Origin of the sequence: Flavobacterium tegetincola DSM 22377, from assembly GCF_000425485.1 — a bacterium.
In the GTDB taxonomy this organism is placed as follows: domain Bacteria; phylum Bacteroidota; class Bacteroidia; order Flavobacteriales; family Flavobacteriaceae; genus Flavobacterium; species Flavobacterium tegetincola.
Genome location: NZ_AUDN01000015.1, coordinates 1 through 115,343, shown reverse-complemented (window position 1 = coordinate 115,343; position 115,343 = coordinate 1). Strand labels below are relative to the sequence as shown.

Annotated in this window: 105 protein-coding genes, 1 tRNA gene, 2 other RNA genes, 2 pseudogenes and 1 riboswitch (1 of these 111 running past the window's edge); of the genes and pseudogenes, 63 read left to right on the top strand and 47 right to left on the bottom strand. The window is 34.3% G+C overall.

The features are described 5' to 3' along the window. Both thiC and thiS read right to left on the bottom strand, forming a co-directional pair. A protein-coding gene (gene thiC / locus H602_RS0103480) for a phosphomethylpyrimidine synthase ThiC (protein ID WP_026976765.1) crosses the window boundary here: on the bottom strand, positions 1-642 show its 5' portion. 1,218 nt of this gene lie to the left of the window's left edge; the window shows 642 of its 1,860 coding nt (coding positions 1-642); it begins with the start codon at positions 640-642; its stop codon lies off the left edge, out of view. Between the two features lie 46 nt (positions 643-688). Continuing rightward, positions 689-892 carry a sulfur carrier protein ThiS gene (thiS, locus tag H602_RS0103475; protein ID WP_026976764.1) on the bottom strand — a complete coding sequence of 68 codons (204 nt, stop codon included), beginning with the start codon at positions 890-892 and terminating at the stop codon, positions 689-691. Positions 893-1,007: 115 nt separating this feature from the next. After that, a riboswitch (TPP riboswitch) is annotated at positions 1,008-1,106 on the bottom strand. 476 nt (positions 1,107-1,582) lie between these two features. Between thiS and H602_RS0103470 the strand changes: the two genes are divergently transcribed. The 5 genes from H602_RS0103470 to H602_RS0103450 all read left to right on the top strand — a co-directional run bounded on the left by H602_RS0103470 (position 1,583) and on the right by H602_RS0103450 (position 8,375). Continuing rightward, entirely contained in the window at positions 1,583-2,305 is a 723-nt protein-coding gene (locus H602_RS0103470; RefSeq protein WP_026976763.1) for a LytR/AlgR family response regulator transcription factor, read from the top strand. A 211-nt stretch (positions 2,306-2,516) separates the two neighbouring features. After that, a complete protein-coding gene (locus H602_RS0103465; protein ID WP_026976762.1) occupies positions 2,517-2,777 on the top strand; it encodes a hypothetical protein in 261 nt (86 codons plus the stop codon). Positions 2,778-2,787: 10 nt separating this feature from the next. Then, positions 2,788-5,241, top strand: coding sequence for a T9SS type A sorting domain-containing protein (locus H602_RS0103460; protein ID WP_026976761.1), 2,454 nt, complete (start codon positions 2,788-2,790; stop codon positions 5,239-5,241). Between the two features lie 544 nt (positions 5,242-5,785). Beyond that, positions 5,786-7,954, top strand: coding sequence for an endonuclease MutS2 (locus tag H602_RS0103455; RefSeq protein ID WP_026976760.1), 2,169 nt, complete (start codon positions 5,786-5,788; stop codon positions 7,952-7,954). 4 nt (positions 7,955-7,958) lie between these two features. Continuing rightward, the gene (locus tag H602_RS0103450; RefSeq protein ID WP_026976759.1) at positions 7,959-8,375 is read left to right on the top strand and encodes a thiol-disulfide oxidoreductase DCC family protein; all 417 of its coding nucleotides are present in this window, start codon (positions 7,959-7,961) and stop codon (positions 8,373-8,375) included. Positions 8,376-8,430: 55 nt separating this feature from the next. Here H602_RS0103450 and H602_RS0103445 read toward each other — a convergent pair whose 3' ends face one another. Then, complete coding sequence (locus H602_RS0103445; protein ID WP_026976758.1) at positions 8,431-8,910, bottom strand: Dps family protein; 480 nt, start codon at positions 8,908-8,910, stop codon at positions 8,431-8,433. Positions 8,911-9,019: 109 nt separating this feature from the next. Between H602_RS0103445 and H602_RS0103440 the strand changes: the two genes are divergently transcribed. After that, positions 9,020-9,961 (top strand): LysR substrate-binding domain-containing protein, encoded by a 942-nt coding sequence (locus H602_RS0103440; protein WP_026976757.1) that lies wholly within the window; start codon positions 9,020-9,022, stop codon positions 9,959-9,961. 27 nt (positions 9,962-9,988) lie between these two features. On the opposite strand, the gene H602_RS0103435 is transcribed toward H602_RS0103440, so the two are convergent. The 4 genes from H602_RS0103435 to H602_RS0103420 all read right to left on the bottom strand — a co-directional run bounded on the left by H602_RS0103435 (position 9,989) and on the right by H602_RS0103420 (position 11,887). Next, entirely contained in the window at positions 9,989-10,183 is a 195-nt protein-coding gene (locus H602_RS0103435) for a hypothetical protein (RefSeq protein ID WP_026976756.1), read from the bottom strand. Positions 10,184-10,283: 100 nt separating this feature from the next. Next, on the bottom strand, positions 10,284-10,952 hold the full coding sequence (gene mnmC2 / locus H602_RS0103430; protein WP_026976755.1) for a tRNA (5-methylaminomethyl-2-thiouridine)(34)-methyltransferase MnmC2: 669 nt from the start codon (positions 10,950-10,952) through the stop codon (positions 10,284-10,286). After that, positions 10,953-11,396: a hypothetical protein gene (locus H602_RS0103425; RefSeq protein ID WP_026976754.1), complete on the bottom strand. Its 444-nt coding sequence runs from the start codon at positions 11,394-11,396 to the stop codon at positions 10,953-10,955. Then, a complete protein-coding gene (locus H602_RS0103420) occupies positions 11,396-11,887 on the bottom strand; it encodes a DUF4920 domain-containing protein (protein WP_026976753.1) in 492 nt (163 codons plus the stop codon). The genes H602_RS0103425 and H602_RS0103420 overlap by 1 nt, the downstream gene beginning before the upstream one ends. Before the next feature lie 260 nt (positions 11,888-12,147). Here H602_RS0103420 and H602_RS0103415 point away from each other — a divergent pair, with 260 nt between their 5' ends. Next, on the top strand, positions 12,148-13,215 hold the full coding sequence (locus tag H602_RS0103415) for a branched-chain amino acid aminotransferase (RefSeq protein WP_026976752.1): 1,068 nt from the start codon (positions 12,148-12,150) through the stop codon (positions 13,213-13,215). Positions 13,216-13,262: 47 nt separating this feature from the next. Here the strand turns inward: H602_RS0103415 and H602_RS0103410 are convergent, their stop codons facing one another. Then, positions 13,263-13,646, bottom strand: a complete 384-nt coding sequence (locus tag H602_RS0103410; protein ID WP_026976751.1) for a pyrophosphohydrolase domain-containing protein — start codon at positions 13,644-13,646, stop codon at positions 13,263-13,265. A 603-nt stretch (positions 13,647-14,249) separates the two neighbouring features. On the opposite strand from H602_RS0103410, the gene nirK reads away from it, so the two are divergent. The 5 genes from nirK to H602_RS0103380 all read left to right on the top strand — a co-directional run bounded on the left by nirK (position 14,250) and on the right by H602_RS0103380 (position 18,880). Then, positions 14,250-15,674, top strand: coding sequence for a copper-containing nitrite reductase (nirK, locus tag H602_RS18100; protein WP_245574909.1), 1,425 nt, complete (start codon positions 14,250-14,252; stop codon positions 15,672-15,674). Positions 15,675-15,764: 90 nt separating this feature from the next. Further along, entirely contained in the window at positions 15,765-16,019 is a 255-nt protein-coding gene (locus tag H602_RS0103395; protein ID WP_026976749.1) for a hypothetical protein, read from the top strand. Positions 16,020-16,156: 137 nt separating this feature from the next. Next, on the top strand, positions 16,157-16,939 hold the full coding sequence (locus H602_RS0103390) for a formylglycine-generating enzyme family protein (protein ID WP_157504849.1): 783 nt from the start codon (positions 16,157-16,159) through the stop codon (positions 16,937-16,939). A 22-nt stretch (positions 16,940-16,961) separates the two neighbouring features. Further along, on the top strand, positions 16,962-17,567 hold the full coding sequence (locus tag H602_RS0103385; protein ID WP_026976747.1) for an SCO family protein: 606 nt from the start codon (positions 16,962-16,964) through the stop codon (positions 17,565-17,567). Positions 17,568-17,596: 29 nt separating this feature from the next. Beyond that, complete coding sequence (locus H602_RS0103380; protein ID WP_026976746.1) at positions 17,597-18,880, top strand: alginate export family protein; 1,284 nt, start codon at positions 17,597-17,599, stop codon at positions 18,878-18,880. 57 nt (positions 18,881-18,937) lie between these two features. Here H602_RS0103380 and H602_RS0103375 read toward each other — a convergent pair. The 6 genes from H602_RS0103375 to H602_RS0103350 all read right to left on the bottom strand — a co-directional run bounded on the left by H602_RS0103375 (position 18,938) and on the right by H602_RS0103350 (position 24,958). Continuing rightward, positions 18,938-19,018: transfer RNA gene (locus H602_RS0103375), tRNA-Tyr, on the bottom strand. A gap of 174 nt (positions 19,019-19,192) precedes the next feature. Next, positions 19,193-20,317, bottom strand: coding sequence for a TlpA disulfide reductase family protein (locus H602_RS0103370; protein WP_026976745.1), 1,125 nt, complete (start codon positions 20,315-20,317; stop codon positions 19,193-19,195). 108 nt (positions 20,318-20,425) lie between these two features. Continuing rightward, a complete protein-coding gene (locus H602_RS0103365) occupies positions 20,426-21,580 on the bottom strand; it encodes a TlpA disulfide reductase family protein (RefSeq protein ID WP_026976744.1) in 1,155 nt (384 codons plus the stop codon). A 338-nt stretch (positions 21,581-21,918) separates the two neighbouring features. Continuing rightward, positions 21,919-22,359 (bottom strand): KTSC domain-containing protein, encoded by a 441-nt coding sequence (locus tag H602_RS0103360; RefSeq protein ID WP_026976743.1) that lies wholly within the window; start codon positions 22,357-22,359, stop codon positions 21,919-21,921. A 128-nt stretch (positions 22,360-22,487) separates the two neighbouring features. Next, positions 22,488-24,281, bottom strand: a complete 1,794-nt coding sequence (locus H602_RS0103355; protein ID WP_026976742.1) for a chloride channel protein — start codon at positions 24,279-24,281, stop codon at positions 22,488-22,490. A gap of 89 nt (positions 24,282-24,370) precedes the next feature. Continuing rightward, a complete protein-coding gene (locus H602_RS0103350; protein ID WP_026976741.1) occupies positions 24,371-24,958 on the bottom strand; it encodes an acyl carrier protein phosphodiesterase in 588 nt (195 codons plus the stop codon). A gap of 92 nt (positions 24,959-25,050) precedes the next feature. Here H602_RS0103350 and glmM point away from each other — a divergent pair, with 92 nt between their 5' ends. The 3 genes from glmM to H602_RS0103335 are packed head-to-tail and all read left to right on the top strand — an operon-like array spanning position 25,051 to position 27,416. After that, positions 25,051-26,439: a phosphoglucosamine mutase gene (gene glmM, locus H602_RS0103345; RefSeq protein ID WP_026976740.1), complete on the top strand. Its 1,389-nt coding sequence runs from the start codon at positions 25,051-25,053 to the stop codon at positions 26,437-26,439. Next, positions 26,439-27,089 (top strand): peptide deformylase, encoded by a 651-nt coding sequence (gene def, locus H602_RS0103340; protein ID WP_026976739.1) that lies wholly within the window; start codon positions 26,439-26,441, stop codon positions 27,087-27,089. Before glmM ends, def begins: the two co-directional genes overlap by 1 nt. Before the next feature lie 9 nt (positions 27,090-27,098). After that, positions 27,099-27,416: a CCC motif membrane protein gene (locus H602_RS0103335; protein WP_026976738.1), complete on the top strand. Its 318-nt coding sequence runs from the start codon at positions 27,099-27,101 to the stop codon at positions 27,414-27,416. Positions 27,417-27,456: 40 nt separating this feature from the next. Here H602_RS0103335 and H602_RS0103330 read toward each other — a convergent pair whose 3' ends face one another. From H602_RS0103330 to H602_RS0103320, 3 genes are all read right to left on the bottom strand, one after another. Continuing rightward, positions 27,457-28,626: a proline dehydrogenase family protein gene (locus H602_RS0103330; protein ID WP_026976737.1), complete on the bottom strand. Its 1,170-nt coding sequence runs from the start codon at positions 28,624-28,626 to the stop codon at positions 27,457-27,459. Positions 28,627-28,742: 116 nt separating this feature from the next. Continuing rightward, positions 28,743-29,621, bottom strand: coding sequence for a DUF808 domain-containing protein (locus tag H602_RS0103325; RefSeq protein ID WP_026976736.1), 879 nt, complete (start codon positions 29,619-29,621; stop codon positions 28,743-28,745). 23 nt (positions 29,622-29,644) lie between these two features. Then, positions 29,645-30,520 carry a DUF808 domain-containing protein gene (locus tag H602_RS0103320; RefSeq protein ID WP_026976735.1) on the bottom strand — a complete coding sequence of 292 codons (876 nt, stop codon included), beginning with the start codon at positions 30,518-30,520 and terminating at the stop codon, positions 29,645-29,647. Positions 30,521-30,757: 237 nt separating this feature from the next. Between H602_RS0103320 and H602_RS0103315 the strand changes: the two genes are divergently transcribed. Next, entirely contained in the window at positions 30,758-31,936 is a 1,179-nt protein-coding gene (locus H602_RS0103315) for an acetyl-CoA C-acyltransferase (protein ID WP_026976734.1), read from the top strand. A gap of 94 nt (positions 31,937-32,030) precedes the next feature. Then, positions 32,031-32,792 (top strand): C40 family peptidase, encoded by a 762-nt coding sequence (locus tag H602_RS0103310; RefSeq protein ID WP_026976733.1) that lies wholly within the window; start codon positions 32,031-32,033, stop codon positions 32,790-32,792. Here H602_RS0103310 and H602_RS0103305 read toward each other — a convergent pair. Next, positions 32,785-33,261, bottom strand: coding sequence for a hypothetical protein (locus H602_RS0103305; protein WP_026976732.1), 477 nt, complete (start codon positions 33,259-33,261; stop codon positions 32,785-32,787). The genes H602_RS0103310 and H602_RS0103305 overlap by 8 nt on opposite strands. A 119-nt stretch (positions 33,262-33,380) precedes the next feature. Beyond that, positions 33,381-34,640 carry a cysteate-C-fatty acyltransferase gene (gene capB, locus H602_RS0103300; protein ID WP_026976731.1) on the bottom strand — a complete coding sequence of 420 codons (1,260 nt, stop codon included), beginning with the start codon at positions 34,638-34,640 and terminating at the stop codon, positions 33,381-33,383. A gap of 165 nt (positions 34,641-34,805) precedes the next feature. On the opposite strand from capB, the gene H602_RS0103295 reads away from it, so the two are divergent. After that, a complete protein-coding gene (locus tag H602_RS0103295; RefSeq protein WP_026976730.1) occupies positions 34,806-35,609 on the top strand; it encodes an NYN domain-containing protein in 804 nt (267 codons plus the stop codon). On the opposite strand, the gene H602_RS0103290 is transcribed toward H602_RS0103295, so the two are convergent. The 3 genes from H602_RS0103290 to sucC form a co-directional block, all read right to left on the bottom strand. Further along, entirely contained in the window at positions 35,606-36,100 is a 495-nt protein-coding gene (locus H602_RS0103290; RefSeq protein WP_026976729.1) for a hypothetical protein, read from the bottom strand. The genes H602_RS0103295 and H602_RS0103290 overlap by 4 nt on opposite strands. A 283-nt stretch (positions 36,101-36,383) precedes the next feature. Then, positions 36,384-36,836, bottom strand: coding sequence for a response regulator (locus H602_RS0103285; RefSeq protein WP_245574906.1), 453 nt, complete (start codon positions 36,834-36,836; stop codon positions 36,384-36,386). A 367-nt stretch (positions 36,837-37,203) separates the two neighbouring features. Further along, positions 37,204-38,397 (bottom strand): ADP-forming succinate--CoA ligase subunit beta, encoded by a 1,194-nt coding sequence (gene sucC / locus H602_RS0103275; protein ID WP_026976727.1) that lies wholly within the window; start codon positions 38,395-38,397, stop codon positions 37,204-37,206. A gap of 237 nt (positions 38,398-38,634) precedes the next feature. Here sucC and H602_RS0103270 point away from each other — a divergent pair, with 237 nt between their 5' ends. The 6 genes from H602_RS0103270 to H602_RS0103245 all read left to right on the top strand — a co-directional run bounded on the left by H602_RS0103270 (position 38,635) and on the right by H602_RS0103245 (position 43,877). Next, positions 38,635-38,952, top strand: a complete 318-nt coding sequence (locus H602_RS0103270) for a hypothetical protein (RefSeq protein ID WP_157504845.1) — start codon at positions 38,635-38,637, stop codon at positions 38,950-38,952. Positions 38,953-39,171: 219 nt separating this feature from the next. Then, a complete protein-coding gene (lysA, locus tag H602_RS0103265; protein WP_026976725.1) occupies positions 39,172-40,386 on the top strand; it encodes a diaminopimelate decarboxylase in 1,215 nt (404 codons plus the stop codon). Between the two features lie 121 nt (positions 40,387-40,507). Further along, entirely contained in the window at positions 40,508-41,926 is a 1,419-nt protein-coding gene (locus H602_RS0103260; RefSeq protein WP_026976724.1) for an alkaline phosphatase, read from the top strand. A gap of 30 nt (positions 41,927-41,956) precedes the next feature. Next, the gene (locus H602_RS0103255) at positions 41,957-42,583 is read left to right on the top strand and encodes a carbonic anhydrase (RefSeq protein ID WP_026976723.1); all 627 of its coding nucleotides are present in this window, start codon (positions 41,957-41,959) and stop codon (positions 42,581-42,583) included. Positions 42,584-42,655: 72 nt separating this feature from the next. Continuing rightward, on the top strand, positions 42,656-43,045 hold the full coding sequence (locus tag H602_RS0103250; protein WP_026976722.1) for a hypothetical protein: 390 nt from the start codon (positions 42,656-42,658) through the stop codon (positions 43,043-43,045). Then, positions 43,017-43,877: a hypothetical protein gene (locus H602_RS0103245; protein WP_026976721.1), complete on the top strand. Its 861-nt coding sequence runs from the start codon at positions 43,017-43,019 to the stop codon at positions 43,875-43,877. Before H602_RS0103250 ends, H602_RS0103245 begins: the two co-directional genes overlap by 29 nt. A gap of 119 nt (positions 43,878-43,996) precedes the next feature. Here H602_RS0103245 and H602_RS0103240 read toward each other — a convergent pair whose 3' ends face one another. The 5 genes from H602_RS0103240 to H602_RS0103220 all read right to left on the bottom strand — a co-directional run bounded on the left by H602_RS0103240 (position 43,997) and on the right by H602_RS0103220 (position 49,726). After that, complete coding sequence (locus H602_RS0103240; RefSeq protein WP_026976720.1) at positions 43,997-44,938, bottom strand: NAD(P)H-dependent flavin oxidoreductase; 942 nt, start codon at positions 44,936-44,938, stop codon at positions 43,997-43,999. 11 nt (positions 44,939-44,949) lie between these two features. Continuing rightward, entirely contained in the window at positions 44,950-46,569 is a 1,620-nt protein-coding gene (locus H602_RS18095; RefSeq protein ID WP_035758822.1) for a S8 family serine peptidase, read from the bottom strand. 61 nt (positions 46,570-46,630) lie between these two features. Then, a complete protein-coding gene (gene kdsB / locus H602_RS0103230; protein WP_026976719.1) occupies positions 46,631-47,368 on the bottom strand; it encodes a 3-deoxy-manno-octulosonate cytidylyltransferase in 738 nt (245 codons plus the stop codon). 46 nt (positions 47,369-47,414) lie between these two features. Beyond that, positions 47,415-48,173: a hypothetical protein gene (locus tag H602_RS0103225; protein ID WP_026976718.1), complete on the bottom strand. Its 759-nt coding sequence runs from the start codon at positions 48,171-48,173 to the stop codon at positions 47,415-47,417. A gap of 125 nt (positions 48,174-48,298) precedes the next feature. After that, the gene (locus tag H602_RS0103220) at positions 48,299-49,726 is read right to left on the bottom strand and encodes an ATP-dependent DNA helicase (RefSeq protein WP_026976717.1); all 1,428 of its coding nucleotides are present in this window, start codon (positions 49,724-49,726) and stop codon (positions 48,299-48,301) included. Between the two features lie 212 nt (positions 49,727-49,938). Between H602_RS0103220 and H602_RS0103215 the strand changes: the two genes are divergently transcribed. Together H602_RS0103215 and rsmD are read left to right on the top strand one after the other, a co-directional pair. Continuing rightward, positions 49,939-50,751: a DUF3822 family protein gene (locus H602_RS0103215; protein WP_026976716.1), complete on the top strand. Its 813-nt coding sequence runs from the start codon at positions 49,939-49,941 to the stop codon at positions 50,749-50,751. Beyond that, positions 50,748-51,329 (top strand): 16S rRNA (guanine(966)-N(2))-methyltransferase RsmD, encoded by a 582-nt coding sequence (rsmD, locus tag H602_RS0103210; protein ID WP_026976715.1) that lies wholly within the window; start codon positions 50,748-50,750, stop codon positions 51,327-51,329. Before H602_RS0103215 ends, rsmD begins: the two co-directional genes overlap by 4 nt. Before the next feature lie 72 nt (positions 51,330-51,401). Here rsmD and H602_RS0103205 read toward each other — a convergent pair whose 3' ends face one another. Further along, entirely contained in the window at positions 51,402-53,486 is a 2,085-nt protein-coding gene (locus H602_RS0103205; protein ID WP_026976714.1) for an outer membrane beta-barrel protein, read from the bottom strand. Between the two features lies 1 nt (position 53,487). Then, the gene (locus tag H602_RS18090; protein ID WP_051224128.1) at positions 53,488-54,486 is read right to left on the bottom strand and encodes a dienelactone hydrolase family protein; all 999 of its coding nucleotides are present in this window, start codon (positions 54,484-54,486) and stop codon (positions 53,488-53,490) included. Between the two features lie 124 nt (positions 54,487-54,610). On the opposite strand from H602_RS18090, the gene H602_RS0103195 reads away from it, so the two are divergent. Both H602_RS0103195 and H602_RS0103190 read left to right on the top strand, forming a co-directional pair. Continuing rightward, positions 54,611-55,981, top strand: coding sequence for a sensor histidine kinase (locus tag H602_RS0103195; protein ID WP_026976713.1), 1,371 nt, complete (start codon positions 54,611-54,613; stop codon positions 55,979-55,981). A gap of 1 nt (position 55,982) precedes the next feature. Next, positions 55,983-56,681, top strand: a complete 699-nt coding sequence (locus tag H602_RS0103190) for a response regulator transcription factor (protein ID WP_026976712.1) — start codon at positions 55,983-55,985, stop codon at positions 56,679-56,681. 175 nt (positions 56,682-56,856) lie between these two features. On the opposite strand, the gene rnpB is transcribed toward H602_RS0103190, so the two are convergent. Then, an RNA gene (gene rnpB / locus H602_RS19265) (RNase P RNA component class A) lies at positions 56,857-57,180 on the bottom strand. A gap of 132 nt (positions 57,181-57,312) precedes the next feature. Here rnpB and H602_RS0103185 point away from each other — a divergent pair. From H602_RS0103185 to H602_RS0103160, 6 genes and pseudogenes are all read left to right on the top strand, one after another. After that, the gene (locus tag H602_RS0103185; RefSeq protein WP_026976711.1) at positions 57,313-57,633 is read left to right on the top strand and encodes a hypothetical protein; all 321 of its coding nucleotides are present in this window, start codon (positions 57,313-57,315) and stop codon (positions 57,631-57,633) included. 6 nt (positions 57,634-57,639) lie between these two features. Next, a complete protein-coding gene (locus tag H602_RS0103180) occupies positions 57,640-58,713 on the top strand; it encodes a DNA topoisomerase IB (protein ID WP_026976710.1) in 1,074 nt (357 codons plus the stop codon). A gap of 162 nt (positions 58,714-58,875) precedes the next feature. After that, positions 58,876-59,159: pseudogene (locus H602_RS18085) on the top strand (HigA family addiction module antitoxin). A gap of 281 nt (positions 59,160-59,440) precedes the next feature. Continuing rightward, positions 59,441-60,067: a hypothetical protein gene (locus H602_RS0103170; RefSeq protein WP_026976709.1), complete on the top strand. Its 627-nt coding sequence runs from the start codon at positions 59,441-59,443 to the stop codon at positions 60,065-60,067. A 257-nt stretch (positions 60,068-60,324) separates the two neighbouring features. Next, positions 60,325-61,410, top strand: coding sequence for a DNA polymerase III subunit gamma/tau (gene dnaX, locus H602_RS0103165; RefSeq protein ID WP_026976708.1), 1,086 nt, complete (start codon positions 60,325-60,327; stop codon positions 61,408-61,410). Positions 61,411-61,529: 119 nt separating this feature from the next. Next, entirely contained in the window at positions 61,530-62,042 is a 513-nt protein-coding gene (locus H602_RS0103160) for a DNA polymerase III subunit gamma/tau (RefSeq protein WP_245574905.1), read from the top strand. Here the strand turns inward: H602_RS0103160 and H602_RS0103155 are convergent. The 8 genes from H602_RS0103155 to pyrR form a co-directional block, all read right to left on the bottom strand. Beyond that, positions 62,039-62,929 carry a Ppx/GppA phosphatase family protein gene (locus tag H602_RS0103155; RefSeq protein ID WP_026976706.1) on the bottom strand — a complete coding sequence of 297 codons (891 nt, stop codon included), beginning with the start codon at positions 62,927-62,929 and terminating at the stop codon, positions 62,039-62,041. The two genes, H602_RS0103160 and H602_RS0103155, sit on opposite strands and share 4 nt — an antisense overlap. A 19-nt stretch (positions 62,930-62,948) precedes the next feature. Continuing rightward, positions 62,949-65,060: a polyphosphate kinase 1 gene (gene ppk1 / locus H602_RS0103150; protein WP_026976705.1), complete on the bottom strand. Its 2,112-nt coding sequence runs from the start codon at positions 65,058-65,060 to the stop codon at positions 62,949-62,951. Between the two features lies 1 nt (position 65,061). Further along, positions 65,062-65,547, bottom strand: a complete 486-nt coding sequence (locus H602_RS0103145) for a SixA phosphatase family protein (protein WP_026976704.1) — start codon at positions 65,545-65,547, stop codon at positions 65,062-65,064. An 87-nt stretch (positions 65,548-65,634) separates the two neighbouring features. Continuing rightward, positions 65,635-66,276 carry a pyridoxamine 5'-phosphate oxidase gene (gene pdxH, locus H602_RS0103140; protein WP_026976703.1) on the bottom strand — a complete coding sequence of 214 codons (642 nt, stop codon included), beginning with the start codon at positions 66,274-66,276 and terminating at the stop codon, positions 65,635-65,637. A gap of 99 nt (positions 66,277-66,375) precedes the next feature. Next, positions 66,376-67,284, bottom strand: coding sequence for a ribonuclease Z (locus H602_RS0103135; protein ID WP_026976702.1), 909 nt, complete (start codon positions 67,282-67,284; stop codon positions 66,376-66,378). A gap of 27 nt (positions 67,285-67,311) precedes the next feature. Then, positions 67,312-67,644 (bottom strand): hypothetical protein, encoded by a 333-nt coding sequence (locus H602_RS0103130; protein ID WP_026976701.1) that lies wholly within the window; start codon positions 67,642-67,644, stop codon positions 67,312-67,314. 49 nt (positions 67,645-67,693) lie between these two features. Next, positions 67,694-68,620, bottom strand: a complete 927-nt coding sequence (locus H602_RS0103125; protein WP_026976700.1) for an aspartate carbamoyltransferase catalytic subunit — start codon at positions 68,618-68,620, stop codon at positions 67,694-67,696. Between the two features lie 42 nt (positions 68,621-68,662). After that, complete coding sequence (pyrR, locus tag H602_RS0103120) at positions 68,663-69,202, bottom strand: bifunctional pyr operon transcriptional regulator/uracil phosphoribosyltransferase PyrR (protein WP_026976699.1); 540 nt, start codon at positions 69,200-69,202, stop codon at positions 68,663-68,665. A 228-nt stretch (positions 69,203-69,430) separates the two neighbouring features. Between pyrR and H602_RS20075 the strand changes: the two genes are divergently transcribed. The 11 genes and pseudogenes from H602_RS20075 (at position 69,431) to H602_RS0103055 (ending at position 81,061) form a co-directional block, all read left to right on the top strand. Continuing rightward, complete coding sequence (locus H602_RS20075) at positions 69,431-69,601, top strand: hypothetical protein (RefSeq protein ID WP_169516016.1); 171 nt, start codon at positions 69,431-69,433, stop codon at positions 69,599-69,601. Between the two features lie 206 nt (positions 69,602-69,807). Beyond that, positions 69,808-72,639 (top strand): excinuclease ABC subunit UvrA, encoded by a 2,832-nt coding sequence (gene uvrA, locus H602_RS0103105; RefSeq protein WP_026976697.1) that lies wholly within the window; start codon positions 69,808-69,810, stop codon positions 72,637-72,639. 90 nt (positions 72,640-72,729) lie between these two features. Then, on the top strand, positions 72,730-72,912 hold the full coding sequence (locus H602_RS0103100) for a hypothetical protein (protein WP_026976696.1): 183 nt from the start codon (positions 72,730-72,732) through the stop codon (positions 72,910-72,912). After that, positions 72,900-73,196 carry a type II toxin-antitoxin system RelE/ParE family toxin gene (locus H602_RS0103095; protein ID WP_026976695.1) on the top strand — a complete coding sequence of 99 codons (297 nt, stop codon included), beginning with the start codon at positions 72,900-72,902 and terminating at the stop codon, positions 73,194-73,196. The genes H602_RS0103100 and H602_RS0103095 overlap by 13 nt, the downstream gene beginning before the upstream one ends. 35 nt (positions 73,197-73,231) lie before the next feature. After that, complete coding sequence (locus tag H602_RS0103090) at positions 73,232-74,002, top strand: hypothetical protein (protein ID WP_026976694.1); 771 nt, start codon at positions 73,232-73,234, stop codon at positions 74,000-74,002. Between the two features lie 204 nt (positions 74,003-74,206). Continuing rightward, complete coding sequence (locus tag H602_RS0103080) at positions 74,207-74,512, top strand: helix-turn-helix domain-containing protein (protein WP_026976693.1); 306 nt, start codon at positions 74,207-74,209, stop codon at positions 74,510-74,512. A 106-nt stretch (positions 74,513-74,618) separates the two neighbouring features. After that, entirely contained in the window at positions 74,619-74,858 is a 240-nt protein-coding gene (locus H602_RS0103075; protein WP_035758815.1) for a hypothetical protein, read from the top strand. Then, complete coding sequence (locus H602_RS0103070) at positions 74,842-75,147, top strand: type II toxin-antitoxin system RelE/ParE family toxin (protein WP_026976691.1); 306 nt, start codon at positions 74,842-74,844, stop codon at positions 75,145-75,147. Before H602_RS0103075 ends, H602_RS0103070 begins: the two co-directional genes overlap by 17 nt. 389 nt (positions 75,148-75,536) lie before the next feature. Further along, a pseudogene (locus H602_RS20280) lies at positions 75,537-77,066 on the top strand (DUF4394 domain-containing protein). Positions 77,067-77,377: 311 nt separating this feature from the next. Further along, positions 77,378-78,106: an LOG family protein gene (locus H602_RS0103060; protein WP_026976690.1), complete on the top strand. Its 729-nt coding sequence runs from the start codon at positions 77,378-77,380 to the stop codon at positions 78,104-78,106. Between the two features lie 132 nt (positions 78,107-78,238). Next, complete coding sequence (locus tag H602_RS0103055; RefSeq protein ID WP_342663468.1) at positions 78,239-81,061, top strand: gluzincin family metallopeptidase; 2,823 nt, start codon at positions 78,239-78,241, stop codon at positions 81,059-81,061. A 1-nt stretch (position 81,062) separates the two neighbouring features. Here H602_RS0103055 and H602_RS0103050 read toward each other — a convergent pair whose 3' ends face one another. Continuing rightward, positions 81,063-81,593, bottom strand: coding sequence for a hypothetical protein (locus H602_RS0103050; RefSeq protein ID WP_157504843.1), 531 nt, complete (start codon positions 81,591-81,593; stop codon positions 81,063-81,065). 319 nt (positions 81,594-81,912) lie between these two features. On the opposite strand from H602_RS0103050, the gene H602_RS0103045 reads away from it, so the two are divergent. Further along, positions 81,913-83,160, top strand: coding sequence for a DEAD/DEAH box helicase (locus tag H602_RS0103045; RefSeq protein WP_026976687.1), 1,248 nt, complete (start codon positions 81,913-81,915; stop codon positions 83,158-83,160). Between the two features lie 95 nt (positions 83,161-83,255). Here H602_RS0103045 and H602_RS0103040 read toward each other — a convergent pair whose 3' ends face one another. Continuing rightward, the gene (locus H602_RS0103040; RefSeq protein ID WP_026976686.1) at positions 83,256-84,317 is read right to left on the bottom strand and encodes a WD40/YVTN/BNR-like repeat-containing protein; all 1,062 of its coding nucleotides are present in this window, start codon (positions 84,315-84,317) and stop codon (positions 83,256-83,258) included. A gap of 117 nt (positions 84,318-84,434) precedes the next feature. Between H602_RS0103040 and H602_RS0103035 the strand changes: the two genes are divergently transcribed. From H602_RS0103035 to H602_RS18065, 9 genes are all read left to right on the top strand, one after another. Further along, complete coding sequence (locus H602_RS0103035) at positions 84,435-86,396, top strand: KUP/HAK/KT family potassium transporter (RefSeq protein ID WP_026976685.1); 1,962 nt, start codon at positions 84,435-84,437, stop codon at positions 86,394-86,396. Between the two features lie 154 nt (positions 86,397-86,550). Continuing rightward, complete coding sequence (locus H602_RS18075; RefSeq protein ID WP_035758812.1) at positions 86,551-87,693, top strand: hypothetical protein; 1,143 nt, start codon at positions 86,551-86,553, stop codon at positions 87,691-87,693. A 140-nt stretch (positions 87,694-87,833) separates the two neighbouring features. Beyond that, positions 87,834-88,757, top strand: coding sequence for a geranylgeranylglycerol-phosphate geranylgeranyltransferase (locus H602_RS0103025; RefSeq protein ID WP_084404199.1), 924 nt, complete (start codon positions 87,834-87,836; stop codon positions 88,755-88,757). Further along, entirely contained in the window at positions 88,750-89,334 is a 585-nt protein-coding gene (locus tag H602_RS0103020; protein ID WP_026976683.1) for a Maf family nucleotide pyrophosphatase, read from the top strand. The genes H602_RS0103025 and H602_RS0103020 overlap by 8 nt, the downstream gene beginning before the upstream one ends. Continuing rightward, entirely contained in the window at positions 89,334-89,861 is a 528-nt protein-coding gene (locus tag H602_RS0103015; protein WP_026976682.1) for a mechanosensitive ion channel family protein, read from the top strand. Before H602_RS0103020 ends, H602_RS0103015 begins: the two co-directional genes overlap by 1 nt. Before the next feature lie 133 nt (positions 89,862-89,994). Then, a complete protein-coding gene (locus H602_RS18070) occupies positions 89,995-91,206 on the top strand; it encodes an AI-2E family transporter (protein ID WP_084404198.1) in 1,212 nt (403 codons plus the stop codon). Between the two features lie 15 nt (positions 91,207-91,221). Beyond that, complete coding sequence (locus tag H602_RS0103005; protein WP_084404197.1) at positions 91,222-92,058, top strand: MlaE family ABC transporter permease; 837 nt, start codon at positions 91,222-91,224, stop codon at positions 92,056-92,058. Beyond that, a complete protein-coding gene (locus H602_RS0103000) occupies positions 92,055-92,837 on the top strand; it encodes an ABC transporter ATP-binding protein (RefSeq protein ID WP_026976680.1) in 783 nt (260 codons plus the stop codon). The genes H602_RS0103005 and H602_RS0103000 overlap by 4 nt, the downstream gene beginning before the upstream one ends. Positions 92,838-92,839: 2 nt before the next feature. Next, positions 92,840-93,559: an MlaD family protein gene (locus H602_RS18065; RefSeq protein WP_035758809.1), complete on the top strand. Its 720-nt coding sequence runs from the start codon at positions 92,840-92,842 to the stop codon at positions 93,557-93,559. Between the two features lie 165 nt (positions 93,560-93,724). On the opposite strand, the gene H602_RS0102990 is transcribed toward H602_RS18065, so the two are convergent. Both H602_RS0102990 and H602_RS0102985 read right to left on the bottom strand, forming a co-directional pair. After that, positions 93,725-96,214: a zinc-dependent metalloprotease gene (locus tag H602_RS0102990; RefSeq protein ID WP_026976679.1), complete on the bottom strand. Its 2,490-nt coding sequence runs from the start codon at positions 96,212-96,214 to the stop codon at positions 93,725-93,727. Between the two features lie 247 nt (positions 96,215-96,461). Next, the gene (locus H602_RS0102985; RefSeq protein ID WP_026976678.1) at positions 96,462-98,078 is read right to left on the bottom strand and encodes an ABC-F family ATP-binding cassette domain-containing protein; all 1,617 of its coding nucleotides are present in this window, start codon (positions 98,076-98,078) and stop codon (positions 96,462-96,464) included. Positions 98,079-98,526: 448 nt separating this feature from the next. On the opposite strand from H602_RS0102985, the gene H602_RS0102980 reads away from it, so the two are divergent. The 6 genes from H602_RS0102980 to H602_RS0102955 all read left to right on the top strand — a co-directional run bounded on the left by H602_RS0102980 (position 98,527) and on the right by H602_RS0102955 (position 106,961). Beyond that, a complete protein-coding gene (locus H602_RS0102980; protein WP_245574904.1) occupies positions 98,527-99,639 on the top strand; it encodes a TlpA family protein disulfide reductase in 1,113 nt (370 codons plus the stop codon). A gap of 173 nt (positions 99,640-99,812) precedes the next feature. Further along, positions 99,813-101,384 (top strand): OstA-like protein, encoded by a 1,572-nt coding sequence (locus tag H602_RS0102975; protein WP_245574903.1) that lies wholly within the window; start codon positions 99,813-99,815, stop codon positions 101,382-101,384. A gap of 56 nt (positions 101,385-101,440) precedes the next feature. Beyond that, positions 101,441-102,640, top strand: a complete 1,200-nt coding sequence (locus tag H602_RS0102970) for an aspartate aminotransferase family protein (protein WP_026976675.1) — start codon at positions 101,441-101,443, stop codon at positions 102,638-102,640. A gap of 88 nt (positions 102,641-102,728) precedes the next feature. Next, positions 102,729-104,138, top strand: coding sequence for a tetratricopeptide repeat protein (locus H602_RS0102965; protein ID WP_026976674.1), 1,410 nt, complete (start codon positions 102,729-102,731; stop codon positions 104,136-104,138). Continuing rightward, positions 104,125-104,877: a shikimate dehydrogenase family protein gene (locus tag H602_RS0102960; RefSeq protein ID WP_035758807.1), complete on the top strand. Its 753-nt coding sequence runs from the start codon at positions 104,125-104,127 to the stop codon at positions 104,875-104,877. Before H602_RS0102965 ends, H602_RS0102960 begins: the two co-directional genes overlap by 14 nt. A 113-nt stretch (positions 104,878-104,990) precedes the next feature. Beyond that, positions 104,991-106,961: a DUF349 domain-containing protein gene (locus H602_RS0102955; RefSeq protein WP_026976672.1), complete on the top strand. Its 1,971-nt coding sequence runs from the start codon at positions 104,991-104,993 to the stop codon at positions 106,959-106,961. Between the two features lie 133 nt (positions 106,962-107,094). Here H602_RS0102955 and H602_RS0102950 read toward each other — a convergent pair whose 3' ends face one another. Further along, on the bottom strand, positions 107,095-108,927 hold the full coding sequence (locus H602_RS0102950) for an MFS transporter (protein WP_026976671.1): 1,833 nt from the start codon (positions 108,925-108,927) through the stop codon (positions 107,095-107,097). Between the two features lie 223 nt (positions 108,928-109,150). Continuing rightward, positions 109,151-110,353 (bottom strand): NAD(P)-dependent oxidoreductase, encoded by a 1,203-nt coding sequence (locus H602_RS0102945; protein ID WP_026976670.1) that lies wholly within the window; start codon positions 110,351-110,353, stop codon positions 109,151-109,153. Between the two features lie 296 nt (positions 110,354-110,649). On the opposite strand from H602_RS0102945, the gene H602_RS0102940 reads away from it, so the two are divergent. Both H602_RS0102940 and ssrA read left to right on the top strand, forming a co-directional pair. Continuing rightward, positions 110,650-111,855, top strand: coding sequence for a serine hydrolase domain-containing protein (locus H602_RS0102940; RefSeq protein ID WP_035758841.1), 1,206 nt, complete (start codon positions 110,650-110,652; stop codon positions 111,853-111,855). Between the two features lie 55 nt (positions 111,856-111,910). After that, positions 111,911-112,309, top strand: a transfer-messenger RNA (tmRNA) gene (gene ssrA / locus H602_RS19570). Here ssrA and H602_RS19815 read toward each other — a convergent pair. The 3 genes from H602_RS19815 to H602_RS18060 form a co-directional block, all read right to left on the bottom strand. Beyond that, positions 112,264-113,820, bottom strand: coding sequence for a recombinase family protein (locus H602_RS19815; protein WP_026976668.1), 1,557 nt, complete (start codon positions 113,818-113,820; stop codon positions 112,264-112,266). The genes ssrA and H602_RS19815 overlap by 46 nt on opposite strands. After that, positions 113,804-113,953 (bottom strand): hypothetical protein, encoded by a 150-nt coding sequence (locus H602_RS19810; RefSeq protein ID WP_157504840.1) that lies wholly within the window; start codon positions 113,951-113,953, stop codon positions 113,804-113,806. Before H602_RS19810 ends, H602_RS19815 begins: the two co-directional genes overlap by 17 nt. A gap of 1,083 nt (positions 113,954-115,036) precedes the next feature. Further along, a partial coding sequence (locus H602_RS18060) for an integrase core domain-containing protein (RefSeq protein ID WP_035758805.1) occupies positions 115,037-115,343 on the bottom strand: 307 nt, incomplete at its 5' end.

Below are 115,343 nucleotides of genomic sequence, written 5' to 3'. Positions count from 1 at the left end.
AATCATCGGTTCAGCTTCAGGATGGTTGATATTTGAAGGAATTACCGCACGGCCTCGCGCCACTTCTGAGCGGACAAATTCGGGCGTGATTTTCGCAGGAATAGATGCACCAAAATGTTGACCGGGATGTTGCTTTCTAATTTCGGTCATCTCATCAATGCGCTGGTTTTCCCGAATGGCAATGTATTCCATTTCAGGCGTGATGATTCCCTTTTTAGCATAATGCAGTTGAGTCACGTTCTGCCCTTTTTTAGCACGCAAGGGTTTATTCAACAACGAAAAACGCATGTGATCTAAGGTTTTATCATTCAATCGCTCGTTGCAATAGTTTGATGAAAAACCATCTAAACGCTCTACATCACCACGATTTATAATCCAAGATTCTTTTATACGCTCTATTCCGGCATGCACATTAACCGTTTTGTTTGGATCAGTGTAGGGTCCGGAAGTATCGTAAACGGTGACGGGTTCATTAGGCGTTTTCTTTTTGGTCATGGAATCTGTAGTGTCGCTTAAGTGAATTTCACGCATTGCGACTCTAATTTGCGGATGCAAAATTCCAGGAACGTAGATTTTTTTGGAATTGGGAAAAGGATTTCTGGTAATTTGCCCTTCCTTAGGAGCGGTGTCTTTGGTTTTCATTGTAATGTATGATTTTGTAGTTGAAAGATTTAAATTGCAGTAACTATCAGCCACCTTGGGTAGCTGTAATAATTATAAGTTTATCATTAATTGATAAGGTTGTAGCAGACCACCGCGATTTTGGTACTATATTTTCATTAACGGCAATAGCAATTCCTTCTTCTGAAATATTAAGTTGTTGCAGTACCTGCAAAAGAGTAAATTCCTTGTGGATTTCTAAAATTTGGTCGTTGACGCGAATCGTTATCATTTTATAGTATTTAAAAATAAACTGAAAACGGGAAATTTTAAAAGAGAAATAACGATGAAATGAACTTACATTTTTAGGAAATGTACGTTTATGAAAAGACGTGTAAACATCTATATAGATGTTGTCAACTTTTCCCTTCGCTGGTATTAGCCATGTCAGGTTCAAAGGGTCTTTCTCAGATCTAAAAATTTTTAGAACACCCCTAAAGTTTATGCCACAAAAATAAGTTAAAAGATGACATAAGCAAAAGTTTGCGCGATTTTAACAAATACATGTTGCACCAAAGATTATTTAATCCTAACTAATACAAACTTAATAAGACGTATAAAGTTTTTAAATTGGATTGAGTGTTGAAATAATTGAATTAAATAGATCTTATAGTGAATTAATATAAAATTAAACGAGACTAGCATCTATTAATTTCGCATCAAATAAGGACTGATGTAATATCCTTTTACAATACAAAATAAATATATTCAGCGTTAAATATATGGCAATAAAAATATATCAGTTTTTACATAACTATTCTTTCAATTTAATTCCAGCATTCATTTGCACAAATTGCTTTATTAGACTAAAATTAAAACACTATTTATTACAAATATTTCTTAAGATTTGTGAGTAATTAATATATTTCACTATTGCATTTCAAATCATTAAACGATATATTTGAAAACTAAAACTTAGAGCATGTACACCACCATTATTGCTGACGATGACATTATACAACGGACAATAATTAAAAAATTAATAGAGGACAATTATCCTCGACTGCAAATTGTGGCAGAAGTGGGTGGTGCAACTGAACTTATTGAAGCATCCAATAATTACCGACCGCATTTGCTACTGTTAGATATCAATCTTGGATCTGATGAAATTTTTGACTACCTCAATCAACTCGAAACGGAACCAATTATTATTTTTATCAGTTCTGAAAAACGATTTGCTGTAGATGCCTTTCGCTTTAACGCATTAGATTTTATACCTAAGCCGCTAGATAAAATTGTATTTGATTCGGCAATTAATAAAGTACTCACCAAGCTCGATTTAGATTTTTCCAAAAGCGAAGCGGTAATTAATTTAAATTATTTAGTAATCCCTTCTAATCAAGGTTATGATATAGTTAATCTTGAAGAAGTTATATCCATTACTTCAGAAGGTAGAGCTACATTATTTGTTACAACAGATGATAGAAAGATACTTTCGTATAAAAATTTAGCACAATATGAATACCTAATATATAAGTATCCTCTTTTTATTAAAATAAGTCGATCTAGTGTGATCAATTTTAAATTTGTCAAGAGAATTATTAGGGATTCTGGTATGTTCTGTGAACTCACAAATGGAGAAATTGTGCCCGTTTCAAGACGGAAAACGAATGACTTTAAAATTTTTCTAAATAATTTACAGTAAAGCGATTACTGTTTGCCACTACCGTTCATGACCTAGAATAACACAGTGATTGACAAAAAACCACCTTTCATGACAAATACTTGCATTTTTATTGTGCTAAATATATGATTTATTGGGAAAAATATGAATTTATTATATCAAAACTAATGTTAAATTCAATTATAATAAGTACTTTTGTATCATATTTTACTATTAATAAAATTTATTGCTCATGAAAATTAACAAAAAAATCTGGATATTTGGCTCACTGCTGATGCTTAATTCACTTGTTACGATTGCACAAACATTTGACAATACAACGCCAGCGGAAGAGGGAGATAGAAATTTTACACCAGTTGGACCTGAGCCACCACCACAAGCTGATATTAATCAGTATTTGATTTTTGGTTTAATGATCGCCATTGGTTTAGCATTTGTTTATTTCTATAAGATGAATAGAAAATTACAGAATACGAGTGATATTAATCTTTAAAACATAACATTTGAAAACAATTACTTTAAAATCGAAAGCAGCATTAATTCGGTCTCCTCGGATTTTAATGCTAGTTTCATTATTTACGTGCGGAGCCAGTTTTGCTCAACTGCAAAATAACGGTATTTTATTTGTCCGTGATAATGGAATTTTAAGTTTGAAAACTGGAAATTATGGTTTTGGAACAAACAGTGGGACATTATCAAAGACGACTAGAACAGGTACAACGTACGGAAAGATCGTTTTTGGAGCAGCTGCAACCTCTTCTGGAGCAACAAATGCGCATTTTCTTGATGGTTACGGTAGAACATTGAGTACTGCACCTTTCACAATGAATGTTGGACAAGACGGTGTACTAGCACCAGTTAGAATTCAAGCTTCAACTGCAACATTACAAGGTGTAGATGCAGCATTTTACAAACAAGATCCTAACGATATAAACACCAATACTTTATCAGCTGGCGTAGTATCAATTTCTAGCAGTGAATATTGGGACATATTAGGAGTCACTTCTAAAATAGCACTAAGTTATAGAGCAGCAACAGTTGCTGGTTTATCTAATTTAGACTACACAATTGTTGGTTTAAATAAGCTTTCATCTCAATGGGAAGTTATTCCTTCTACTATTGACGTAGCAGCTTCATCTATTTCTGGTACTGAAAGTACAGCAACTTTAGGATCTGTATCCTCTACTAACAATGTAGACTTTGGTTTGTACCGCTATTTCACAATCGGATCTAAGGTATTACCTTGTCAGCCACTTACAGATAGTAATGGCATAATTAAGACTTGGAATGGATCTGCTTGGTCAGGTAATGGACTTCCACCAACTGATGAAAATCCAGTTATTATTGCAGGAGCATATAATGCTGGTTCATTTACATGTAATAGTTTAATTGTAAATGCAGATGTAACACTTGATGACGGTCAATTTATAGATTGTGTAAATGGAGCGACCACAACTAATAATGCAAAAATAATTATTTCTAGTACGGCAAATTTCGTACAAAGGAATAATGATATCTATCAAGCCCCAGCACCTTCTATTATACTTACAAAGCGTACACGAGAAATGCGCAGATTTGATTACATCTATTGGGGAACACCTATTAGTGGCAATTTCATATCACAAATTGCAGGAGCAAGAATTGTTGGTGAAACGGGAGATGCAGTTCCTAATGTAGGAGCCTTCGATTTACTATACAAGTACAATTCCGGCTTAGCAATAGGTCAGTCTGGTTGGGTTTCATTAGATGCAACTACAACTGGTAGAGGATATATTTCAAGAGTGAAACAACAAGGACCATTAGCTGATCAAACTCAATTGAGAGCAATTGATATGAAGTTTGAAGGTACTGCTAACAATGGTGACATTACAGTAGAAATTAAAAATAATGCTTCTAGTCCTAATTCAGGAAATAGTCATAATTTATTAGCCAATCCATATCCTTCAGCAATTGATGCAGATCGATTTTTGATCGAAAACACGAATCTCGATGGTGTTATTTATCTGTGGAAACAGCAACAAAATTACCCAGGTACTGGTTTTTACCAACAAGCGGATTATGTAGCGTATACAAGATTGGGTAGTACAACCTTAGCGAGTCCTGTACTTATACCTGGAGGAACTACACCGGTAATTCCGATCGATCCTAAGTATGGAAAGATTGCATCTGGTCAAGGTTTTAAAGTTAAATCTTTAGTTACCAATGGAACCGCTATTTTCAATAACTGTATGCGTCTTTTGGACGACAACAATCAGTTTACAAGAAATGCAAATGAAGTAATCGACAGTTATAAAGTAACAATGTCTGGTCCTAATGGAGTATCTAGTACAATGTTAGTTGGTTATACACCAGAAACTACTATTGCATACGATAGAATGTATGATGCAACGACAAACTCTGTTTCTACAGCACAAGTCTTTACATTATTAGACAATACAGATATCAAATTAGCAATTAATGCAAGACCATCCTTTGATGATACAGACGTTGTTAATATGGGATTATTGAAAAACAACACTTATGCCGAAACGTTTGTTTTCACAATAGAAGATAAAGAAGGTGTATTTAACACAACAGATGTGAATGTTTACATTCACGATAAAGTGCAGAATACTTACCATAATTTAAACAACGGTAGTTTTTCATTTACTACGACTTCTGCAAACGTTCTTAATAGATTTGAATTAGTATATCAAAATGACAGTACGTTGTCTAATCCTGATTTTGTTACTGCTCAGACATTTGTAACACTTAACGATAACACATTCAAAGTAAGTTCATCAAAAGAAATTTCAGATATTGCTATCTATGATATCGCAGGACGTTTGATCTCTACTTACAATGGTGTTAAAAATGTTACATTTGCTACAGCTTTTAACAGAGTTGAAGGAGTTTACATTGCAAAAATTAACTTAACAGACGGAACGATTGTTACTGAGAAATTAATCAATAAGTAATAATTTCCCATAAAGGTTTGACCAGTAATCAGCTTCAAAACTGCCCTGATCGAAACTAACAAATACTTAGCGGCTATTTAGTCGCAAACAAAAAAGTCCAATGTTCTCAACAGAACATTGGACTTTTTAATTATAAGCATTTTTGCTATTTCCTATCTTTCTTAAAAAGACACCACAGCAACTCTGCATTGTCAATAGTGAAATTCATTTTTTGAAAATATCCCTCCTACTATTGCTTGATTACTAGGCTGTACATTCAGACTTACTCTGTCAGAAATTTAAAGAAAACTTTTCTACTGCATTTGGGAGAACTAACCGTTCAAAAGTAACTCCGTTAACTGACGATAAACATCCTTTTTCAAAAAACAGTACTCAAGCACACTAGACTCAAAGTATGTAAAATTTTATATTATTTTTACATTCAAAATAAACATTTATTTAAGTTTACAAAACAATTCATAAAAGTTGTTTAACATTAAATAATTTCTACCGTACTTCGTAACAAACTTTGTAACTTTGAACCCAAGCAAATTCGCTATTACACATGATTTCGATAACCGAAAAAACACTTGACGATTTACAATTTCCGACAATATTAGAGACCATAGCATCACATTGTGTCACAGATATTGGAAAAGAAAAAGCACATCAAATATTACCGTTTCACAACAAAAAAGTTTTGATGAATGCACTGATGCAGACGTCAGAATATGTTGCCTCCTACTCCAATAACAATTTCATCCCCAATCACGGTTTTGATGCAATTCACCACGAAATAAAATTTCTTGGCATTCAAAATAGCGCTTTAGAAGTGGGTAGTTTTCGGAAAATTGCAGCTCTATCTGAAACTTGTAATGTCTTGCTTTTATTCTTTAAGAAGTTTGACGATTATTACCCTCATTTAAACGAGAAAGCATCAGCCGTTGAGTACACAAAAGATATCCTAAAATCTATTGAGGAAATAGTTGATAAACATGGAGAAGTAAAGAACAATGCATCCGTTGATTTATTAGAAATTCGGAAACAAATCAATGTAGTTCGTGGTAAAGTAAACCAAAGTTTTGGCGCAGCATTATCGCAATACAATGGATTGGGCTACTTGGACGATATCAAAGAAAGTTTCGTTGAAAACCGTCGCGTTTTAGCGGTCTTAGCTATGTACAGGAGAAAAGTGAAAGGATCCATTTTAGGTAGTTCAAAAACAGGTAGTATTGCCTACATTGAACCTGAAGCCACTCTCAATTACTCAAGAGAACTAACTAATCTTGAATATGAGGAAAAAGAGGAAGTAAAAAGAATTTTAAAGTATTTAACTGAAATTGTACGTCCCTTTTTACCTTTGTTAATTGATTATCAAAACTTTCTTTCAGATATCGACGTTATTTCTGCGAAAGCAAAATATGCCAATCGCATAAGCGGTATTCTGCCTTTAATAACTGAAAATAGACGTGTCTTTTTTAAAGATGCCTTCCACCCTATCTTATATTTGAACAATAAACAAAAGCAGGAAAAGACACATCCACAAACTTTTGAATTTACGCAAGAAAGCAGAATTATTGTAATCTCAGGGCCAAATGCTGGAGGTAAAACCATCTCTTTAAAAACAGTTGGATTACTCCAATTGATGCTACAAAGTGGTATGTTAATTCCAGTACATGAACGAAGCGAAACGTTCCTTTTTGATCGGATCTTGACGGATATTGGCGACAATCAATCGATAGAAAATCACTTGAGTACGTACAGCTATCGCTTGAAAAACATGAATTATTTCTTAAAGAAATGCAATAACAAAACGCTTTTCTTAATCGATGAATTTGGTACTGGTTCTGATCCAGAACTGGGAGGTGCTTTGGCAGAAATATTTTTAGAAGAATTTTACCACCGGGAAGCTTTTGGTATTATAACAACACATTATTCAAATCTAAAAATATTAGCCAACGAATTGCCTTTTACCCAAAATGCCAATATGCTTTTTGACGAAAAAACGTTAGAACCGTTGTATAAACTAGTTTTAGGCCAAGCAGGAAGTTCATTTACCTTTGAAGTGGCGCAGAAAAATGGAATTCCGTTTGGACTCATCAATCGTGCAAAAAAGAAAATTGAAGTTGGAAAAGTTCGTTTTGACAAAACCATTGCAACGCTTCAAAAGGAACGCTCTAAGCTAGAAAAAACTTCAAGCAGCCTAAAAGAAGAGGAAACTAAGGCAAGAGAAGAAAGTAAAAAGTTAGAGTCAACTAATGCTAAAATAAAGCAAAAACTAGAAAGTTACCAAGAATTGTACGATAGTAATCAAAAGTCTATCTACTTAGGACAAAAAGTCAATGAATTGGCCCACAAGTATTTCAATAATAAGAACAAGAAGGAACTTGTTGGTGAGTTAATGAAAATGGTGGAAATAGAAAATTCTAAAAGAGTTAAAACAACTGCTAAAGAAATAAAAGTTATTGAACAAAAAAAGAAGGAAGTTGTTCAAGAGGTAGCAGTTCAAGTGGAAGAAATTAGACAAGAGAAAAAAGAGAAGAAGATCAAAGCAGCTTTAGTACCCGAAAAAGCAAAGGTAACGCTGAAAGTTGGAGACAGAGTACGAATGCACGATGGAAAAGCAATTGGTACAATTGATAAAATTGAACGTAAAAAAGCGGTAGTCAATTATGGCGTTTTTACTTCAAACGTAGCCCTAGATTTATTAGAACTTGTAGAAGCTAAAAAATAAAATTATGTTAGATTTACCCGAAAATAAGAAGATCATCTTGTTTGATGGCGTTTGCAATTTGTGCGACAGCGCTGTGCAATATGTAATAAAGCATGATAAAAAAGACGTTTTTAGATTTGTACCACTACAATCCGATTTGGGTCTTGAAATTCTGAATTACTTAAAAATCGATCGTTCCAAAATGGACAGTATTATTTTATATGAACCTGGAAAGGCCTACTTTTTTAAATCAGATGCTGCTTTAGAAATTGCTCAAGAGCTGGGAAGTTTTTTGAAATGGTCAATAGTCTTTAAAATTATTCCAACTGTTTTACGCAATCCGATTTATGATTATATAGCCCGAAATCGTTACAAATGGTATGGTAAAAAAGAGGCCTGTATGATTCCAACACCGGAATTAAAGGCGAAATTTTTGGCATAAATAAAAAGCCATTTCAATTGTGAAATGGCTCTTCAATTCTTACTTATGCTTGATCTTACAAACTTTCTTCAGCCCAAGCACGCATCATCCAAACTGTTTTTTCTTGTTCAGAAATAAAGTCGCTCATCAAAGCATTGGTTCCTTCATCGCTAATTTCGTCTGATTTATTTAAAATTTCACGCTCAATTTTCAACAAGTCTGATAATGAATCTATAATCAATTGAACCGCTTTTTCATCATTTGAAACGGATTTTCCCACTTGCAATTTATTGTGCTTTATGTAATCTTCAAAAGTATGTAATGGATTACCACCAATGGTTAAAATTCGTTCGGCAATCATATCCACTTTTAATTGTGCGTCGTTATACAATTCTTCAAACTTTACATGCAATTCAAAAAATCTTTTTCCACGGATGTTCCAATGAATTCCTCTTAAATTTTGATAGTATACTTGAAAATTAGACAATAATACGTTCAATTCTGTTACCATTTCTTCTGAAGCTTTGACTGGAAGTCCTAAAATATTTGTTTTCATAATTAACTTTTAAAGGTTTATAATTTGTACCTTAAAATTACAAAATATTTATCCTTTCAAACAGAACTTAGACTTATAGTTTTCTTAAATTTGCCTAAAACATACTATAATGACGATCACTCAACTTCAATATGTCTTGGCTGTAGCCGAACACCGAAATTTCACTTTGGCAGCTGAAAAATGCTTTGTAACGCAGCCCACATTAAGTATGCAAATTCAAAAAATTGAAGAAGAGCTAAAAATTCAGATATTTGACCGTACCAAGAAACCCATTCAATTGACTGATATTGGTGAAAAAATTGTAGCGCAAGCAAAAAATATCGTTATTGAAGCGGATCGGATTAAAGATATAGTGGAACATCAGAAAGGATTTATTGGAGGGGAATTTAGATTGGGAATTATTCCAACAATCATGCCTACATTACTACCCATGTTTTTGAATAATTTTATTAAAAAGTATCCAAAAGTAAAACTTATTATTGAAGAGTTAAATACGGATGAAATCATCAACCGTCTCAAAAATGGTCATCTGGACGCTGCAATTGCTTCCACACCTTTGCAAGAGGAGAAGCTGAAAGAAATTGTGCTGTATTATGAGCCTTTCGTAGCATACATCCCCGAAAACCATAAAATTAAAGATAAAGTTGAAATTGAAATCAGTGACTTAAACATTGAAGATATTTTACTCTTACAAGATGGACATTGTTTTAGAGACGGAATTCTAAACCTCTGTAAAAATTCAGGTGCTGATTTTGGAAATACGTTTCAACTTGAAAGCGGAAGTTTTGAAACACTAGTAAAACTTGCTAATGAAGGTTTAGGTACAACTTTACTCCCTTTCCTTCATACTTTAGATTTAAATGAAAAAGACAAGAAAAACCTATATCATTTTGTAGAGCCAAAACCTGCACGAGAAATAAGTTTAATTTTTCCTAAAACAGAATTGAAAATTCACATCATAGATGCTTTAAAAAACACAATAACTGGAGTAGTGAAAGGCGCCATTGCGTTTCATAACGTCCAAATTATAAGTCCTCTATCTAAGAAATAAAAAAAGAGCCCAATAGGCTCTCTTACATTAATTTAATAGTAATTGACAATGCTGCAACTCTGGTTTTTCCTCAGTGTACTGCATCAACCAATCTCTTAATTGTTCGATTTCGTAAGGCAATAACACTTTAAGCGCTTTTCTAACTTCTTTGCAAAAGAGTAATGGGTCAAAACTTACTCTTTCCAATACATTTTTTGTGTAACTGAACATGGTTTTCTTCATAATTTCCGACTTCCCGTTTTTTACAATTGTTGAATACCAAATCTACTGAATTTTACGACAGCTTTTACAAGCCAAAAGTTAATAAAATCCAAGGATTATGTTAAATCGCAGCCTTAGTTGCTCTAAACATTTCTCTTTTTCCTGGAGGTCCTGCTAATTTTTCAACGGTAAAACCAACTTCAATCATACTCCTTTTTACCACACCACGTGCGGCATAAGTGACTAGCTTACCTCCCGGCTTCAAAGAGTTATACATCTTCTCAAAAATTTCGGTGCTCCACAAATCAGGTTGTACACGATATCCGAAAGCATCGAAATAAATAAGATCAAACTGTTCAACATCATCTATTTCGCTAAAAAATTGCTTCCGCTTTGTTAAACAAAAATCGTCGGAAATTTTAACATTTATATTCCATTCGCAATCGTGCATTTTTTTAAATTCAGTCTCAAATGCAGCAGCTTGCAGTTCAATAACATAATTCATCTGAGCAATTTCATCAAAAGGTACAGGATAGGCTTCTATTCCTGAGTAATTTACTTTTTGATTCGTTTTCTTTGCCTCTAAGAATGTGATAAAGGCATTTAGACCTGTTCCAAAACCAATTTCTAAAATAGAAATTGTTGGAGCTTTATTTTCTGCAAAGCCGTTCTTAATAAAAACATGTTTTGCCTCCTGAATTGCGCCATGTTTAGAATGGTAATTTTCCTCCAATTCTGGTAGGTAAATCGTTGTAGAACCATCAGAAGTTTTTACAATTTCTCTTTTCATTTATTTAATGTACAGTTTTTTAATTCTTTGAATTGGACCACCGCATTTAACTTCGTGACATTGCACACAAGCATCTACTGCCTTATTAAAATGCTCTTTTGCATTACTTGGATCTTCATAGATGAGTTCTTGTGCATTTATAAAATTAGCAGCTTGTAACTTGAAAAAAGCATCATTTTCTTGCTCATCCGTCATTACCGACTTGTGTATCTTCAAAAAATGGTTCGGAAATTTACCGATAGTGTCACCATTTACAATACGCTGACGCAATTGCTCGTTATCCACGTACATTTGCTCCATAAGCATTGCCATTTCCGACATCTTATACATTTCAAATTCTTTTCCGGTGCCACTTTTTTCTTCAGCCACGTTCGTTTCTTCAGCCTTTTTAATGCACGAAAAACTCACGGAAGCAATAATAAACAGCAATAAGATCTTCTTCATTATTTTTGAATCAATACTCCGTCCGCTTGGAAAGAAAATTTCACTTCTGGCTTTGTTATTTGTGCGATTTCAGCTTCTGTTTTTCCTCCGTCTTTTGCAAAATGGCGCAAGTCATTTACCGAAATACTATCCATAAATGCCTTTCCACTTACAATTGCTTCGCTTCTATCTGCATTTTTAGGAACAAAAAAAGCATAATCTTTAAATTTCACAAAAGCCTCTTGGTCAGAAGAAAGTTCCATTGTCATCCAACAGCCTTTCTTTTTGCAAACTTCATTGATGACAGTTTTAAATTTGACGTCAATCGTATCACCTGATTTTAAACTCTTATATTTTTCAAGCATTTCCTGAGACGAAAGAGCATCTTCAGCACCGATTTTTGCACCAAAACTCTCGTAAGCAATTTCTTGGGCTACAGGTTTTACCTCTTCTTCTTTTTTACAACTTACCAATATTAATAAGGAGCAAGATAAAATAAAGATATTCTTCATGTTTTTTATTTTAGTGGTTAGCTGACAAAAGTAAGGAGATAATTTAAACTTGTACTACTTATTAGGAGTAAAAATGTTAATTTAAAACAGTCTAAACAAGATGCCGCGCTTCTTACTTTTAGGATAATTTTAGGATAAATATTCTCGCGCTAAAACGGTTATGTATTTTAATTTACTAATTTAGCAAAATGTAGAAATACACCGTTAAACTAGAGATAAACGGCACTAATTTTTATATTTAATAATAAAATAAAATTTATATGAGTTCAAAATCTACTATACAAATCGACATTACAAAAGCTTTAAAAAGTAAAATTAGTGATGTGGATTTTGAAAATTTAACATTTGGCTCCACTTTTACAGATCACATGCTCGTATGTGACTATAAAAATGGTGCATGGCAAAAGCCTGAAATCAAACCTTATGCTCCTTTTTTAATGGATCCATCTTCAAAAGTTTTTCACTACGGTCAAGCTATTTTTGAAGGAATGAAAGCCTTTAAAGATGAAAATGACGAAGTATGGCTTTTTAGACCTGACGAAAATTACAAACGATTTAATAAATCTGCCGCTCGAATGGCTATGGCAGAAGTTGACGAAGACATCTTTTTGGATGGCTTAAATCAATTAATTGAAATTGATAAAGAGTGGGTTAAAAAAGGTTTGGGAAATTCGCTTTACATTCGTCCGTTTATGATTGCTACTGGAACGGGAGTGATTGCTTCTCCGTCAGCAGAATATAGATTTGTGATCATCTTATCACCTGCAAAATCCTACTATTCTGGAGAAGTAAAAGTAATTGTAGCAGAACATTACAGTCGTGCAGCAAATGGTGGAATTGGTGCCGCAAAAGCGGCAGGAAACTACGCGGGACAATTTTATCCAACGGCTCTTGCAAATAAAGAAGGTTTTCAGCAAATCATTTGGACAGATGATGCAACGCATACTAAATTAGAAGAAGCAGGAACTATGAACGTTTTCTTTAGAATTAAAGATACACTTCTAACTGCTCCAACAAGTGATCGAATCTTAGATGGAATTACCAGAAAAAGCTTGATCGCCTTAGCAGAAAAATCTGGAATGTCTGTTGAAGTGCGTCCCGTTTTAGTAGAAGAATTATTAGAAAGTAGCAAAAATGGAGATTTGAAGGAAATCTTTGGTGCAGGAACAGCCGCTGTAGTGAGTCCAATTAAAGGATTTTCATACAAAGGTTTATATCATGAACTTCCAATAGCGTCGGATTCATTTGCACAAAATTTAAAAGACCAATTAAATAAAATTCAATACAATCTTGCCGAAGACACCTTTGGATGGACTGTAAAGGTTTAAAAATTAGAAATCGCATTGTCTTTAAAAGTAGATAATGCGATTTTTTTTTATTTCAATATTTCAGTAAAATCGGGTTTGGAATAAACAGGACCTTTTATTACTTTTCCGTCTTCCCGAAAAATAGGTTGACCATCTATACCTAATTTACTCATATTGCTTCGCTGAATTTCATCAAAGACACTTTCTATTTTATATTGCAATCCATGCTCGAGAATGGTACCGCATAAAATGTACAACATATCACCCAAAGCGTCAGCAATCTCCGCTAGATCATCCTCTTGGACTGCTTTAAGATATTCTTCATTTTCTTCTTTCATCAAATCGTACCGCAACTTATTTTTAGCATTGCCTAGAGTGCCTGTGGGTTCATCTTTAAAACCAACTTTAAACGTTTGATGAAATAATTTTACTCCTTCTAACTGCTTTTGCATAAATTGAAAATTAATAATTTGGATGTATCCAAAAATAGGTAATTATTGATTAATTTTGCAAAAAAAATAAATATGTTTAGTCAGGGTCAACTTATTTTTGCAGCACTATTTGTAGTAGTATTTATCGCAGTAATTACCTTTAGTTACCTAAAAGACAAAAAAATACACGCAGTTTTTTATAAAAAATCGTACATTATCCTTTTATTTTTCTTCTTATTTATTGCGATTTTATTTGCCATTAAAACTTTTTTAAAGGATTAATCTCTAGTACCCAGTCTTATCTATTAGCATTGCTTCCTTTCCAATAGTATCGTAATTTTCACAAAAATGGCGTGTGGCGCCTGTAGCAAGACTATGTCTTGTTTATATAATTTTAAGAATTGTTTAGGAAATTATTGTTAAAGCAGCGTATACAAAGCATTACAAGAATATCTTAATAAAACGCTAAAATATTTAACAATCATGATAAAAGTCATGTTAAATAACATCTTTGTCTTGTAAATTTGTCTTGTAAATCAATAGTAAAAGAAAGCAATATTAACTAATATAAATGTTATGACAAATTTTGTAAAAAAAGCCCTGATTTTGAGTACTGCATGTGTCATGGGTTTGTCATGTAAGCAGAACAATAGTGATCCTGAAAGCAATAATTTAGATGTTTCTGTTAAAGGAACTATGAATGCTGAATTAACTTCACCTCCATTTGTACCCGCACCAGTTGGCGATCGAACAGCTAAAAAGCTAATTGTAAATATGGAAATTCTGGAGCAAGAAGGTGAAATGACAGATGGTACAAAATATATGTATTGGACTTTTGGCGGAAGCGTACCTGGAAGTTTCATCAGAACACGTGTAGGTGACGAAGTGGAATTTACTTTAAAAAATCATCCCGACAATAAATTGCCGCACAATATTGACATGCATGCTGTGACTGGACCAGGAGGTGGTGCTACTTCCTCTTTAGTGGCTCCTGGACATGAAAAAACTTTTAGTTTTAAAACTTTAAATCCTGGCTTGTATGTTTACCACTGTGCTACAGCTCCAGTCGGAATGCACATTGCGAACGGAATGTATGGTTTAATTTTAGTTGAACCAGAAGGCGGTTTGCCAAAAGTAGACAAAGAATATTACGTAATGCAAGGGGATTTCTATACCAAGGGAAAATATGGTGATCAAGGAATGCAGGCATTCGACATGAATAAAGCTATCGAAGAAAGAGCTGATTATGTTGTGTTCAACGGGAAAGTAGGCGCTTTAACTGGGGATAACGCTCTAACTGCAAAAGTTGGAGAAACAGTACGAATTTACATGGGTAACGGTGGACCAAACTTAGTATCTTCCTTCCACGTGATTGGAGAAATTTTTGACAGAGTTCATATTGAAGGTGGAAGTATGATTAATGAAAATGTTCAGACAACCTTAATACCAGCTGGTGGAGCTGCAATTGTAGAATTTAAAGTGGAAGTTCCAGGAACATTAATATTAGTGGATCACTCAATTTTTAGAGCGTTTAACAAAGGTGCATTAGGAATGCTAAAAGTAGAAGGTCCTGAAAACACAAAAATTTATTCTGGAACTAAACAAGAAGGTATTTATTTACCAGAAGGTGGAGCTGTACAAACAATGCCAAAAACTGCTTCGTCAAAAGAAGTTATTGTAAATAAAACAGTGGCACAACAAGTAAAAGATGGAAAGAACATTTATGGAAATACATGTTTTGCATGTCACCAAGCGGAAGGTCAAGGAATTCCAAATGCTTTTCCACCTTTAGCAAAATCAGATTTCTTGAATGCTAATCCAGGTCGAGCGATTGATGCGGTATTACACGGGTTAACTGGTGAGATCACTGTAAATGGCAAAAAATACAACTCAGTTATGACAAGCCAAAACTTAACTAACCAAGAAATTTCTGATGTTTTGACTTACGTTTATAACAGTTGGGGTAACAATAAAACAGTTATTACTCCTGCGATGGTAACTACGCAAAGAGCAAAACCTCCAGTAAAGGTTAAAGATATGCACGAGTAAAATTAAAAAATTCAACACTTTAATACTATGAAAACAATAATATTTAGTGCATTGTCTATTTAAATGGCAAGAAGTTTACTTAGCCTCACTATGCCAGGCGATAAACTAACGAATGTCAGCACTTTTCAAGACCGTGCAATAGGAAAAGCAATTTATACCAAAACTTGTTTAGCGCGTCACCGAGCTACCGGACTAAGGATTCCGAATGCATTTCCTCCTTTAGCTAAATCGGATTATCTTAACAAAGATACCAATAGAGCAATTAAGGCCGTAATGAATGAATTACACGGACCAATTACAGTTAACGGCATAAAAATCAATTCGTTATGCCAACGCAAAACTTAAAAGACTAGCATATTGCAGATGTATTAACGTACGTTTACAGTAGCTGGGGAAATAACATAATAAAAGTTACTCCCGCAATGGTCAGAGCCTTACGAGGTAAAAAATAAATTAATAGTTAATTGTTAATTCAAGAAAGAATGGAAACTCAACAAATAAATTTAATGCGATATTGCTTAATGATGTTCATGGGAGTTTCCATTACTTTTGCTCAAGTGCCAAAGAATATGGCACGAATAAATGCTGGAAGTTACGTGCCTCTATATGGAACGGATGATAAACTACCCTTAAAAGTAGATGCTTTTTTACTTGACATATATCCTGTTACCAATTACGAATACCTCACTTTCGTGAAATACAATCCAGCTTATGGGAAATCTAAAATCAAAAGAATTTTTGCCAACGTATCGTATCTTACGGAGTGGTCAAATGATTTAAGTTTTGGAAAACTAGACCCTCAAAGTCCTGTTACGAATATTTCTTGGTTTGCTGCTAAAAAATATTGTGAATGTCAAGGCAAACGATTGCCTACTTTAGATGAATGGGAATATGTAGGAATGGCAGATGAAAAAAGAATTGATGCGCGTTCAAAAGAAGACTTTAATAAATACATCTTGAGTTGGTATGAAAAAAACAATACGTACACCAATAAAGTGGGACAAACATACAAAAATTATTGGGGTATATATGACATGAATGGGCTAGTTTGGGAATGGACATACGATTTCAATTCCATATTTTTATCAGGCGAAAGTCGCAAAGATAAAGATACCGACTCCAATTTATTTTGTGGAAGCGGTTCTATTAACGCCACAGATTTAATGAATTATGCCGCATTTATGCGATATGCATTCAGAGGTAGTTTAAAAGCTAGCTATACTACCAAAAATTTAGGTTTTCGTTGCGCTAAAAGTTTAAAATAAATCTTTTTTAAGTAAAAATATTATGAAAAAAATAATTCTATTAGCTCTATTTTCAATTTCGTTAATTGGTTGCCAATCAAAAGTAGAAGAAGCAGCAACTAAAGAAGAAATAGCAAAAAAACCTATTTCAGAGATGTCTATTTATAATTTACCAGAACAATGGACTACCCAGAACGGTAATGATATCGAATTGAAAGAACTTCGTGGAAAAGTATTGGTGATGGTTATGATTTATACTTCTTGCAAAGCTGCTTGTCCTAGATTGGTAGCCGACATGAGAAATATCGAGAAAAAGGTTCCCCAGGACCTTAAAGATAAAATACAATACATTCTAATAAGTATCGATCCCGAAACTGATACTCCAGAACGCTTAAAAGCATTTGCCATAGAAAATCAAATGGATAATAACCAATGGTTGTTTCTACGTTCAAATGACGAACAAACTCGCGAATTTTCAGCAGTTCTTGCTGTCAACTACAAGAAAATTTCTCCATTAGATTTTTCTCATTCAAATATCATTAGTGTTTTTAATGCAGAAGGCGAACTCGCTTTTCAACAAGAGGGTTTAGGAGTAAATAATGACAAAATTATTTCTACTATAAAAGAAGAAGCAGCAAAAGTAAATTAGAATTTTTCTTCAGTAAACTAAATAAAATCATGAAAATTTATTATAAAATAGTACTTATCATTAGTATTCTAATGGTAACAGTAGATAGTTTTGCTCAAGATTTTGACATCAATTTACAAATTCGACCTCGATTTGAATACCGTAATGGCTACAAAGAATTGATGAAAGACGGGACGTATCCAACCTCATTCGTTTCTAATCGATCTCGATTGAACTTCGACTTTAAACAAGAAAAAATTAAAGCCAAAATTGCATTCCAAAATGTTCGCGTTTGGGGAGATGTAAATACTACGGCAACATCAGATAAAAATGGTGTCGCTTTATTTGAATCATGGTTTTCTTACGATTTAAATACATATTGGTCCGCAAAAGTGGGTCGTCAAGTTATCTCTTACGACAATCAACGGATTTTTGGTGGATTGGATTGGGCTCAACAAGGACAAAGTCACGATGCTTTAGTCGTTCATTATGCCAAAGATAAAATGCAAATTGATTTTGCTTGCGCCATTAGTAACGGTAGTGAAAGTTTAATTGAAACATCCTATACAACTACATACAAGAACTTACAATATATTTGGTTAAACAAAAAATTTACAAATTCTTCTTTGAGTTTACTTGGTTTGAATACGGGTTATCAATATGAAAACACGACTGATGCACTTTTTGAAAATGCCTATATGCAAACTCTAGGTGGTTTTTATAAATGGCAACCTAGTAAGTTTTATGGAGATTTAGGAGTTTACCTTCAAACCGGAGAAACAGCATTAGTTACCAAAAAAGAAGCTATTCTAGCGTACAATCTTGGGGTAAATTTGGGTTATAAATTCAATTCAAATCTTAAAGCAGAACTTGGTTTTGAATATTTATCTGGAAAAGCACAAGATGATGCTGACTCAAAAGTAAAATCATTCACTCCCTTATATGGAACCAACCACGGATTTAATGGATTTATGGACTACTTTTATGTAGGTAATCACAAAAACACCGTTGGTTTAAAAGATTTTTACGGCAAGTTAGCTTACGAAAAAGACAAGTTACAGTTTGCAATAGCTCCTCATTTATTTTACAGCGCTGCACCAATTATTAATTCAATTACTGCAGATGCAGCGAATTCAAATCTAGGAACTGAAATTGATTTAACATGCATCTATAAGTTGGATAAAAATATCACCATTACAGGCGGATTTTCAAAAATGTTTGGAACTACATCGCTAGAGATCATTAAAGGAGGAAATAAAGACAACGATAACAACTGGGCTTATCTAATGATTTCCTTCAATCCAAATTTACTATCGTACAAGAATACCAAATAGTTCTTCCATCGAATTCCATAAAAAAAGCCTGAAATTTCTTTCAGGCTTTTCCTTTTGTGGGGAGAGCAGGATTCGAACCTGCGAAGTTTTCACAGCAGATTTACAGTCTGCCCTCGTTGGCCGCTTGAGTATCTCCCCTGCGTTAAAAGCAACTGTTACATCCCTTAAACCGGTTGCAAATATAGCAACGTTTTTGATGTTTGCAAACATTTATTTCATTTAATTTCATACTTTTTTTTAAACGATTAATACTGAAAGACATAAAAAAAACTCCTTGCGGAGTTTTTTAAATAACACAGTAAAATCAACCACTTATTTACTTAAAAGTGAAGCAATTTTTGCTCTTAATTCATCGCCACGAAGATTAGTTGCAATAATTACACCTTTTTCATCAATGATATAAGTAGCAGGAATACTTTTGATATTGTACAAAACTGCAATTGGATCCGTCCAAAATTGTAAATTTGAAACATGACTCCAAGTCAATCCGTCTTTTGCAATAGCTTCTTTCCATTTAGCACCATCTTTATCCAGTGAAACGCCAATGATATTAAGTCCTTTTTCATGAAACTCATTGTATAAAGCAACTACACTTGGGTTTTCTTTTCTACATGGACCGCACCACGACGCCCAGAAATCGATTATTGTTAATTTTCCCATAGCTTGCTTTAAAGAAAGCGTTTTTCCGTCTGGCGTAGGTCCTGAAAAGTCCGGAGCCACATTTCCAACAGAAATATCCTTATAATTATCAATTTTATTTTTGATGGAAAGACCTGGTTTTGTTTTTTGCAACTTTGCAGTTAAGCTTCCATAAACAGTTTTAATTTTCTGAATATCTACCTCTGGTTGATTAAACATATTATCTAACAAAAGCACAGAAAGAAAGGAAGTTGGATTATTTTGTGGATACGTAGAAGTGTATGCCAATAATTCATTTTGCATTAAGCCAAATTCATCCATTAATTGCTGGATAGTGGCTTGATCTTCATTTTTTTGAGCCGTCTGCATTTTTTCAGCATTTAGGGTCTGAAAATTTTGCATTTTCTGTTGTACTACTTGCGTAAACAAATTGAATTTTTGCAAAGCGTCATTATCTGGAGTTCCGCCAATTTTACTTTTAGCAATACTGTCTTTGTAAATGGTCATATTAATCGCTCCTTGATCCAATATAAAGGCAATTTTACCTTCAATACCTTTGACTTGAATGAAATTAACTGCCGGTTCAACTGCCATTCCTTTAATTGTAAAGACGCCTTTTGCAATTTTTGCAGAATCCACGGCAATCATTCCTTTTCCGTCTTCTTGACGTTCTAAATAAACCATCGTTCCATCCTGAACTCCTGTAGCAGTTCCGCTTACTGAAAAATTGGATTTTATAGGATTTGTAAAGGAAATTAATCCAAGCGCAATGGTAGAAATTATAAATATTCTGTTCATAAAAAGTAATTAATTTGAGTACTATTTTTAAAAGTTTAATATTACAAAAAATATATTGGAAACAAAAGCCAATAAAAAAAGCCATGTTTCCATGACTTTCTTTTAAATTTATTTTAAAATCGAAGCAACTTTAGCTCGAAGTGCGTCTCCACGTAAATCTCTTGCAATGACCACTCCTTTTTCATCTAGTAAAAAAGTAGCTGGAATTCCATCCACAAAATAACGCTTTGCAATTGGATCTTCCCAACTTTTTAAGTTTGAAATATGCGTCCAAGTCAATTGGTCTTTTGCAATAGCTTCTTTCCATTTGTCCGCTTTTTCATCTAAAGAAACACCGATAATGTTTAAACCTTTAGCATGAAAATCTTTGTATAGAGCCACCACATTCGGGTTTTCTTTTCTACAAGGTCCACACCATGAAGCCCAAAAATCAATAAGACTCAATTTTCCCATCGAATTTTTCAAAGAAATCTCTTTCCCTTCTGGACTTAGAGCAGAAAAATCAGGAGCAACCGTTCCAACTTCTACGGCTGTGGCGCTAGAATCATTTTTTTTTTCGGCCGTTTTAACGCCGTCCAAATCTTTCTTGATACTTTTTCCTTCTTTCGTGTTTTTCAAAACAGGATCAAGGTTTTCATACATTTTTGTAGCACGAGCCAAATCAAATGATGGATCGTTTAAAAATTGTCTGATAAACAATAATGAAATGTAAGATTTAGGATGATCTTCTACGTGTTTCAAAGAAACATCTTTAAATTCATTTTGAAAAACTTGGTATTCTTTTGTCAAAGCATTCATTGTAACCGTATCATTGGTCATCTGAGCAGTTTGAATCTTAGACATGTTTGTTTCCTGGAATTTTCTAATTTTTTCCTGAATTTTCTCTGTAGATTTAGCGTAAATCACCAATTGTTCGTTACTGTATGTTCCACCAACGATACTTTTGTAAATAGTATCTTTATTTACTGCAATTGTAATTTTACCTTCTTCTAAAATAAAAGGAATTTTATTGTTTGATGAATCAATTTCAATAAAAGACAATGTAGGTTCGATCAATTTTCCTTCAAAGGTAAATTTCCCTTTTGCAATCTGAACCGTATCCAAGTACACCACTGCACCAGTTGAATCTTGCTGTTGCAAATAAACGTTCAAACCATCCTTTAGACCATTTCCATTTCCTTCAATTACGTATTCATTGTTTCCTACTTTATTACAAGAAACAATTGCACCAACCGCAAGTAATGATAAAATTAATTTTTTCATTTTTCGTAAATTATTTTTTTTATTTTGAATGCAAAAGTATTTAATTTTATACTGCTTCATGCACAACTTCTAAAAATTTATTATTTATTTATACTATTTATTTATAAGACTATAGTCGGATGTTCATTAAAATGTTGCGAACTTCATTTTGCATCGATAAAAGATCCAAATTACTTGCAAAATTTAGGAATTGCGCATTCAATTTAAGCTTTAATTCGAGTTGTATTTGAAATCCTTATAATTAACGTCAAAACAGAACTTCAACTGTATTTCTTTTCGCAAAAAAAAAGGATTTAGTTTTTCAACTAAATCCTTTTATAATCAGTATTGCAATGCAATTATTCTTGATTGATTGTTTTTCTCCATGGAAAAGCATTAAAAATATGTCTTTTAGCAAAACGTGTTGGCGATTCTGCATTAACCATTTTTACATAAGTTGCTTTTGGCACACTGATAAACTCATAAACACTTCCGTTTGAAAAGTCAATGATTAAACGTCCTTCAACAAATTTATAATCCTTAATAGTTGCAGCCGAAACTGTTGCTGTAAATTCTGGTTTCATTTGCGCAATAGTTTCTCCATTGATGCTTACCAATTGGTGGTATGCTTCAATAATCAACTTACTTTGCTCTTCTGCCGCTTTTAAACCAGCATCATCTCCAGAAAATTTATCTGGGTGACTTTCTTTCATCGCATTGCGATAAATGGTTTTCAATTCTTTTAACGTAACTGTTTTATCAACACTTAACAACTTTCTGTACTCAACGATTCTTTTCATAATAAAAATAGCAAAATTGCAATTAAGTATATAAAGAAATTCGGTGTCTTTAATCTTTCACAATTTTTTGCAAAGGTAGTTTTTTTCTAATAGCGTGCAACTTGTGTAAAAAAAAATTTACAGAAAAATTACTCGATGGTCATCGAACGTAGTTTAGCACGGTACAACTCTAAGGCAACAGCTTTTGAAATAAATCCAAAATACTTTCCGTCCTTAACCATCGGTAAATTAGTCATCTTGCTTTGCTCAAATTTTTTCATTACCACTTCCATGTTATCAAAAGGATACACTATCGTTCCCGGTTTTTGCATCACTTCCTTTACTGAAGTATATTTCACTTTAAAGTTGCTGAAAATAATTTCTCGAATATTATTAAAATGTACAATTCCCAATAATTCTTGGTCCTCATTGACTACCGCGAATATGACTTGATTGGAATGCGAAATGAGGTCGACCAATTTCTCTAAATTTTCGTCAGGCGAAATTGTAAAATAATCGGTTTCAACAAGTGAATTGGTATCTATCGTTGACAAAATATTACTGTCTTTATTACTGGTAAAAACTTGTCCGCGTTTTGCCAAATGCTTTACATCCATCGAATGTTTTTCAAAACGCTTAGAAACGGCAAAGCTGATGGAAGAAACAATCATTAACGGAATCATCAAACTATATCCGCCAGTAATCTCTGCAATAAGGAATATTGCAGTCAATGGTGCATGGAATAATCCACTCAAAACACCTGCCATTCCTACAATTGTAAAGTTGCTGACAGGCAATTTAGTCAAACCCGTTAAAGTAATTAGCTGCGAAAAGAAGTAGCCGACATAGGATCCTAAAAATAATGAAGGAGCAAAATTACCTCCATTTCCACCACCGCCTAAAGTCAGTCCTGTAGCAAAAACTTTCAGAAAAGCCGCAGCACCTACAAAAGCTAATAACACCCATTTATTGTCACGAAACTCACTAAATAAAGTGTCTTGAAGTAAAATTCCAGGATCACTTTCAGATAATGTCTTGATACTTTCATATCCCTCACCAAATAAAGTAGGAATAATAAATATTAAAACAGCTAAGAAAGAGGCTGCTATTAACGCTCTTTTATACGGTTTCTTTTCATATCTGGTGAAAAAATGCTCGATCCTTTGAAACCATCTTGCATAGTAAATTGTGATTAAACCAATGATCAAACCGAGTAAAATATAAAACGGTATGTTGGTGTAATCAAAAATTTGCTGCTTTGTAAAAGACAGTAAAATATTTTCTTTAAGAACTATTGCAGAAACCAAAGCGCCAGTTGCCGCTGCAATCATAATTGGAGTAAACGCTGCAATACTTACGTCTACCAATAAAACTTCGATGGCAAACAAAACACCAGCGATTGGCGCGTTAAATGCAGCAGCAATTCCGGCAGCAACTCCGCATCCTATAAGTAAGGTTCGGTCTTTATAGCTCAGCTTGTAGCGAAGTGCAAAATTAGAACCAAAGGCGGCTCCAGTTACCGTAATTGGCGACTCTAATCCAGCAGAACCTCCTAAACCCACAGTTAACGAACTTGTTATAATCTGAGCATACATTTGCCTTTTAGGCATAATACTCGCTTTTTTTGCCACGACATACATAATTTGAGACGTCCCTTTTTCTAATTTTCCGCCTAAAATTTTATCAACTACAAAAACGGTGAGTAGCATTCCAATAACGGGCAGAATACTATTGATGTAGCTCAATTTGATTATTCCATTGATGTAAGTTGCAAATGTAAAAACCCAGTGTGCAAAAGATTTCAAGATAATAACTGAAAAACCCACGGTAATACCCACCAAAACACTTGCAACAAAAATAAATTGTTTGTTGGAAAATTTGGTTTGAGCCCAAGCCAGTAATGATTCTATCTTGTATAAATATCTTTTGATAAGTCGTAACATGCTATTTTTTATGGAAGAATCGCGAAGTTACTCGTTTTTTAAAGCATCAGCAAGGAATGGTTTTAAAATCGGATTTTGAAACACAAATTTTATTTCAATTCCAACATTTTTTCTTTAACGAATGCTTGTACTTCGATAAAAAATAGCGTGAATTCTGATTCAAATTCGGAGTAAAATAATTCTAATTCTTCTATAGAAAATTGCATTTTGGAGCGCAACTTGGTTCTTCGGTCCATCATGTATAAAATATGGGTAAGTCCCTCAGTAGTTGCATATAATAAAAACCAATTCTCTTTTTTTAAAACCGGCAGAATCGTTTTAAATCGCGGCGTTAAGATTTCAAAATTAGCATCTAAAACCGTATAAAAATCACTTATAAAAATTTCGAGTGGAATATCGCTGTACGACGCAAAATTTTTTGCTAAAAAATGATCGTAAAAAATATCAATAATTACACCTGAATAATGACCGTATCTTTCATGTAAACGGTGTTTACTTTGACGAAAAATGGGATGAAAATCGGTAAAACTATCAATTTCGCGGTGTATGCGAATTCCTTTCTGAACATCCAGTGGAAATTCATCAAAGTTTTTCCCATGAATACCGTCCGCCATAAAATTGCCGATTTTGATATGGTCATTTGTTCCTGATAAAAAGACGTGTGCTAAAAAATTCATGTTTTAAAGATAGTAATTTCTAATAGAAAGCCCGTGAAATATAATAAAAACTCAATGCAATTATTATATTTGTAGTAAAACTAATCAAACTTATGACGTTAATAAAATCAATTTCAGGAATTAGAGGAACAATCGGTGGTGTAGTTGGCGAAAATCTTACTCCAGTAGATGCTGTAAAATTTGCTTCTGCGTATGGAACTTGGCTTAAAAATTATTCAAAAAAAGAAAAACTGATTGTTGTAGTTGGTCGAGACGCTAGAATTTCAGGACCAATGATTCATAATTTGGTAGTCAATACTTTAATAGGTTTAGGAATTGACGTAATTGATTTGGGATTGTCTACAACGCCAACTGTAGAAATAGCCGTTCCGTTGGAATTGGCAGATGGTGGAATTATTTTGACGGCAAGTCACAATCCGAAGCAATGGAACGCCTTAAAGTTATTAAATGAAAAAGGCGAATTTTTGAATGGTGCCGAAGGAGCAAAAATATTAGAAATTGCCGAAAACGAAGATTTCAACTTTGCTGAAGTAGATGATTTAGGAGAGATTACGTCAAACGATGCCTTCATGGATATTCATGTAGATGAAGTTTTAAATTTACCATTGGTAGATGTGGAAGCGGTGAAAGCGGCTAAATTTAAAGTGGTAGTAGATGCCGTAAATTCTTCTGGCGGAATTATCATTCCAAAACTTTTAGAACTAATGGGTGTTGAAGTAGTAAAATTATATTGTGAACCGAACGGTCATTTTCCGCACAACCCTGAACCTTTAAAAGAGCATTTGACTGATATTTCTGAATTGGTGGTTAAAGAAAAGGCTGATTTGGGAATTGTAGTAGATCCTGATGTAGATCGTTTGGCTTTTATTAGTGAAAACGGTGAAATGTTTGGCGAAGAATACACTTTAGTTGCAGTTGCTGACTACGTTTTGAGTAAAACTTCTGGAAATACAGTTTCCAATATGTCGTCTTCTCGAGCATTGCGCGATGTTACTGAAAAGCATGGTGGAATGTATGAAGCTAGCGCCGTTGGTGAAGTAAATGTGGTGGAATTAATGAAAAAAAATAATGCCATTATTGGTGGCGAAGGAAACGGTGGAATCATTTATCCGGAGTCGCATTACGGTCGTGATTCAATGGTGGGTGCCGCTTTATTCTTGACACATTTGGCTTACAAAAAGATGAAAGTTTCTGAATTAAGAGCTTCTTATCCACAGTATTTCATGAGTAAAAATAAAATTGAATTGACCCCTCAAATTGACGTTGATGCCATTTTAGAAGCGATGACAGAAAAGTACAAGTCAGAACAAATTACCACTATTGACGGTGTAAAAATTGACTTTGCAGAAAACTGGGTTCATTTACGTAAATCAAACACTGAACCGATTATCCGAATTTATACAGAAGCGGGAACGCAGGAATTAGCAGATGATTTAGCACACAAAATTATAGATGAAATTAAAGCGATTGCAGGAATTTAATGAAAAAATCAACCTTCTTACTAGTGTCACTTTTAACAGTAACAGTTCTTTCTGCTCAAAAATTCAACAAAGCCGAAAAGGAGCTGATTCAATCTGGCGCTGCAACAACGATGATGAAAGTCATTCAAACAACGAACGAAAACGAACTTACTATTTTAAAAACCGCTTCTGCAGATGTTAATTTAAAGGATAAATTGCTGCCTATTTTAGCTCAAAGAATGTTACTGTCCATGCGTGATCCTGCAAATCCTGGAATTGGAATTGCAGCTCCTCAAGTTGGCATTAACAGAAACGTTTTTTGGGTTCAACGTTTTGATAAAGAAGGAGAACCTTTTGAATTTTATGTGAATCCAAAAATTGTTTGGCGTTCGGCATTATTGCGAAAAGGTGTCGAAGGTTGCCTTTCAATTCCTGATATTCGTGGCGATGTTTTTAGAAATTACACCATACGAATAAAATATTGGGATCAGGAAGGCAATTTTCATGAAGAAATGGTAGAAGGTTTTACAGCGGTTGTTTTTCAACACGAATACGACCACATTAACGGGATACTTTTTACAGACCGATTGGAGGAGCAGAAAGAAAATGAATTTACCCAATTGAACCCAAATGTCGAACTATATTTGGAAAAAGTAATAAGAAGACAATAATTAGATACAATGGAAAAAAGAGATTTACCCAACGCCACTGCGGTTTTGGTACTAGGAATTACCTCTATAGTTTTGAGTTTTTGTTATGGTGTTTTTGGAGTTGTACTTGGAATCATTGCATTGGTTTTGTCAAACAAAGATCTGAAGTTATACCATCTTAATCCCGAACTTTATAAAGGAATTCAAAACTTAAACGCAGGAAGAATTTGCGGCATTATTGGACTTTGCGTAGGTTCAGTATTTTTACTAATAGTTATAATATATCTTACCGTATTAGGTTCGTTCCTTTTTCCACTAGCTGCAGCAGCAGTACATTCAGGAACATAATCCACAAAAAAAAGGCTGAATTAAAATTCAGCCTTTTTCTTTATTTTCCTTTTCTTCTATTTCGTTCTGCTTTAATCAACTCTAATTCACGGTTGGTTTGTCCAGCTACAGACGTATTTTCTTCCGCACGACGAATCAAATACGGCATCACATCTCTAACAGGTCCAAAAGGCAAATATTTGGCCACATTATAATTGTAAGCGGCAAGATTATAACTGATGTTATCGCTCATACCGTATAATTGTCCGAACCAAATGCGGTTGTCATTACGGTCTAAATTCCACTCACTGATTCGATTCATTACTTTATAGGAACTTGTTTCATTGTGTGTTCCTACAAAAATGGACATGCGATCCAAATGTTGCAACATGTAATCTACAGCAGCATCATAATTAATATCGGTCGCCTCTTTTGAAACGCAAATTGGTGTTGGATATCCTTTTTCTTCCGCACGTTTATTTTCTTTTTCCATGTAAGCACCACGAACAATTTTCATTCCAATGAAAAATCCTTCTGCTTCAGCCACGTCATGAACTTTTTTCAAATAAGCCAAACGATCGTGACGGTACATTTGAAGTGTATTGAACACAATAGCTTTTTCCTTATTGTATTTTCGCATCATTTCGGTTACCAAATCGTCAGCGGCATCTTGCATCCAACTTTCTTCTCCGTCAATCAATAAGGCGACATTCTTTTTATGCGCTTCTTTGCAAACCGTTTCAAACCGCTCCACTACCCGATTCCACTCTTTTTGCTCTGATTCAGAAAGCGTTTTACCTTCTCCTAATTTTACGTACAATTCAAAACGGCCAAATCCTGTAGGTTTAAATACAGCAAAAGGAATAGCCTTTTTTTCAGCAGCAAAATCAATGGTTTTCATTGTCATCTCTAGAGCAGCATCAAATTGCTCTTCTTCCTCTTTTCCTTCTACCGAATAATCCAGCACCGAAGAAACGCCTTTTGTAGCCATTTTGTCCACCACAGAAAGACAATCCACCTCGTTTATTCCACCACAAAAATGGTCAAAAACGGTAGCCCGAATTAATCCTTCAACTGGTAAATGTGCCTTAATGGCAAAATTGGTAACCGCTGTTCCGATACGAACCAAAGGCTGATTTGAAATCATTTTGAATAAAAAATAAGCACGATCTAATTCGGTATCACTTTTTAAAGCAAATGCAATTTGAGTATTGTTGAATATTTTGTCCATAAGAAGTATAATAAAGGTGCAAAGATAATCAGTATTTGTTGATTAATCTCCAAAAACTACCGCCGATTTTTATGTGAAAAAGTGAAATTTAAATGAATTTGGACGTCTTAAAATAATTAAGAAACTGCTTTTCCTTTAAAAATCTTTTTGTAGGTTGTAACCAATAAAACGCAGAGTATTCCTACAATCAATCCCATTAAAAATTCAGCAATCCAATCTGGCATAAAATCAATGTAATGGTGCAGAAATTCAATTTGATGGTGAAAGATTCCGCCAGAAACAAATAATAAAGCTATCGTTCCAACAATAGATAAAAATTGAATAACGCGAGGCAACGCCTTTACTAATATTGTTCCAGACTTATGCAACAAGTTATTTTTTCCTTTGCTCCATTTGATCATTCGGTATCCCATTTCATCCATTCGGACAATTAACGCTACAATTCCATAAACGCCAACAGTTGCCGCCAAAGCAATTAAACTTACCACCACAACTTGCGACCAAAATTCTTGTCCAACAACAGTTCCCAAAGCAATGATAACAATTTCTACGGAAAGAATAAAATCAGTTACAATTGCAGCTTTCACTTTAATTTTCTCTAGGGCTAAAATTTCTGCTTCGGTATATTCTTTAATTTCCTCGTGTTTCTCCGACTGTGAATGAGGGAAAATCCATTCCATTATTTTTTCAGCACCTTCGTAAGCTAAATAGAGCCCACCTAAAACCAAAACCACATTGATAAGCCACGGAATAAATGCCGTAAGTAAAAAAGCCAAAGGTAAAATGATGGCCTTATTAAGCAATGATCCTTTAGAAATAGCCCAAAGAACGAGTAATTCTCTTGATGACACAAAGCCAGACGCTTTCTCGGCATTTACCGCCAAATCATCTCCTAAAATTCCAGCTGTTTTTTTGGCTGCAACTTTACTTAAAAGGGCAACATCATCCATTAAACTGGCAATATCATCTAAAAGTGCAAAAAATCCTGATGCCATTTCCTACTGTGTTTTAATTAATGTTAACTGTTTTTTTTTACAAATATTTTTTTGATAAGCATCATTGCAAAAACGCAAATTAAACCTACAAATAAACCCAGAAAAAATTCGAGTATCCAAGCCGGAATGGTTTCTGAATAATGATGAAAGTCAGGAATTTGGTGCGAAAATATTCCACCAGATACAAATAGTAAAGCAAGTGTTCCTAAAACAGCTAAAAATTGAATAACGCGAGGTAATCCTTTAACCAAAAGGGTTCCTAGTTTTTGTAACAAATTATTCTTTCCATTGCTCCATTGAATTAATTTGTAACCTGCTTCGTCCATACGAACAATTAGTGCTACAATACCATAAACTCCTACAGTTGCAATAAAGGCCACAATACTTACCACAATAATTTGCATTGAAAGTTCTTGGCCCGTTACGGTTCCTAGAGCGATGATAATAATTTCCACAGAAAGAATAAAATCGGTCAGAATTGCTGATTTAATTTTCCCTTTTTCTAAACTTAAAATTTGTTGCTCTGTTAATTCCTCTAAAATTTCTACTTTTTTTGTAGTAGGATGGGGAAAAAAATACTCGTATATTTTTTCGGCACCTTCGTACGCTAAATAAATTCCACCTAAAATTAAAATAACATCAATCAGCCACGGAAGAAATGCCGTCAAAAGAAACGCTATAGGTAAAATAATAAGTTTATTTAAGGCGGAACCTTTTGTAATTGCCCACAATACAGGTAATTCTCTTGTGGAAACAAAGCCAGAAGCTTTTTCGGCGTTTACTGCTAAATCATCTCCTAAAATTCCCGCTGTTTTTTTTGTTGCAATTTTGCTCATTGCTGCAACGTCATCCATTAATAGTGCAATATCATCGAGTAACGCAAAAAATCCTGAAGCCATAAATGTATTTTATTTTAAAGTGTAAAAGTACTATTGTTTGTAATTGATATACTAAATATAAAAAATAAATTTAATTAACTCAAATTTGATTCAGGAAATATACAATACTACTAATCCGTCTACGCGTTGAATACTTAATGAAAATTGAAACCATAAAGTAGTAAATTTAGCATAAAAGTATTCCGAAATCGATGTAATTTGAGTAATTTCGCAACACAAATTTAAATCGACTTTAAAATGAATAAGAAAGTAGTTATAGTATCGGCTGTTAGAACACCAATTGGAAGTTTTATGGGAGCCTTATCAACGGTTACCGCTCCACAATTAGGTGCTGCAGCGATTAAAGGTGCTTTGGAAAAAATAAATTTAGATCCATCAAAAGTGGATGAAGTAATCATGGGTAACGTGGTTCAAGCAGGTGTTGGTCAAGCTCCAGCAAGACAAGCAGCGCTTTTGGCTGGTTTATCAAACGAAGTTGCAGCAACTACTGTAAATAAAGTTTGTGCTTCTGGAATGAAAGCAGTTATGCAAGGTGCTCAAGCTATTATGGCTGGCGATGCAGAAATTGTAGTTGCAGGAGGAATGGAAAACATGAGTTTGATTCCGCATTACGTTCACATGAGAAACGGAAATAAATTTGGTCCAGCAACAATGGTGGATGGAATGCAAAAAGATGGACTTGTTGACGCATACGACAATAATGCAATGGGCGTTTGTGCAGATTTATGTGCAACAGAATATAAATTTTCAAGAGAAGATCAGGACAACTATGCCATTCAGTCTTACGAGCGTTCTGCAAAAGCATGGAGCGAAGGTAAATTTGCTAATGAAGTAGTTCCTGTAGCGGTTCCTCAACGTAGAGGTGATGCACTAATCGTAGACAAGGACGAAGAATTTAGCAACGTAAAAATAGATAAAATACCTACATTAAAAGCTGTTTTTAGCAAAGACGGAACTGTGACAGCTGCAAATGCTTCTACTATTAATGACGGGGCTGCAGCATTGATTTTAATGAGCGAAGACAAAGCAAAGGAATTGGGAATTAAGCCACTTGCTTACATTAAAAGTTATGCAGATGCTGCTCAAGAACCAAAATGGTTTACAACTTCTCCAGCCAAAGCTTTACCAAAAGCATTAGACAAAGCGGGAATGAAAATCAGCGATGTAGATTATTTTGAATTTAATGAAGCCTTTGCTGTAGTTGGTTTGGCAAATTCTAAAATTTTAGGATTAGAAAATGATAAAGTGAATGTTAATGGTGGTGCCGTTTCTTTGGGTCATCCTCTAGGATGTTCAGGCGCACGAATCATAGTTACTTTACTTAACGTTTTGGAACAAAATAATGCAAAAACTGGAGCTGCTGCAATTTGCAACGGTGGTGGTGGCGCTTCGGCAATAGTTATCGAGAGAATCTAATAAAATAATATTTTATAATTGATGGGTTTTAAATAAAATGAATTAATTTTCAATCTTTATTTAAGACTCATCATTTATTTTTAAATCCAATTGCATGTTCGGAATTTGTGAACTCGCCAACATACCGCTACGTTTTGAAGCAAACGACCGAAGTGAAATTGTATCGCAAGTACTCTTTGGCGAATGCTTTGCAATACTTGAAACTACTAAAAATTGGTTGCGGATCAAATTGCATGACGACCAGTATGAAGGTTGGATTGATAGCAAACAAGCCCGAATAATTACAGAAGAACAGTATTTAAAAATTACCCAAGCACCAATCGTGCTAAATAATGACTTGGTAGAATACATCTCTACAAAGGATAATTTACTGATTCCAATACCCTTAGGTTCATCAATTTCTTTTTTAGATTTTCCAGAGGTTAATAGTGCAAATTATTTATTTGAAGGACTGAAGTCTCAAGGAATTTATCCCAAAGATCGATTGATTGAAACCGCGTTTTTATATCTTAATACTCCTTATCTTTGGGGTGGCAAAACGCCTTTTGGAATTGATTGTTCTGGATTTACACAGATGGTTTACAAATTAAATGGATATTCTATTTTGCGCGATGCATCTCAACAATCTACATTAGGAGAAGCGTTAAGTTTCATAGAAGAATGTGAACCAGGAGATTTGGCATTTTTCGATAATGAAGAAGGTAAAATCATCCACGTTGGAATTATAATGAATGATAATTATATTATTCATGCAAGTGGCAAAGTCCGCATTGACCGACTGGATCATTTAGGCATTTTTAATGCTGAAACAAACAGGCATACGCATAAGTTGCGTGTCATAAAGCGAATTATTTAGCTTCCGGACATTCAATTTCAGACAAAACCGTAGCACTGTCAAAATGCATTTTTTTTGGATCTTTAAACTTGGTCTCACCCTCAGTCTCCGAAACATCTCCGTAAGCTTCTATTAAAATTTTTTCTTTTCTAAGAAAAACAACCTCGCGGACATTCTTTAAACCTTCAGACATAAAAGTATAATTGGCCTTCAATGTATCGCCAAACATTTGACCAGCAATAGTTCCGTTATTTTTATCTTTTTCAAAAAATAGGTAGGCCAACTCACCTGAAACTTTTTGACTGGAGTCAATTTGGAAAGAGAGATTAAAAGTATCCTTTTTAACAATTCCTTGATAACACACAATTTGAGATTCGTTCGCCACCATTTCTTCCTGCACTGTTGGAATTGGTAAAGGTTCGTTTTCCTCTTCCTTACAAGCGGTAAATGCAAAAATCAAAAAAATTACTACAAGAACTCTATGTTTCATGGTGATGCGTTTTGTTTGCGATAAGAATCAAAGCTAAATATACAAAAAATTCAGTATAAAATAGCAAAACATTCCCGGATGAGAATGTTTTGCAACTATACGAGTATAAAAATAAGCGCTTATGACACGTCCACTGTTGTTTTTTCAGCAATAGATTTATAAGTACCGTTTACTAGTTTTTCCCTAATAATTTCAAAAGCAGTTAATGTTTCATCAATATCCGCTAATGTATGCGAAGACGTAGGAATCATACGAAGTAAAATTATCCCCTTTGGAATTACTGGATAAATTACGATAGAAAGAAAAATACCATAATTTTCCCGCAAGTCGTTCACCATAACCATTGCTTCTGGTACACTTCCTTCTAAATATACAGGAGTAACACACGTGTTAGTATCGCCAATATTAAAATTTCGTGATCTTAAACCGGATTGCAATGCGTTTACATTTTCCCAAAGTTTATCTTTTAATTCTGGATGATTGCGCAACAACTCCAATCGTTTTAAAGCTCCAACTGTTTGGATCATTGGTAATGATTTTGCAAACATTTGCGAACGAAGATTGTATTTTAAGTAATCAATAATATCTTTATCAGCAGCTATAAAGGCACCGATACTCGCCATAGATTTGGCAAAAGTGGAGAAATAAACATCAATTCCGTCTTGGCAATTTTGCTCCTCGCCTGCTCCAGCACCCGTTTTACCTAAGGTTCCAAAACCATGCGCATCATCAACCAATAATCGAAAATTGTACTTTTCCTTCATGGCAACAATTTCCTTCAACTTTCCTTGTTGACCGCGCATTCCAAAAACTCCTTCTGTTATAAATAGAATTCCACCACCTGTTTCTGTAGCCATTTTCGTAGCACGTTGCAGGTTTTTTTCCATACTTTCCAAATCATTATGACGGTAAGTATATCGTTTTCCCATGTGCAATCGAACACCGTCAATAATACAAGCATGTGCATCAACGTCATAAACGATAATATCATTTTTAGTAACCAAAGCGTCAATTGTAGACATAATTCCTTGGTAACCGAAATTCAGTAAATATGCTGACTCTTTCATTACAAAAGCTGCCAACTCATTCTCTAATTGTTCATGAACAGAAGTATGCCCTGACATCATACGAGCTCCCATTGGGTACGCTGCCCCATACTGAAGTGCAGCATCTGCATCGGCTTTACGAACTTCTGGATGATTTGCCAAACCCAAATAATCGTTCAAACTCCAATTTAAAATATTTTTACCTTGAAATTGCATTCTAGGACCTAACTCTCCCTCTAATTTTGGAAAAACAAAATATCCTTCGGCTTGTGAAGCCCACTTCCCTAAAGGTCCTTTATTGTTTTGAATTCTTTCGAATAAATCTTTCACCATGATTTTTTTGTGTTAAAAAACGTGGCAAAAATACAATTTTAAAAATAATTATCAGAAATCGCAGTGCTTTATTTTACTACATATTATAACATTTAGTTGATTTATTAAACTTTAGAAGGATTTTCAAGTAGATTGTTTTACCTTTAAACCAATAAATTATATATAATGTCACAACATATAAAAGAGTTAAAACTTGCCGTTTTAATTGATGCAGATAACGTTCCATACAGCAATGTAAAAGGAATGATGGAAGAGATCACGAAATACGGTACCCCAACCACGAAAAGAATTTATGCAGATTGGACACGACCAAACGCAAATGGATGGAAGAATGTTTTATTAGAACATGCGATTACCCCAATACAACAATATAGTTACACTAGCGGAAAAAATTCATCTGATTCTGCCCTTATTATTGATGCAATGGATTTGCTTTATTCTGGAAAACTAGATGGCTTTTGCATCGTATCCAGCGACAGTGACTTTACAAGACTGGCTACAAGATTGCGTGAATCTGGAATGAAAGTTATTGGTATTGGTGAGCAAAAAACCCCTAAACCGTTTATAAGTGCTTGCGATAGATTTATATTTATAGAAGTTCTTGAAGGAGCTGTGAAGAAAAAACCAGCTAAAAAACTAAATGAGGTTGACACCAAAAAAGCTACTGAAAAAGGATCATTGAAAGTAAATGAAAAACCACAAGAAAAACCTTTAAATAAAATTGACGAACCAACGATAGAACTTATTGAATCTACAATTGATGATATTGCTGATGACGACGGTTGGGCCTTCTTAGGCGACGTAGGAAATATGATTGTCAAGAAAAAACCTGAATTTGATCCCCGTAATTATGGTTTTGTAAAACTTACACCAATGATGAAATCAATGACCGATATCTTGCAAATTGATGAGCGCGAATCAGAGAAGAAAGGAATTAAACACGTTTATGTAAAACTAAAATACAGTTAAACTTTATATTTATTATTAATCTCTCTTACAATCTTTTCAATATTGTATAGCTTTTCGCTTTGATTAGAAAGCAGCTTAATGTACATTTTCTTGTCTCTGCGCGTCAATTTATTCTTCTTGAGAATTTTCTGAGTGACTTCTGTATAATCTGCATTGTAGTCCGACTGGAGTTTTATTAAGTGTTGCTGTGCAGTTGTCTTACTATCCTCACCAAAACGTTCGTCGCCGCAATTGAATAAGGTAATGCTGTGCTGTAAAGATTCCATATATCTTTCAACCTGTTCTTTATTGCGCATAAAACGATTGTAGTAGTAATTACGATCTCTTCCTTCAGTCTTTACGGTAACACTATACAAATACATCTTATAAATAACAATACTTGCCAACAGTAAAACTCCGACGACAAAATAGATTGAAAACTCATTTTGCACCGCTTTATCTACATCAATACGCTGAAAGGCCGTTAAACCTAAGAAAACAAGTAAATTCATTAAATTTTCAATTAGATATTATTTTGTGCTTTTAATTTGTACAAATATATGTAAAAACCCAATAGCATTATAAATTATAGCACGAGTTTACGTTTAAACACATCCAAACGTCATTAATATTACATAAACTAGCTCACTGCGAATCTCTACAATCAGTAAGATATTAAAGAAAATTCCGAATATTTAAAAGTTATTTATATACAAAGAATAAACACAAAGCGTATACAATAAGAAAAGGCAAGAATAATAAATCCTTGCCTTTGCCTACCTTTAAAAATTGATATTATATACTCAAGAAAAATGATTCTCGATTTAAACCTGAAGTTTGGTATTGCCAGTTAATTTTTAGAACATGACGGATGATTTGTTTTAAACGCTCAAAGTCATTTGGTTTATGGATGTAAATATTTGCTCCACCACTCAAGGTTTCCTCAATATCTTGTTCAGAATTTGAAGTCGAATAGATCGCAATTGATATATCTCTCAGTTTTGGATTACTTCTGATTAACTTCAAGCAATCAAAACCGGAAAGTCCTGGCATATTTAAATCTAAAAACAATATGTGCGGTTTTGCAACATCTTCGCGATTTAAAAAATCCATCAGCTCTTGGCCACCGTTATACATCGTTAATTTGGAATTAAACTCCATCTCATCTATAGCAGATTTAAAAAAGAATCTGTCATCTTCATCGTCGTCTGCAAGGACAATATACATTTGGTCAGCAGTTAGTTTCATATGCATTTATTTGGGGAGATTAAACAAATCGGTACTAAAGATAAGAATGTTAAACAAATTTAAAAAATAATTACATGCAAATTAACGTAAATACCAACTTTCACGCTAAAATGTGAAAAAAATTTAAAATGTGAAAGAAAAATTTCAATAATTAAACTTTTTCCTTTACAAGTTGTTTGCAATTTTATAAAATTCGAGTGCAAATATTACCTTTTGTAACGTATCGCAGTTTATAAAATTTTTGCAAAACATTACAATATTTCCACCTTTAAATGATTTAAAAAAAATTCCCAAGCGCTAACTTGGGAATTTTTATAACCTAATGTAATAGATATAATTTGAACACTATAACTAATACGTTTTTATATTATTTTAATGCCGCTTTTACTTGATCAGCTGCTTCTTGAAATTGAACCGCTGATAAAATTGGCATTCCTGAATTGTCAATTAATTCTTTTGCAATCTCTGCATTTGTACCTTGCAAACGTACGATGATTGGCACTTTAATAGCGTCTCCCATATTTTTATAAGCATCAACAACTCCTTGAGCTACACGGTCGCAACGAACGATTCCTCCAAAAATGTTAATCAAAATTGCTTTAACAGCTGGATCTTTCAAAATAATTCTGAAAGCTAATTCAACTCTTTTTGCATCTGCTGTTCCACCTACATCTAAGAAGTTAGCCGGCTCAAAACCTGCATATTTAATTAAATCCATAGTTGCCATTGCAAGTCCCGCACCATTAACCATACAACCAACAGTTCCGTCCAAGTCAACATAATTTAAACCTGCAGCTTTCGCTTCAACTTCAATTGCATTTTCTTCACGAATATCACGGTATTCAGCTAATTTTGGGTGACGGTACAATGCATTATCATCTAAATTTACTTTAGCATCAACTGCAATAATTTTATTATCTGATGTTTTTAATACCGGGTTGATTTCAAACATTGAAGAATCAGAACCTACGTAAGCTTTGTATAAAGCATCTACAAACTGAACCATTTCCTTGAACGCGTTTCCAGAAAGACCTAAATTAAAGGCAATTCTACGCGCCTGAAATGCTTGCAATCCTACACTTGGATCGATTTCTTCTGTGAAAATTAATTCTGGAGTTTTTTCTGCTACTTCCTCGATATCCATTCCACCTTCAGTAGAATACATAATCATATTTCTAGCTTTTCCACGGTTTAATAAAACCGACATATAAAATTCTGAAGTTTCAGATTCACCTGGATAATAAACATCTTCGGCTACTAAAATTTTGTGCACTTTTTTACCTTCTGCAGACGTTTGAGGAGTAACCAATTGCATTCCAATAATTTGTTCTGCAATTTCTTCTACTTGTTGCAAGTTTTTAGCAAGTTTAACCCCGCCTCCTTTACCTCTTCCACCTGCGTGAACTTGAGCTTTAATTACATGCCATCCTGTTCCCGTTTCAGCAGTCAATTGCTTAGCTGCAGCAACTGCTTCCTGTGGGTTATTAGCAACATAACCACGTTGAACTTTTACACCATAACTGGCTAATATCTCTTTTCCTTGGTATTCGTGTATATCCATAATGAAGTTTTTGACTTTTTAAAAGTGCCACAAAAATAGCTAATTTAGTCTAATCAACGAAAGATTTTTAGCTTTAATTTAATGGTAAGTGCTTTCGCAGTTTTAAATAGTAACTATTCCATAAAGACTGTTAAAAAAACACCTCACACTGAAGTACTTTTGAGCGATCTGTTTTTATCAATAAATACGCAACCTCGCATCATTGACACCATCTAATATTTAAAAAACATCAAACGTGTGAAAACAGCATATCACCTTTTACTTACAATGATCATTTTTATAATAAATAGTCGTAGCATTGATGATGACCCAATAATAGAACCTAAAATTTATGGCGCGTGGCATCTTGTAGAAGTCAGCGGTACAATAGCTGGTATAACGCACGAATTTGAATACGGAACGATCATATGGGATTTTGCTGCAGGTAATATTGTAGTTGAAAACAACAATTTAAATAATGACTTACTTTATAAATTAGAAACTGGAACCTATCCTTATTTACTAAACATGCTGCCCGAATTAGAAAGTGATTGTGTACAAACCATTGCATTTTAACCAGAGGACGTTAATTGCATACAATATGACTACGACACTATGTTTATAATTCAAAATGTTGCAGAAGATATTAAGCATAAATTTATTCGTTAGAAAAATATGTAAATTAGACTTAAAATCACATTTCCATAACATTTAGTTGTAATTTGTGGTATTGCCGTCTTGTCGTTGTACGGAAATGGAGATAGTATTACTTTTGCATTATTAATAAAAAAAGCTATGCAATCAAAGGATTTACTTCAAATTGCCCAAGAATTTGGGAATCCCATCTATGTATATGATGCGGAAAGAATTATTTTACAATATCAGCGTTTAGAAAAGGCTTTCGCCAAAGTAGAGCGTCTTCGAATCAACTATGCTGTCAAGGCATTATCCAATATTTCTATTTTAAAGCTTTTAAAAAATCAAGGATCCGGCCTAGATACCGTTTCCATTCAAGAAGTACGCTTGGGTTTACATGCCGGATTTACCCCAGAACGAATTATCTATACACCTAACGGCGTTTCATTTGAAGAATTGGAAGAGGCTGCTCATTTGGGCGTCCAAATAAACATCGATAACTTATCGGTTTTAGAACATTTTGGCTCCAAATACCCTTCCATTCCCGTCTGCATCCGAATTAATCCTCATGTAATGGCAGGCGGAAATGCAAATATTTCTGTGGGCCATATTGATAGTAAATTTGGAATTTCTGTGCATCAAATGCCGCACATTTTGCGTATTGTACAAAATACAGGAATGCACATCAATGGAATTCACATGCATACAGGTTCTGATATTTTAGATATCGAAGTGTTTCTTTATGCTGCCGAAATTTTATTTGACGCTGCAAAAAACTTTACCGAATTGGACTTTTTAGATTTCGGAAGCGGATTTAAAGTGCCCTATAAAAAAGATGACATTGAGACAGACGTAGAAGAATTAGGTAAGAAATTAACCAAACGTTTCAATGCTTTTGAAAAAGAATATGGGAGAGACCTTACTTTAGCCTTTGAACCAGGGAAATTTTTGGTAAGTGAAGCAGGTTATTTTTTAGCCAAAGTAAATGTTGTAAAGCAAACCACGTCCACCGTTTTTGCTGGAATTGATTCTGGTTTTAATCACCTTATCAGACCAATGTTGTACGGTTCTCAACATGAGATTTCAAATATTTCCAACCCAAAAGGAAAAGAGCGCTTCTATTCCGTTGTGGGGTATATTTGCGAAACAGATACTTTTGCGAATAACCGACGTATTTCTGAAATTAAAGAAAATGATATCCTATGTTTTAAAAATGCCGGTGCATATTGTTATTCTATGGCTTCCAATTACAATTCTCGCTTTCGCCCCGCCGAAATTTTATGGATTAACAATAAAGCAATCGTAATTAGAAAACAAGAAACTATGGATGATTTATTGCACAATCAGATATTGTATGAAGATCTCAAAAATTAAAAGAAATTAATATTTAAAACCGACAAAATGTGTCGGTTTTTTTATGACCTATTATAATTAATACTTTATTTACATTGTAAAAAAAGAACTTTTGTATCTTTGGCCACCTTATTATACGATAATGAACAGAAGAAAATTTTTTAGAAACGGTTCGATTTTCACACTTGGAACCGCATTAATTAGTCCTTTTGGCGCAAATGCAGCTACACTTACTCCTGATTTAATTGATAAAAACAAGAAAGCCAAAAACATTATTTTGCTGGTTAGCGACGGAATGAGTAATGGAACGCTTAATATGACCGACCTGTACCTCAGTAGAAAAAACGGCGTAGGCTCAAATTGGTTACAGCTTTATAAAGACAACCGCGTTTCGCGAGCACTTATGGATACTGCTTCTGCAAGTTCTATAGTAACCGATTCTGCAGCTGCAAGTTCATCTTGGGGTGGTGGTTTTAGAGTTAAAAATGGCGCTCTAAATGTAGGTCCAGACGGGCAAGAGCATTTGCCAATTTGGCAAAAGTTTAAAAAGGCGGGTAAAATGGCCGGTTGCGTAACCACAGTTCCCATCACACATGCTACTCCAGCCGGTTTCTGTATCAACAGTAAAAGTAGAAACAGCATGGAAGACATTGCTGAACAGTACCTTGATCTCGAATTTGATATTATGATGGGTGGTGGTCAAAAATACTTTGATGCGGCTTCTAGAAAAGATAAAAAAGATATGTTTGCGGCTTTTAAAGCCAAAGGTTATCAGGTGGCAAAAACTAGATCGGAAATGATGAACGCTTCAAATACAAAACCGGTTTTAGGCGTATTTGACGAAGATGCTTTGCCTTACAATATTGATAGAACTTCCGATGAAAAATTAAAATCTAGCATTCCTTCTTTGGCAGAAATGGCGCAAAAAGCAATTGACCGCATGAAAGATCACCCTAAAGGTTTCGTTTTGCAGGTGGAAGCTGGAAAAGTAGATTGGGCTGCTCACGGAAATGATATTGGTGGATTAATTTACGATCAAGTTGCCTTTGACGAAGCGGTTAAAGTAGCAATTGATTTTGCTGAAAAAGATAAAAATACGCTTGTAATTATCACTACAGATCATGGAAACGCTAACCCAGGTATAATTTACGGTAAGTATGCGAATGAAAATTTTGATAACATTCAAAAATACAAACATACTAATGAGTACATTTTAAATAACATTCACGCTACGTCAACGTTTTCCCAAGTTAAAGAAGTTGTTGATTTTTCAAATGGTTCAACACTTTCTGATGAAGATGCTAAGAACGTTTTGACCTATTACGATGGTTTACACAAGGAAGAAGGCGGATTGTATAATTACAAAAAACTTCCTTTTAGAGCTTTTGCAGAAATGCAACAAAAAACAAATTCTGTGGGTTGGATCAGTATGGATCACTCTGCAGATTACGTTGAACTTGCTGTATTTGGCCCCGGAAGTGAACTACTAAAACCATTTATTAAGAATACTGATTTGCATTATTTAATGCTTCAGGCGGCAGAAGTGGAAAACAAATTTTAATTCTTATCTTAGAAATTTTAACAGATTAGTATGAAGCTAGAACGCGTTTTTGAAAATAACGAAGCATGGATTGCTGAAAAACTAGAGGTAAATCCAACGTATTTTAACGAATTATCTCAAGGGCAAAGTCCTGATATTTTGTATATTGGTTGTTCAGACAGTAGGGTTTCTGCCGAAGAATTGATGGGATTAAAACCCGGAGAAGTTTTTGTACATCGCAATATTGCTAATATGGTGGTTAATATTGACTTGAATGTAATGTCGGTTCTGAATTATGCCGTTTCGCACCTTAAGGTAAATCACGTAGTAGTTTGTGGCCATTATTTTTGTGGCGGTGTAAAGGCAGCCATGCAAGCGCAAGATTTGGGAATTCTAAATCCTTGGCTCCGAAACATCAGAGACGTTTATAGAACACATAAAGTTGAATTGAACGCCATCACTTGTGAAACGGAAAAATACAATAGACTTGTGGAACTGAATGTTGAGGAACAATGCATCAATCTGATTAAGACGGCTGATGTTCAGAAAGCTTACAAAGAACGAAATCTTAAAGTGCACGGATGGGTTTTTGATATCCAGACTGGGAAACTCATAGATTTACACATTGATTTTGACAAAATTATGCACAATATTATGGAAATATATGATTTAGGATAATTTCACATTTCCATATGTGAAAAACCTAGATGTCCAGCTTTACAAAAAAAATACATTTTTTAAATAAGAAAAATGACTTATCATTCAATCATTAAATATGGAACAACTCCTATTTTAGCCTTGGTTATTGTGGCAAGTCATTTTTATTTTTTCAATCAAGGATTGTCCTCTTGGAAAGGAGGCGGATTTGGAATGTATACTACTTACAATCCTTCCCAAGCACAAGTATACATAAATGGAGTGGAATATAAAGAGAAGCCAGAGCATATAAAAGAAGGGAACTATGTTTTAAATAATTTTCTATTCTTCCCCAACCAAGATAATTTACTTACATTAGTTCAAAATTGTGAAAATCCTACAGACAGTTTAACCATTCAAATATGGTATCCACATGTCAATGCCAAAAATTCAACTTTCTCCAGACAATTAGTGCATGAATTTAAGTACGTCAAATCCAATTGAAGAAAAAGTACACCTCAAATTAATTGAGGATTTACTTTTAATTTTCATTTTAATTTCGTGTTCCACTTTTATGAATAATTGGTGGCACATTAAATTCATTTTGATAACCACGTTGCTACTCGCTAATTTTACAACAGGTAGAACGAAGTATCCTAAAATTTTCTGGAGTATTACCTTAGTATTGACAAGTTTAGAACTTATTCCCCACTATTTTTTGGCGGCAAATCATAACTTCGTACTGTTTTACATTACACTCACAATTTGGATTAGTCACTTTTATCCGCTTGAACGAATAAAAATTATTAAATTAAATAGTTTCTTTTTATTAGTCATGATCCTACTTTTTGGAGCGCTTCAAAAACTACTTTCTCCCGATTTTATGAGTGGCGACTTTCTTTCCTACCTCACTCTGAAAGGAGATTTATTTAAACCTTTGCAAATAGCTAAAGTTTTGCCTGATGTTTTCTCAGAAAATCTTGCTCAGATTACCGAAAATAAAAATTCAATTCCTGACGCGAATAAAGTGATTCAGTTAGCAGCACCATTTGGTGGTTTTGAAACTTTTATATATTATTTTTCTGTAGCAGTAATGATCATCGAATTTCTAATACTACCGACCTTTCTTCTCAAAAATCAAAACATCAAAAATACCATCCTGCTGTTATTTCTCATAGGATTGATCTTTACAAGATTTGAAACTGGATTTGTGGCTTTACTCACCATTCTAATAATTGGTCAATTGTCTATCTTAGTTAAAATTTTCAAGTTCTTATTCGTAGGCTTATTTACCGTTTGTTTAGCATTGATATTAGTGCGATTGGGTCTATTATGATTATTAATTTACTGATTCTTTTATGTCATTTCAATTAAAATGGAAAACTGAATATCAAAAAAACATCCCATTTAAATTTAATAATTAAATGGGATGTTCTATTTATAGTGTATTTTCTTTTATAAAAAAGCAACCTCTTTTTTTGCTTCTTCAAATTCACGCACCATGTTATTTACAATGGTTTCCACAGGTAAAATTTCATGAATTAATCCCGCAATTTGACCAATTTCCAGTTCACCATCCACAAGATCACCTTCAAACATTCCCCTCTTTGCTCGTGCTCTTCCTAATAATTCTTTTAAATCTTCAGGAGTGGGACACTTGGCATACAAATCTTGTACATCTTGATAAAATTTATTCTTAATCAATCGCACTGGAGCCAGTTCTTTTAAAGTAACTTGAGTGCTTCCCTCCTCTACCTGCAAAATAGTTTCTTTAAATTGATCATGCGAAGAACTTTCAATTGAAGCTGCAAATCGACTTCCTACTTGAACACCATCTGCACCAAGGACCATGGTGGCAAGCATTCCGCGTCCAGTGGCAATACCTCCCGCTGCAATCAATGGTATAGAAATCTTCTCACGAACCATCGGAATTAATGTCAATGTTGTAGTTTCCTCACGACCGTTATGTCCGCCGGCTTCAAAACCTTCGGCAACAACGGCGTCCACTCCTGCTTCTTGTGATTTTAGCGCAAACTTAGAACTACTAACTACATGAACAACTGTTATTCCATTTTCTTTTAAAAAAGACGTCCACGTTTTTGGGTTTCCTGCCGAAGTAAAAACGATTTTAACGCCTTCTTCCACGATGATTTTCATGATTTCTTCCACATTTGGATACAACATCGGAACGTTTACACCAAAGGGTTTGTCCGTTGCTTTTTTGCATTTTTGAATGTGTTCTCGTAGAACTTCTGGATACATAGATCCAGCACCGATGAGACCTAAACCGCCGGCATTACTAACAGCACTTGCTAATTTATAGCCGCTGTTCCAAATCATTCCGCCTTGAATAATGGGATATTTTATGTTGAAAAGTGAAGTTATTTTGTTTTCCAAAATAGTAGGTTTTATTGTTTGATAAATGTTTTAGTTGTGACAAAAGTTCCTGAATTTATTTTACAGAAATAAATACCAGAAGACAATTCAGAAATTGGAATAGAAACGGTAGCCGAAGTCGCTTTTGTTACCAAAACTTTTTGGCCCAAAGCCGAATAAATAACAATCGTACTTTCCGTTGTAAAGTTAGATGTAGAAATATTTAAAACGTCATTAACTGGATTCGGATAAAGTAGTACTTTTTCTTTTTCCGAAGATTGAATTCCTAAAGTTGTTGCAAGCGCTGTATTGTAATTTGGAATTCCATAGCCCAATTGCGGCGTAGGATTAGTGTAAATACTTGCCGACTCCTTAACAATTTGAATAATTTCTGCATTGGTTTTTGTGGGTAAAGCTTGCCATAAACACGCCACCATTCCCGCTGTAATTGGTCCTGAAAAAGAAGTTCCATTTGCCAATCCGATAGTTCCAGATGGATCAGAAACCACAGCTTGAACGCCTTGAGCCACAACATCAGGTTTTATCCGGCCGTCAAAAGAAGGTCCAATTGAACTAAAATTTGCATAAAAACCTGCAGCATTTACCGCGCCAACTGCTAATGAAGTAATAGATTCTGCCGGAACTGTAATATGAGGATCAATGGTCGATCCTGAATTTCCAGCAGAAGTTACGCAAATAATTCCTCTTGAAAAAGCCACATCTGCACCTCGCGAAGCAAAAGAGGTTATTCCATTCATATCTTGATACGTATAACTATAATTGGGATTGTCGTAACCAAAATAGCCCAAAGAAGTAGTAATAATGTCTACTCCTAGTCGATCGGCCTCCTCTGCAGCTTCCACCCAATAGGATTCTTCCACAGGATTTTCGCTCCCTACATCTTCTGTAATAAAAAGATAATATGCGGCATCCGGAGCGGTTCCAACTAAAGAATTTTCCACATAACCGCCCATTGTAGAAAGTACCAAAGTGCCATGTGTGCCTCCAGTATAAAAATTAGTGGATCGATTTACAAAGTCATAACCACCTAAAATCAAATTACTTGCATTCAGACGTTGAAAGGGCAAAGCGCTATCTACGCCAGGAAAACCAGCGTCTAAAACTGCAATAGTTTTTCCTGTTCCAGTAAAATTTTGCTGGTGCAATAAATCGCCACCAAGCATCTCTATTTGATTGCTTGAATTTCCGTATGCAAAGGTAATTTGTGTGTCTAGTGTCTTATTGATTGACTGTAAAACCACAGGTGAAGCCGGTTTGGCAAAGGTGCTTGTATTTAAAGTTTTATCGGCAAATTGAATAGCATTTACGAAGGAAAGCGTTGTAAGTTGCTGAATATTTGCCACGCTTCCGCGAATATGCAACGCGTTCAACCACTTTGATTTTGCCATAACCGTAATTCCGGACGCATTTGTAATTTGTGAAATATAGGAAGGAAAAATCGGAACATCTTTTACATCTAAAGCAATGTTTTGAGCCGTTCTTCTGTCGAGTGATTTTTGTGTAAGCATTGTCAAAGGATTAGCCAAATAGGTTGCCGAATCTGGTTTATCTGCAAAATATACCCAAGCATCTTGTTGGGCAAAACCAATGAATGAGGAAATTAAAAATAAGGAAAGTAATAATTTTTTCATGAGGAAACGTGCTTTGTTTTACAAACGAAATTAAATTGGCTACGGTTTTCAAAGATACCGATTATTGATTTGATTTCCACATTTCTCGTGCCCGAATCAAATCGTCTTCCGTATCAATTCCGATTCCAATGTGCGTTGTTTCAACCATTTTGATGCGTTTTCCAAATTCCAAATACCGCAATTGCTCTAATTTTTCCGAAGCTTCTAATGATTGCATTGGTAAACTGTAAAAATCCAATAAAGCTTCTTTGCGAAAAGCATAAATACCAATATGTTGAAAATACCGAACACCAACATTTTTTTCTCTGGCAAAAGGAATTACGGATCGTGAAAAATATAAGGCAAACTGACTTTGATCCACCACAACTTTTACATTATTTGAATTATTAATTGCCGATTCATCTTTAATTTCGCGCATCAATGATGCTAAATCTACTTTTCCTTCAGTATCATTTTTAAAAACTGCAATCAATTTTTTTAATGATTCTGTATCAATAAAAGGCTCATCGCCCTGAACGTTTACTACAATATCAACATCTAAATTTTCAACCGCTTCCGCAATTCGATCCGAACCTGATTCGTGTTCGCGTATACTTTTAATTGCTTTTCCTCCTTGCGATTCGATTTCATTAAAAATCAAATCGGAATCGGTAACCACGAATACATCGTCAAACAATTGCGATTGAACAGCCGCTTCATAGGTTCGAGTGATTACAGTTTTACCACACAAATCTTGCATAAGTTTCGCAGGAAATCGTGTGGAGGCATATCGTGCAGGAATTACAGCTATGATTTTCATTGGTATTTTATTAATTTGTGCTATTATATAAGTTTAAAAATTGAACCTAATCTGATTTTGAAACAGGCGATTTTTCCATGTCGAAAACTAGCATCGAAACTTCAACTCTGAACCATTCTTTAAACATTTTGTTTGTTCTTTTTTGCGGCCAAACTTTTTTATCAGTACTCCATCCTTCTAGTTCAAACATAAAAAATTTGTCGAACTTTTTTGTAATCCAAACTTCTAAATTTTCAATTTCTTCATCAACTAAATAAGTTGAAACTTGATTCGTTTGAAAGTGCTCTTCTTCTGGATATAATTTATTAACCCAATCAATAAAAGGCTTTAATGGCTTTAAAACAATGGCATTGCGATTGATAAAATTTTCTTGAAATTCTTCAATGGATTCTTCATTACCTATTTTATCAAGCATATTTGCAAGAAAACCTTCTTCTTCTTGAGTAACAACCGTTAAAATAGGATTTTCTTCTACCTCTTCTAAATCATAGTCCACGATGAAATTACCATATTGTTTAAAATTTAAAACTTTATAATTAACCATACGCTGCAAAACCGCAACATCTGCGATGTTCTCATTTGCAACTTTTAAATATGAATCACTTTCGTCCTCTGGTAAAATACTTTTCATATTACCAAAATTCCAAGCCGAAATTCCAAATTCAATAATATCTTCATAAAACTCAACATCCCTGAAATCATTTACGAAAGGCGTTAAAAAATTTTCAAATAATTCAGAATATTTCACTCCCTGATTTTGAACAACTGTATTATCTTTAAACAAATTGATTACTTTTTTTTTCATTTCTTAATGTTTGATTAGTCAAAACTAACAATTATTTCTGCCATAATTTCAGAAGTTGAAAAAATTAGAGCGAAATATTGTCTTTATGTCCGCTACGTTATCCTCACCTACTCTAGAACTTAAAATCAATTCTCCTCGAAAAACTCATCTTTAAACCCAATTAAATACAACTTATCTTTTGCCCGAGTCATTGCCGTATAAAGCCATCTCACATAATCTTGTGTGATACCGTCTGGCAAATAAGGCTGTTCAATAAATACCGTATTCCATTGACCACCTTGTGACTTATGACATGTTATAGCATAAGAAAACTTGACTTGCAAAGCATTAAAAAACTCATTTTCTTTTACTTTTGCCAAACGTTTGTATTGAGCTCCTTCACTTTCGTAATCGGCTAAAACTTCTTGGTACAATCGATTGGATTCTTCGTAGCTCAACGAAGGTGTTTCGCTTGTTGTCGTATCTAATAAAACGATGGTTTCAAAGGGAATTTGATTTGGATAATCGACCATTCTGACTTTTACTTTGGCAAATTTAAAACTGTACAATTCCATGAAGCCAAAAATTTCAAGAACTTCGATGATGTCACCGTTGGCAATAAAACCAGCTTCATCGCTGTCTTTCAACCAGAAATAATTATTTTTTACCACCATCAAGAAATCGCCTGTAGAAAGTTCGCTTTCCTTATCCAGAATTTTCATCCGAATTTGTTGGTTGTAAGCGTTAGCACGTTTATTCGAACGGACAATAAAAGCGGTGTCTTCAATACTGTAATTACTATAAGCCGATTGAATAGCGTCTTGAATATCATAACCGTCTTGCAATCGCGTGATGTCTTTAAAACCGCGAAGTGAAAACTTGAATTCCTCAAAAAATTGTTCTTCCAGCAATTCCCGAAGTGCCGTTGCATTGTATAAAATCCCTGAATTTTCCTCTTGTCGCATTACTTCGTCCAACTCAATCGACTCGACTTCCATGTCGTAATTGAGTCGCAAAATATCAGTATTTAAAGCGGGCGATTCGTCTCTATTTATCGGAGGTAATTGTGCCGTATCTCCCAAAAGCAACAATTTGCAATTTGTTCCTGAATAAATATAAAACATCAAATCATCCAACAGCGAACCATTGGCATACATTTTATTTTCATAATCCGAATCGGAAATCATCGACGCTTCATCGACAATGAAAATCGTGTTTTTATGCTTGTTGGGCATGATGGTAAAAGTCACGCCTCCACCTTTATTTTTCTTTGGGAAATATATTTTCTTATGAATGGTAAATGCTGGTTTATCGGAATAATTGGCAATTACCTTTGCGGCACGACCTGTTGGCGCCAGAAGTACGTATTTCTTATTAAGTTCCACTAAATTATTTACAATCGTAGAAATGACTGTGGTTTTTCCCGTTCCCGCATATCCTTTTAATACGAAAATTTCATCTTTCTTGTCATTGGTGAGAAAAACAGCAATTTGTTGGAAAAACAAATCTTGCTTCGTTGTTGTGACAAAGGGAAATTTTCGCTTTAGCGTAGAATAGAATTGAGTGGAAGTCATAATTTAAGTTCAAGAAAGGCAAAGTACGGAAAGTTTTTCTTAAGCCTGCATAAAAAAACCGACTTTGTCATGCTGAATTTATTTCAGGATCTAAATCGTTTAAAGTGAGATTCTGAAATAAATTCAGAATGACAAGTACATTTTTCAAACTTTCAAATCACACTTTTTTAAAATTATCGTAAGTTTGTCGCGCTATATAAAAGTCCGTCAAATTGAGTCTCAATATTACAGAAAAAAACTACCGAAAACTCGTTCTTCAAGTTTCCTTGAATGGATTCAGCTTTTGCGTGGTGGATACTCTGAATGATGAAATTCTTACTTTTCAAGAGGTACTTTTTAACGTATTTCAGCGAAATAACAAAGTAGAAGATTTATATTGGAAAGCGTTTCTCGACCACAAAGAATTGACTAAAATATACGATGAAGTTGTTGTTATTCACGACAATAATCTGAATACATTTGTGCCAAAAGCTTTGTTTGACGAAGAATATTTAGCTAGTTATTTGCAATACAATACTAAAGTTTTCGAAACGGATTTTTATACTTTTGATGCGATTCAAAACCAAGAAATCAATAACGTTTATGTTCCGTATGTAAATTTGAACAATTATTTGTTAGACCAATTTGAAAGTTTTGATTACAAACATTTCAGCAGCATTCTATTGGAAAATTTGTTAGCATTTTCAAAAAACAAGGAAGAGACACAAGTTTTCGTTCATTTTAGTACTGAAAAATTCGAAATTGTAGTGTTGAAAAACCAACAATTACTGCTTTTCAATTCATTTGATTATGCTACAAAAGAAGATTTCATTTACTATCTTTTATTTACTTCCGAACAATTACAACTCAATCCCGAATCATTCCATTTACATCTTTTAGGAGCTATTTCTGAAGAAAGCGAATTATTTGAAGTTGCCTATAAATATGTTCGAAATGTTCAATTATTGGACGTTTTAGGACTACAAACCCGTAATAATTTTACAAAAGCCGACAATCTAAAGCATTTTATACTTTTTCAATCGTGAGAATCATTTCAGGAAAACACAAAGGACGACGCATTTCGCCACCCAAAAATCTACCCGTCCGTCCCACGACGGATATGAGTAAAGAGGCATTATTTAATGTTTTGAACAATCATTTTAATTTCAGCGGACTCAAAGTGTTGGATTTATTTGCCGGAACTGGAAACATCAGTTACGAATTTGCTTCCCGTGGTTGCGACAACGTAATTTCTGTGGATGGCGATTTTGGTTGCATAAAATTCATCAAACAAACTGCTGACGAATTTGACTTTAACATCACTGCAATCAAAAGTGATGTAATGAAGTTTTTGGAAAAAAACACAAGTTCATACGACATCATTTTTGCAGACCCTCCTTACGGTTTTGACCAACAAACATTTGAAAATATTGTAAAAATAGTTTTTGAACGCGAATTATTACAAGAAGATGGAATGATGATTATTGAACATTCCAAATACACAAAAATGACCGAATTGGATAATTTTTCCTTTCAAAAAGGATATGGTGGTTCGTTTTTTAGCTTCTATGAGTTGAATCAAAATGACGAGGAAGTGGATGGTTTGGAAGAAGAGGAAGGTTAATTAATAATAATATTATAAAAAAGCCACTAATTTCGATTAGTGGCTTTTACGTTTAATAATGATTTAGCGTCATTACCTCACCCGATTTCCGTTTTCATCAACCGCTCTTTCTTTAAAAGTGGAATTTGTAAACTTACCAAAAGTATATTTTAAAGCTACAGCTAACTCATACGTGTCAACGAAAAAAGTAGCTTGGGAATTAATGAATTTGTTTTGAATCTTCTCTCTGTATTCGCCTCCATTGAAAATATTGTTATAGCTCAAGGTACACGACCAATTTTTATACTTTTTAGAAATTGAGCTGTCCAAAACAAACATAGCATCTCTCTCAAAAATTCCTTCACTTCGATTGGTCAATCCCCAACCTCCTATTGAAATTGTCCAATCTTTCTTCAAATTAAATGTCTGATTTGAATAATAATACAAGTAAGGATTCGCATTTCCAAAATTTGCAGAGTCGTCTTCAAATTTACTAACATTGACACTCAAAACAGTGTCGGACCTCCAAAATCGGTACTTGAACGGAATTGTAAATTCAATGTTGTAGCCTGTTTCTAAATCAAAATTTTCAGGACGGTAATATACTATTTTATCAGTTGTATTGTACTGAAAACCATAATTCATGACGTCCTTGTTTTTGTAATAGGTAAGTTTTACTGATTTGTTTTTGTACTGAAAATTTGCAAATACTTCGTCTGAAATCGTCGGATTCAAATTGACATTACTCGAGAATACAAAATAAGGATTGATAAACGTTTGACCATTTCCCGTAGAAGAATAATTAGGCCTAACAATCGATTTTGCGTAATTAAATGAAATTGCTTTTGTGGAATCTATGGTAATTTCTGCCTGCAATTTCGGAAAGAGATTGATGTAATTTTTGTCAACCAAGTTGGAAGAAATAGCGTCGTACTTGCCTTTTACCTTTGTTTTTTCTGCTCTAATTCCAACAAGCCAAGACACTTTCTTGCTATTTCCTGAAATTTGGCTGTATGCAGAAGTATTCTGTTCTTTCAATAAATACTTTGAATTCACCTCATTATTCGATTGAAAATCAAATAGCATTAAATCTGTAGTTGCATTTGCAAAATTATGCCCGACTCCTACTTCCAGTTTCATTTCATTATCAAACTTTTTCTCAAAATCAATTCGAGCAGAAAACACATCCACTTTGAAATGCTGTTTCACATTTTGAAAAGCCTCAAATGTTGTCTGATTATAATTATTTGACGAACTGATTTCAGATGAATTCACGAAACTACTGTATTGTATTCCTGCAAAGAAGCTCGAATTATTGTTAAACTTCTTACTATAATTGGAAATTGCATTGAGGAAATTTCTATTGCCTGTTGTTAATCCAGCGGTTTCAATTTTCGATAAATCATTTAAAATTTGATAATTGGTTTTGGTTTTAAAATCGAAGCTATCTTCTTTTAAATTTCCATTAATTGAAAAGGAAAAGGAATCTTCATTATTGAAAGTTTGATAAATTCCAGCACCATAAATATAATTATTCCTTTTTGTAAAACCTGCCACATTGTAATCTGAAATTATTTGATTTGCAGGAATCGCGTACTTATTTGCATTACTTTCCCAAGGATTGAGCTTGTTGTAATTGAAATTTGCTCTTAATTCTGTTCTTCTAAATTTCAAATTAGAATTTACACCTAAAAAATTATTGAATTTCTTTTTGAAAGATGCTGTTTCAGAAATCACCGTTTGAAAACCTTCGCTAGCACTTAACTTTCTAGTAATCAAAATTACGACGCTTCCTTCCGCTTCATATTTTGCCGAAGGATTATTTAGAATTTCAATGGATTTAATATCGGATACTGAAAGTGCCAATAAATCGTTCATCTCAATTCTTTGATTGTCTAAGTAAAGAAGTGGATTTCCTTTTCCAATTATTGAAATAGTTGCAGCATCAGCACTTATTTGCACTTTTGGCAACTTTGAAAGCAAGTCCAATGGATTGGAAATTGAACTTAAAATTGAATTCGCTACTTCAATTTTAATATTCCCATTTTTGTAGGAAAAAGTCTTCGGTTGAAGTTTAATTTGCACTTCCTCCATTTTATAGATGGTATCTTTTTCAGAGGTTTGTGCCATCCCGTTCGAAACTGTCAAAATAAATAGTAAATGTACATAGTATTTCATCCTATACATTGTTTAACCAATTCATCCAATCTTCGGCTATTTTATCCCAATTATAAACTTCCTGATTTACAATTCCATTTGAATCTTTCGGAAAATAATTGTGTTCTAAACCCACATAACTTTTAAAAGTAAAGTTCTTTTTTTGCTCCCGAATGGCTTCAATTTGGAATAAATCATTGAAAGAAACGCCCCAATCGTGTGTTCCGTAAGTGACTAAAACAGGGATTTTCAAGTCCATTAAATTATCACGTTGCGGAAGAGAAAAACTATAGGTTGCCTTCGAAGTATCGCCACCATCGTATTGAATTTCAGCTTTATTCTCAACAATATCTTTCCATCGTTCAATCACTTTTTCGCCTCTAGGCAAACTGTCCTTTTCTTCAGAACGACTTTGTTCTAAAATAGTAGCCATTCGTCCGTACGGATTTCCCCCGGAATAAATTAAATGCGTGATTTTCTTATTTATGGAAGCCATTTTTACCGCAATTGTACTTCCTTCCGAATGTCCAGCCACTAAAAGTTGGTTTATTTTTACCCAGCGTTCTTTAAATAATTGCTTTAAAATCCAGTTATTTCTGAAAACATAATAGTCCAAATAGTTTCTGTCAATATATCCTTTTGGTGGAATTTCCTTTTCTATATCTTTCAAAAACATGTAATTTCTACCTAATTTATTCACATTAGAAATGATTGGAATAAACGGTTTGCCAATAATCACAATATGAAAATCATCCAAAAAATGCATTTCGTCAAAAGGTAAAGTTCCGTACAATCCCGTTTCATCATACTTCACGACCGGTTGTGGCATACTTCCTTGACAAAACAAAAAAAGCGGTTTGGCAATCTTTTCTTCCCCTGGTTTTGAAATCACAATAATATCAACTGGGTCGTCCAGATACTTCATTTTGATATGACGGTAACCGAAATCTTCAGGGATTTTTTGAGCGAAGGCGAAGGTTTTTGAAAGTAAAAACATAGTAATATAGATTAAATGATTCATCGTTTTGATTTAATTACAAATGTGCTTCTATTTCGTCGTTGCGAAAGTTAATCGTAGGTTAATGCAGGGTTAATGTGTGATTTATGGGAGAAAAGATGTATTTTTGGCGGGTATTTTAAAGGTTATGCGGCAAAAAATAAATCTTCTAATTATCGGTTCGTCGGCTGTTTTGGTTGGCTTGATTGTGATGCAATATTTCTTGGTCAAAACGGCTTATGAATATAAGGTAGAGCAGTTTCGACTGGAAGTGAAAGAAAAAATTGCTAAAATCACCAATGATTACAGCGATATTGATTCGACTTTGTTTGTCAAAAAAGATTTGTACTATAAGCAAGTTGCCGAAGATTATCTGCTAAATCCCGACCGAAAAGAACGCATCAAGCAATCTATTTTGCAGAATAGTTTCAAACGTGAATTAACTGCAAAACTACAACGCCAATTTGAACAAGAAATCCCGGATTTGCAAATGGATTTTGCTATTGTCTTGGATAAATTTGTTTTGTACAACAACACCGAATCCGATACTGTTTTTGCTGAAAAACCTTTAATTGCGAATAAATTATACGGTGATTTGATTTCACTAGACAACGCTTTTTTGGTTCGAAATTACGTTGGAACGACAAGCGGTATTTTACATCCCAATGCGGATAATTCCACTTATCAATTATTGACCGAAGACACTTTATATGTTTCCATAAAAAACTGGGAATTAATCGTATTGAAACGAATGGCTGGTATTTTTTTGTTGGCGGTTTGTTCTATTTTAGTTTTGATTACTTTATTTGTAATTGCTTTGAAATCTTTGATTCAGCAGAAAAAAATCAGTGATATCAAAACGGATTTCATCAATAATATAACCCACGAATTGAAAACGCCTTTGGCAACTTTATCCGTTTCGACTAAGCTGTTGAGTCGTCCTCAAATTGCTGAAAATCCAAAACATTTCAATGGACTATTAGATACAATTAATAGACAAAATAATCGTTTGCAGCATTTGATTGACCAAGTAATGACGAACGCTTTAGGTCATAATGAAATTGATTTACACAAGGAAAAAACGGCAATGCCTGATTTTCTGCACCTCATTATTTCCGACTTTCAGATTGCTTTTCCAAATGTGGCAATTAGTACGAATTTTAGTTCAACAAAAACGAATTTAAACTTGGACCGATTTCATTTGACAACGGCAATTACTAATGTTTTAGAAAATGCCGTAAAATATGGTTGCCAAAACATTGTAGTTTCAAGTACAGTCAAAAACAATGAATTCTGTCTGGCTATTCAAGACGACGGAATTGGAATTTCAAAGAAAAATCAAGCATTGTTGTTTGACAAATTCTATCGAGTGGAACAAGGAAACATTCACACTACCAAAGGTTTGGGCCTTGGCTTATATTATGTAGAGCAAATTGTAAAAGCCCACAAAGGCACGATTCAGATTGTGAGTGATTTAGGAAAAGGGGCGACTTTTAATTTAAATATTCCTTCCGTTTAAGATGAAAAAAATCCTTTTAGCTGAAGACGATGCCGATTTTGCACAAGTATTAAAGCAATATTTAGAACTCTTTGACTTTGACGTACATTGGGTTCAAGATGGCGAAGAAGCTTTTTCTGCCTTTCAAAGAACAGATTTTCAATGTTGCATTTTGGATGTAATGATGCCCAAAATGGACGGTTTTACTTTAGCCGAAAAAATAGTCAATCACAATCCAGAAGTTCCTTTCCTATTTTTGACAGCCAAGAAGTTGAAGGAAGATAAAATCAGAGGTCTGAAATTGGGTGCTGATGATTATATTGTGAAACCTTTTGAAGCGGATGAATTGGTTTTGCGAATTCAGAATATTTTGAAACGAAGCGAAAAAACAATTTCAATAGCGACTCAAAAAACTGAAATTCAAATTGGGATGTTTACGTTTGATACGCAAAGATTGCAGTTAAAAAGTACCGATTCACTTCAACAGTTGACGGAAAAAGAGGCTTCACTCCTGCTCTTTTTGTTTGAACATAAAAATCAATTGCTGAAACGCGAAGTGATTTTAAAAGCGATTTGGGATACAGATGATTTCTTTTCTGGGAGAAGTATGGATGTTTTTATTAGTCGATTAAGAAAGTATTTTAAGGAAGATTCTAGTATTTTGATTGAAAGTAAACGGAATCTGGGATTGGAGTTTAGAATTATGAGTTATGAATTATAGTTTGGAATTGCTAACTGAAAACTAATATTCAGCGTCAGGAATGAAGCGTGAGGGATAATAGTGGAGCTCTTTTTATTATTGTTTTTTTTAACAGTAATAAAAAAGCGGGAACGGATAGCCTTCCGATAGCTATCGGAACAAGCATCACTCCCAAAAAAATGTTTTGATTATTATAAAAAAAAGCAGACCTATAAGCCGGGTTCTGTTCACATAGAATTTGACTTCTACGTTACCTTATCATTTATCTAGGCTTGTAATTACTCACAAGCTCTATCTTTCTACCCTTCAACAACGGGCGAGTGACCCTTAAATGTTGATATACTTGAAATTTCACCGCATAGAGTTTACCTGGTTTCACTACAGCATTACCTGTACATACTTTCTGTTGCACTTGTCCTAATTCCAATAAATCGGAACCGACGGATGTTATCCGCTATGCTACTCTTTGGTGTCCGGACTTTCCTCCTCGATAAATCGAGACGATAAGGCGGTCTGCGGTGCGAAATTACAACTAAAAAGCGAAAATATAACGAAGGTTGAATGTTATAACTCGGAAATTAAATTCTGTAAAGAAAATGGCATTCAATAAAGGTAATTTTATGAGACCAATAATTTATAAAAAAACACGATTATGGAACGTCAAATGTATCATTACGCAACGGTCTCAAAAGCACTTGAAGAATTAACTGAAAAAGGATATTCTGTGGATTATAATTTGCAGGAAGACAAGATAATTAACAGTCCGGCCGATTTTACTATCGAGGAAATTTACCGTTATGAAGGCGAAACGGATCCGGGAGATGAGGCAACTGTTTTTGGAATCAAGTCTTCTACCGGTGAGAAAGGAACTTTTGTGGCTGGAATGAATGCTTATACTGAAAATAGTGCGGCTCAAGTTTTGAACGAACTTTTTATTAAAGGTCGACAAGAATATAATGCTAGTAAAGAATAATTTTAGATGCAGCAACTTCAAAATAGATTAGAAAAAATTGGCAGTGATACTAAAATTACTGCCAAATCTGTTGGTTTACGTTATGCGGGATTTTCAGAAAAAGGTTTTTACCGCTTTAAGAAAGGTGACAAATTCATTTTTAAGGATGAAAACCAAACTATTGTAAAAGATGCAGCAATTATTGAACGTATTAATAAATTAGTAATTCCGCCGGCTTGGGAAAACGTTTGGATTTCGCCTTATTCCAATGGACATTTACAAGTTATTGGAAGCGATGCAAAAGGCAGAAAACAATATCGCTATCACGAAAATTGGAATAAAATTCGGAATCAATCGAAATTTTACCGCTTGCGTAATTTTGCGAAAGCATTACCAAAAATCAGAAAGCAAGTTGACAAGGATTTAAACAAACGTGGACTTCCTTACGAAAAAGTAGTGGCTTTGGTCGTGAAATTAATTGAAAACACAAACATCAGAATCGGTAACGAAGCCTATAAAAAACTGTACGGTTCTTTTGGATTGACGACGCTTCGTGACAAACACGTAAAATTTCAGGGAAGCGAAGTTACCTTTACATTTAAAGGCAAAAAAGGGGTTCATCATCAAATTGCATTGAAAGACAGAAAGTTGATGAACCTCGTTAAAAAATGCAAAGAAGTTCCGGGTCAAGAGTTGTTTCAGTTTTATGATGACGGCAAACACCATTCTATAGGTTCAAGCGACGTAAATGCTTATTTACAAGAAGTCACGAAACAAGATTTTACGGCGAAAGATTTTCGAGTTTGGTCGGGAAGCGTTCATGCACTTTGCAACTTTTTAGAAGATGAAGCGCCTGAAAACCCAACACAATGTAAGAAAAAAGTAATTGAAGTTTTGGATAAAGTTGCTCAAAAATTAGGTAATACTCGAGCCGTTTGCAAAAAATATTACGTACATCCTACTGTTTTAGCGGCGGCTGAAAAAGGCTCGATTTGGTTGTACAAAGATGCAAAAACAGTGAAACACCGAAACCTAAATCCCGAAGAAAAAATCTTGATGCACTTATTAGAGCATGAAAAAATTGCTGCAGTTTTGGGGTGATTTAAAATAAATTCAAAGATTTTTCTGCTTACAAAAAATAATTCACAGAAAGTTGCTTGAAAATTTACAATCAATATGTTGCAAATCATTGAGCTATTTTTTTGAACTATAATCCGAAAATATTTGTTATTTTTAAAATTATTTGATTTGATATAAATAATTATGGAAAAACTAAATAACATAACGCCCGGAGAAATTCTACTTGAAGAATTTTTAATTCCTCTAGAAATTACACAATACAGATTAGCAAAAGAGTTGCTGAAATTATAGAAGGTAATAGACGAATAACTGCTGATACAGCTTTGCGTTTGAGTCATTATCTTGGAAATTCCGCTAAATTTTGGTTAGGAATTCAAGATGATTATGATATTGAAAAGGAGAATTCACTTAATGTCAAAGAGTTTAGTTTGATCATAAGGGTCAAGAGGGATAAAATGGATGTATGATGTTTAAATTATATTTAAAGATTTTATAATTTGCAACCTTAAAAAAGTTGATTGCTAATCTAGATGATGACTTTTAACATTTTTCAAAAAATTAAATGTTAAATTAAATTTTTAAACTATATTCTAATAATAATAATAATATACATTTGAGAAATTAATTAACAAAAAATTTAACAATGAATTTCAAAAACAAATTTCAAAAACAAATTTCAGAAATCTTTTTCTATTAATTTTGGGACTTGGACTAACACTAGCTTCATGCAGTGAAAACACTACTTCGGATGAAAATTTTTAATTCCTCCGTTTCCCAAGCTAGTGAAGAAAATGCGCATAAGAAAGAAGTTAAAGATAGACTATTCTTAGAATATGATTACAGATATTATAAAGATTATATTGCAGAAGGTATAACCTATCTAGATGATAATTATGTGATTTTCGATATGGATGTAAGAGAAGGTTTGAATTACGATGAAATAATAACAATTGACTCAAAAAATATTCAAATTACTAATATCAATAATAATGGATATGATTTACACATTAATCTTGAACAAGAAAATTCTAATACTAATGTTATTTATACCATTGAAGACTATTCATATAAGATTTCAATTCCCGGCCTTGTAGATAGTGAAGATATTGCTAGAAATCAATTTGAGGCTCCAGCTAATCTATCAGTAAATGTTGTATGTCCTCCATGCATTGTAGCTTTAGTAGGAATAGTAGTGGGAGGTGCATATTGTGCTTGGAAACAACATGAAGCAAGTACTAATTGTAAAGAATCTTACAAAGATTGTTTAGATCACAGTTCTCCTGGAACTTCTTGTTCATATCATTTCTCTTCTACATCTTGTGGTGGCGAGTGTCAAATTAAACCTGTAGTTTTAGGTCTTGTTAATCACTTTTAAATTTATAATTATGAAAAATTGGTCAGAAAAAACTTGGAGTGGATTTTTTTGTACGTTAATTTTTATTGCTACATTAACTTTTTTTTGTATTAATTAATACATATCATCCAAGTATCTTAATGAGGTGGTTTAATTTTTATTTATAAAAGTTAAACCACTTTTTCACAAATTGATTTACTATATTATTTATCAAAGATTATAAGTATAATTTCAGAATACCCATTTTATAAACTATATTTGCTATCGAAAATATTTCTATGGAAGAATTTGTAGTATCGGCTCGTAAATACCGTCCCCAGACATTTAAAGATGTTGTGGGTCAACAAGCGATTACCAATACTTTATTGAATGCTATAGAAACTAATCACTTGGCTTCCGCACTTTTATTTACGGGACCTCGAGGTGTTGGAAAAACAACTTGTGCTCGAATTTTAGCACGTAAAATCAATCAACCCGGTTACGACGATCCAACAGAAGAATTTGCTTTTAATGTTTTTGAATTAGATGCAGCTTCGAACAATTCTGTGGATGATATTCGGAATTTGATTGACCAAGTTCGCATCCCTCCACAAACGGGACAATATAAAGTCTACGTTATTGATGAGGTTCACATGCTTTCATCAGCGGCTTTTAATGCGTTTTTGAAAACATTAGAAGAGCCACCAAAACACGCTATTTTTATTTTAGCAACTACGGAAAAGCATAAGATTATTCCTACGATTTTATCGCGTTGTCAAATTTTCGACTTTAAACGAATTACTGTCAAAGATGCCAAAGAGCATTTGATGGAAGTTGCCAAAAGTCAAGGAATTGATTATGAAGACGATGCTTTGCATATTATAGCTCAAAAAGCGGATGGTGCAATGCGTGACGCTTTATCAATTTTTGACCGCGTTGTTTCCTATTGTGGAAAAAATTTGACGCGTCAAGCGGTTACCGAAAACTTGAATGTTTTGGATTACGAGACGTATATTCAAGTCACTGATTTGATTTTAGAAAATAACATTCCGGAAGTTTTGATTTCATTTAACGAAATTCTTTCCAAAGGATTTGACGGACATCACTTTATTGCTGGATTGGCTTCTCACTTTAGAGATTTATTGGTTTCTAAAACTCCTTCAACTTTAAAACTTCTTGAAGCTGGCGAACAAGCACAAAAAAGTTATTCTGTTCAATCTTTAAAAGCTTCACAAGAGTTTTTATTGCAAGGAATTGACTTGGCTAACAGTTGCGATTTGAAGTACAAAACAAGTCAAAATCAACGTCTGTTGGTTGAACTTTGTTTGATGCAATTGGCCTCTATCACTTTTGATGGAGAAAAAAAAAAGTTGACGGGTATATAATTCCTCCTTCTCATTTCTTTAGTCGGGTTTTAGATATTGACGTTGAAGTACCTGAAATTTTACAAGTTGAAACTCCAAAAGAGGAAGTAAAAATTGAAACTCCAACCGCTTCAACCGAAATGGTTACTGAACCTAAACCTACTCCTTCACAAGCTGAAAACATTCCGCAACAACCCAAAGTTTCGGCATTATCGCTGTCTAGTATTCGAGCAAAACGGGAGCTGGAGAAAAGCAAAAGTCGAGCAGAAAAGGAACATGTGGACTTACCCACAGAACCGTTCACGGAGACCGATATGTTAATGGTGTGGACTAAATTTGCTGAAAATAGAGGTCAAAAAGGACAAAAGATCATTGAAGCTTTGCTGTTACTCAATGACCCAAAAGTGGAAGGAACGACTATTATTCACGAGTTACCTAATGAAGGTGCAAAACTGGAATTTGAGACCGTAAAATATGATTTGACTGGTGCTTTACGAGGAAAATTACACAACCATGATATTACTATTGAAGTAATTGTTAACGAAGAAATTAGTTCTAGACGTGCTTTTACACCGCAAGATCGTTACAATCGTTTGAGCGAAATTAATCCAAATTTAGATATTCTGCGCAAATTGTTTGACTTACATATTTAAATTTTATCGTAATACATCGCCTTTATAATTCCATCTGAAAGCCCAATTTTAGGCACATAAATATTTCGTGCACCACTCCATTTCATAGCATTTAGATACACTTTTACTGCAGGAATAATTACATCGGCCCTATCTGCATTTAGTCCCAATTCTGAAATCCTTTGTTCGTATGACATTGCATTTAGACTGGCATATTGCGAATTGACATACATGTAAGAAAGCGGTTTTTCTTGTAATTTACCCGACATTTTAAACAACTTATTGATATTTCCACCAGAGCCAATCAGAGTAATTTGGTCGTATTTCTGGCTATTGGTTTTGATCCATTTTTCAATTTCTTGCCAAACGGAGTCGTGAACCATATTATTTAATAATCGAACCGTTCCTACTTTAAACGATTTAGAAACAATCATTTTTCCATCATTAAACAATGAAAATTCAGTACTTCCACCACCCACGTCAACATATAAGTAGGTTTCATCCGTTTTTAAAAGAAACTTTAAATCCGTAGAAGCTATAATTGCAGCTTCTTTTTTTCCATCGATAATTTCAATTTTAATGTCGGCTTTTTTCTTTATCAACTCCACCACATCTTTTCCATTGTACGCTTCTCGCATTGCTGAAGTAGCAAATGCCAAGTATTTTTCTACTTTATGTACTTTCATCAGTAGTTTAAACGCTTTCATCGCATCCACCATTCGTTCGATGGTTTCTTCGTGAATTTCACCAACCGTAAAAGCGTCCTGTCCCAATCGGATCGGTACCCGAACCAATGAACTCTTGCTAAATTGCGTAGGCTTTCCTTCTTCTTCAACAATATTTGAAATCAACAATCGCATGGCATTTGAGCCAATATCAATTGCTGCATATTTTTTAATAGTTAACATAGGTTCGGTAAATAGTTAATTACAGTTTTTCGGCAATGACTTCTATCTTGTCTCGGTAATAATTATACGTTTCTGCTTGTGCTCTAAAAACCGCTTTACTGCCTCGAAGACGGTATTTATTATCTAACTCTTCAGAATGAATTCGTGCCTTTACGTTTCCTTTCCATCCAATATCAAAGTTATCAATTAGCTCTTTCTGAATGGTTTTGCAATATATAGGGCAAGTTACTTCTACCCGACTGTCCAGATTACGGTTCATAAAATCGGCTGACGAAATATACACATCCGCTTCTCCATCATTACCAAAAATATAGACGCGAGAATGTTCCAAATATTTATCCACGATGCTTATTGCTTCAATATTTTCACTCATTCCTGGAATTCCTGGTATGATACTGCAAATTCCTCTTACTTGCAACTGAATTTTAACGCCTGCGCGACTCGCATCATACAATTTATCAATCATTTTGAAGTCGGATAAACTATTCATTTTCAATTTCATATATGCCGGTTTACCCAAATGCGCATTCATTATTTCTCTGTCAATCAAACGATTGAAACGAGTTCTAGTGTAATGTGGCGATACAATTAAATGCTTGTAACGGTGCAAACGATAATTGACATCAAAGAAATCAAAAATTTTAGAAACGTCTTTTAAAATTTGTTGGTGACTTGTAAAAAGCGTTACATCCGTATACACTTTTGCGGTAGATTCATTAAAATTTCCGGTAGAAATGATTCCGTATCGGTATATTTTTCCTTCTTCGCTACGTTCAATCATACAAATTTTACTGTGCACTTTTAAACCTTTAATTCCAAAAATAAGTTCAATGCCTTCCATCTGCATTTGTTCCGCATAATAAATATTACTTGCTTCATCAAAACGTGCTTGCAATTCAATTTGAACGGTTACTTTCTTACCATTCTTTGCCGCATTTATTAACGAACTAATGATTTGAGAATTTTTCGCCAAGCGATATAACGTGATTTTTATTGCCGTTACTTTTGGGTCTAAAGCGGCTTCACGCAAAAACCTTATGATGTAGGCAAATGATTGATAAGGTGCATTTACCAAATAATCCTTTACTCTAATTTTCTCTAATATGCTTCCTTCCAAAGTCAAACCTTCCACAGGCAATGGCGCGTTATTTTGATATAATAAATCATAACGACCCAAGTTGGGAAAATCCATATAGTCGCGACGGTTGTGGTATCTTCCTCCAGGAATTATACTATCTGTGGAGTCAATGTGCATTTTAGACAAAAAGAATTTCAACGTATCTTTTCCAATGGACTGATCATAAACAAACCGAACAGGCTCACCAATACGGCGGTCTTTTACGCTTGTAGCAATTTTTTCCAACATACTTTTACTCAAGTCGCTGTCAATTTCAAGTTGGGCGTCACGGGTGATTTTAATCATGTGCGCTTCCACTTTTTCATAATCGAAAATATTGAAAATTGGATTTAAGTTATACCTAATAACGTCGTCTAAAAGTATAATATATTGCTTATCATCTACTTTTGGCAACTCCACAAAACGGTTAATTGTTTTTGGGATTTCAATAATAGCATAACGAATTTCTTGCTTTGGCGTCTTGACAATATCTAAAATGGAAGCTGATTTGACTTTTGGCTTCATCACTAGTTTAATCGCTAAATAGCCCGAAGTATCTTTTAGTATCGGAAATTCAGCTAAATCATTTAAGATAATAGTAACCAACGCCGGACTCACTTTCTGAATGAAAAAATCTTTGATAAAGTTCTGTTGTTCTGCAGTAGTTTCTTTCTCATTGATGATAAACACATTCTCTTTTTCAAGCTCTTTTTCAATATTACTCAAAATACGCAAACTCTCTGATTGCTGTTGAATCACAATTTGAGTGATTTCTTTCAACAATTTTTCAGCAGAAATTCCGCCTAAAATTTTTTCACCGGAAACACCAGACAAACTCAATCGTCTGATTGCTGCAAAGCGTACTCTGAAAAACTCGTCCAAATTATTAGAGAAAATACCTAAAAAACGCAACCGATCCAATAACGGAACCGACGAATCTCCCGCTTCTTGCAAAACACGGGCATTAAAGGACAACCAACTTTTTTCTCTATCTATATACCTATTCTCTGTCATTTTATTTTAAATCTCTTGGGAAAACTACTTTTTTAGTATGTCCCTTTTCAATAGCTTCCCACGCGTCTACATCAAAATCAATTGAGACGAAACCGGATGTGGAAACATTATCTATTAGGATGTTGCCAAATTTATTAACAAAAGCAGTAATAGCCTCGTTATGTCCAAAAATTATAACACAATCATAACTATTATTACAACTTTTGATTACTTTGACCAATTCAGTTACATCAAACGTATACAATTCTTCTTTATAAATTATACTTTCTAGTGGATACGTAATATTTTGTAAAAAAATAGTTGCTGTATCTTTCGCCCTTTTTGCTGTACTGCCCCAAATAATACTCTTTTTGGGCAGAAATGATGCAATGTGCGAAGAAACCAAATGAGCATCAGCCACACCTCTGTTGGCTAACGGACGCTTTTTGTCTGTGGAAGGCGAATCCCAGCTCGATTTAGCATGCCGTATTAAAATTACGTTTTTCATTTGTTTTTACTTTAAAAAATTGATTAGAAACCTAAATTTAGCAATAATTTTGAAACAAAAAACAAAAAAATTAACATTTTTTTTGAATTAAGGTTGCAATCGATCTACTTTCCAATTGTAGTCTTCTTGTAAGTGGTATCGGATACGGTCGTGCAAGCGGTTTGGCCTTCCTTGCCAAAACTCGATCGAGACTGGTTTTACTATAAATCCACCCCAAAAGTCGGGTCTAGGAATTTCTTTACCTTCAAAATGTGCTTCCAATTCATGAAGTCGTTCTTCCAAAACCGTTCGCGAGGCTATAACTTCACTCTGATTGGACACTAATGCACCCAATTTACTTCCGTCCGGCCTACTTTCAAAATAACCGTCGGACATATTTGGCGCTACTTTTTCGGCAATTCCTTTAATTATAACTTGTCTTTCATGAGCGTGCCAGAAAAATGACAAGCAAATATGAGGATTTGCAGCAATTGCTTTTCCTTTTTCCGATTCATAATTAGTATAGAAAATAAATCCATCCTCGTTAAATCGCTTGAGCAAAACTACGCGGGCTTTGGGAAAACCGTCCAATCCAATAGTTGACACGGTCATCGCGTTGGTTTCATGTTCAGAACTATTGTCTACTTCATAAAACCACTTTTGAAACAATGCCATCGGATCTTCAGGAATCTGCGTTTCAATCAATTCATTTTTATCGTATGATTTTCTATAATCGCTTAAATCTTCCATATTCTTTTGTATACTATTCGTTCATTAAAAAATTTTAGCGCAAAGCTCGCATGGTTGTGAAACGGCAAAATGCATTACGATTATTACATTCATTTTAGATTAGTCAAACTCAAAAAACTTTCCGTCATCTGCTAATAAAATATTCTCAAAAATGGTTTGTGCTTCTTCGCGAAAAAGTTCTATTGACGGATAACGTGTTGAATAATGTCCTAAAATAAGCTGTCCCACATTTGCTTTCAATGCTATTCTAGCAGCTTGTTTGGCAGTACAATGCATTGTTTTTCCCGATAAATATTCTTCTGAATCTAAAAAAGTAGATTCGTGATACAAAACATCAACCTCTTTAATTAAAGGGACAATACTTTCGTCGTACACCGTATCCGAACAAAAAGCGTAACTTTTTGGCGCTACCGCATCAAAGGAAAGTTTACTGTTTTCAATTACTCGTCCATCATCAAGTGTAATGTCTTTTCCGTTTTTTATATTTTGAAAATAGCACTTATCAATTTCATATTCTTGAACCGCATTAATGTCCAGTTTGCGTTCGCCTATTTTCTCTTGAAATAAGAAGCCATTGGTATAAACGCGATGTTCTAACGGAATCGTAGAAACGATAACTTTATCATCCTCAAATATAACTTCGCTTTCGGTGGAAGTCAATTCGTGGAAAATCAACTTATAACTCGTCCAAGAATTGGATAATCGCAATTGTAAATTTATGATTTGTTTAATTCCTTTTGGCCCAAAAATATGCAAATCGTTCACACGACCAAGCGACATAAAAGTAGATACCAAACCAATCAAACCATAGCAGTGATCGCCATGCAAATGCGAGATAAAGATCTGATTGATTTTTGAAAACTTGATCTTATTTTTGCGCAATTGCACTTGAGTACCTTCGCCACAATCAATTAGAAACAAGCGGTTTTGCATTTCTAAAACTTGGGAAGTCGGATTGGTTATCGTTCTTGGAGTTGCTGCATAACAGCCTAATACAGTTAAGTTCAAAGTAAATTCTTTAATTAATTTAGAAAATTAGAAACCCAAATCACGCTCAATTTCTTCCATTTCAATAATATCATGCGCTTCCAAAACAGACGGGACAACCGTAAAACTATCCGGAAAAGCATTGAAATCAGTAGCAGAAACCACTATAACAAACGACTTTTTATTCTTTTTATGACTTTTGGAAATGGGCTGCAATAAAAGTATATCTTTAACTTCTACTGCTCCATAATGATGCAAATCAATCAGTAAATTTTGCGATTTGAATGTATTGATTTCAGGAGTTAATTTGGCTACAAAAGCAACCAAATCATCTTTTGAATCTTTAATAATAGTAGTATGACCTTTAGCTGAAACTTTCATTTGATAAAAATTTTTTAATAAAATAAATGAAATCTAAATGTACTGCTTTTTATTTTATTTTGGAAGCCAATAGATAAATTACCGCCATTCTCACGGCAACTCCATTTTCCACCTGGTTCAAAATAACAGACTGTTGCGAATCAGCTACGTCGGAAGAAATCTCCACACCGCGATTAATTGGACCTGGATGCATAATAACAATTTCTTTGCTTAGCGAATCCAAAAGTGCTTTATCTACACCGTATTGTTGCGCATATTCTCGTGTAGAAGGAAAATAGTTTATATCCATTCGTTCGTTTTGAACGCGTAACATATTTGCTACATCACACCATTCTAATGCTTTTCGCAAATTTGGTTCAACCGTCACACCTAATGATTCAATATACTTGGGAATCAATGTTTTTGGCCCACAAACTTTCACTTCCGCACCTTGCATTTGCAACGCATAAATATTAGAAAGTGCCACCCGTGAATGTAGAATATCACCGACAATCACGACTTTTTTACCACCAACTTCGCCTAATTTTTCTCGAATCGAATAACTGTCTAATAAACCTTGAGTAGGATGCTCATGAGCTCCATCACCAGCGTTAATAATACTTGCTTTTACATTTTGCGATAAAAAATATGCAGAACCGGGATGCGAATGCCGCATGACAACCATGTCCACTTTCATGGCAAGAATATTATTTACCGTATCAATTAACGTTTCGCCTTTCTTCACAGAAGATTGTGCGGCTGAAAAACTAATTACATCAGCTGAAAGTCGTTTTTGAGCCAATTCGAACGATAATTTTGTTCTCGTACTGTTTTCAAAAAAGATATTTGCAATCGTAATATCGCGCAAAGATGGTACTTTTTTTATGGGACGATTGATAACTTCTTTGAAATGATCGGCAGTTTCAAAAATCAGGTTGATATCATTTTCATTGATGTATTTAATTCCTAATAAATGATTTACGCTTAATTCTTTCATCTTTTATGGGTTGAATAGTGGTTTCAGTTTATCCTTTTGAGTTTAATTGGTAACCAAGTAAACGGCGTCCTCGTTCTCATGTTCTTGCCAGGAAACAATCACTTTTTCGTTATTAATTGCATCTACTTGACGGCCTCGGTAGTCCGGCTGAATTGGCAAATGTCGACTAAAACGTCTGTCAATTAAAACCAAAAGTTCAATTTCCGAAGGGCGTCCAAAAGACTGAATCGCAGTCAATGCCGATCGAATACTTCGCCCGGTATATAAAACGTCGTCAATAAAAATCACGTTTTTGCCTTCTACTAAAAAATCAATTTTAGTTTGATTGGCTTCCAAAAGTTTATCTGTTCGACGAAAGTCATCTCTAAAAAAGGTGATGTCTAAATAGCCTAAAGCGACGTCTTTAATTTGGTAATCGCTTTCCAATAAGGTCTTCAGCCTTTCGGCTAAAAATGTACCTCGCGGTTGGATTCCTATCAAAATTGTATTTGAAAAATCAAGGTGTTTTTCGATCAATTGACAGGCCAAACGATGCAGAATAATTGCGATTTCCTTCGAAGTAAGCAATATTTTTTGACTCATAATGCTGTGGTGTTTGGTGTGTAAAAGTAGTCCTTTTTTTAGAGTTGGTAAACCTCTGGTCAAAGAATCTGAAACTTTATCTCAAAATGTTGTAATAAATAAGAGATTCAAAAACCTGAAATTTGAAGTATTGTTTGATACCAAAGATTTTGTGAATAAAATTTTGATGCATTTGCACCACTTTGCGTCAAGCGAAACAATTAAATACACTAACTAAAAACAATTATTATGAAAAAGTATATAACTCGAATCAGTCTGTTCCTATTGATGTTAATCAGTTTACAAAGTTGCGAAGTTGTTGGAGGAATTTTTAAACTTGGAATGGGAGTTGGAATTTTTATTGTCATTGCCATCATTGCCGTGATCATTTACATTTTTGCAAAATTGACAAAAAAATAAATTGAACCAGCAGACATCTTTTTTAATCTTTTACCACAAATTACGCAAGTAGACACAAGTTTTGAATTTAATTTGATACTCTTCTGTGTGATTTGTGCCAAAGTAAAAGGTCAAACACTTTCTTACAAAATCACAAATTACTTCAATAACCCAAAGCAAAACAGTAACTTTGTGGGCAAAAATTCTTGAAATCGCATTGTTAAAATATGTCAGATACTGAACAATTTATTGAAGTTTTAGGGGCTCGTGTCCACAATCTTAAAAATATAGACGTTTCCATTCCTCGTGAAAAATTAGTGGTAATTACGGGACTTTCGGGTTCGGGAAAATCATCACTAGCATTTGACACGATTTATGCCGAAGGGCAAAGACGTTATGTTGAAACTTTTTCGGCCTATGCACGTCAGTTTTTAGGTGGTTTAGAACGTCCCGATGTGGATAAAATTGACGGACTTTCTCCCGTAATTGCTATAGAGCAAAAAACGACAAGTAAAAGTCCACGTTCCACAGTTGGAACCATTACGGAAATTTACGATTTTCTCCGTTTACTTTATGCGAGAGCATCAGACGCTTACAGTTACAATACAGGTGAAAAAATGGTCAGTTACAGTGACGACCAAATTTCTACCCTGATAAACGAATCATTTTCTGGAAAAAGAATTAATGTTTTGGCTCCAACAATTCGAGCAAGAAAAGGACATTATGCCGAACTTTTTCAGCAAATTGCCAAACAAGGTTTTGTAAAAGTCCGTGTGGATGGTGTGGTAAAAGACATCACTCCTGGAATGAAACTCGATCGTTATAAAACGCATGATATCGAAATTGTGATTGATAGAATTGTAGTGGATGAGCTTCCAGATACACAGAAACGTTTGTCCGAAAGTATCAATACCGCAATGAGTCATGGCGAAAATGTGTTGATGATTCTAGACCAAGACACTGATGAAATTCGGTATTTTTCACGAAATTTAATGTGTCCTACAACTGGAATTTCTTATCAAAATCCTGAACCCAATTTATTTTCATTCAATTCACCAAAAGGTGCTTGTGCAACTTGCAACGGTTTGGGAATTATCAATGAAATCAATCCTAAAAAAATAGTTCCGAATCCGAAATTATCCATCAAACAAGGTGGTTTTGCTCCTTTGGGCGAATATAAATCGTCTTGGATTTTCAAGCAATTAGAAACTATTGCAGAGAAATTTGAATTCAAATTAACCGATTCTATTTCGACCATTTCTGATGAAGCAATGGACGTTATTTTGAATGGTGGAAAAGACAAATTTACAGTTGCTTCTAAAACGCTGGGGATTACTAAAGAATACAAAATTGATTTTGAAGGAATTGCTCATTTTATTAAAAATCAATTTGATGAAAATGCTTCTACAGCCATAAAACGTTGGGCAAAAGAGTTTATGGATGAAATTCCGTGTCCCGTTTGTGAAGGTACGCGTTTGCAAAAAGAAGCTCTATATTTTAAAATCAATGAACGAAATATAGCAGAACTTTCTGCAATGGATATTTCTGAATTGACCGACTGGTTTTTAAAATTAAATAAACATTTATCTGCAAAACAAAAACGTATTGCGACTGAAGTAATTAAGGAAATAAACGACCGTCTATCGTTTTTAATGAACGTGGGATTGAATTATTTGTCGTTGAGTCGAAGTTCAAAATCACTTTCGGGTGGTGAGGCACAACGAATTCGATTAGCAACACAAATTGGTTCGCAATTGGTGGGTGTTTTGTATATTTTGGACGAACCAAGTATTGGTCTGCACCAAAGAGACAACGAGAAATTGATTCATTCTTTGGAACAATTACGTGATTTAGGGAATTCTGTTTTGGTAGTTGAACACGATAAAGATATGATTGAACGTGCCGATTACGTGATTGATATTGGCCCAAAAGCGGGAAAATTTGGTGGTGAAATCATCAGTAAAGGAACGCCGAAAGAACTTCTGAAAGAACATACGACAACTGCTCAATATTTGAATGGTGAATTGAAAATTGAAATTCCTAAGGAACGACGCAAAGGAAATGGCAATTTCATGAAATTAACGGGAGCGACAGGAAACAACCTTAAAAATGTATCTATTTCAATTCCATTGGGAACTTTAGTAGGAATTACAGGCGTTTCGGGAAGTGGAAAATCGACTTTAATAAATGAAACGTTGTATCCCATTTTGAATGCACATATATATAATGGTGTCAAAAAACCGATGCCGTACAAAAAAATTGAAGGATTAGACTTTATTGACAAAGTTATTGACATCGACCAAAGTCCAATTGGTAGAACGCCACGTTCCAATCCAGCGACGTATACCGATGTTTTTTCGGAAATTAGAAAGTTATTTACCATGACTTCTGAGAGTATGATTCGCGGTTATAAAGCCGGACGTTTTAGTTTTAATGTAAAAGGTGGACGTTGTGAAACCTGTGAAGGTTCAGGCGTTCGAACGATTGAAATGAATTTCTTACCTGATGTTTATGTCGAATGTGAAACCTGTCAAGGAAAACGTTTTAATCGCGAAACATTAGAAATTAGATACAAAGGAAAATCGATTTCTGATGTATTGAATATGACGGTGGATGAAGCGGTTCCGTTTTTTGAATTGATTCCAAAAATTTACCGAAAAGTAAAAACGATTCAGGATGTTGGATTGGGCTATATCACTTTGGGTCAACAAAGTACTACGCTTTCTGGCGGTGAAGCACAGCGAATTAAATTATCAGGTGAATTGTCTAAAAAAGATACAGGAAATACGTTTTACATTTTAGACGAACCCACAACTGGCTTGCATTTTGAAGACATTCGTGTGTTGATGGATGTGATTCAAAAATTGGTTGACAAAGGAAATACTGTTTTGATTATCGAACACAATATGGACGTGATCAAACTTGCTGATTACATTATTGACATCGGACCCGAAGGTGGAAAAGGCGGCGGAATGGTTGTTGCTAAAGGAACTCCGGAAGAAGTGGCAAAAAGTAAGAAAGGATATACTGCTGGTTTTTTGGAGAAGGAGCTTCTTTAATTAGATAATTTTTCAATTGGATGTTTTTATAATTCTAATGAAAATAAATTTTGGAAGCAATTTTTTTGTAGTTTAGTAAAAAATACAATTATGATTACCAAAGAAAAATTGAAAAAATCAATTAGTGATTTTCCAGAAGAGTTTTCTATTGACGATTTAGTTGAACGATTAATTTTGATTGAAAAAATCGAAGTGGGAAACCAACAGTCTTCGAATGGCGAAGTCATTTCTGAAAATAAACTTGAGGAAGAAATGACCAAATGGTTCGAATAAATTGGACAAAATTAGCAGTTAGCGACCTATTGAATATTTATGAATATATTTCAAAAGATTCAAAACGCTATGCTGAAATGCAAGTGGTTAGAATTAAAGTGTCAACTAAAGTTCTAGTTCTATTTCCACTATCTGGAAAGGTTGTAGCTGAAATTGACCAAAAAGAAATAAGAGAACTAATTGAAGGTAAATATCGAATCATTTACAAATTAGTATCTCCTACTCAAATTGATATTTTGACTGTTCATCATTCCGCTAGAGATTTAAGTATGAGGAAATTGTAACTGTAACGAGATAAATTTTACCTTAATGTCTTAATATGAAATTATACATCGAAAATATTCTTCCGAGAATAAAAGAGTTCAGTAACAGTTTAGATAGAAAAGAAGTATTTGTCGATATTCCTTGGATTACAATTGACGAAAATCTAGCTCAACATAAATATATTTTTAAGAGAGATGGCGAACTGGTAATGTCTTGCAATGGTCAAGTCAATATTGGAAAGTGGGAATATTTGTCAACCGCCAAAAGTTTATTAATTGATAGAAATGTGGATAAAATTCTTTTAAATCAATATTTTGTAGACCCTGCTATAATGGTTTTACAACTAGATGGACCAAATACTAATTTCCTCTTAGCAAATGAGCAGGTAATTCCAGATTTCAATGTGGAAAGCTATCTTAAGAAATTATATTATGAAAAAAAAAATATTAAAATTATTAGTTTAACAGATGGAAATGCATTTGAGTTAGAAAATTTTGAAGGAATTTACCTTGACCGTAAAGTAACCATAAATGGCGAAAATGTTGAAGATGGATTGTTCAAAAATGCAAATTATCCAAACAAATATATTATAAAAAACAGCAAAATTTTTAAGTTGCTATATGATAAGGATTACAATACTGACATAGGTTTATTAAGAGTTGAACAGGAATTTTTGTATAATACCCCAAGTACTGGAGATAATGTTTACTTAAATAACAATGCAGCTCCTGACGGCAAATATAAGGTAGGTTTCATGAATTATATTTACGTGCTTTCTGGAAAAATAACTTCAAAAAAGAATTATAATCTACATCATAAAAATTAAACACAGGATGAGAATTGAAAAAATCGATTGATTCTTAAGTAATAGACTAACTTTATTACCCCTTCCAAAATTTGAATTTATGATTAAATCAAACTTTTTACTACGTAAAGGAAAAATTCGAAATTTTAAATTGAACCAAATTTTAGAATTGGAAGAAATTATTGATGGTCAAAATGTATTTGAAAAATAAATTTAAGAACTACTATGCAAGCGAAAAGTAATAACACAACCACACTTGACCAATTTAAAGATAAACATTACGGAAAACCAGGTAATTTAAAACGTGATGAACTTGATGAAGGTTATGAAAATTTCAAAATTGGTGCAATGATTCATTCTGCTCGACTTGAAAAAGGTATGACACAAGAACAACTTGCAAAAAAAACAGGAACAACAAAATCTTATATTTCAAAAATTGAAAATAATGTAAAAGAAGCACGATTTTCAACACTTCAAAAAATTGTTGAGCTTGGTTTAGGCGGAGAATTAGAATTATCCATTAAGTTTTAAATTATAAGCTCAATTTAAATTTGAACTTGACTTTAAAATTTAAAAAATGCTGATTATCAAAATTCCCTTTTAAATCATTAACTTTGATTATTAAAATTTCATTATTATGAATACCGACACTACAATTTTAAATCATAAGCTAGAATTAATTCAATGGCTTTCGACAATTGAAGATTCTTCAATTATTGAAAAAATTATGGATTTAAGAAAAAAGGAAACAACAGATTGGTATGATGCAATTTCGGAAAGTGAAAAAAAATCTATTGAAACTGGTTTAAAAGATGCTGAATCTGGAAAATTAAATCCACATTCTAAAGCAAGAGCGTTGTATGAAAAGTGGTTATGAAATTCTTTGGACAGATAATACTTTAAAAGAACTGTCGAAAACTATACTCTATCTCGAAGAAAACTGGACTGAAAAAGAACTTCAAAATCTTGCTTCTCAACTTGAGCAAACTCTTAAATTGATTTCTCAAAATCCTTATCTATTTCAAGTATCTGATATAAAAGAAGATGTTCGTAGAGCTGTAGTTTTAACTTTGAACACGATATATTATAGAATACTTGAAGATAAAGTGGAAATTCTTTCCTTTTTCTTAAATAGACGAAATCCGAAGGAAAGGAAATTAAAATAATTAATGTGATTATGGTCAAAGTTTATTATTTACAGTCCTAATTTGAATTTAACAATAAAACGATTAGCTTTGAATAAGAGATTTTCTCCAAACCCCCAAACCCATAGCCCTGATAGCAGTGGCATCCTTTTTATTTTTTCTTTAAAAATAAAAAGATAGAACGTATAGCAGGATTAAGCTCCTGAAAAATAAAAAAAGTGCTAATTAATTTCTTATTTAAAACATTTTTTATTTTAATGCTAAAAAAAATTTTTTTTTTTACAACTTATTTTCCTGAAAAATAGGGTTTTATAAAACTTTTGACATTTGATTTACTTAATAATCAATAAATATAAAACCATATTAAGATGTACCTCGTAATTAATTGAAACTAATAAATTCAAATACTTATGAAAAAGAATCTACAATCCGCGAAATCAATCTTGCTAATTGCAATGGTTGCATTATTTACATCTTGTTCAAATGATGACGACTCTATGGCAACTGGCTCACAAATTCCAATGCCTGGCACTCCTCCTTCTGTTGAATTTACTGCATTAAGTAAGGATAATAAAATTTATTATTTTAATGCTACAAATTTAAATATGCCTACTAATAGCTATGCAATTACCGGTTTAGCACAAGGTGAAAACATTATTAGTATAGATTACCGTCCTGCAACGGGTCAATTATACGCACTGGGAACTTCAAGCAGATTATATCTTATCGATGAGAATTCTGGATTAGCGACTGCTTTAGGAACGACTGCTTTTACACCACAAATTGAAGGAACTTCATCTTCAATTGATTTTAATCCAACTGTTGACCGTGTCCGATTACTTTCAAACAATGGTCAAAATTTACGTTTACACCCAGAATTAGGAACTGTAGCTGTTATTGACGGAAGTATCAATGGTGTTGCTAATACAAAAATTGAAGCAACTGCATATACAAATAGTTTCTCTGGAGCGACTTCAACACAATTATATAATATTGATTATGCTACAGATAAATTGTATTTACAAGTTCCTCCGAATGATGGTACGCTTCAAGAAGTAGGTAGTTTAATGGTTGATTTTGACGGTTCAGGTGGTTTTGATATCATGGCCGATTCAAATTATGCAATAGCTGTAAACAATAAAGACAACGAATCTAGAATGTACTCCATTAATTTAGAAAATGGAAAAGCAAGCTGGATTGGTACTTTTACACAACAAATTATTGAAATTGCTTTTAAAACACAACCTGTTGCTTATGCTACAACTGCCGACAATACTTTATATAGAGTGAATCCTGAAACAGGAACATCAAACTCTGTTGCTTTAATAGGAATGAATGCTGACGAAAAAATTGTAGGTTTAGATTTCCGTCCTTTGAATGGTTCATTGTATGCAATTACAAATCAAAGTAGACTGCTTACCATTAATCCATCTAGCGGACAAGTTACTGCGATGTGAACTGGCTTATGGCCAATGTTATCTGGAGAAACTTTTGGATTTGACTTTAATCCTACAGTAGATAGAATTAGAGTTGTTAGTAATACCGGACAAAATTTACGTTTGCATCCAGATTTAGGAACAGTAGCCGTGACGGACGGAATGCTTAATCCAGGTACACCTTCAGTTAGTGCTGCAGCTTACACAAATAGCTTTGCACAGTCGACTACAACTCAATTATATGTAATAGATTCAAGTAATAATAATCTTTACTTACAAAGTCCACCAAACGATGGTACTTTAGTTTTAGTTGGAAATTTAGGCATCACAACAAATGCAATGAATGGATTTGACATCGGTGGAACAAGCAATGAAGCAATTGCTCTTTTAAGTGTAAATAACATGCAAGCATTTTACAAAGTAAATTTGTCAAATGGAAGTGTTTCAAAAATAGCAGACTTTAATCAGTCAATTACTGCAATGACTTTGGGATTAGGGTTCTAAACAATTATATATTTAAATAGTAATAAAGAGTTGTATTTCAGAAATGAGATACAACTCTTCTGCATTAAATAATATTGAAAATTACCTTATATCGTCTGATTTAATTTCTTAATTTAAGATTTTAAAATATTCAGACTTATTGTGTTTTAATTGAAAAAATCCGTACTTTGCTAATTGCTGTAAAGCATTTAAAAAAATAGCTGTTACAAATGTAAGTGCAACAAAAGTATTTTAAAGATTCTGAAAAATTCAGACATTAGTACTTTGCTCAAACTAACGAACCACTAAATAACAATTAAGATTGACGAAAAATGAGATTAGAAGATTTTGATAACGACGAAGATAAAATTATTCAAGACCGATTAAAACAACGTACATGGAACGAGATTCGCACCAATGATTCTTGGGCAATTTTCAAGATTATGGCGGAATTTGTAAACGGATACGAAGCCATGGGACGAATTGGTCCGTGTGTTTCTATTTTTGGTTCAGCACGAACAAAACCAGAAGACCCATTTTATAAATTGACGGAGCGAATTGCTTACAAAATCAGTAAAGCCGGTTACGGTGTGATTACTGGTGGTGGACCTGGAATTATGGAAGCGGGAAATAAAGGAGCTCATGCCGGTGGCGGAACTTCGGTAGGTTTAAACATTGAACTTCCTTTTGAGCAACACTTTAACCCGTATATCGACCGCGATAAAAACTTAAACTTTGATTACTTTTTTGTAAGAAAAGTAATGTTTGTGAAATATTCTCAAGGTTTTGTAGTTATGCCAGGTGGTTTTGGAACCTTAGACGAAATGTTTGAAGCCATCACTTTAATCCAAACAAAGAAAGTTGCAAAATTCCCTATCATTCTTGTAGGTACTGAATTTTGGACGGGATTAATGGATTGGATTAAAAATGTATTGGTAGAAAATATTGCAACGGTAAGTCCGGGCGACTTAGATTTGATAAAAATCGTAGACCACGAAGACGAAGTTGTGGAAGTACTTGATGCTTTCTATAAAAAATACAATTTGAGTCCAAATTTCTAATACTTAAATTTTAACATATAAAGGTTCGCATAAAAGACGCTATAAAACGTTTTTAATGTGAACTTTTCGCTTTTTTTGCAATACATTTCGTATGTAGTATATATGAAAGACTTTCTCTTAAAATTGATCCGCTTGAAACTTACTCTGAAACGCTTCTCCATTTTAACTTGCCTTGTGTTTTCTTCTATGTTATGGAGTCAACATTCGAGCATTTCTACGGTGGAACTTAATCCGGATAAAAAAACACTGACGGTTCAGCAAGAATTGATTTACTTCAATCAATCCACTGATACGTTGCAGAAAATAATTTTAAACGATTGGAATAATGCCTATTCAGATAAATATTCGCCACTTGGAAAACGATTTTCAGATGAATTTGTACGGAATTTTCATTTGGCAAAAGAAGAAGAACGCGGCTTTACTACAGATTTGACATTCATTGACCAAAATAAAATGTTTTTAGATTGGAGTAGAACAAGCGATCATCCCGATTTAGTGGAAGTGGTTTTAAGAGATGCACTCCTTCCGATGCAAAAATTATCGATTTTCATTACGTACAAAATTAAATTACCGAGCGATAAATTTACAGGTTACGGCTACAATGACGATGGTTCCATTATGCTGAAGGACTGGTTACTTACTCCTGCCCGATTTAATGACGACCATTTTGTGATGTACAGCAATGTAAATTTGGATGACAATGCAAACGCGGTTACTGATTATCAAATTACCTTTGCCCTTCCCAAAAACTATCAGCTCATCACGGATTTAAACCAGATTAAGCAAAGTGAATCAAAAGTCATTTTATCAGGTAAAAACCGTTCAAAATTCGCGATCTATTTAACCAAAAAATCTGATTTCGAACTTTTTATATTACCGGGTGCTAAGGTGCAGACCGATATCAAGGATAACAATCTAAACGCCATTAAAAAAGCATTGCTTATCAAGCAGATTACAGAATATGTGGCAGCGCATATTGGAAAATATCCACATGAAAACATTGTAGTGTCGCAACACGATTATGAGCGAAATCCATTTTATGGCTTGAATCAATTACCAAGTTTTATCAGCCCATTTCCAGATGATTTTATGTTTGAAATTAAATTTCTAAAAACCTATTTAAATCAGTTTTTGCAAAACACGCTGACACTTGACGAGCGAAAAGACAGTTGGATTTACAACGGTTTTCAGGTCTATACAATGATGAAATACATCGATGAATATTACCCAAATATGAAAATGATGGGGAATGTGTCTAAACTAAAAGTTCTTAAAAGTTTTAATCTTGTCAATGTAGATTTCAATGAACAGTACAGTTATTTTTATATGCTGATGGCTCGAAAAAACCTGGACCAGCCTATTGGAGAATCTAAAGAAAAATTGATAAAATTTAACGAACAGATTGCTTCTAAATACCGAGCAGGATTGAGTCTGAATTATTTGGATCACTATTTGGAAAACGGAATTGTACAGCAAAGTATTCATGATTTTTATAATCTAAACCAACAACAAAAAGTTACAGAAACTGATTTCGCTGCGATTTTAAAACATAAAGCTCCGGTTGATATCAATTGGTTTTTTGAGACCATTATTCACTCGCGGGACATTGTAGATTACAAGTTTTCGGATGTGACTAAAACAAAAGACAGCATCACTTTTACCATTAGAAACAAAACAAATACTACTGTTCCTATTCCCGTTTATGGCTTGAATAACAACCAAGTGATTTTTAAAAAGTGGTATTCCAACATCAGTACCGACAGTACTTTTACTGTTTCAAGAAACAACGTGGACAAAATAGTTTTAAATTATGAAAATGAAGTTCCTGAATTTAATTTACGGAACAACTGGAGATCTTTAACAGGTCTTTTTCCCAATAATCGTCCGTTTAAATTTGTATTGATGAAGGATTTGGAAGATCCGTATTATAATCAAATTTTATATGTTCCCACATTGAGTTACACGCTGTACGACGGAATTTCTCCAGGTTTACGGATACACAATAAAACGATATTAGACAAGCCATTTAACTTTGATGTAAATCCTATTTATTCGCCAAAAACGTCGTCCTTAACCGGACACTTTTCATTTGCTGTGAATGAGTTTAATCGTGAAAGTAATTTGTATAATGTCCGATATGCCATTAGTGGAACGTATTTGCATTATGCGGAAGATGCCGCTTATTTTAAATTTAATCCTGCAGTTCTGTTTAGAATTCGCCAAGATGATTTTAGAAATAACAGAAAGCAAGCCATCCAAATCCGACAAGTAATGGTTAATTTAGAGCCTTCGCAACTGGTTACTGAATTTGATGGCAATCAAGAAAGTTATAATGTTTTTAATGTAAAATATTTCAATACAAAGACCGAGTTGACGCAACATTTCAACTTTGTAAGCGACTTACAACTTTCGCCTAAATTTGTAAAAACATCCGTTGAAATTGAATACCGAAGACTTTTTAATAATAATCGAACGATCAATTTGCGCTTGTTTGCTGGAACATTTTTATACAACACAACCAATTCTGACTTTTACAGTTTTGGATTGGATCGCGCGTCTGATTATCTTTTTGATTACAATTACTACGGTCGTTCAGAAAAGACGGGGATTTTCAGTCAACAAATCATTGTGGCAGAAGGAGCTTTTAAATCTAAGTTGGACAATCCTTTTGCCAATCAATGGATGGTTACAACTAATGCAGGAATTAACATTTGGAATTGGGTGGAGGTCTATGGCGACTTAGGTTTTGTGAAAAATACCAATCGCAACGCACGATTTGTTTATGATTCAGGCATTCGATTGAATTTAGTTACAGACTATTTTGAATTGTATTTTCCCGTTTATTCAAACAACGGTTGGGAAATCACCGACAAGAATTATCAAGAAAACATTCGATTCATCGTGACGTTAGACCCAAAAGTTCTGGTCAATTTGTTTACACGAAAGTGGTTTTAAATTATTCTCTAATAATTAAAAATGACGCATTAAATCCAGTGGAAAGGTTCCACTCCTCTTTATAAATGGCTTGTCCTTTATCCTTAATTAAGAAAGCACCTGTATTGGGAAACGAACTTCCTTCGTTCAAAGCAATGAATTCAATTCGGTTAAAACCTTTTGTAAGCGGAATTTCAAGCGTTTTATAAGTCGCATCTAGAAAGATACTTTCGTAAATGACAACACCATCTTTTGTTATTTTTACGTAATCACCATCTATGGCTTGTGGATCACGGACGGCAACTTGGATTGACTCTGAATCGGTTTTAAAATCGCCAAAATACTGGTTTCTCCTAAAAATTTTGTAATCGCCATTTCCTTCGCCTTTCAGGCTATTGTTCATTTTTTTTGTATACCGATCGGCGGGATTTAAAAAATTGTCTTGGCGGTTGAATTCACGTTCTTTTGGTTTATCCCAAGGATTTGGTACTGCTTCTTCCTTAGGCTTAATGTCAAAGATACTTGGCTTTTTTTCCGGTGTCAGTACCGGCATTTTTGGCAAGTTTAGCGGTGGAATGTTAACCGGATTGTTTCCATTGTCAAATTGTGCAAAGCTATGCACTGCAAAAAAAAAGATAAAAATTGACAGGAAAATGAATCGCATAGAAATCAGTTGTTCAGAATTTTAAAGTGCTAAATTTATAAAAATGCGATCAATAAAAAGGCAAACGGCTCCAAATTAACTAAACATTATCGTATTAAATCATGCAAAGAGTGTTCCAATGTAGTAGAATTTTAAAACATTAATTATAATAAACCTATCTTTGCAACCTCTTTGTACTTAATTCAGAGTACTCAAAAGATTTATATTTATGTTATTCGAAGATTTATCACTTTCTAAAAGTATACAAAAAGCCGTTTTTGAAATGGGTTATTTGGAACCAACACCTATTCAAGAACAATCCATTCCGGCTATTTTAAAAGGACACGATTTAATTGGTTGTGCTCAAACTGGAACGGGAAAAACAGCTGCATTTGCTATTCCTATTATTCACCAACTGCATCGCATTGTTGGTTCTTCTAAAAAAAGTAAACAAATTCGTTGTTTGGTAGTTACGCCAACTCGAGAATTAGCCGTGCAGATTGGACAAAATTTTGATCAATACGGTAAATACACCAACTTGACTTCCTTGACCATTTTTGGAGGTGTTTCTCAAGTACCACAAGTAGATATGTTACGCAGTGGAATTGACATTTTAGTGGCAACACCAGGTCGATTATTGGATTTAAACAAGCAAGGATATATTGATTTAGACCACTTGCATTGTTTGGTTTTGGACGAAGCCGATCAAATGTTGGACATGGGATTTGTCAATGATGTCAAAAAAATTGTAAAATTGACACCAGATAACCGTCAGACGTTGTTGTTTTCGGCTACGATGCCAATGGCAATTCGTGAGTTATCTGAAATGTTTTTAAAAGATCCGGTAAGTGTAACCGTTTCTCCCGTTTCGTCGACTGCTGAAAATGTAGAACAACGCGTTTATTTTGTAGACAAAAGCGAGAAAAGAAATTTATTGCACCATTTGATTACCAAAGAAAATTTATCTGATGTGTTGGTTTTTTCAAGAACCAAGCACGGAGCTGATAATGTGGTAAAATCTCTACGTAATAAAGGTGTTGCTGCAGAAGCCATTCACGGAGACAAATCTCAAAATGCACGTCAGCGCGTTTTGGATGCATTCAAGAAAAAAGAAGTTGGCGTTTTAGTCGCTACCGATATTGCTGCAAGAGGAATTGACATTGATCAATTGCCTTATGTAATCAACTTTGATTTGCCCAACGTTCCAGAAACTTATGTACACCGAATTGGTCGTACCGGTCGCGCTGGAAACGGTGGAGTTGCCATTTCCTTCTGTGGGAAAGACGAAGCTCCGTATTGGAAAGACATTCAGAAACTGATCAAAGTGGACGTTTCGGTTGTAAAAGACCATCCTTACGCTTGGAAAGAAGGAAGTCCGGATGAAAATACGCCAAAGCAAAATTCAAACCGAACTAAAGAAGCAAATAATTCTAGAAAATCAACCGCTTCAAAACAGAATAAAAAACGTTGGTATTAAAAACCTTTCGTTCTAAATTTTAACCATTAAGTTATTAAAAACAGTAAAGTAGCATTACTACATGGTTTTAATAACTTAATGGTTTTTTTTAAAAATCATTTGAAAGTAATTTTAATGATTTTATTTTTTCCAGCGGCAATTGCAGTTGAATCGTTTAAAAAACGAATCGTATAAAGCGAAGAATCATTGGATAATTTGCTCCATTTTTCTCCGGAAGTAGTTGAATAATAGAATCCAGAAGCGCCAACGGTAACTAAATGTTGTCCATTAGAATTAGGAACGTATTGCACACAGGAAGCGTAACCAAATCCTTCATTTTCAGCTACCAATTTCCATGATTTTCCACCGTTAGTGGTAATAGCTTTGTTCCCAAAATTCTGATTTAGTTTTTCGTAATTTCCTCCTGCAATGAATCCATTATTAGCATCGTAAAAATCTGCAGTAAAAATTCCAGTCATCCCTTCGCCTTGAACAATGGGCGTTTCAAAAACTTTCCAAGATTTTCCTTTATCTGCCGAATGAAACACTCGCGATTTTTTTCCTCCAGAAACCATCCACGTATCATTGCCTTTAATAATAAGGTTAGTATTGCTTGCGGCAAAAGCGGCTTCGCCTTCTGCTACGCTAGGAAGATGATCACAAGCCACTTTGTTCCAAGTTGTTCCGCCATCTCTTGTTATCAAAACAGAAAGACATTTATCCGTTGGATCTCCCATGGCAATTCCTTCGTCATTATTCCAAAATTGCATACTGTCATAAAAAGCTTTGGGATGATTTTCTTGGTACATTTTCTTGATGCGAGATCCGTCTTTTGAAACTCGGTATACTAATGCCGGCGTTCCCACATTTACTAGAAAAATATAGTCTTTGGTTTGTGCAATACTGCGGAATTCCAAGGATAACGTATCTTTGGTAACATGCCCGTTGAATCTTTTGTCGGATTTTAAATCTATAGAACCATATTGACCTTTATTTGCCGCATACCAAATTTTATTGGAATCTATTAAAATGGCTCGGATGGACAATTCTTCCTGCAATAAAGTATCAATTTGCACGGACGTGAACACCTTCGAATTAGAGGAAGAAAGTGATTTATTTTCATTTTTGCACGCAGATAAAAACAGAATGGAAAGCAAAACAAGAAGTACATTTTTCATAGGAATAATTTGCATACAAACTTATCAAATTTATTTTTGATGCAGCTGAAAAAAAATAACATGAAATTTAAAATGTGTAGTATTTATTTACTTAATTTTGTTCCCTTTACCAAAATTATGAGCAGCACAAAATCGGGCCATTTGAGCCAATTATCGGTAGGTGGTTTATTAATTGCATTGGGAATTATTTATGGTGATATTGGTACTTCGCCACTTTATGTAATGAAAGCGATTATTGGTGCTGGAGCAATTAACGCCGACATTGTTTTAGGAGGTGTTTCCTGTGTGTTTTGGACGCTGACTTTACAAACCACTGTAAAGTATGTAATTATTACTTTAAATGCAGACAATAATGGTGAAGGTGGGATTTTTGCACTTTATGCATTGGTTCGTAGGACAAAGATAAAATGGCTCATTATTCCCGCTATTATTGGTGGTTCAGCGCTTCTGGCTGATGGAATTATTACACCACCCATTTCCGTTTCTTCCGCAGTGGAAGGTTTACGAACGTTTTATCCGTCAATTAATACGGTTCCAATAGTTATCGGAATCTTATTTATACTCTTTTTTATACAGCAATTTGGAACTAATCTTGTAGGGAAATTTTTCGCTCCGATGATGTTGCTTTGGTTTGGAATGTTAGGTGTTTTAGGAAGCATCCAAATCTTTGGAAATATTGAAGTCTTTAAAGCATTCAATCCTTATTACGCATTTCATTTGTTGCAACTGCATCCGGAAGGATTCTATGTTTTAGGCGCGGTTTTTCTTTGTACTACTGGAGCGGAAGCATTGTATTCTGATATGGGACATTGCGGTCGGAAGAATATTCGGGTGAGTTGGATTTTTGTAAAAACGATGTTGGTTTTGAACTATTTTGGTCAAGCCGCTTACTTAATTCGTTTTCAAGGAAAAACATTGGTGCAATTAGGAGGTTCAAATGGAAATCCATTCTATTTAATTATGGCCGATTGGTTTCAACCTATTGGAATAACCATTGCCACACTTGCCGCTGTCATTGCTTCACAAGCTTTAATTAGCGGCTCTTTTACCTTAATAAATGAAGCAATGCGCTTGAATTTTTGGCCAAAAGTAACCATTAAATATCCTACAGAACTTAAAGGACAAATGTACATTCCATCGGTCAACTGGCTTTTATTTTTAGGTTGTGCCTTAATAGTGTTGCATTTTGAGGAATCGACCAATATGGAAGCCGCTTACGGTTTAGCGATTGTATTGTGTATGATTATGACCACCATTTTACTTAACTTTTATATGATAATGAAAAGAGTAAAATGGTATTTTATTGCTCCAATTATCAGTTTGTATGCCGTAATTGAATTTAGCTTTTTCTTTGCGAATATCAAAAAATTCTCGCATGGAGGTTATGTAACTATTCTGATAGCTATGGTTTTAATTGGGATTATGTTTACTTATTTTAGAGCAAAAACAATTAGTAAAGCGTATACTAAATTTGTAAAAATTGGTAATTACAAAAAAGTTCTAGCAGAATTAAGTGCCGATTTATCAATTCCTAAATACGCAACGCATTTGGTTTATTTGACAAATTCAGGTCGTACTGATGAAATTGAAGAAAAAGTAATGTACTCCATTTTACAAAAACGACCAAAAAGAGCCGACATCTATTGGTTTATTCATGTCAATATTTTGAACGAACCTTATAAAAAAGAATATAAAGTCACCGAAATTTTAAAAGACGATATTATTCGTGTGGATTTTAACTTAGGATTTCGTGAACCTACTAAAATCAATATTATGTTTCGCGAAGTCGTGAAAAATATGGTGGAAAATTCAGAAGTGGATGTAAGAAGTCGTTATGAATCATTGTACAATAATAACATCGTAGGCGATTTCAAATTTGTACTTTCAGAACGTTTTTTATCAAGTGACAGTGTTTTAATTTGGCACGAAAAATTAGTTATGAATGCTTATTTTCTGATTAAAAAATTAAGTTTGTCCGAAGGTAAAGCATTTGGCTTAGACAGCAGCTCCGTAAAAATTGAAAAATTCCCAATGGTAGTTAACCCTCCGGAGCATATCTATATGAAACGAATTGAGTAGCACTTTTCTAAAAGAGTTCATTATAAAAACAATATTTTATTACAATATCAATTTATAAATGTGTTAAAATAATATTAATATCAAATTATTGGCATACCTCTTGTTTTACCGTTTTCAAATACAATCAAAAAACCAACAATTAAATTTGAAAATCATGAAAACACATTTACTTACCCTCGCCCTTTTTGGATTTTTAGCACAAAATCCGATTGTTGCACAAAACAGAACTACTGTAAATGCAACGAATAACGAAATCAGTGACAATTTAGATTTAAGAGCTGTAGCTTCCATTTTTGGAGATGCAAGAGATTTACAAGATTTTGAGCGCCAATTGAACGACCCAAAAAACAAGATTTCTAATCTTGATTTGAATTTTGACCGCCAAGTGGATTACTTACGAGTGATTGAAGCAGTGGAAAAAAATACGCATTTAATTATTTTGCAGGCCGTTTTAGAACGTGATGTTTTTCAAGATGTAGCTACAATTGAAGTTGAACGCGATCAAAACAATCAAGTACAGATTCAAGTAGTTGGAGACGTTTTTATGTACGGTCAAAATTATATTTATGAGCCGGTGTACGTAAACCGTCCCATTATTTACAATATGTTTTGGGTAAACAATTACAACCCATACTATTCTCCATATTATTTTAATTACTATCCGAACTACTATTATGCTTGGACTCCGTACCCAGTGTACCGTTACCGAAGAAATGTGCATGTTCACATCAATCAGTACAACAATTACAACTATTGCGACAATAGAAGAAGCACAAGAGCAGTGGCAATGTATGAAACTCGAAGAAGCAATGGGTATGAAAGAAACCATCCCAATCAGTCATTTGCAACTAGAAATACAGCAACCAATAGATATACTTTAAACCAAGCTGCTAATTCTGGAAGAAGAACTGATTATGCTGCAACTAGAAATTATTCGACTTCTACTTCTGGAACAGTTCGAAATGCAACTAGTGCACGTAATGTTAGAAGTACAAATACAACTAGAAATACAAACACTGCGGTTCGATCCACAACGCCTGCAAAATCGGTAAGAAGTGAGGCTTTATCAAGTTCTAGAAATAGAAATACAGTAACGCCTTCAAGCGCTGTAAGAAGTGCAACTACACAAAGTACTCCTACTCGAAATTACAGTCAACAAGCCGTTAGATCCACTTCAAGCAATTCAAATGCGACGCGTTCAACTCGAAGTAGTGCTCCTTCACAAAGTGCCACACGTTCTGAAAGTACGCGAAGTTCTGGAAATACTTCTGGAAGCCGAACGTATTCCAGAAGCTAAAAATCAACTATTAAAGAAAATGCCTGAAAGAAATTTCGGGCATTTTTTTTATAGCAGCAAAAAATTTTAAATTTAGCGCTAAAGAAATTATCTTTAACCCCGCAATCCTGCACCTAAATTAATTTTGCATCCACTATATTATGGCATTTTTAAAGCTCATTCGTTATCAAAATTTATTGTTACTCCTATTCATGCAATTGCTCTTTAGATATGGATTTCTGAATTTGCAAGATATATCTTTAGCTTTAAGCGACTTGCAATTTGGAATTCTTGTATTGTCTACTGTTTGTATTGCTGCAGCAGGTTATATCATCAATAATATTTTTGACAAGGAAACAGATGCAATCAATAATAAAGAGGTAATTATTGGCAAAGAAATTAGCGAAGCAAACGCCTATAACCTCTACATTGCATTAAATGTTCTTGGAGTTGGTGGCGGATTTTATTTATCAAATGTTATAGAGAAACCAGGATTTGCCTTACTTTTTATAGTTGTTTCTGGTACTTTATATTTATATGCATCGTCCTTTAAACAATCGCTTTTAATTGGAAATATAATTGTTTCGATTTTAACTGCTATTAGCGTCATTATCATTGGATTGTTCGATTTGTATCCGATGATCACGCCAGACACGCAAGTTCATTTGGGTATTTTATTCAAGCTTCTGTTGGATTATGCGTTATTTGCTTTTCTAATCAATTTTATTCGAGAAATGGTCAAGGACTTACAAGACGTGAAAGGCGATTATAATATGGGAATGAACACGTTACCCATTGCAATTGGCGTGGCAAGAACCTCAAAAATTGTTTTGGCGGCAACTGCATTCATTACATTTTATCTGTTGTATTATATTTATATTTACTATTTCAGCAATAATTTATACATCAGTACTTTGTACAGTTTACTGACTATAATTGCACCTCTTGTATTAATTTGCATCAAATTATTTGAAGCTAAAACTTCTTCCGATTTTAAAATGTTGAGTCTGCTTTTAAAAGTAGTCTTATTTTTTGGGATTCTTTCTATAGCAGTCAACTCCTTAAATATCCTATACAATGTTTAGTACAAAACTCCAGGAATTCAAAATAATTTTAGCGTCCGGTTCGCCTCGACGTCAGCAGTTTTTTAAAGATTTGGGATTGGATTTTGAACTACGCCTGCGCGAAATTGAGGAAGTCTATCCCGAACATTTGAAAGCCGATGAAATAACCGATTATTTGGCCGAACTAAAAGGTAAAGCATTTGACGGAACTTTGGCAATAGACGAACTCTTAATCACGAGCGATACCATTGTTTGGCATAAAAATCAGGCATTAGGAAAACCGAAAGATGCAGAAGACGCGTTCTTAATGTTGAAAAAACTTTCAAATTCAACCCATCAAGTCATCACGTCAGTTTCATTTAAAACAACCGAAAAGGTGACTACTTTACATGATTACACGGAAGTGACCTTTTGCGAATTAACAGATGAAATGATCCGATACTATATTAAAAACTGTAAACCTTTTGACAAAGCTGGTTCGTACGGAATTCAGGATTGGATTGGTTTAGTGGGTGTTACATCAATTTCAGGATCTTATACCAACGTGATGGGATTGCCTACGCATTTGGTTTTTGAATTTTTTAAAACATTTAAATAATGAACGAGTTTTTCTCAAACTATTTACGCGAAATAATTGCAACAGGTGTAATGATGCTTACGCTAAGTGTTCTGCGCTACATCATTATTCAGTTAATTAAAAAGTACGCGATTAAAAGCGAAGTAATTGAATACCGGAAAAATCTTGTAATTAAATACATTAGTGTATTTATTACTTCTTTATTTTTTATTGGTCTGATTATGATTTGGGGTGTAAAAACTGATGATTTATTTGTTACTATTTCCTCCGTATTGACCGTTATTGGGGTTGCTTTGTTTGCGCAATGGTCTATTTTAAGCAACATTACTTCAGGATTTATTGTGCTTTTTTCGTTCCCGTTTAAGATTGGCGACAGCATAAGAATTCATGATAAGGACTTTCCAATTGAAGGTGAAATTATTTCTATTCATACCTTCTATACATTGGTTAAAACCTTGGATGGTGATTTAGTTACTTATCCCAACTCCCTCTTTTTACAAAAAGGAATATCGACTAATAAAAGGCCAAACCACCACTCGTCCAATTAGCAGGTGTAAATTGTATAAAGTAATAGTGTAGACTTGTAAGCGCTAGCTTGTTATTTTCAATCAATTTTGTTCTAAGTAAAGCTTCCAAAAAGCAGCAGTGCATTTCAGCTAACTTATAAATAAAACTGACTACATGAATACAACTTTAAAGCTGCCGTTTTACGTAAAATTATCGCTAACATTAGTAAGCTTAATTGCAATTTTTTATACGTTGCATATTGCGCAAGAAATACTTATACCTCTGGCAATGGCGCTGCTATTTGCCATTTTACTGAGACCGATAACGGCTTTTTTAAATCAAAAATTACATTTGCCACACGTTATTGCGGTAATGATTAGCGTGCTCTTATTTGTCTTACTCATCATCGGAATTCTGACTTTTATTTCATGGGAGTTGACCGACTTTATGAGAGATTGGAATAAGATCAAAGAAAATTTCAACATTCATTTAATGAATTTACAGGAATTTGTTCGAAATCACTTCAATATAAGTACCGTTGAGCAAGATAAATACATAGAAAATGCAACTAACGATACTGTTAAATCAGGTAAAGAAATTCTGGGTAGCACCTTGCTGTCCTTTACAGATACCTTGTTAAACCTGACTTTAATTCCAATCTACATGTTTCTAATTTTACTTTATAGAACTCACTTTATGAAATTCTTAAATAAATTAGTAAAGAAAGAAGACGAAAGTATTTTGCTTGACATTTTAGGCCAGATAAAAGTAGCGGTCAAAAGTTATTTGGTGGGCCTGTTGATCCAACTTTTTTCAGTTGCCACAATGACTACCATCGGATTCATGATTGCAGGAATTGAATATGCTGTATTACTAGGCGTTTTAACGGGATTGCTAAATCTAATTCCGTACCTGGGAATTATAATTGCCATGGTCATCAGTATGTTTGCCACATTAACAGGCACGCCAGATTTATCAATGATTTTAGGAGTGATAATCGTAACGATTATTGTACAATTGATAGACAATAACATTTTGGTTCCGTTAGTGGTCAGTTCCAAAGTTGAAATCAACGCCATGGCATCCATTGTTGGAATTATCATTGGAGGAGCGATTGCTGGAATTTCCGGAATGTTCTTGGCAATTCCCACAATTGCAATTTTAAAAGTTATTTTTGATCGCATTGAACCTCTCAAGCCTTGGGGTTATTTGATGGGTGATGATCTACCCAAAACCTACGAATGGCGAAGTATCAGACTTACCAATTACAGCTACAGTATGCAAAGTGAGTACAATGATGATACAAATGACACTAGTGATTCCGTAGATCTTCCCGTATTCACAGAATCTTCAACTAATGATATAAACGACTCAAAACCTGATTAGTCAATTCCATTATCTATGAAAGAAACACTACTTACATCCGGTGCTGGTTCTGATGACCATCCTGAAAAAGAAATTGTACAGCATACATCGCCGAAGACAAAAAATAAATTTGAAATCTTCTTTGAAGACATTGGAAATGCCACCCGATTTGTACTTAAAGTGCTGGCAAATACGTTTGGAAAAGACTTTGAATTCAAACAATTTCTAAAACAATGTTACGCGATTGGCAATCAATCTCTAGGACTAATTTCGGTTACAGGAATTATTATTGGCCTCGTGTTAACCATTCAATCTAGACCTGTTTTAGTGAATTTTGGAGCAGTTAGTATGTTGCCTGGAATGGTTGCAATATCCATTATTCGAGAAATGGGACCCGTAATTACAGCGCTAATTTGTGCCGGAAAAATTGGTTCAAGTATGGGTGCCGAAATCGGATCCATGCGAGTAACCGAACAAATTGACGCTATGGAAGTTTCTTCCACCAATCCTCTTAAATTTTTAATTGTACCCCGCGTTTTAGCAGCCATTTTCATGTTGCCTTTACTTACACTTTATGCAGACGCATTGGGAATTTTAGGAAGTTGGATTGGAGCTAATATTAAAGGTGATGTAAGTTTTGTATTATTCATTTCACAAGCTTTTAGCAACGTTACATTTTTAGACTTATTTCCAGCTGTTATAAAAACATTTTTCTTTGGTGCCGTAATCGGTTTTGTGGGATGTTACAAAGGTTTTAATGCCGGAAGAGGAACAGAAAGTGTTGGAATTGCAGCTAATTCTGCCGTAGTAATGTCTTCCCTTTTAGTAATTATCGTGGATTTAATTGCGGTACAAATAACCGATTTATTATGAGCACATCTTTAGAAAAGAAGACAGAAAACGTAGTTGTCATCACTGATTTGACTAAAAGTTTTGACACTGCACAAATTTTAAAAGGATTAACGCTTTCACTAAAAAAGGAAGAAAATTTAGTTGTTTTAGGGAAATCCGGAACAGGAAAATCAGTTTTGATCAAATGTATTGTTCGACTCTTAAAATCAGATTCAGGAACTATAAATGTGTGTGGCAATGAAATGACGGAACTTAATAATTTGCAATTAAATGAAGTGCGACGGAAAATTGGATTCCTCTTTCAAGGTGGCGCTTTATACGATTCAATGACCGTTCGGGAAAATTTAGAATTTCCACTCCGAAGAATGTTTAAAAATTTGTCAAGAGCAGAAGTAAACGCCAAAGTGCAAGAAGCATTAGAAAATGTAGGACTCCCCGATTCTATTGATAAAATGCCTTCTGAACTTTCAGGTGGTATGAAAAAAAGAATCAGTTTGGCTCGAACTATTATCGTAGATCCAGAAATCATGCTGTATGACGAACCAACGACCGGATTAGACCCTGTAAGTTCGCATGAAATCAGTTTGCTTATAAATGAAGTACAAGCTAAATACAAGACTTCTTCCATCATAATTACGCACGACATAGAATGCGCCAAAACTGTAGCCAACCGTATTATCATGCTGCAAGATGGAAAGGTATATAAGGAAGGAACGCTTGCTGATTTTGAAAACTCTGATGATGCATTAGTGAATTCGTATTTTAAAAGTCAAAACATTACCAACACAAAAACAATATAATCATGGAATTTAAAAACTATAAAATCAAACTCGGAATGTTTGTTACCGCAGGAATTATTTTATTTTTTCTTGCAATATTTGTTATAGGGAAACAAAAAAACTTATTCGATCCCGTTTTTACTGTGAAAGCTAATTTCGAAAACGTAAGTGGCTTACAAGTTGGAAATGCAGTTCGTTTTTCAGGAATTAATGTTGGAACTGTGGATCAGATATTGATTGTGAACGATTCCACTGTCCAAGTAACCATGCTCGTAAAGAAAGACGTTCAGAAATTTATTAAAGACGATAGCGAAGCCGGTATTGGATCGGAAGGAATTATTGGAGATAAACTCATTGTTTTGTCCCGCGGTGGAAGTAGTACGAAAGTGATAAAAGAAGGACAAGTAATTGCTTCAAATGAACCAATAGAAACCGATGCAATTATCGAAAGTTTACAAATGACCGCCGACAATGCTGCAATTGCTACAGAAGAAATTGCTGAGATTATGGTAAAAATCAACGACGGTAAAGGTAGTTTAGGAAAATTGATTAATGATGATAGTATGGCTGAAAGTCTCGATGCTACAATGACCAATTTAAAAACCAGCACAAAGAAACTGGACGAAAATATGGAAGCAGCCAAAAGCAATTTCTTATTGCGAGGTTATTTCAAGAAAAAAGAACGAGCAAAAGAACGACAAAAGAAAGCTGCCGAAAAAGAAGCTAGAAAAAATAAAAAGTAAACTAAAAAAAGCTTCTATTTCCTGTGAAATAGAAGCTTTTTAAATATCTAGGTGAATTTAAAAATATGCTTTAAGTAAAAAATTTAAAACGTATCACACAAATAATTTAGATGTTACATTTAAATTTGGCTATCAAAATTTCTTAATAAGATCCAATAGTTCCTATTAAATTGGTTTTAAAATCAATTGAATTCGCTCAATACAGTCTTCATAATGATATTTTGTTTCGGTATCAACCGCCGCTGATTTTGCCAACTGCAACGAACGTAGTAATTGCTTCAGTTCACCACGGACAAGCGCTCTGACATCTGATTGTGAGGTAAGGTAAAAGTCAGCTCTTGCATTAGCATTCATTTTTTCTGTACTCAAAAATTCCATTCGTTCCAGATAAGCACGCTGCAAGTTTCTTCGGTAAACCGACACATTTTGTTGCGATGCCGCTTCTTGCCACAGACCAAGTCGCAGTTCTTTTAAAAAAGTCACAGGTTGATAATTTGCAGCACTTAAGTTAGCACCATCTATTAATCTTCCTAATGTTTCAAACGCCAATAACTTGGTTAAAAAGCGCGATTGAGCGGCTCTGAATTTTTCTACATAACCCGCGTGAACGGTATTTTTAAGTATAGAATTATTTACCAACCAAGTTGGCGATGCAAATGCATTTTTATGAAGCCAACGCATTGCTTCTTGCTGTTTTTCTTTCGGAACAACCGAATAAACGGTTCCTCCTTGAACTGGTTTCTTATAATTTTCGTAAACACCACCAATGTTTGTAGTTACGTGGCCAACATAACGACCCCAAACTGAAAGCAATTCGCCGTACAACTCCTCTAAATCGGCATAATCATTGGTTTTGTCACTGGTCCATTTAGGCAAATTTTCTGTGACAAATTTTAAATTTTTCAAAGCATAATTTCCCGCTTTCATCGCATCATTTCCTACATCCTCCGTTTGAGAACTCGGATCAAAAGAGCTTCCTTGGCTTCCAAAATGATATTTTGAATCGTTCGCTTTTTCTTCAATCCATTTATCTAGCGTTGCCGTTTCGCTTTCAGGTGTGGTTGCATTTGGAATCAAACGATAACCCCAATTGGTAGCATAGGAATCATAAGGTCCCATTTTTCTGATAAATCGCACGTCGCCATCTCCAGGTTGGGCAATATAATTAAAACGTGCATAATCCATAATACTGGAAGAAATTCCATTTTCCTTTGTAAATGCTGGACTTCGATAACTTTCTACATCATACGAGCAGCTTGCACCCATATTGTGCGGAAATCCTAACGCGTGTCCCACTTCATGAGCAATTACCATTTGCATCATTTCGCCCATATCTTCTTCGCTCGTATCCAATGTTCGCGCTTTTGGATTGGCTGCTCCAGTCTCTAACAAATAGCGATTGCGGTAGGAACGCAAATGGTTGTGGTACCAAATAATATCACTTTCAATAATTTCACCAGTTCGCGGATCAGAAACACTAGGTCCAACAGCATTACGTGTTGTACTTGCCACATATCGAATTACAGAATACCGAATGTCTTCCGGACTAAATTCAGGATCTTCCTCCTTTGTTGGTGCATCTTTACAAATAATCGCATTTTTAAATCCTGCAGTTTCAAAGGCCGCTTGCCATTCTTCAACGCCCGCTCTAATGTACTTTCGTAATTTTTGTGGCGTAGCAGGATCAAGATAATAGACAATGGGTTTAATTGGTTCAACTAATTCTCCTCTATTGTATGCGGCAACATCTTTTGGTTCTAAACGCCATCTTCTGATGTAGGTTTTCTTATCTGATTTTAAAGCTTCACTAGAATAATCATATTGACTTACTGTGAACCAACCTACTCTTTCGTCAAAAAGTCGCGGCTTCATTGGATGTTCTGGTAGCAAAATCATCGATTGATTCATTTGAATAGATATGGTTTCGGTACTTTCTAAAACTGATGGTTTACTAGCATTATAGGTAAAGTCTTGCACCACTTCAATGTTCATTGGAAATGATTTCATACTGTTGATAAAACTTCTTGAATCATCCAAATTTTTCACCTTATAAGCTTCTCGCGTCCTTGCATCCAAACCGCTAATGGCCTTAACATCACTGCTGAAAAACTTGGTCACATCAATAACCACATTGGAAGAATCTTTGCTAAAAGCTTCAATATTAAAAGCATACAAGGTTGGTTCATAATTATTCAATCGTACCGACACATTTATGGGCAAACTGTCGTTGGCTGTTGCCGCATACGATCTTACTTTTAGCAAAATTTTATCTTGGAACCGTTCCCACGTTATTAAGTCTTCGTTTGCCGAACTCCCTGCATTTACATATCCGTTACCAAATCCTGAAGGAATTTTAGAAATTCTACTCACCAACAACATTTCTTTTCCAAGCAAATTTTTTGGAATTTCATAAAAATATTTGTCAGCCACTTTATGAACAGCAAACAATCCTTTTTGTGATTTTGCTTCCTTAGTAATAACTTGGCTGTAATCTTTTATTTTTACGTCTTTTTTCTTGTCGGAAGCTGCTTGACTTTTCAATGCCAATTCTTTAGCTGCCGCTTCTTGTTGTCTTTTTTTCTTTTTTGACTGAGCAAAACTACTTATTGGCAGCGACAAAACAAGAAACAAAAGTAATAGAGTAACTTTTTTCATAAGGATAAAATGAAGTATTAAGTGTTCAAAAATAGGAATACAAATGGTATGAACCTAAATGTTATCAATTAAAAATCCACTTCCATCACTTAATTTTAGGTGCTGCATAATGAATTTAAAGTGCTTTGTTATATGGTTATTCAATATATTAATGACCCGGTTGCTGCATAGTCAAACGCAAATAATGATCACAAAAAAAAGGGTTTTACATCAAGTAAAACCCTTTTTCTATATCTAAAACTGATGATTAAGAATACATCGTTTTTCGCAATTCCTGCACTTTTTCGTCATCCAAATATTCGTCAAACGTCATGTAACGGTCAATCGCTCCTTTTGGCGTCAACTCTATAATTCGGTTTCCAACGGTTTGAGCAAATTCATGATCATGCGTGGTAAACAACATCGAACCTTTAAAATTTTTCAGTGAATTATTAAAAGCCGTAATCGACTCCAAATCCAAGTGATTGGTTGGTTCATCGAGCATCAATACATTGGCGCGTTCCATCATCATTCGCGACAGCATGCAACGCACTTTTTCACCACCTGATAAAACCCGACTCGTTTTTAGCGCTTCTTCTCCTGAGAAAATCATTTTTCCTAAGAATCCACGGATGAATACTTCGTCGCGTTCCTCTTCTGTTTTTGCATATTGACGCAACCAATCAACTAAAGTTAAATCGTTTTCAAAAAACTCGTGATTTTCTCCTGGCAAGTACGCTTGATTCGTAGTAATTCCCCAATCAAATGTACCTGTATCCGCTTTTTGTTTGTTGTTCAAAATCTCGTAGAACGCAGTTGTAGCACGGGAATCTTTAGAAAAGATAACAACTTTATCTCCTTTTGCCATGTTCAAATCCACATTGGTAAAAAGCACATCACCATCAACTGAAGCACTTAAGTTTACTACATTTAAAATCTGATCGCCCGCTTCTCTTTCTTGATCAAAAATAATTGCTGGGTAACGACGGCTTGAAGGTTTGATTTCAGAAATATTCAATTTTGAAATCATTTTCTTACGAGAAGTCGCTTGTTTCGACTTGGCCACATTCGCAGAAAAACGACGAATAAATTCTTCCAATTCTTGCTTTTTCTCTTCTGCCTTTTTATTTTGTTGTGCTCTTTGCTTCGCTGCCAATTGGCTGGACTCATACCAGAACGTGTAATTTCCTGAATAATGGTTGATTTTACTAAAGTCAATATCAGAAATATGGGTACAAACTGAGTCTAAGAAGTGCCTGTCGTGTGAAACAACAATTACTGTATTTTCATAATTTGCTAAAAAAGTCTCCAACCACGCGATGGTTTCAAAATCCAAGTCATTGGTAGGCTCATCCATGATAAGCAAATCAGGATTTCCAAAAAGCGCTTGTGCTAAAAGTACACGCACTTTCATCTTTCCTTCCACATCACCCATTAAAGTATAATGCATGTCTTCTGCAATTCCTAAACTTGAAAGCAAGGAAGCTGCAGACGATTCGGCATTCCAACCGTTCATTTCTTCAAACTGAACTTGCAATTCCCCAATTCGATCTGCATTTTCATCAGAATAATCAAGGTACAATTGGTCCATTTCTTTTTTAACGGCATACAAGACTTTATTACCCATCATCACCGTCTCCAAAACCGTATGTTCGTCAAACATATTATGGTTCTGGTTCAAAACAGACATTCTTTTTCCGGCTTCCAAATGAACATGACCTGATGTAGGATCCATATCTCCTGCAATTATCTTGAGGAATGTTGATTTTCCAGCACCATTGGCACCAATAACACCGTAGATATTTCCGTGGGTAAATGTAGTATTCACTTCATCAAACAAGATTCGTTTGCCAAATTGAACGGATAAATTATTAACTGTTAACATTGAATGTATTTTAATTTTAAAAAGTGGTGCAAAAGTACAAAAAAATTGTGTGCCAAAACGTTACCAAGCAAGAGCATTTCTACTTAACAATCATTTAACGGTGCCTTAACAGTCAATTTGAACCTAACTGAATATTTTTGTTTCGATAATTTAAAACATTTATACTATCAGAACAATTCTACTATTTCCCATACTTCTTGCATTTTCCCTTGTATCTTGTAATGAGGGTTTTGATAACGATAACTATACCGCTTACTTTGGTGGAAAAATAGTCAATCCAAGCAACCGGTATATTTTATTTTGCAAAGATTCTAAAGTTCTAGATACCATTATCTTAAATCCAGACAATACATTTTTCAAGAAATTTGATTCGCTAACGCCTGGGTTATATTCCTTCAAACACGAGCCTGAGTACCAATACATTTATTTTGATAAAAATGATAGTTTAATGGTACGCATCAATACACAAGATTTTGATGAATCCATCACATTCTGTGGTCGTGGTGATGAGAAAAATAATTTTTTGATGGAGTTATATTTGAAAAATGAACAAGATCGGAGCGTTATGTTCAACGTTTATGACGAAAATGTAGGTCAGTTTAATAAAAAAATAGATTCTGCTTTTCAATCTAAGCAAAAATTTTACGATTCTAAAAAGGAAAGTATTGCTTGGTCTGAGGATTTTGACAAGTATGCTAAAGCAATGTTGGATTTTTTCCACTATTCAAAAAAAGAATTATATCCAGTGGTTCATCGCATGAGAAGTGGTGAAAATGTAACCCCTAAACTACCTGCTGATTTTTATAGTTTCAGAAAGGACATCAACTTTAATAATAAAGAGTTAACCAACTTTTCACCATTTGTACGCTATTTATCGAATCTAATGAATAATTTGAGTGCCAATGAAAAATGGGAGATGCGTTCTGCTGTTGACAAAGCATTCTTGTCCAGTAGTGCGAAATTGCACATTGCCGATTCATTATTCACCAATGAAAAAATAAAAAATACAGTCTTAGATAATATTGCTTTTGCCTACTTATTAGAAGATCAAAATATCATCAATAATCAAAAGTTTTTAGATAAATACCACGCACTTTCAACGGACCAAAATCAACACAATGAAATCAAGAAAATTGGAGATGCGATTCAGTTGTTAAAACAAAACAATCCATTACCGAATCAAAAATTGATGGACTTGAACGGTACTACTGTCGACGTCAAATCTATCATTAATAAAAAGACAGTACTATTCTTTTGGACCAAAAATTTAGAATCGCATTTTGTAGCCGCTCATAAACGTGCGATGGAATTGCAGAAAAAACATCCAGAATACGATTTTATCAGTATTTGTGTAGATCAAAATGAAACCAAATGGAAAAGTATGTTAAAAAACTACAGGTTTTCAAACATCCGCGAGTATAAGGTTGAAAATTTTGATAGCGTGAAAGAACATTGGGTGGTAAATAAGATCCACCGTACCTTGGTTCTTAATGCGGATGGAACGATAAATAATGCTTTTGTCAGCTTATTTGACATAAGTTTTGAAAGCAATTTAAATTAAGAATTTAGATAAAAGCATTTTGATTAACAAAATGCTTTTTTTTATAACAAAATCCGCTTATAAATATTTCTTAAATCCGCCATAACTCAATGCATTTTACTTAAATTTGACAAAATTTATTGACATTGAAAAGGCTCTTCTTATTATTTTTTTTAGCGTTCACAACCCTTCTTTTGGCACAAAAGCCTAAAAATATTGATGTAGAATATGCTGAATTTTCCGACATCAATCAAACAGAAATGCCAGGTGCATTTTTACTCACAGGAAAAGTGCGAATTGTACACGATGGAATAACCATTACATGCAATAAAGCGTACTATTTTCAGGAAGAGAACTATGCTAAACTTTTTGGTAATGTACAAATGGTACAAGGTGACACCTTATATCTCAACAGTCAATACGCTGAATACAGTGGAAACGAAAAGAAAGCCTACGCTACGGGAAAACCTGTATTGCGTTCGCCAGACATGACTTTAAGTACTGATACAATTAACTTTGATCGAAATACACAACAAGCATTTTACAACAGCTTTGGTCGGATTGTCAATAAAGAAAATACGTTGACGAGTAATGCTGGTCGGTATTATGCAACAGAAAAGAAGTTTCAGTTTCTTTCCACCGTTACCATTACGAACCCAAAGTATGTTATAAAATCCAATCATGTGGATTATTACAATAATTCGGGTCACGCCTATTTATTTGGTCCTTCCACAATCACGAGTGAAAAAAACTTTATTTACACGGAGAAAGGATTTTACGACAGTAAGAAAAATGTAGGTCATTTTTTACGAAAATCATACATCAGGTACGAAGACCGACTTATTGAAGGTGATAGTATCTTTTACGACAGAGCAAAAGAATTTGCCTCAGCAACCCGAAATGTAAAAGTTACCGACACCGTCAACAAGGGAATTGTAAAAGGGCATTATGGCGAAGTTTTCAAACTCAAAGATTCACTAATGATGACTGGTCGTGCAGTTGCCATTAATTTAGTAGAAAATGATTCGGTGTACATCCACGGAAAAAAATTGATGGTTACGGGAAAAAAAGGAAACCAAGTTATTCGAGCGTTTAATAATGCGCGTTTTTTCAAATCCGATCTGAGTGGAAAATGCGATTCAATTCACTCCAGTACTAAAAAAGCATTGACCCAGTTGATCGGCAGACCTGTAATTTGGAATGGTGAAAATCAATTGACCGGCGATATTATTCACCTTATCGGCGACAATAGAACGGAAAAAATTGATTCATTGAAGGTTATAAATAATGCTTTTATGATTTCTCGAGATTCGTTAGGAACAGGTTATAATCAAGCAAAAGGTTTGAATATGTATGGCAAATTCAAGGACAATAAATTGGATTATATTGATTTAATTAAAAATACCGAAGCCATTTATTATGTGTATGACGACGCGACTTTGACTGGAATTGAGAAAAAAATCAGCAGCAGCATTAACATTACATTCGATGAAAATAAAATTGATGTGATGACTTCTTACAAGAATGTGGAAAGTCAGATGTATCCTGAAAAAGATTTGCCTGAAAATGCTCGAAGATTAAGAGGATTTATTTGGCGTGGCGATGAAATAATCAGAACTAAAGACGATATTTTCCCTCCCGAGGAAGAGGAATTTGATGCAAAAATGCAACAGGAAAGTAAAATTGACGCTGAAAAGGAGAACAAACCGATGGAAATACGGAAAGAAACTTTAAACTACGATAAGCAGAAACCGGTTAAGAAATAGAAACTTAACGGGACTTCCAACAATTTACTACACTACTATTTTTTTAGTTTCCAAAAATGAAACAAGATTTTTTAAAATACCAAGCACAAACTTCTCCTTATCCATTAGGAATGGAAGTTTCTCACGCAAAAGGAAGTTATATTTACGATACCAACGGAAAAAGTTATTTGGACTTTGTGGCAGGTGTTTCCGCATGTACATTAGGACACCAACACCAAAGAGTAAATGATGCGATTAAAGCACAATTGGATAAATATTCGCACGTGATGGTCTATGGCGAATATGCCCAACAACCCTCCGTTGATTTTTGCAAACTGCTAGTCCAACATTTACCAGAACCTTTAAATCAGGTGTACTTGGTCAATTCTGGAACAGAAGCTACAGAAGGAGCGTTAAAATTAGCACGAAGAATTACGGGTCGAAGTCAATTGATTTCTTGCCACAATGCCTATCATGGTAACACCATGGGATCTATGAGTGTGATGGGTTTTGAAGAACGCAAACAACCTTTTCGACCTTTATTACCAGATGTAGAATTTATTACATTTAATAATGAAGCGGATTTAGAAAAAATTACCACCAAAACGGCTGGAATCATTCTAGAAAGTATTCAGGGTGGTGCGGGATTCATTCAACCCGAAAATGATTTTCTAATAAAAGTTAGAAAACGCTGTGATGAAATGGGTGCGATGTTGATCATTGATGAAATTCAGCCCGGTTTTGGAAGAACAGGAACACTGTTCGGATTTGAAAATTATGGCATTATTCCAGATATTGTAATCATTGGCAAAGGAATGGGCGGCGGAATGCCCGTTGGAGGATTTGTAGCTTCGCATTCCCATTTAAATTTACTGTCTGATAATCCAAAATTAGGCCATATTACCACTTTTGGCGGACATCCTGTCATAGCAGCGGCATGCCTTGCTACACTGCAAGAATTGACAGAAACTACGCTGATTGAAGACACATTGGTCAAAGAAAAACTATTTCGGTCGCTATTGGTACATCCTTTGATTAAGGAAGTCCGAGGACGCGGATTGATGTTGGCACCGATGACAGAAAGCGCTGACATTACCAATGAAGTAATTCTAAGATGTCAAGAAAAAGGGCTGATTTTGTTCTGGCTGCTTTTTGAACCGTGTGCCATCCGAATAACCCCACCGTTAACCATCTCTGAAGATGAAATTAGAGCAGGTTGCAAAATTATTTTGGAAACACTTGATGAAGTGTCCCAACAAATTGCTACGAATTGTTAATTAAATTGTTCACAATAATCACCTTTGCAAAAGGTTTATTAATACGAATACTTTAACTTTAGCAGTAGCTAATCATAAAAGATAACATATGTATATAAGCGACGAAGATGAAGATGATTATAACTTATCCTTATCGAAATTTGAGTCAATGTTGAAAACCAACAAAGTCTTGTTTTTTGACTCGGAAGAATTTGAAGAAATCATACTGCATTACCTAGATATTGGCAAAGCAAATTTGGCTAAGAAAGCATTAAAATTAGCTTTAGATCAACACCCCAATTCCACTGGCCTGAAATTAGTGCAAGTTGAAATGTTCATTTATGATGAAAAATTGGACTTAGCAGAAAAATTACTGAATGAATTGCATGCATTAGAACCACAGAACGAGGAGATTTACATCCAACGCGCTACTATTTATTCCAAAAAAGACCAACATGAAAAAGCAGTAAATTGCTTAAAAACAGCCTTGGAACTGACCGATGACAAACCGGATGTTTATAATTTATTGGGAATGGAATATCTTTTTATGGATAATCTGGAAGATGCCAAAATCAATTTCATGAAGTGCTTGGAAGAAGATTATGAGGACCAAGCGGCGTTGTATAATGTAGTGTATTGTTTTGAATTTTTAGATCAAAATGAAGCTGCAATTGCCTACTTGGATAAATATATTGATGAAAATCCGTACAGCGAAATTGCTTGGCACCAATCCGGCAGGCTCAATTATGGACTGAAAAAATATCCAGAAGCTTTACGCGCTTTTGAATATGCCACCTTAATTGACGATTCGTTTTTAGGTGCGTTTATGGAAAAAGCAAAAACTTTAGAACGCTTAAAACGACCTGAAGAGGCTATTTTGGCGTATCAAAAAACGATTGATCTAGAAGATCCTACAAGTTATGCCTACTTGCGTATTGGAAAATGCTACGAACGATTGGGTAATAAGTCAAAAGCGATTGAATATTACAATAAAACGGTTCACGAAGATCCTTTGCTGGACAAGGGATGGATTGCAATTACTGATTTTTATTTGCGTCAACGCAATTTCCAAAAAGCGTTGCAATTTTTAAACAAAGCGTTGAGTATTGATAACGAAAACAGTCGGTATTGGAAACGTTATGCTTCTATAAACAAAGAACTAAAATTTTATGAAGAAGCGGAATTAGGCTACCGAAAAGCAGTTGAATTTGGCGATGCCGAATTGGATACCTGGTTGTTTTGGGTAGATTCATTCCTCTCAATGGGAGAATTTTCCAGCGCAGTAGCTACATTATTGCAAGCCACAGCATTTTTTCCTGAATCTTTTGAAATCGAATACCGATTGGCAGGACTCTACTTTACATTGAAAGAAGACAAAAAAGGAAAATTCCACATTAGCAATGCTTTGCGTTTAAACGGCAAACACTACCAACTGGTAGAATCCTTATTTCCAGAGGCCTGGAAAAGGAGAATGGTCCAAAACATTATTAAAAAACATTTGGAAAGTGGCAAATTCTAACATAGAAAAGTACGGTTTGATTGGAAGAAACATCGGTTATTCCTTCTCGAAAACGTATTTTAAGGATAAATTTGAAAGAGAACATTTACCAAACTTTTCCTACGAAAATTTTGACCTTTCTGACATTGACCAACTGCAAGCTGTTGTAGCTCAAACCTTATATTTAAAAGGATTGAACGTAACCATTCCTTATAAAGAAGAGGTCCTTCCTTATTTGGATAAAGTGAACAAAAAAGCATTTGCCATTGGCGCCGTAAACACGATTAAAATTACTAAAAAAAATAAGCTAAAAGGATACAATACCGACTATTATGGCTTTAAAAAATCGGTAAAACCTTATTTAAAACCACACCATAAAAAAGCGTTGATCTTGGGAACAGGTGGCGCTTCAAAAGCGGTTGCATTTGCATTAATGCAGCTGCATATCGATTATACATTTGTTTCTCGAAATCCAAAAGAAGATCAATTGAATTATGAAGATTTAGATGAAGCGATTTTCAATGCCTATCACCTCGTTATTAATTGCACTCCATTGGGCACATTCCCTAATGTGGACGAGTGTCCTCCTATTCCCTATTCTTTATTCACGTCCAATCATTTAGCCTTTGATGTGATTTATAATCCAGCAGAAACTGCCTTCCTGAAAAAGGCAAAGGAATTTCAATCAGAAACCTTAAACGGCTATCAAATGTTAGTGTTTCAAGCGGAAAAAGCATGGAGCATTTGGAATAAAGAATAATCTTAAGCAGCTGATTTCTAAATTAACAAAATTTAACAGTTTTACTTTGAATTTTGGTTTGCCTTCCTTATCTTTCGCATTCGATATTTTACAAACCCTAAACATTTCATAAAATGTTAGACGAGACGAATGATAACCTGCCTCAAGCAGATGGAACACTAGAAACTTCGGCCATCCAAACGCCTGAAAGTGAAACGCAAGAAAATGTAATTACACTAACTCCTGAAGAGGTTCAAGACGAAAGTATGATGTCTGAGGAACCAGCACCCGCTCCAGAAGCATCAGAAGTGGAAACAGACGATGTAGAAGAAACACAAAGCGACACGGATGATGAAGTAGAACACCATGAAATTCCTACAAAGAATTACGAAAGTATGTCTATGGAAGAGTTGGTTGTAGAGATGGAAAGTCTTTTAGGGTTGGACCAAATCAATAAGATCAAGACGCAAATTGAGGATATAAAAAAGGAATTTTTGTCTCAATACCATCATTTAATTGATGAAAAAAGAGAAGAGTTTGTAGAGCAAAATCCAGATACTACCGAACAGTTTGAATATCATCTACCTGCAAAAGTCAAATTTGACCATGCATACAGCGAATATAGAGCTAAGAAAAATGCCCACTTCAAGAAATTGCAAAGTGATTTACAAGGTAATTTAGACCAACGTCTTGAAATTGTGGAATCAATGAAAAACTTGATCAATCCAGCAGAAAGTATGCAGGATACTTTAAAGCATTTTAACGAATTACGCGACCAATGGAAAAACATCGGTCCGATTCCAAAGGATAAATACAACCACGTTTGGAACAACTACCATTTCCACGTAGAAAATTTTTACGATTACTTGCATTTGGATCGTGAAGCTCGTGATTTGGAATTCAAACATAACTTGGAATTAAAGCAAAAGTTAGTGGAACGAGCAGAAGCTTTAGAACACGAACCGGATACAAATCATGCTTTTAGAGCCTTACAAGGTTTTCACCGTATGTGGAAAGAGGAAATCGGACCTGTAGGAAAAGACCATAGAGAGGAAATTTGGAATCAATTTTCTGCCGCTACTAAGAAAATTCACGATCGGAAAGATGCTTTAAATGACGAAATAAAACAAAGAGAAGTTACCAATTTAGAAATCAAACAAGGGATCATTGCTAAGATCGAAGAACTTGCGCAAACTAAAGTCAATTCACATGCACTTTGGTTGAAACAAGCGGATATTATTGAAGGGTTGAGAAATGATTTTTTCAATGCTGGAAAAGTGCCTACCGAAGCGAATGAAACGACTTGGAGTTCTTTTAAAAATGCAGTTCGCTCTTTTAATATTTTGAAGAATTCGTTTTACAAAGATTTGAAGAAAGACCAGCACGACAATCTTGTTAAAAAAATGGCTTTATTAGAGAAAGCTGTTGAATTAAAAGACAGTACGGATTTTGCCACCACTACTCCAATAATGATGAAAATTCAGGACGAATGGAAAACTATCGGACACGTACCTCGAAAAAACTCTGATACTATTTGGAAAGAATTTAGAGCCGCTTGTAATGCGTACTTTGAAAACTTAAAAGAGCAAAGGAGCGAAGTGAACCAAGAGGAAGAACTAGCTTTTGCAAAGAAGCAAGAACTTTTAGAAGCTGTAAAACAGGTAACATTGATTGGCGAACACAAAGCCGATTTGGATACTATTAAATCCCATATTGAATCCTGGAAAGCTGTAGGTCACGTGCCAAGAAACAAGCGCCACATCGATGGAAAATTCAATAAAGTCTTAGACGGTTTATTCGAGAAATTGAATGTAAGTAGAAAAGATTCAGAAATGTTGCGTTTCAACAATCGTGTGGAACAACTTGCTGGCGAAGACGACGGTCGTAAATTGGAGAATGAAAAAATCTTCATTATGCGTAAAATTGACGAAATTCAAAATGAAATTTTCCAGTTGGAAAATAACATTCAGTTTTTTGCCAATGCAAAGAATGCCAAAAAGGAGAATCCTATTGTAGCCGAAGTGCGTAAAAACATTGAAAAACACAAGGAATCGATGGATATTTGGAAAGATAAATTGAAACAGTTAAGACAGATTGCTCAGTAAAGTAATCCTACTTAAATAAAATTAGAAAGCCTTTGAAACATAAATTTCAAAGGCTTTTTTATTGGATCAAAATTATAGTTTAGCATAAAAAAAAGCCTACAAATTGTAGACTTTAATTTTATGAACTATTTGCTTAGTGTGCGGCTTCTGCCTCTACAGAATCTATTTCAATGCCTTGCTTATGCAATATGCCTTTTACAATAAAACCATAGAATGCTAAGTAGACAAAGCACAAAACAGGAATAATATAGGAGTCGTGAATTCCGATGATATCTGAGATTTTACCTTGTAAAGGGGGAATGATTCCTCCTCCTAAAATCATCATTACCAAGAAGGCCGAACCTTGCGAAGTGTATTTTCCTAAACCTGTAATTGCCAAAGAAAAAATCGCAGGCCACATAATACTACAAGCCAATCCACCGGAAAGAAAAGCATAAATAGCCACAGTTCCTGTGGAGAACAATCCAATTACCATTGCGATGACACCAAAAAGTCCGAAAATCATTAAGGTTCGTGCAGGTTTATTTTTACTAAAGAAAAAAGCTACAATCTGAAGCAGTACACAAAAGACATAGTAATACAGTGGCGTCATGTCTTGCTGTGCAATAGTATTTACACCAATAATTACAGAAAAAGCAATTAACGGAACAACAATCAGTGCCAATTGTCTTTTACTTGTACTTAAATTAAAAACACTGATGGCTCCAGCCCAACGACCGATCATTAAACTTCCCCAATACATGGAAATATAAGGTGCTATTTCTGAAGAACTAAAACTTCCAAATTCAGGTAATTTTAGTAATTCGCCCAAGTTACTTCCAACGGCTACTTCTACGCCAACATAAGTAAAAATTGCCAACATTCCGAGCACCAATTGCGGATAACGCATTGCACCCCAGCCTTCATTGTTTCTTGTGGCCTTGAAATTTGCAAATAAAAGTCCACCGACGATTACTAAAAGTGCACCAAAAAGCCAGTACATTCTGTATTGTTCTAATGGATGTTTTATAGAATTGATTTCTTCAACACGTGGCTCAATCGTTGTTTCTAAGACCTCAATTTTCTGAGTAATAAATAGGGAATGTTCCGTAGCATTTGCAACGCCATTTTGCCGCTCTATTTGAACCAATTCGTGCTTTAATTCTCTGATTTCTGTAGCAATTGGAGCAATAGCCTTTTCAAGTTCCACAATTTTAATCGCTTCAGCTGAATTGTAACTATTGAAAACCGGAGCAAACATCACAGCTAAAAGACCAGTCATGATTATTAGTGTCGTCAGAGCTTTATTGGCTTTTTCTACCGGTTCATTTGAAATTCCGGTTGGCAATTTCTTTGAGAAGAAGAAAACACTTGCTGCAATTAAGAAAAGAATTCCAACACCTACATAAAGTAAGGTAACTTTATCCAATCCTAAATTCTTGATTTGATCATCACTCACAGCGGCCGCCGTTCCAAAAAGAGCAAAACCTACAATGATAGGACCGATAGTAGTTCCAAAGGAATTGATTCCACCTGCTAAGTTTTGTCTTGAGGCTCCTGTTTTAGGATCTCCCAACATTACTGCAAATGGATTTGCAGCCGTTTGTTGCAATGAAAAACCCAGTGCTACGATGAATAATCCTACCAACATTCCAGTATACACGTTGGCTTGAACAGCCACAATCATAGCTCCAGCACCCAATGCAGAGAAAAGTAATCCGTATACAATGCTGCGTTTGTAACCCCATTTGGAAACTAAATCTTTACCATTTAAAGCACCAAAAGCAAAAAGCAACAGTGCTCCTAAATAATACGCCGTGTAGAAGGCAAAATCAATCAATTGCGATTGAAACTGATCCAATGAAAAATAGCTTTTACAGAAAGGAATAAAAATACTATTTCCCGCCGCGATAAACCCCCAAAAGAAGAAAACCGTAATTAACGTATAAAGCGCAGGATAATTGGTCTTGGTTTGTTCAGAATTCATAAGTATAGTACAAAATGGATGAAAAGATCAGTCAAATAATTTTAAGTTAAGGGTGCAAAGCAGCAGTCTTACTCTTAAAAATTTTATAAATATCTATGATAAATAACTACTGAACAAATGAAACCGACATTATTTTTTACGAAATCGATTTCGTGCTATTTCGTAAAGGAGAATTCTATAAAATTAGTAAAAAAAAATCCTTCATTTCTGAAGGATTTTAAAATTATTTTTGATCTACAAAGTCTTGTAAATAAGAGAATCGTTCCGTTAATTTCCCGTCATTGGTAATTTGAGCGCGACTCAAAATACCATCTGCGTCGTCATTGAAAAAAGCTGGAATAACGTGCTTCATAAACATTTCCCCAAAACCTTCGCTGGCGTCCTTAGGTAGTTCGCAAGGCAAATTATCAATAGACATAACCGCAATTGAACCCGGATGGAACACGTCAACCTCCTTTGCTTCGCTTGGCAAATAACCAAATATTGGTTCAGCAATAGTTGATGCTTTTATAGTACAAGCAACCGGACCACCAACATCACAAGAGATATCAGCAACCACTTTTAAATTGTTCTTCGCTGATTTCAACATTTCATTGGTTAAAATGTAAGGTGCATTATTGCCATAAAAATGACCCGCCATAAAAATATCGGCAACTTGCGAAAATTTTTCGAAATCGGAAGTATAACCCACTGGGTCTTTATAAAATTCACTTTTAACAAATGCGCCTCCATCTAAACGCTTGTAGTAGTCGTCCACTTCAATTTGAGTATAAACTGCTGAATCGTATTTTTTGGTTAAGAAATCTTGAGGTGCAACTTGTTTCATCTTCATTGCATCCAAAATTTCTTTGGCTCCCATGCCTACTTTTCCGCTTCCCGTCAGTACTACTTTGATAGGAGGTAAAACCAATCGTCTTAGTTTTTCTACCAAAACTGCCTTACCATTTAATGTTTCTGCTTTTGGCAATTGAAATAGATCATATTTTATTCCAAAAGCACGAATGCCGTTGTAAGCACCTACATTTCCTGCGTAACGACCAAAACCGATTAATCGTTTATCTGCTGCATCTACGATAGTTTCATGATCGTAAAGTGAAATATTTTTTTCCAAAACCGCTTGCAAGAGCGCTCTGTTATAAGGCTGTTTTTTAATTGTATGTGAAAAAAAGAAGTATTTTTTATTGGCAATTAAAGCATCCATAGGAACTTCTTTTACACCAAAAAGCACATCGCAATTACTTAAATCATCCAATAATTCAAAACCCAAAGCTTCATATTCTTCATCTTTAAAAACGCGAATATCAGAGCGTTCTACAAATATTTCGGCACTTGGATACGTTTGTTTGAATAGCAACAATTCATCAGGAGTAAAAACCACACGACGATCCGGTGGATTTTTTCTTTCTTTAATAATTCCGAACTTCATTTTAGTTGTGTTTTGTAATTAGTAAGTCACTGAATTTTAGTAAAATAAAAACAAAATTCAGAGTATTAAGATGTATTTTAACGAAAGCTAAAATAACTGTTTCAAATGTAACTATTTATACAAAGTTCCGCAAACTATTTGCAGGTAAAAAATTAGAGTTGACTTTTGGTTCCGTTGAAGCTTTGCAAGTCAAAGTATTATATTATTTAACAGTCGAAAATGATAACCTTTTGCAAAAAATCAGATACGGAACGTGTGTTATTATTTATATTTGTGCCTTTGCATACATTTTCCCCATGACAAGACCAAAAATCATCCTACATAGCTTTTTTCTCGCCCTCCTAATTGCATTATTTTCATGTAAAGAAAAAAGCACTTCAACACAAGAAGCATCCACAACTGTTCAAGATACTATTCCGCACATTTATCCTTCTAAAGACAAGCAAAAAAAACTATCCGCATCCTATGTAAAGGAACACAATCGTAAAATTGATTTGTTTTATAAAAAATATTGGGACAAAAACGATGTCAGTGGTGGGTTATTGGTAGCTAAAAATGGCCAGATCATTTTTGAACGTTATTCCGGTTACAGTAATTTTCAAACTAAGAAGGAAATTGACGTCAACACACCAATACACTTGGCTTCTGTGAGCAAAAGAATTACAGCCGCGGCAATTATGGTTTTAGTGGATGCAGGAAAATTAGAGTTGGATCAAAAAGTGACCACTATTTTACCTCGTTTTCCGTACTCTGAAATTACGGTGCGTACCTTATTAAATCATAGAAGCGGATTGACCAATTATGCGTATTTCTTTGACGACAGAACCATTTGGGATCAAAAAAACCAAGTAACCAATCAAGATATTTTGGATGTTTTTGTCAAATTCAATGCGCCATTGGACTTTAAAACCGATGCACATTTTGCCTACTGCAATACCAATTATGCGATGTTGGCTTTAGTTATTGAAAAAATAACGGGTATGAATTACCGTCAAGCGATGCAGAAAATCATTTTTGAACCCCTACAGATGGAGCACACTTTTGTAATTGATTACGAAAAGGAGTATCAGAAGGAAAGTCAATCGTATAAAGGAAATTACCGCAAACATGAAATGAATCATTTGGAAACTGTATACGGCGATAAAAACATTTATTCCACGCCACGCGATCTACTGAAGTTCCAACAAGCCGTAGCCTCTAAAGATTATTTGACACCAACTTTAATCAAAGAAGTATTTAAAGGCTACAGTTATGAACGAAAAGGAACCCGGAATTATGGTTTGGGCATCCGAATGATGGAATGGAATGATGGAAAACAATTGTTTTATCACAATGGTTGGTGGCATGGAAACACCTCATCGTACGTAGACTTGAGAGATGAAGATGTCGTTATTATTGCTTTATCAAATAAGTACACAACGATGACGTATAAAAGCTTTTATTTGTCCACATTATTTGGCGAATACCCATTGAAATTAAAAAAGGACGATTTAGGGTTTTAATATAAATTTTATTGTAAATTTGTGGTCTGCTTTTTGATTAAGAAAGTAGCAACATGGGGTCGACTGGTTTTGACAGCAAGTCGAATTGAAATGTAAGCACGTCGAGAACTGGGACAATTCTCGTAAATAAAAGGTTTCAAAACATTTACACGGCGAAGATAACTACGCTTTAGCTGCATAATCCGAATTAAAGTACGATTACGCCAAGTTCCTATTAGATAGGAAAGCTGGATTCTCCTTGAAAGCCTTGGTTTGTGGCGTTCTATTCAGGAGAACCGTAAAAATAAACCTAGAAACGGTGAAGCTTTGGCGCTGTTTTGACACTAAAGAAGCTAAGTGTTGAATGGCTGTTTCTGGCCGACCTCAATAACGAAAATTCAATCAGGAAATAAGCGTGTAGAAAGCCTTTTAGTTGCTTGTTTGGACGGGAGTTCGACTCTCCCCGACTCCACTGGATGGGATGATTGGAAAATCATCCCTTTTTTTATGGTAAATCAACAAGCCTTTTTCCTGCATTAACAGGTGATTCCGAGACATTATCGGTATCATGGTAGGTGTTCGATAGACACCTTCCTGATAGTATAAATTGCTGTCGAACACCAATTTGACAAATTCCCTTTTTTGGATAATATTTGCATTATCATATATAGATTTTAGATCTCCGAGTAAGTGTAATTTTTTATGTAAAATTTTGAATGCATGTGTTTCAACTTTACTTAAACGCTCAATTGCATCTTTGCAGGAATGGATAGTACTGCTATAAGTAGCATACCATCTATCATAAGTATCTTTTGAAATCTCATTTTTAATCCACTTTTCTTCTACAGAAAACATCTTTTCTTGAGTCTCTTCTAGCAAAAGTTTCTTTTGTTCTATTATCAGTTTGTTAGATTTTAAATTTTCTTCTATTGCCACACTAGAAGACTTTTTTATTTCAGACAAAGTATTTTCTGGGAGACTCATTAATTCTAATATTTCAGCAAGCTGTGTATGGGCTTTTATTGCACTTATATTATTATGCTTTGAAGTCTTACACTTATAATAATTAAAATACTTGCCTGATTTCCCTCTTGATGGAGCACCTGTGAGTAGGTTTCCGCAATGACATTTTAAGATTCCGCGAAGTGGTAAATTTTCATCTAATATTGCTCTAACTTTTTCAGGCTTTTTCATCTTATTTTGCACCAATTGCCAAGTAGTTTTATCAATAATAGCTTCGTGTATAGCTGGAAAAATTCCCCCGGGATACTCTTTATATCCCTGAACCTGCAACATACCTGCATACACAGGATTAGTCAATACTCTTTCAACAGCCGTATTTCCTCTTGCTTTAAATCCTAATTTAAATACTTGTCCTTTAATTATATAAAGTGGTGTATCATGTAAATAAGCATCATACATAAACTTGACAACCTTTGCTTCTGTTTCTTCAATAATTAATTTTCGTTCCTTTCCTTCGCCAAACTTTATATAACCATAAGGTGGTTTAATTCCGATGTAACGGCCTTCTTTTGCTCTAGCAGTATAGAGTCCTCCCCTAATTTTAATACTCCTGTTAATATTATCCTCTTCAGCAAGCAATAGTTGTAATCCCGCTCTGAAAAAACTTCCTGGAGTATCATAGTCGAACGTAATTCCTTCGGTTACACTGACGACCTGAATATTGTATTTTCGCTGAAGCATCTTTACCATACTCATTGCTTCTCCAGCATCCCTACTAAATCTGTCCATTTGATCTACCAAAAGATAGTCCACAGTTTTAAAATGTTTACTAATAAACTCTTGAAGTTTAATAAAGTCTGGTCTATCAAATGTCTTAGCACTTCTCCCTCGATCAATAAAAGTATCTGTTAATTCAACATTGTTAAATTTCAACCATTGATCCGTATAAAGCTCCTGTCTTTCAATGGAACCATTACTTTGTCCCAACTGACTAAATCTTAAGTATCTAATCGCTCTTTTCATTTAATTCATTTAATGTAATAGAAACAATAATTTCAATCAGTAAATTTACGAATTTCTGTTCATTTAGCTTCTCAATATCAAACTTTAACTCCTCTATCTTTCCATCAATCAAGCTCTTGTCTTCCTGTTCCATTATTTACCTCCTTTGCTCTTTATGAAAATGAATTTTATTTTTACTTTGTGAATTTTATATGAACGCACACATAAATAAATTTAACAGCAAGGCCAGTAAATCGAATGGGAATGTCATGTCAAGGCTCTTTTTGACTACTAGTGGCATTTAACATCAGTCGATGTATCATTTTGTTTGTAATTGGTAACTCGTCTAAATAAATTATCTATTTCCATCGGAAATTTAAATTTATTACATTTCTATCACTCCTACTATTTCACTATTTCCTTTTCTAAACTTGAGGACTAAATAAATTAACTCAATAAATAAACAATCTATATAAATTGTCCCGTTCAGTACTTAGTACTAATGAATATACTTCTCTTTCTTGTGGATAAATATCCTTTGACAATGCATTATTTGCATAATTTTAAAATTCAGCTCAGACTTTAAGAACCCTGGGCTTTTTGTCCGCAGCACAATCCGCAAAGCACATTTATACTTTCGCTATGCTACAGTATAAAAGAGCTTTAAGAATACTCAATAAAAGAATCTTGAAAATTGAAGTTGCTACCTACGTATAATTTTCAAGATCCTTTTCCATGGCTTTAATAGCCATATCATTACTTCAAACTATAAGCCGATTAAAACCATCAGACAATATTTCTAGTGATTACCTTCTTTCTTTACAATAAAACATAATACGCTTTACAACCTTGCTTCCATCCTATCTATATTCAAAAGCCAGTATGCTAATTGTCCCATTTCAAGAGCAAAGGTATACTAGTGTTTTTAACGCAAAAAAAAGGTCAAGCCCTGCGGGTTTATCAAAAAATCTCCACCCATTCGGGTAGTATTTATTTGATAAAACCTTGTTTTTGCTAAACACTAACCTTTTATGCTCTCGAAACGAAACATAGCATACTCCGACTCTTTGGACGAATAAAAAAAATGTCAACAATGAAATTTAATACCATTTACATTGGAATTAGAGTGAAACAAAACAGCTCCTCCTCTCATTACCGAATAAATTAATTAAAAAAAATAACCCTAAAAATAAAAAATCATGAACTGGAATAACTACAAAAAATGAGACAAATATACTCAGGCCGCTTTATTATTAAAATTTCTTAATTTAATCTCCATTTCTAGCGGAGAAATATAACCTAGAGTAGAATGTAGTCTTTTTGTATTGTACCAATTTATATATTCTTTTAGACACGCATTTAATTGTTGAAAAGAAGAAAAATGATACCTATACAAACATTCATATTTTATGGTTTTAAAAAAGCTTTCTGCAACAGCATTATCCCAGCAATTCCCTTTTCTACTCATACTCTGTGTTATTTTTCGATTATAAATGAAAAGATTTGTCATTTTATTAGAAGCATACTGAGCTCCTCTGTCTGAA

Coding starts and splice junctions, on each gene's coding strand:
- H602_RS0103470 (WP_026976763.1), top strand. CDS start 1,583: ATGTACACCACCATTATTGCTGACGATGACATTATACAACGGACAATA.
- H602_RS19815 (WP_026976668.1), bottom strand. CDS start 113,820: ATGAAAAGAGCGATTAGATACTTAAGATTTAGTCAGTTGGGACAAAGT.
- H602_RS0103320 (WP_026976735.1), bottom strand. CDS start 30,520: ATGGCTTCAGGATTTTTTGCGTTACTCGATGATATTGCACTATTAATG.
- H602_RS0103045 (WP_026976687.1), top strand. CDS start 81,913: ATGTTATTCGAAGATTTATCACTTTCTAAAAGTATACAAAAAGCCGTT.
- H602_RS0103440 (WP_026976757.1), top strand. CDS start 9,020: ATGACGATCACTCAACTTCAATATGTCTTGGCTGTAGCCGAACACCGA.
- H602_RS0103155 (WP_026976706.1), bottom strand. CDS start 62,929: ATGTTAACTATTAAAAAATATGCAGCAATTGATATTGGCTCAAATGCC.
- H602_RS18095 (WP_035758822.1), bottom strand. CDS start 46,569: ATGAAAAAATTATTACTTTCCTTATTTTTAATTTCCTCATTCATTGGT.
- H602_RS0103255 (WP_026976723.1), top strand. CDS start 41,957: ATGAAGCTAGAACGCGTTTTTGAAAATAACGAAGCATGGATTGCTGAA.
- H602_RS0103170 (WP_026976709.1), top strand. CDS start 59,441: ATGAAAATTTTTAATTCCTCCGTTTCCCAAGCTAGTGAAGAAAATGCG.
- mnmC2 (WP_026976755.1), bottom strand. CDS start 10,952: ATGAAAAGAGAAATTGTAAAAACTTCTGATGGTTCTACAACGATTTAC.
- H602_RS0103020 (WP_026976683.1), top strand. CDS start 88,750: ATGTTTAGTACAAAACTCCAGGAATTCAAAATAATTTTAGCGTCCGGT.
- H602_RS0103005 (WP_084404197.1), top strand. CDS start 91,222: ATGAAAGAAACACTACTTACATCCGGTGCTGGTTCTGATGACCATCCT.
- H602_RS18070 (WP_084404198.1), top strand. CDS start 89,995: ATGAATACAACTTTAAAGCTGCCGTTTTACGTAAAATTATCGCTAACA.
- H602_RS0103330 (WP_026976737.1), bottom strand. CDS start 28,626: ATGGACAAAATATTCAACAATACTCAAATTGCATTTGCTTTAAAAAGT.
- H602_RS0103295 (WP_026976730.1), top strand. CDS start 34,806: ATGTCACAACATATAAAAGAGTTAAAACTTGCCGTTTTAATTGATGCA.
- H602_RS0103015 (WP_026976682.1), top strand. CDS start 89,334: ATGAACGAGTTTTTCTCAAACTATTTACGCGAAATAATTGCAACAGGT.
- H602_RS0103335 (WP_026976738.1), top strand. CDS start 27,099: ATGGAAAAAAGAGATTTACCCAACGCCACTGCGGTTTTGGTACTAGGA.
- H602_RS0103425 (WP_026976754.1), bottom strand. CDS start 11,396: ATGAAGAAGATCTTATTGCTGTTTATTATTGCTTCCGTGAGTTTTTCG.
- H602_RS0103000 (WP_026976680.1), top strand. CDS start 92,055: ATGAGCACATCTTTAGAAAAGAAGACAGAAAACGTAGTTGTCATCACT.
- H602_RS0103365 (WP_026976744.1), bottom strand. CDS start 21,580: ATGAAAAAATTAATTTTATCATTACTTGCGGTTGGTGCAATTGTTTCT.
- H602_RS0103290 (WP_026976729.1), bottom strand. CDS start 36,100: ATGAATTTACTTGTTTTCTTAGGTTTAACGGCCTTTCAGCGTATTGAT.
- H602_RS0103245 (WP_026976721.1), top strand. CDS start 43,017: ATGAATTTAAGTACGTCAAATCCAATTGAAGAAAAAGTACACCTCAAA.
- def (WP_026976739.1), top strand. CDS start 26,439: ATGAAAAAATCAACCTTCTTACTAGTGTCACTTTTAACAGTAACAGTT.
- H602_RS0103315 (WP_026976734.1), top strand. CDS start 30,758: ATGAATAAGAAAGTAGTTATAGTATCGGCTGTTAGAACACCAATTGGA.
- H602_RS0103450 (WP_026976759.1), top strand. CDS start 7,959: ATGTTAGATTTACCCGAAAATAAGAAGATCATCTTGTTTGATGGCGTT.
- H602_RS0102980 (WP_245574904.1), top strand. CDS start 98,527: ATGGTACGCATCAATACACAAGATTTTGATGAATCCATCACATTCTGT.
- H602_RS0103060 (WP_026976690.1), top strand. CDS start 77,378: ATGAGATTAGAAGATTTTGATAACGACGAAGATAAAATTATTCAAGAC.
- H602_RS0103360 (WP_026976743.1), bottom strand. CDS start 22,359: ATGAAAAGAATCGTTGAGTACAGAAAGTTGTTAAGTGTTGATAAAACA.
- H602_RS0103455 (WP_026976760.1), top strand. CDS start 5,786: ATGATTTCGATAACCGAAAAAACACTTGACGATTTACAATTTCCGACA.
- H602_RS0103190 (WP_026976712.1), top strand. CDS start 55,983: ATGAAAAAAATCCTTTTAGCTGAAGACGATGCCGATTTTGCACAAGTA.
- H602_RS0103220 (WP_026976717.1), bottom strand. CDS start 49,726: ATGACTTCCACTCAATTCTATTCTACGCTAAAGCGAAAATTTCCCTTT.
- H602_RS0103260 (WP_026976724.1), top strand. CDS start 40,508: ATGAACAGAAGAAAATTTTTTAGAAACGGTTCGATTTTCACACTTGGA.
- H602_RS0103050 (WP_157504843.1), bottom strand. CDS start 81,593: ATGCCGGTACTGACACCGGAAAAAAAGCCAAGTATCTTTGACATTAAG.
- H602_RS0102965 (WP_026976674.1), top strand. CDS start 102,729: ATGTATATAAGCGACGAAGATGAAGATGATTATAACTTATCCTTATCG.
- H602_RS0103070 (WP_026976691.1), top strand. CDS start 74,842: ATGAAAAGTGGTTATGAAATTCTTTGGACAGATAATACTTTAAAAGAA.
- H602_RS0103205 (WP_026976714.1), bottom strand. CDS start 53,486: ATGAAATACTATGTACATTTACTATTTATTTTGACAGTTTCGAACGGG.
- H602_RS0103445 (WP_026976758.1), bottom strand. CDS start 8,910: ATGAAAACAAATATTTTAGGACTTCCAGTCAAAGCTTCAGAAGAAATG.
- H602_RS0103305 (WP_026976732.1), bottom strand. CDS start 33,261: ATGAAACATAGAGTTCTTGTAGTAATTTTTTTGATTTTTGCATTTACC.
- H602_RS0103415 (WP_026976752.1), top strand. CDS start 12,148: ATGAGTTCAAAATCTACTATACAAATCGACATTACAAAAGCTTTAAAA.
- H602_RS0102950 (WP_026976671.1), bottom strand. CDS start 108,927: ATGAATTCTGAACAAACCAAGACCAATTATCCTGCGCTTTATACGTTA.
- H602_RS0103035 (WP_026976685.1), top strand. CDS start 84,435: ATGAGCAGCACAAAATCGGGCCATTTGAGCCAATTATCGGTAGGTGGT.
- H602_RS0103325 (WP_026976736.1), bottom strand. CDS start 29,621: ATGGCATCAGGATTTTTTGCACTTTTAGATGATATTGCCAGTTTAATG.
- capB (WP_026976731.1), bottom strand. CDS start 34,640: ATGGTGAAAGATTTATTCGAAAGAATTCAAAACAATAAAGGACCTTTA.
- H602_RS0103370 (WP_026976745.1), bottom strand. CDS start 20,317: ATGAACAGAATATTTATAATTTCTACCATTGCGCTTGGATTAATTTCC.
- H602_RS0102970 (WP_026976675.1), top strand. CDS start 101,441: ATGAAACAAGATTTTTTAAAATACCAAGCACAAACTTCTCCTTATCCA.
- H602_RS0103100 (WP_026976696.1), top strand. CDS start 72,730: ATGATTACCAAAGAAAAATTGAAAAAATCAATTAGTGATTTTCCAGAA.
- uvrA (WP_026976697.1), top strand. CDS start 69,808: ATGTCAGATACTGAACAATTTATTGAAGTTTTAGGGGCTCGTGTCCAC.
- H602_RS0103125 (WP_026976700.1), bottom strand. CDS start 68,620: ATGAAAGAATTAAGCGTAAATCATTTATTAGGAATTAAATACATCAAT.
- H602_RS18075 (WP_035758812.1), top strand. CDS start 86,551: ATGAAAACACATTTACTTACCCTCGCCCTTTTTGGATTTTTAGCACAA.
- H602_RS0102985 (WP_026976678.1), bottom strand. CDS start 98,078: ATGTTAACAGTTAATAATTTATCCGTTCAATTTGGCAAACGAATCTTG.
- H602_RS0102990 (WP_026976679.1), bottom strand. CDS start 96,214: ATGAAAAAAGTTACTCTATTACTTTTGTTTCTTGTTTTGTCGCTGCCA.
- H602_RS0102945 (WP_026976670.1), bottom strand. CDS start 110,353: ATGAAGTTCGGAATTATTAAAGAAAGAAAAAATCCACCGGATCGTCGT.
- H602_RS0103080 (WP_026976693.1), top strand. CDS start 74,207: ATGCAAGCGAAAAGTAATAACACAACCACACTTGACCAATTTAAAGAT.
- H602_RS0103380 (WP_026976746.1), top strand. CDS start 17,597: ATGAAAATTTATTATAAAATAGTACTTATCATTAGTATTCTAATGGTA.
- nirK (WP_245574909.1), top strand. CDS start 14,250: ATGGGTTTGTCATGTAAGCAGAACAATAGTGATCCTGAAAGCAATAAT.
- H602_RS20075 (WP_169516016.1), top strand. CDS start 69,431: ATGAAAAAGTATATAACTCGAATCAGTCTGTTCCTATTGATGTTAATC.
- dnaX (WP_026976708.1), top strand. CDS start 60,325: ATGGAAGAATTTGTAGTATCGGCTCGTAAATACCGTCCCCAGACATTT.
- pyrR (WP_026976699.1), bottom strand. CDS start 69,202: ATGAGTCAAAAAATATTGCTTACTTCGAAGGAAATCGCAATTATTCTG.
- H602_RS0103435 (WP_026976756.1), bottom strand. CDS start 10,183: ATGAAGAAAACCATGTTCAGTTACACAAAAAATGTATTGGAAAGAGTA.
- sucC (WP_026976727.1), bottom strand. CDS start 38,397: ATGGATATACACGAATACCAAGGAAAAGAGATATTAGCCAGTTATGGT.
- H602_RS0103395 (WP_026976749.1), top strand. CDS start 15,765: ATGCCAGGCGATAAACTAACGAATGTCAGCACTTTTCAAGACCGTGCA.
- H602_RS0103130 (WP_026976701.1), bottom strand. CDS start 67,644: ATGAAAGTTTCAGCTAAAGGTCATACTACTATTATTAAAGATTCAAAA.
- H602_RS0103350 (WP_026976741.1), bottom strand. CDS start 24,958: ATGAATTTTTTAGCACACGTCTTTTTATCAGGAACAAATGACCATATC.
- H602_RS0103075 (WP_035758815.1), top strand. CDS start 74,619: ATGAATACCGACACTACAATTTTAAATCATAAGCTAGAATTAATTCAA.
- H602_RS19810 (WP_157504840.1), bottom strand. CDS start 113,953: ATGGAACAGGAAGACAAGAGCTTGATTGATGGAAAGATAGAGGAGTTA.
- thiS (WP_026976764.1), bottom strand. CDS start 892: ATGATAACGATTCGCGTCAACGACCAAATTTTAGAAATCCACAAGGAA.
- H602_RS0103385 (WP_026976747.1), top strand. CDS start 16,962: ATGAAAAAAATAATTCTATTAGCTCTATTTTCAATTTCGTTAATTGGT.
- H602_RS0103390 (WP_157504849.1), top strand. CDS start 16,157: ATGGAAACTCAACAAATAAATTTAATGCGATATTGCTTAATGATGTTC.
- H602_RS0103195 (WP_026976713.1), top strand. CDS start 54,611: ATGCGGCAAAAAATAAATCTTCTAATTATCGGTTCGTCGGCTGTTTTG.
- H602_RS0103410 (WP_026976751.1), bottom strand. CDS start 13,646: ATGCAAAAGCAGTTAGAAGGAGTAAAATTATTTCATCAAACGTTTAAA.
- H602_RS0103225 (WP_026976718.1), bottom strand. CDS start 48,173: ATGAAAAAAAAAGTAATCAATTTGTTTAAAGATAATACAGTTGTTCAA.
- H602_RS0103355 (WP_026976742.1), bottom strand. CDS start 24,281: ATGTTACGACTTATCAAAAGATATTTATACAAGATAGAATCATTACTG.
- H602_RS0102955 (WP_026976672.1), top strand. CDS start 104,991: ATGTTAGACGAGACGAATGATAACCTGCCTCAAGCAGATGGAACACTA.
- H602_RS0103025 (WP_084404199.1), top strand. CDS start 87,834: ATGGCATTTTTAAAGCTCATTCGTTATCAAAATTTATTGTTACTCCTA.
- H602_RS0103285 (WP_245574906.1), bottom strand. CDS start 36,836: ATGAAACTAACTGCTGACCAAATGTATATTGTCCTTGCAGACGACGAT.
- H602_RS0103185 (WP_026976711.1), top strand. CDS start 57,313: ATGGAACGTCAAATGTATCATTACGCAACGGTCTCAAAAGCACTTGAA.
- H602_RS0103095 (WP_026976695.1), top strand. CDS start 72,900: ATGGTTCGAATAAATTGGACAAAATTAGCAGTTAGCGACCTATTGAAT.
- H602_RS0103420 (WP_026976753.1), bottom strand. CDS start 11,887: ATGAAGAATATCTTTATTTTATCTTGCTCCTTATTAATATTGGTAAGT.
- H602_RS0103090 (WP_026976694.1), top strand. CDS start 73,232: ATGAAATTATACATCGAAAATATTCTTCCGAGAATAAAAGAGTTCAGT.
- H602_RS0103145 (WP_026976704.1), bottom strand. CDS start 65,547: ATGAAAAACGTAATTTTAATACGGCATGCTAAATCGAGCTGGGATTCG.
- H602_RS18065 (WP_035758809.1), top strand. CDS start 92,840: ATGGAATTTAAAAACTATAAAATCAAACTCGGAATGTTTGTTACCGCA.
- kdsB (WP_026976719.1), bottom strand. CDS start 47,368: ATGAAAATCATAGCTGTAATTCCTGCACGATATGCCTCCACACGATTT.
- H602_RS0103310 (WP_026976733.1), top strand. CDS start 32,031: ATGTTCGGAATTTGTGAACTCGCCAACATACCGCTACGTTTTGAAGCA.
- H602_RS0103465 (WP_026976762.1), top strand. CDS start 2,517: ATGAAAATTAACAAAAAAATCTGGATATTTGGCTCACTGCTGATGCTT.
- H602_RS0102940 (WP_035758841.1), top strand. CDS start 110,650: ATGACAAGACCAAAAATCATCCTACATAGCTTTTTTCTCGCCCTCCTA.
- H602_RS18090 (WP_051224128.1), bottom strand. CDS start 54,486: ATGAATCATTTAATCTATATTACTATGTTTTTACTTTCAAAAACCTTC.
- ppk1 (WP_026976705.1), bottom strand. CDS start 65,060: ATGACAGAGAATAGGTATATAGATAGAGAAAAAAGTTGGTTGTCCTTT.
- lysA (WP_026976725.1), top strand. CDS start 39,172: ATGCAATCAAAGGATTTACTTCAAATTGCCCAAGAATTTGGGAATCCC.
- pdxH (WP_026976703.1), bottom strand. CDS start 66,276: ATGGAAGATTTAAGCGATTATAGAAAATCATACGATAAAAATGAATTG.
- H602_RS0103250 (WP_026976722.1), top strand. CDS start 42,656: ATGACTTATCATTCAATCATTAAATATGGAACAACTCCTATTTTAGCC.
- H602_RS0103040 (WP_026976686.1), bottom strand. CDS start 84,317: ATGAAAAATGTACTTCTTGTTTTGCTTTCCATTCTGTTTTTATCTGCG.
- H602_RS0103160 (WP_245574905.1), top strand. CDS start 61,530: ATGGTTACTGAACCTAAACCTACTCCTTCACAAGCTGAAAACATTCCG.
- H602_RS0103180 (WP_026976710.1), top strand. CDS start 57,640: ATGCAGCAACTTCAAAATAGATTAGAAAAAATTGGCAGTGATACTAAA.
- glmM (WP_026976740.1), top strand. CDS start 25,051: ATGACGTTAATAAAATCAATTTCAGGAATTAGAGGAACAATCGGTGGT.